96 protein-coding genes, 3 tRNA genes and 1 pseudogene (1 of these 100 running past the window's edge) are annotated in these 115,343 nt (G+C 71.2%); 26 read left to right on the forward strand and 74 right to left on the reverse strand.

Translation table 11 applies throughout. The annotated features are described in order from the left end of the window. On the forward strand, positions 1-708 hold a 708-nt coding region (locus ABTW64_RS08285), incomplete at its 5' end, for a formate--tetrahydrofolate ligase (protein ID WP_350621203.1). Between the two features lie 66 nt (positions 709-774). On the opposite strand, the pseudogene ABTW64_RS08290 reads toward ABTW64_RS08285, so the two are convergent. The 13 genes and pseudogenes from ABTW64_RS08290 to tilS all read right to left on the reverse strand — a co-directional run. Continuing rightward, positions 775-1,002 (reverse strand): annotated as a pseudogene (locus ABTW64_RS08290) (lysine--tRNA ligase); the annotation flags it as partial. Positions 1,003-1,114: 112 nt separating this feature from the next. Further along, complete coding sequence (locus tag ABTW64_RS08295) at positions 1,115-1,825, reverse strand: DUF2520 domain-containing protein (RefSeq protein WP_350621205.1); 711 nt, start codon at positions 1,823-1,825, stop codon at positions 1,115-1,117. Then, the gene (locus ABTW64_RS08300; protein ID WP_350621207.1) at positions 1,822-3,585 is read right to left on the reverse strand and encodes a PH domain-containing protein; all 1,764 of its coding nucleotides are present in this window, start codon (positions 3,583-3,585) and stop codon (positions 1,822-1,824) included. The genes ABTW64_RS08295 and ABTW64_RS08300 overlap by 4 nt, the downstream gene beginning before the upstream one ends. Further along, on the reverse strand, positions 3,582-4,193 hold the full coding sequence (locus ABTW64_RS08305) for a PH domain-containing protein (protein ID WP_502892313.1): 612 nt from the start codon (positions 4,191-4,193) through the stop codon (positions 3,582-3,584). Before ABTW64_RS08305 ends, ABTW64_RS08300 begins: the two co-directional genes overlap by 4 nt. Further along, a complete protein-coding gene (locus ABTW64_RS08310) occupies positions 4,147-4,647 on the reverse strand; it encodes a DUF3180 domain-containing protein (RefSeq protein ID WP_350621209.1) in 501 nt (166 codons plus the stop codon). Before ABTW64_RS08310 ends, ABTW64_RS08305 begins: the two co-directional genes overlap by 47 nt. Then, entirely contained in the window at positions 4,644-5,177 is a 534-nt protein-coding gene (gene folK / locus ABTW64_RS08315) for a 2-amino-4-hydroxy-6-hydroxymethyldihydropteridine diphosphokinase (protein WP_350621211.1), read from the reverse strand. The genes ABTW64_RS08310 and folK overlap by 4 nt, the downstream gene beginning before the upstream one ends. A 103-nt stretch (positions 5,178-5,280) precedes the next feature. Next, positions 5,281-5,676: a dihydroneopterin aldolase gene (folB, locus tag ABTW64_RS08320; RefSeq protein ID WP_350621213.1), complete on the reverse strand. Its 396-nt coding sequence runs from the start codon at positions 5,674-5,676 to the stop codon at positions 5,281-5,283. A 2-nt stretch (positions 5,677-5,678) separates the two neighbouring features. Next, positions 5,679-6,494: a dihydropteroate synthase gene (gene folP / locus ABTW64_RS08325; RefSeq protein ID WP_350621215.1), complete on the reverse strand. Its 816-nt coding sequence runs from the start codon at positions 6,492-6,494 to the stop codon at positions 5,679-5,681. Next, entirely contained in the window at positions 6,491-7,078 is a 588-nt protein-coding gene (folE, locus tag ABTW64_RS08330) for a GTP cyclohydrolase I (RefSeq protein ID WP_350621217.1), read from the reverse strand. Before folE ends, folP begins: the two co-directional genes overlap by 4 nt. A 21-nt stretch (positions 7,079-7,099) precedes the next feature. Continuing rightward, on the reverse strand, positions 7,100-9,103 hold the full coding sequence (gene ftsH, locus ABTW64_RS08335) for an ATP-dependent zinc metalloprotease FtsH (protein WP_350621219.1): 2,004 nt from the start codon (positions 9,101-9,103) through the stop codon (positions 7,100-7,102). Positions 9,104-9,295: 192 nt separating this feature from the next. Further along, a complete protein-coding gene (gene hpt / locus ABTW64_RS08340) occupies positions 9,296-9,847 on the reverse strand; it encodes a hypoxanthine phosphoribosyltransferase (protein WP_350621221.1) in 552 nt (183 codons plus the stop codon). 39 nt (positions 9,848-9,886) lie between these two features. Then, positions 9,887-11,215 carry a hypothetical protein gene (locus ABTW64_RS08345; RefSeq protein WP_350621223.1) on the reverse strand — a complete coding sequence of 443 codons (1,329 nt, stop codon included), beginning with the start codon at positions 11,213-11,215 and terminating at the stop codon, positions 9,887-9,889. After that, on the reverse strand, positions 11,212-12,207 hold the full coding sequence (gene tilS / locus ABTW64_RS08350; RefSeq protein WP_350621225.1) for a tRNA lysidine(34) synthetase TilS: 996 nt from the start codon (positions 12,205-12,207) through the stop codon (positions 11,212-11,214). The genes ABTW64_RS08345 and tilS overlap by 4 nt, the downstream gene beginning before the upstream one ends. Before the next feature lie 97 nt (positions 12,208-12,304). Between tilS and ABTW64_RS08355 the strand changes: the two genes are divergently transcribed. Then, positions 12,305-12,841, forward strand: a complete 537-nt coding sequence (locus ABTW64_RS08355; protein ID WP_350621227.1) for an inorganic diphosphatase — start codon at positions 12,305-12,307, stop codon at positions 12,839-12,841. A 222-nt stretch (positions 12,842-13,063) separates the two neighbouring features. On the opposite strand, the gene ABTW64_RS08360 is transcribed toward ABTW64_RS08355, so the two are convergent. After that, a complete protein-coding gene (locus ABTW64_RS08360) occupies positions 13,064-14,527 on the reverse strand; it encodes a peptidoglycan DD-metalloendopeptidase family protein (protein ID WP_350621229.1) in 1,464 nt (487 codons plus the stop codon). Positions 14,528-14,722: 195 nt separating this feature from the next. Between ABTW64_RS08360 and ABTW64_RS08365 the strand changes: the two genes are divergently transcribed. From ABTW64_RS08365 to ABTW64_RS08375, 3 genes are all read left to right on the forward strand, one after another. Further along, positions 14,723-14,795, forward strand: a tRNA-Glu gene (locus tag ABTW64_RS08365). Positions 14,796-14,821: 26 nt separating this feature from the next. Then, positions 14,822-14,895: transfer RNA gene (locus ABTW64_RS08370), tRNA-Asp, on the forward strand. 63 nt (positions 14,896-14,958) lie between these two features. Continuing rightward, positions 14,959-15,034: transfer RNA gene (locus ABTW64_RS08375), tRNA-Phe, on the forward strand. 26 nt (positions 15,035-15,060) lie between these two features. On the opposite strand, the gene ABTW64_RS08380 is transcribed toward ABTW64_RS08375, so the two are convergent. From ABTW64_RS08380 to ABTW64_RS08405, 6 genes are all read right to left on the reverse strand, one after another. Continuing rightward, the gene (locus ABTW64_RS08380) at positions 15,061-16,023 is read right to left on the reverse strand and encodes a tyrosine-type recombinase/integrase (RefSeq protein ID WP_350621231.1); all 963 of its coding nucleotides are present in this window, start codon (positions 16,021-16,023) and stop codon (positions 15,061-15,063) included. A gap of 46 nt (positions 16,024-16,069) precedes the next feature. Next, positions 16,070-16,471 carry a hypothetical protein gene (locus ABTW64_RS08385; RefSeq protein WP_350621233.1) on the reverse strand — a complete coding sequence of 134 codons (402 nt, stop codon included), beginning with the start codon at positions 16,469-16,471 and terminating at the stop codon, positions 16,070-16,072. 80 nt (positions 16,472-16,551) lie between these two features. Beyond that, positions 16,552-17,475: a hypothetical protein gene (locus ABTW64_RS08390; RefSeq protein WP_350621235.1), complete on the reverse strand. Its 924-nt coding sequence runs from the start codon at positions 17,473-17,475 to the stop codon at positions 16,552-16,554. Positions 17,476-17,688: 213 nt separating this feature from the next. After that, entirely contained in the window at positions 17,689-17,835 is a 147-nt protein-coding gene (locus ABTW64_RS08395) for a hypothetical protein (RefSeq protein WP_350621237.1), read from the reverse strand. 24 nt (positions 17,836-17,859) lie between these two features. Continuing rightward, positions 17,860-18,945 (reverse strand): replication initiator, encoded by a 1,086-nt coding sequence (locus ABTW64_RS08400; RefSeq protein WP_350621239.1) that lies wholly within the window; start codon positions 18,943-18,945, stop codon positions 17,860-17,862. Positions 18,946-19,082: 137 nt separating this feature from the next. Next, the gene (locus ABTW64_RS08405; protein ID WP_350621241.1) at positions 19,083-20,240 is read right to left on the reverse strand and encodes a glycosyltransferase; all 1,158 of its coding nucleotides are present in this window, start codon (positions 20,238-20,240) and stop codon (positions 19,083-19,085) included. Between the two features lie 114 nt (positions 20,241-20,354). Between ABTW64_RS08405 and ABTW64_RS08410 the strand changes: the two genes are divergently transcribed. Next, positions 20,355-20,618 (forward strand): glutaredoxin family protein, encoded by a 264-nt coding sequence (locus ABTW64_RS08410; protein ID WP_350621243.1) that lies wholly within the window; start codon positions 20,355-20,357, stop codon positions 20,616-20,618. 28 nt (positions 20,619-20,646) lie between these two features. Here ABTW64_RS08410 and pip read toward each other — a convergent pair whose 3' ends face one another. Together pip and ypfJ are read right to left on the reverse strand one after the other, a co-directional pair. Then, on the reverse strand, positions 20,647-21,627 hold the full coding sequence (gene pip / locus ABTW64_RS08415) for a prolyl aminopeptidase (RefSeq protein ID WP_350621245.1): 981 nt from the start codon (positions 21,625-21,627) through the stop codon (positions 20,647-20,649). Positions 21,628-21,651: 24 nt separating this feature from the next. Further along, positions 21,652-22,533, reverse strand: a complete 882-nt coding sequence (ypfJ, locus tag ABTW64_RS08420) for a KPN_02809 family neutral zinc metallopeptidase (RefSeq protein ID WP_350621247.1) — start codon at positions 22,531-22,533, stop codon at positions 21,652-21,654. Positions 22,534-22,663: 130 nt separating this feature from the next. Here ypfJ and ABTW64_RS08425 point away from each other — a divergent pair, with 130 nt between their 5' ends. After that, positions 22,664-23,125, forward strand: a complete 462-nt coding sequence (locus ABTW64_RS08425; protein ID WP_350621249.1) for a recombinase family protein — start codon at positions 22,664-22,666, stop codon at positions 23,123-23,125. A gap of 54 nt (positions 23,126-23,179) precedes the next feature. Here the strand turns inward: ABTW64_RS08425 and ABTW64_RS08430 are convergent, their stop codons facing one another. The 10 genes from ABTW64_RS08430 to ABTW64_RS08475 form a co-directional block, all read right to left on the reverse strand. Beyond that, positions 23,180-24,790 (reverse strand): serine/threonine-protein kinase, encoded by a 1,611-nt coding sequence (locus tag ABTW64_RS08430; protein ID WP_350621251.1) that lies wholly within the window; start codon positions 24,788-24,790, stop codon positions 23,180-23,182. Beyond that, the gene (locus ABTW64_RS08435) at positions 24,787-26,337 is read right to left on the reverse strand and encodes an FHA domain-containing protein (RefSeq protein WP_350621253.1); all 1,551 of its coding nucleotides are present in this window, start codon (positions 26,335-26,337) and stop codon (positions 24,787-24,789) included. The genes ABTW64_RS08430 and ABTW64_RS08435 overlap by 4 nt, the downstream gene beginning before the upstream one ends. After that, complete coding sequence (locus ABTW64_RS08440) at positions 26,337-27,149, reverse strand: PP2C family protein-serine/threonine phosphatase (RefSeq protein WP_350621255.1); 813 nt, start codon at positions 27,147-27,149, stop codon at positions 26,337-26,339. Before ABTW64_RS08440 ends, ABTW64_RS08435 begins: the two co-directional genes overlap by 1 nt. Continuing rightward, positions 27,146-28,621 carry an RDD family protein gene (locus ABTW64_RS08445; RefSeq protein ID WP_350621257.1) on the reverse strand — a complete coding sequence of 492 codons (1,476 nt, stop codon included), beginning with the start codon at positions 28,619-28,621 and terminating at the stop codon, positions 27,146-27,148. The genes ABTW64_RS08440 and ABTW64_RS08445 overlap by 4 nt, the downstream gene beginning before the upstream one ends. A gap of 155 nt (positions 28,622-28,776) precedes the next feature. Beyond that, positions 28,777-31,215, reverse strand: coding sequence for a transglutaminase-like domain-containing protein (locus ABTW64_RS08450; RefSeq protein ID WP_350621259.1), 2,439 nt, complete (start codon positions 31,213-31,215; stop codon positions 28,777-28,779). Next, positions 31,212-32,528, reverse strand: a complete 1,317-nt coding sequence (locus ABTW64_RS08455) for a DUF58 domain-containing protein (protein ID WP_350621261.1) — start codon at positions 32,526-32,528, stop codon at positions 31,212-31,214. The genes ABTW64_RS08450 and ABTW64_RS08455 overlap by 4 nt, the downstream gene beginning before the upstream one ends. A gap of 40 nt (positions 32,529-32,568) precedes the next feature. After that, a complete protein-coding gene (locus ABTW64_RS08460; protein ID WP_350621263.1) occupies positions 32,569-33,540 on the reverse strand; it encodes an AAA family ATPase in 972 nt (323 codons plus the stop codon). Between the two features lie 43 nt (positions 33,541-33,583). Further along, on the reverse strand, positions 33,584-39,778 hold the full coding sequence (locus ABTW64_RS08465; RefSeq protein ID WP_350621265.1) for an Ig-like domain-containing protein: 6,195 nt from the start codon (positions 39,776-39,778) through the stop codon (positions 33,584-33,586). 123 nt (positions 39,779-39,901) lie between these two features. Then, positions 39,902-41,965, reverse strand: coding sequence for an acyl-CoA dehydrogenase family protein (locus tag ABTW64_RS08470; protein WP_350621267.1), 2,064 nt, complete (start codon positions 41,963-41,965; stop codon positions 39,902-39,904). A 184-nt stretch (positions 41,966-42,149) separates the two neighbouring features. After that, entirely contained in the window at positions 42,150-43,928 is a 1,779-nt protein-coding gene (locus ABTW64_RS08475; RefSeq protein WP_350621269.1) for an HTTM domain-containing protein, read from the reverse strand. Between ABTW64_RS08475 and ABTW64_RS08480 the strand changes: the two genes are divergently transcribed. Continuing rightward, positions 43,903-44,394 (forward strand): hypothetical protein, encoded by a 492-nt coding sequence (locus tag ABTW64_RS08480; protein WP_350621271.1) that lies wholly within the window; start codon positions 43,903-43,905, stop codon positions 44,392-44,394. The two genes, ABTW64_RS08475 and ABTW64_RS08480, sit on opposite strands and share 26 nt — an antisense overlap. Here ABTW64_RS08480 and ABTW64_RS08485 read toward each other — a convergent pair. From ABTW64_RS08485 to recQ, 4 genes are all read right to left on the reverse strand, one after another. Then, positions 44,358-45,146 (reverse strand): DUF5819 family protein, encoded by a 789-nt coding sequence (locus tag ABTW64_RS08485; protein ID WP_350621273.1) that lies wholly within the window; start codon positions 45,144-45,146, stop codon positions 44,358-44,360. The two genes, ABTW64_RS08480 and ABTW64_RS08485, sit on opposite strands and share 37 nt — an antisense overlap. A gap of 20 nt (positions 45,147-45,166) precedes the next feature. Next, entirely contained in the window at positions 45,167-47,677 is a 2,511-nt protein-coding gene (locus tag ABTW64_RS08490) for a choice-of-anchor G family protein (protein ID WP_350621275.1), read from the reverse strand. A 247-nt stretch (positions 47,678-47,924) separates the two neighbouring features. Next, positions 47,925-49,097 carry a hypothetical protein gene (locus ABTW64_RS08495; RefSeq protein WP_350621277.1) on the reverse strand — a complete coding sequence of 391 codons (1,173 nt, stop codon included), beginning with the start codon at positions 49,095-49,097 and terminating at the stop codon, positions 47,925-47,927. 117 nt (positions 49,098-49,214) lie between these two features. Continuing rightward, a complete protein-coding gene (recQ, locus tag ABTW64_RS08500) occupies positions 49,215-51,287 on the reverse strand; it encodes a DNA helicase RecQ (protein WP_502892314.1) in 2,073 nt (690 codons plus the stop codon). A gap of 151 nt (positions 51,288-51,438) precedes the next feature. On the opposite strand from recQ, the gene ABTW64_RS08505 reads away from it, so the two are divergent. The 4 genes from ABTW64_RS08505 (at position 51,439) to ABTW64_RS08520 (ending at position 57,123) form a co-directional block, all read left to right on the forward strand. Then, a complete protein-coding gene (locus ABTW64_RS08505; protein ID WP_350621279.1) occupies positions 51,439-51,786 on the forward strand; it encodes a GNAT family N-acetyltransferase in 348 nt (115 codons plus the stop codon). Continuing rightward, positions 51,783-52,775, forward strand: coding sequence for a pirin family protein (locus ABTW64_RS08510; RefSeq protein WP_350621281.1), 993 nt, complete (start codon positions 51,783-51,785; stop codon positions 52,773-52,775). The genes ABTW64_RS08505 and ABTW64_RS08510 overlap by 4 nt, the downstream gene beginning before the upstream one ends. A 150-nt stretch (positions 52,776-52,925) precedes the next feature. Beyond that, positions 52,926-53,729 carry a hypothetical protein gene (locus ABTW64_RS08515; RefSeq protein WP_350621283.1) on the forward strand — a complete coding sequence of 268 codons (804 nt, stop codon included), beginning with the start codon at positions 52,926-52,928 and terminating at the stop codon, positions 53,727-53,729. A 106-nt stretch (positions 53,730-53,835) separates the two neighbouring features. Next, positions 53,836-57,123: a hypothetical protein gene (locus tag ABTW64_RS08520; RefSeq protein ID WP_350621285.1), complete on the forward strand. Its 3,288-nt coding sequence runs from the start codon at positions 53,836-53,838 to the stop codon at positions 57,121-57,123. Between the two features lie 41 nt (positions 57,124-57,164). Here the strand turns inward: ABTW64_RS08520 and ABTW64_RS08525 are convergent, their stop codons facing one another. The 7 genes from ABTW64_RS08525 to ABTW64_RS08555 form a co-directional block, all read right to left on the reverse strand. Beyond that, entirely contained in the window at positions 57,165-58,205 is a 1,041-nt protein-coding gene (locus ABTW64_RS08525) for a hypothetical protein (RefSeq protein WP_350621287.1), read from the reverse strand. Further along, positions 58,202-58,981 (reverse strand): signal peptidase I, encoded by a 780-nt coding sequence (locus tag ABTW64_RS08530; RefSeq protein ID WP_350621289.1) that lies wholly within the window; start codon positions 58,979-58,981, stop codon positions 58,202-58,204. The genes ABTW64_RS08525 and ABTW64_RS08530 overlap by 4 nt, the downstream gene beginning before the upstream one ends. 124 nt (positions 58,982-59,105) lie before the next feature. Next, a complete protein-coding gene (locus tag ABTW64_RS08535; RefSeq protein WP_350621291.1) occupies positions 59,106-59,903 on the reverse strand; it encodes an alternate-type signal peptide domain-containing protein in 798 nt (265 codons plus the stop codon). A 66-nt stretch (positions 59,904-59,969) separates the two neighbouring features. After that, complete coding sequence (locus ABTW64_RS08540; RefSeq protein ID WP_350621293.1) at positions 59,970-60,947, reverse strand: hypothetical protein; 978 nt, start codon at positions 60,945-60,947, stop codon at positions 59,970-59,972. Then, positions 60,944-61,582 carry a hypothetical protein gene (locus ABTW64_RS08545; RefSeq protein WP_350621295.1) on the reverse strand — a complete coding sequence of 213 codons (639 nt, stop codon included), beginning with the start codon at positions 61,580-61,582 and terminating at the stop codon, positions 60,944-60,946. The genes ABTW64_RS08540 and ABTW64_RS08545 overlap by 4 nt, the downstream gene beginning before the upstream one ends. After that, positions 61,579-64,566, reverse strand: a complete 2,988-nt coding sequence (locus ABTW64_RS08550) for a hypothetical protein (protein ID WP_350621297.1) — start codon at positions 64,564-64,566, stop codon at positions 61,579-61,581. The genes ABTW64_RS08545 and ABTW64_RS08550 overlap by 4 nt, the downstream gene beginning before the upstream one ends. Beyond that, complete coding sequence (locus tag ABTW64_RS08555; protein ID WP_350621299.1) at positions 64,563-67,475, reverse strand: hypothetical protein; 2,913 nt, start codon at positions 67,473-67,475, stop codon at positions 64,563-64,565. The genes ABTW64_RS08550 and ABTW64_RS08555 overlap by 4 nt, the downstream gene beginning before the upstream one ends. Positions 67,476-67,814: 339 nt before the next feature. On the opposite strand from ABTW64_RS08555, the gene ABTW64_RS08560 reads away from it, so the two are divergent. Continuing rightward, on the forward strand, positions 67,815-68,885 hold the full coding sequence (locus ABTW64_RS08560) for an Rv2578c family radical SAM protein (protein WP_350621301.1): 1,071 nt from the start codon (positions 67,815-67,817) through the stop codon (positions 68,883-68,885). A gap of 172 nt (positions 68,886-69,057) precedes the next feature. Then, positions 69,058-70,101: an EamA family transporter gene (locus ABTW64_RS08565; protein ID WP_350621303.1), complete on the forward strand. Its 1,044-nt coding sequence runs from the start codon at positions 69,058-69,060 to the stop codon at positions 70,099-70,101. Here the strand turns inward: ABTW64_RS08565 and ABTW64_RS08570 are convergent. Both ABTW64_RS08570 and ABTW64_RS08575 read right to left on the reverse strand, forming a co-directional pair. Continuing rightward, positions 70,092-71,045, reverse strand: coding sequence for a M15 family metallopeptidase (locus tag ABTW64_RS08570; protein ID WP_350621305.1), 954 nt, complete (start codon positions 71,043-71,045; stop codon positions 70,092-70,094). The genes ABTW64_RS08565 and ABTW64_RS08570 overlap by 10 nt on opposite strands. 168 nt (positions 71,046-71,213) lie before the next feature. After that, the gene (locus ABTW64_RS08575) at positions 71,214-72,140 is read right to left on the reverse strand and encodes an aldose 1-epimerase family protein (RefSeq protein ID WP_350621307.1); all 927 of its coding nucleotides are present in this window, start codon (positions 72,138-72,140) and stop codon (positions 71,214-71,216) included. A gap of 86 nt (positions 72,141-72,226) precedes the next feature. On the opposite strand from ABTW64_RS08575, the gene ABTW64_RS08580 reads away from it, so the two are divergent. Next, positions 72,227-73,474, forward strand: coding sequence for a cytochrome P450 (locus ABTW64_RS08580; RefSeq protein WP_350621309.1), 1,248 nt, complete (start codon positions 72,227-72,229; stop codon positions 73,472-73,474). A 60-nt stretch (positions 73,475-73,534) separates the two neighbouring features. On the opposite strand, the gene ABTW64_RS08585 is transcribed toward ABTW64_RS08580, so the two are convergent. The 7 genes from ABTW64_RS08585 to ABTW64_RS08615 all read right to left on the reverse strand — a co-directional run bounded on the left by ABTW64_RS08585 (position 73,535) and on the right by ABTW64_RS08615 (position 82,940). Then, positions 73,535-75,502 (reverse strand): DEAD/DEAH box helicase, encoded by a 1,968-nt coding sequence (locus tag ABTW64_RS08585; RefSeq protein WP_350621311.1) that lies wholly within the window; start codon positions 75,500-75,502, stop codon positions 73,535-73,537. Positions 75,503-75,629: 127 nt separating this feature from the next. Next, on the reverse strand, positions 75,630-76,469 hold the full coding sequence (locus ABTW64_RS08590; RefSeq protein ID WP_350621313.1) for a glycosyltransferase family 2 protein: 840 nt from the start codon (positions 76,467-76,469) through the stop codon (positions 75,630-75,632). Positions 76,470-76,713: 244 nt separating this feature from the next. Continuing rightward, a complete protein-coding gene (locus ABTW64_RS08595; RefSeq protein WP_350621315.1) occupies positions 76,714-79,977 on the reverse strand; it encodes an efflux RND transporter permease subunit in 3,264 nt (1,087 codons plus the stop codon). A gap of 140 nt (positions 79,978-80,117) precedes the next feature. After that, the gene (locus ABTW64_RS08600; protein WP_350621317.1) at positions 80,118-80,489 is read right to left on the reverse strand and encodes a fluoride efflux transporter FluC; all 372 of its coding nucleotides are present in this window, start codon (positions 80,487-80,489) and stop codon (positions 80,118-80,120) included. Further along, the gene (locus tag ABTW64_RS08605; protein ID WP_350621319.1) at positions 80,486-80,902 is read right to left on the reverse strand and encodes a CrcB family protein; all 417 of its coding nucleotides are present in this window, start codon (positions 80,900-80,902) and stop codon (positions 80,486-80,488) included. Before ABTW64_RS08605 ends, ABTW64_RS08600 begins: the two co-directional genes overlap by 4 nt. Positions 80,903-81,063: 161 nt before the next feature. Beyond that, entirely contained in the window at positions 81,064-81,963 is a 900-nt protein-coding gene (locus ABTW64_RS08610; RefSeq protein WP_350621322.1) for a hypothetical protein, read from the reverse strand. Between the two features lie 218 nt (positions 81,964-82,181). Beyond that, positions 82,182-82,940, reverse strand: a complete 759-nt coding sequence (locus tag ABTW64_RS08615) for a MerR family transcriptional regulator (protein WP_350621324.1) — start codon at positions 82,938-82,940, stop codon at positions 82,182-82,184. A gap of 166 nt (positions 82,941-83,106) precedes the next feature. Here ABTW64_RS08615 and ABTW64_RS08620 point away from each other — a divergent pair, with 166 nt between their 5' ends. Both ABTW64_RS08620 and ABTW64_RS08625 read left to right on the forward strand, forming a co-directional pair. Then, complete coding sequence (locus ABTW64_RS08620; protein ID WP_350621326.1) at positions 83,107-83,970, forward strand: DUF4097 family beta strand repeat-containing protein; 864 nt, start codon at positions 83,107-83,109, stop codon at positions 83,968-83,970. Beyond that, complete coding sequence (locus ABTW64_RS08625; protein WP_350621328.1) at positions 83,970-84,584, forward strand: PadR family transcriptional regulator; 615 nt, start codon at positions 83,970-83,972, stop codon at positions 84,582-84,584. Before ABTW64_RS08620 ends, ABTW64_RS08625 begins: the two co-directional genes overlap by 1 nt. A 221-nt stretch (positions 84,585-84,805) precedes the next feature. Here ABTW64_RS08625 and ABTW64_RS08630 read toward each other — a convergent pair whose 3' ends face one another. After that, complete coding sequence (locus ABTW64_RS08630) at positions 84,806-85,348, reverse strand: universal stress protein (protein ID WP_350621695.1); 543 nt, start codon at positions 85,346-85,348, stop codon at positions 84,806-84,808. Between the two features lie 160 nt (positions 85,349-85,508). On the opposite strand from ABTW64_RS08630, the gene ABTW64_RS08635 reads away from it, so the two are divergent. Then, entirely contained in the window at positions 85,509-85,697 is a 189-nt protein-coding gene (locus tag ABTW64_RS08635) for a DUF3073 domain-containing protein (RefSeq protein ID WP_350621330.1), read from the forward strand. A gap of 79 nt (positions 85,698-85,776) precedes the next feature. Here ABTW64_RS08635 and ABTW64_RS08640 read toward each other — a convergent pair whose 3' ends face one another. The 9 genes from ABTW64_RS08640 to purM all read right to left on the reverse strand — a co-directional run bounded on the left by ABTW64_RS08640 (position 85,777) and on the right by purM (position 95,723). Further along, a complete protein-coding gene (locus tag ABTW64_RS08640) occupies positions 85,777-86,670 on the reverse strand; it encodes a carbohydrate ABC transporter permease (RefSeq protein WP_350621332.1) in 894 nt (297 codons plus the stop codon). A gap of 9 nt (positions 86,671-86,679) precedes the next feature. Then, positions 86,680-87,630 carry a carbohydrate ABC transporter permease gene (locus ABTW64_RS08645; RefSeq protein ID WP_350621334.1) on the reverse strand — a complete coding sequence of 317 codons (951 nt, stop codon included), beginning with the start codon at positions 87,628-87,630 and terminating at the stop codon, positions 86,680-86,682. A 3-nt stretch (positions 87,631-87,633) separates the two neighbouring features. Beyond that, positions 87,634-88,557 carry a phosphodiesterase gene (locus ABTW64_RS08650; RefSeq protein ID WP_350621336.1) on the reverse strand — a complete coding sequence of 308 codons (924 nt, stop codon included), beginning with the start codon at positions 88,555-88,557 and terminating at the stop codon, positions 87,634-87,636. A 25-nt stretch (positions 88,558-88,582) separates the two neighbouring features. Further along, positions 88,583-89,347 (reverse strand): tyrosine-protein phosphatase, encoded by a 765-nt coding sequence (locus ABTW64_RS08655; protein WP_350621338.1) that lies wholly within the window; start codon positions 89,345-89,347, stop codon positions 88,583-88,585. Position 89,348: 1 nt separating this feature from the next. Then, positions 89,349-90,737 (reverse strand): extracellular solute-binding protein, encoded by a 1,389-nt coding sequence (locus ABTW64_RS08660; protein WP_350621340.1) that lies wholly within the window; start codon positions 90,735-90,737, stop codon positions 89,349-89,351. Between the two features lie 108 nt (positions 90,738-90,845). Then, positions 90,846-91,967 carry an ABC transporter ATP-binding protein gene (locus ABTW64_RS08665; RefSeq protein ID WP_350621342.1) on the reverse strand — a complete coding sequence of 374 codons (1,122 nt, stop codon included), beginning with the start codon at positions 91,965-91,967 and terminating at the stop codon, positions 90,846-90,848. Between the two features lie 101 nt (positions 91,968-92,068). Then, on the reverse strand, positions 92,069-92,998 hold the full coding sequence (locus tag ABTW64_RS08670; protein ID WP_350621344.1) for a MurR/RpiR family transcriptional regulator: 930 nt from the start codon (positions 92,996-92,998) through the stop codon (positions 92,069-92,071). 48 nt (positions 92,999-93,046) lie between these two features. Continuing rightward, positions 93,047-94,519 carry an amidophosphoribosyltransferase gene (gene purF / locus ABTW64_RS08675; RefSeq protein WP_350621346.1) on the reverse strand — a complete coding sequence of 491 codons (1,473 nt, stop codon included), beginning with the start codon at positions 94,517-94,519 and terminating at the stop codon, positions 93,047-93,049. A gap of 25 nt (positions 94,520-94,544) precedes the next feature. Next, complete coding sequence (purM, locus tag ABTW64_RS08680; RefSeq protein WP_350621348.1) at positions 94,545-95,723, reverse strand: phosphoribosylformylglycinamidine cyclo-ligase; 1,179 nt, start codon at positions 95,721-95,723, stop codon at positions 94,545-94,547. Positions 95,724-95,838: 115 nt separating this feature from the next. Between purM and ABTW64_RS08685 the strand changes: the two genes are divergently transcribed. Continuing rightward, positions 95,839-96,408, forward strand: coding sequence for a zinc-binding alcohol dehydrogenase (locus tag ABTW64_RS08685; protein WP_350621350.1), 570 nt, complete (start codon positions 95,839-95,841; stop codon positions 96,406-96,408). Between the two features lie 30 nt (positions 96,409-96,438). On the opposite strand, the gene ABTW64_RS08690 is transcribed toward ABTW64_RS08685, so the two are convergent. Together ABTW64_RS08690 and ABTW64_RS08695 are read right to left on the reverse strand one after the other, a co-directional pair. Beyond that, entirely contained in the window at positions 96,439-96,786 is a 348-nt protein-coding gene (locus tag ABTW64_RS08690) for a potassium transporter Trk (RefSeq protein WP_350621352.1), read from the reverse strand. A 96-nt stretch (positions 96,787-96,882) separates the two neighbouring features. Further along, positions 96,883-97,254: a sterol carrier family protein gene (locus tag ABTW64_RS08695; protein WP_350621354.1), complete on the reverse strand. Its 372-nt coding sequence runs from the start codon at positions 97,252-97,254 to the stop codon at positions 96,883-96,885. Positions 97,255-97,330: 76 nt separating this feature from the next. Between ABTW64_RS08695 and purD the strand changes: the two genes are divergently transcribed. After that, entirely contained in the window at positions 97,331-98,599 is a 1,269-nt protein-coding gene (purD, locus tag ABTW64_RS08700; protein ID WP_350621356.1) for a phosphoribosylamine--glycine ligase, read from the forward strand. Between the two features lie 122 nt (positions 98,600-98,721). Here purD and ABTW64_RS08705 read toward each other — a convergent pair whose 3' ends face one another. The 3 genes from ABTW64_RS08705 to ABTW64_RS08715 form a co-directional block, all read right to left on the reverse strand. Continuing rightward, a complete protein-coding gene (locus ABTW64_RS08705) occupies positions 98,722-99,879 on the reverse strand; it encodes an MFS transporter (RefSeq protein ID WP_350621358.1) in 1,158 nt (385 codons plus the stop codon). 17 nt (positions 99,880-99,896) lie between these two features. Next, on the reverse strand, positions 99,897-100,580 hold the full coding sequence (locus tag ABTW64_RS08710; RefSeq protein WP_350621360.1) for a response regulator: 684 nt from the start codon (positions 100,578-100,580) through the stop codon (positions 99,897-99,899). 76 nt (positions 100,581-100,656) lie between these two features. Beyond that, entirely contained in the window at positions 100,657-101,919 is a 1,263-nt protein-coding gene (locus ABTW64_RS08715; RefSeq protein ID WP_350621362.1) for a sensor histidine kinase, read from the reverse strand. A gap of 288 nt (positions 101,920-102,207) precedes the next feature. On the opposite strand from ABTW64_RS08715, the gene ABTW64_RS08720 reads away from it, so the two are divergent. From ABTW64_RS08720 to ABTW64_RS08730, 3 genes are all read left to right on the forward strand, one after another. Then, positions 102,208-103,215, forward strand: a complete 1,008-nt coding sequence (locus ABTW64_RS08720; RefSeq protein WP_350621364.1) for an Ltp family lipoprotein — start codon at positions 102,208-102,210, stop codon at positions 103,213-103,215. Beyond that, entirely contained in the window at positions 103,215-103,586 is a 372-nt protein-coding gene (locus ABTW64_RS08725) for a PH domain-containing protein (RefSeq protein ID WP_350621366.1), read from the forward strand. The genes ABTW64_RS08720 and ABTW64_RS08725 overlap by 1 nt, the downstream gene beginning before the upstream one ends. A 172-nt stretch (positions 103,587-103,758) precedes the next feature. Next, a complete protein-coding gene (locus tag ABTW64_RS08730; RefSeq protein WP_350621368.1) occupies positions 103,759-104,655 on the forward strand; it encodes a phosphoribosylaminoimidazolesuccinocarboxamide synthase in 897 nt (298 codons plus the stop codon). Positions 104,656-104,764: 109 nt separating this feature from the next. On the opposite strand, the gene ABTW64_RS08735 is transcribed toward ABTW64_RS08730, so the two are convergent. After that, positions 104,765-106,729, reverse strand: coding sequence for a BCCT family transporter (locus tag ABTW64_RS08735; RefSeq protein WP_350621370.1), 1,965 nt, complete (start codon positions 106,727-106,729; stop codon positions 104,765-104,767). A 247-nt stretch (positions 106,730-106,976) separates the two neighbouring features. Between ABTW64_RS08735 and ABTW64_RS08740 the strand changes: the two genes are divergently transcribed. Both ABTW64_RS08740 and ABTW64_RS08745 read left to right on the forward strand, forming a co-directional pair. Continuing rightward, complete coding sequence (locus ABTW64_RS08740) at positions 106,977-108,299, forward strand: uracil-xanthine permease family protein (RefSeq protein WP_350621372.1); 1,323 nt, start codon at positions 106,977-106,979, stop codon at positions 108,297-108,299. Positions 108,300-108,372: 73 nt separating this feature from the next. After that, positions 108,373-108,735 (forward strand): iron chaperone, encoded by a 363-nt coding sequence (locus tag ABTW64_RS08745; protein WP_350621374.1) that lies wholly within the window; start codon positions 108,373-108,375, stop codon positions 108,733-108,735. A 9-nt stretch (positions 108,736-108,744) separates the two neighbouring features. Here ABTW64_RS08745 and ABTW64_RS08750 read toward each other — a convergent pair whose 3' ends face one another. The 6 genes from ABTW64_RS08750 to ABTW64_RS08775 form a co-directional block, all read right to left on the reverse strand. Beyond that, the gene (locus tag ABTW64_RS08750) at positions 108,745-109,113 is read right to left on the reverse strand and encodes a PLD nuclease N-terminal domain-containing protein (protein WP_350621376.1); all 369 of its coding nucleotides are present in this window, start codon (positions 109,111-109,113) and stop codon (positions 108,745-108,747) included. Between the two features lie 132 nt (positions 109,114-109,245). Continuing rightward, complete coding sequence (locus ABTW64_RS08755; protein WP_350621378.1) at positions 109,246-110,274, reverse strand: LacI family DNA-binding transcriptional regulator; 1,029 nt, start codon at positions 110,272-110,274, stop codon at positions 109,246-109,248. A gap of 11 nt (positions 110,275-110,285) precedes the next feature. After that, positions 110,286-111,737: a GH1 family beta-glucosidase gene (locus ABTW64_RS08760; protein ID WP_350621380.1), complete on the reverse strand. Its 1,452-nt coding sequence runs from the start codon at positions 111,735-111,737 to the stop codon at positions 110,286-110,288. 8 nt (positions 111,738-111,745) lie between these two features. Continuing rightward, on the reverse strand, positions 111,746-112,666 hold the full coding sequence (locus ABTW64_RS08765) for a carbohydrate ABC transporter permease (RefSeq protein ID WP_350621382.1): 921 nt from the start codon (positions 112,664-112,666) through the stop codon (positions 111,746-111,748). Continuing rightward, positions 112,663-113,760, reverse strand: coding sequence for a carbohydrate ABC transporter permease (locus ABTW64_RS08770; protein WP_350621384.1), 1,098 nt, complete (start codon positions 113,758-113,760; stop codon positions 112,663-112,665). The genes ABTW64_RS08765 and ABTW64_RS08770 overlap by 4 nt, the downstream gene beginning before the upstream one ends. A gap of 4 nt (positions 113,761-113,764) precedes the next feature. Continuing rightward, positions 113,765-115,042: an ABC transporter substrate-binding protein gene (locus ABTW64_RS08775; RefSeq protein ID WP_350621386.1), complete on the reverse strand. Its 1,278-nt coding sequence runs from the start codon at positions 115,040-115,042 to the stop codon at positions 113,765-113,767. Between the two features lie 200 nt (positions 115,043-115,242). Here ABTW64_RS08775 and purS point away from each other — a divergent pair, with 200 nt between their 5' ends. Beyond that, positions 115,243-115,343, forward strand: partial view of a phosphoribosylformylglycinamidine synthase subunit PurS gene (purS, locus tag ABTW64_RS08780; protein WP_350621697.1) — the start only. The gene runs 166 nt beyond the window's last position; 101 of the gene's 267 nt are visible here — the first part of the coding sequence; it begins with the start codon at positions 115,243-115,245; its stop codon lies off the right edge, out of view.

Below are 115,343 nucleotides of genomic sequence, written 5' to 3' on the forward strand. Positions count from 1 at the left end.
GTACTTGTTGTGACGTTAAAGGCACTAAAACATAATGGTGGAGTCGCTAAGAGTGAACTAGAGTTACCTAATTTAGAGGCACTACAGACTGGTTTAGCTAATATGAAAAGACATATTGAAAATATTACGAAATTTGGAGTACCTGTCGTTGTAGCGATTAATCATTTCTTGACGGATTCTCAGGAGGAAATAAATTTTTTAGTACAATATTGCAATGAATTAGGAATTCACGCTGAAATCTCCAATGTTTGGGCTGATGGGGGCCAAGGTGGAGTTGCATTAGCAAATGCAGTTGTTGAAACAATTACTGAAGCTGAAGTTAAAGCTATAACCCAGTTCCACCCAATTTACGATCTAGAACTAAGTATTCAACAAAAAATCGAGAAAATTGTAACTGAAATTTATCGTGGTAAAGATGTACAATTTTCAGCAAAAGCAAGCAAACAAATCAAGGATGCGGAACAATTAGGATATGGAAACCTACCTGTTTGTATGGCGAAAACCCCATATTCCTTTTCAGATCAACCTAAGCTGCTTGGTGCCCCAGAAGGATTTACAGTACAAGTAAATGGCATCTCCGTCTCAGCAGGTGCTAAGTTTATTGTAGTGTATACGGGAACGGTAATGACGATGCCAGGGTTGCCAAAAACACCAGCAGCAGAGCGAATTTATTTGGATGATAACGGGGAAATTCAAGGCTTATTATAGTATAAATATTTCATCTGCTTATGTAACTAATTAACCTTATTAATAAAATTAATTGCTCTATTTTACCGCGACCGCGGCGGTCTCGCCGGTCTCGGCGCCCGCCTCGAGGTCGCCGTACCGTGCGCGCAGAGCCGGGATGGTGTGGGTCACCGGCACCGTGACGGGGTACGCGCCGCCCGCGGCCGACTCGCGCTCGGCGATCAGCCGCTCGCGCTTCGCCAGACGCACCGCCTTCTGCTCGAAGATGTCCTCTTCGGTGGGCTCGGCTGCGTTCTCGGCGGGCGTCTCAGGCATGCCCTCAATCCTACGGGCGGCGTCCTGAGCACTCAGAACACGTGCTCTCAACGAGGAAACGTCATCCGAGCGCTCAGACGGCGTGTCCTCGTTGAGAACACGTGTCCTCGGATCAAGCGTCGGGGTCGGGCGGCAGATCCGGGATCGCGGGGCTCGCCTCCGTCAGCGCCTGATCGACCGTCGAGCGCACCAGCGCCGAGAGGTAGCCGCCGGGGTTGTCGACGCCGATCCCGCGCAGGATGCCGGTGGCCTGTCGCACGATCTGGCGGGAGAACTCCGAAGCGGTCTCGATGGCTTCGGCATAGGCCGCACGGTCCTCCTCGGCGACCACCACGGGCTCGCACCCGATCTCCACGGCGAGCGCCTGCGCGATGGGCAGCACGGCGGCCGGCGCCGTCACCGCGGCGTACGAGGCGGCGAGCTGACGCAGGTCGATGCTCGTGCCCGTGAACGCGATGGCGGGGTGCACGGCCAGCGGGATCGCGCCGCGCTCGGCGGCCGGGCGGAGAACCCCGGTACCGTGCTCGGCGTCGGTGTGCAGCACGAGCTGCCCGACCTGCCAGGCGCCGAGCTCGGCGAGCCCCGACACCAGGCCGGCGAGCTCGCGCCCCGGCACCGCCAGGATCACCAGCTCGCTGCGGCGCGCCACCTCCAGCGCATCGAGCACCGGCAGTCCCGGCAGCATGGCCTGGACACGCTCGTCGTCGGAGCCGCTCGTGATCCCTGTGAGCGCGTGACCGGCCCCGGCGAGCGCCGCGCCGATCACGGGCCCCACCCGTCCGGCGCCGATGATGCCGACCCCGAGCCGCCCGTCGCGCCTCATGCGGTCGCCTCCGGGGCGCCCGCCCGCCCCGCGCCCGATCCCATCGCGGCGCCCGGCCCCATGGCGGCGTCCGATGCGGGCGCGGGCGCGACATCCGGGGCCGGCAGATGCTGCAGCCAGCGGTGCGACTGGTCGGCCGCGGCGGCGGCGACCGCGGCGCGGCTCGCGCGCTGCAGCAGGTCGAGCGCGTCGCCGCGGTCGAGGCCCACGACCTGGCCCGACACGGGCCCGGTGACGCTGTGCGCCTGGGCCCAGGCGACGCGCTGCAGTCGATCGATCGGCCCCTGGGCGATCGACACGCCCTGCAGGCGGGCGAGCGGGAACACCGCCAGCTTGCGCCACACGCGCCCGCGGCGCAGCAGCAGGGCGTAGCCGGTGAGCGCGTATCCGTGGCGACGCCACGACACCGGACGCCGCCACCAGGCACGACGCGGCATGGTCGTGTAGGGGTCCACGACGCCGGACTCGGCGACGGGCCCCAGCATGCCGTGGTCCCAGATCAGCGGCAGATCCTGCGCCGGCACATCCGGCAGGATCAGCGCCAGCACGCGCTCGACGTCGGCCCGCGTGCCGACCGGCAGCACGGTGTTGAACTGCTGGCCCTGTCCCGATGCCTGCTGGGCGGCGCTCTGGCCGCTCATCCGGTTGATCTTGATCGTCCACCAGCCGAACGGCCGCCACAGCAGCGACTGCGTCACCTCGACGGCGAAGATGCGGCCGGGCGGCAGCGTCTCGGTCACCGTCGTGAACAGGCCGAACGTGACGCGCACGCCGTCGGGGGTGGGCGCGATCGCGTACCGCAGCGAGCGCGTGATCTGCGTCCAGGTGATCGCGAATGCGGCGAGCACCAGCGGGATGCCCGTGCCGAGGCCCGCGCCCAGCAGCACGAGCAGGCCGTCGCCGTCCTCGTTCGACAGCGCGACCGGCAGCATGAACGCCATCGTGACGGCGAAGATCAGCAGGAAGAAGCCGAGCCAGATCAGGCCGCTGATGGCCTGCGATCCGATCAGGCGCCCCGTCGGGATCTTGACCACGCTCTCCGGCACGAGATCGGCGTGGTCGACGCCGTCGATGATGCCCGCGACGCCCTCGTTGAGGGCCCCGACGAGGCCTCGTCCGGGCGCGATCGCGACGCCGTCGCGGGCCGCCTGACGCACAGCTCGGGCCCCCGAGGCGAGCCGCAGGATGTCGGCGCGCACTTCCTCGGCCCGGCGCGTGGCCAGGTACTCGAGCGACACGTTCGCGTCCGTGCCGGCGCCCACCACCTCGAGCTTCGCCATGCCGATCAGCCGCGCGGGGAACGGGCGCGTGAGGTTCACGCCCTGCACTCGGTCGAGCGGCGCGCGGCGATGCGTGCGGAAGACGAGCCCCTTGCGCACCTCGACGTCATCTCCCGTGATGCGGAACTGGTGGAAGCGCCACAGCACCCAGAAGACCGCGGCCAGCACGACCACGAGCAGCAGCACCGCCAGCAGCCCCCACCCGATCAGTCCGCTGCGGAGGACCCAGTCGACGGGATCGCCCGGCGCATCGTCGCCGACATCGACGCCCGGGGCGACGATGGCGACGAACCAGTAGATGAGGTGGTCGCGCAGGTTACCGATCGCGATGCCGGCCACCACGAGCAGCACCAGCCCGCCCTGGAACAGCGGCGTGAGCGGGTGCATCCGGTGCCATCCGCCGTCGGCCATCGACGACGCGCCGCCCTCGGCGAGAGCCACGGGCGCGCCGGCGGGACGGAGCTCGGGGCTGTCGCTCACAGTCCCGTCCGCCGCGTCTCGGCCACGTCGATCAGCGTGTCTCGCAGCGCCTCCGCCGCCTCGCGCGAGAGCCCCGGCACCTCGACGCCGGTCGTGGCCGCGGCCGTGACCATCTTCAGCTTGGCGATGCCGAACGCGCGGTCCATCGGGCCCTGCGTGATGTCCACCAGCTGGAGGCGGCCGTAGGGGACCGCGATCATCCGCTGCCAGAGGATGCCCTTGCGGAAGACGAGGTCGTCATCGCGCAGCATGTACCCCAGCGCCCGCGCCTGGCGCGGCAGCACGACCTGGGCGATCAGGGTCGTGACGATCAGGATGCCCGCCGGGATCCACACCCAGTGCTGCTCCATCCCGAGGCTGAGCACCAGGGCGATCGCGAGGGCGATCGCGATGAGGATCGCGTTCTGCACGGTCTGCGACACGACGTACTTCGGCGAGATCTGGTGCCAGGCGCCGTCGAGCGCGAGGCGGCCGGCCGCGCGCGGCTCCCGCAGCGACGTGTAGGTATGCCGGTCGAGCACGGGGTGTGCCGTACCGGCCGCAGGCTCGCCGGCCGCCGGATCAGTGCCCGGCGTCTCCGGGCTGGGCGTCATCTGGCTCTCGCTCATCGGGATCCTCTGTGCCGGAGCCTGGGGGCAGGCTGCAGAACTGCTCGGCGACCAGCGCCGCGACCACGAGCGCGGCGCCCGCCGCGATGGTGGCGATGGTGGTCGCCATCGAGCCTAGCGCCGGGCTCACCGGTCGCGTCGAGACGTACAGCAGCAGGCCCGCCGCGGCGCCGCCGACCGCCGCGCCGACCAGACTCGAGGCCTTGGCGAGGATCGCGATCCGCACCGCCCGGAACGGGTCGACCCGGGGCGCTCCCGCCCGGCGCGTCGAGCGTCGCACGGGCCACGCCGTCACGAGGCACACGGCGCCCAGCAGCACGAGCAGGATGGGCAGTCCGACGGCGGGAGCGAACGTCGGCCGGCCCGAGAGCGTGAGCACGTGGTCGATCAGGAACCCGGCTCCGCCGCCGAGCACCGCGGCCACGAGCAGCGCGAGCGGCGACGTGCGGTTCACGGCGCCTCCCCCAGCCGGGCGAGGAGGTCCGCAACCCGTCCACGGCCCGGCAGCACGGCGTCGGGATCGATCTCGAGCCACGGCGACAGCACGAAGTCGCGCTCGGCCGCGCGCGGGTGCGGCAGCAGCAGGCGCTCGTCGGCCGACACCACGTCGCCGTAGGCGATCAGGTCGAGGTCGAGCGTGCGCGCGCCCCAGCGCTCCCGACGTTCCCGCCCGTGCCGCGCCTCGATCGCGTGCAGCATGCCGAGCAGCACCGAGGGCGCCAGCCGGGTGCGCACCAGGGCGACGGCGTTCAGGTACGCGGGCTCGGCCTCATCCGGCCCCTCCAGCGTCACGGCGACCGACTCGATCGGCGTCGAGGCGACCACCTCGTCCACAAGCGGCAGCCGCCGCAGCTCCTCGAGCGCCGCCGTCAGCGTCGCCGCCCGGTCGCCCAGGTTCGCGCCGAGCGCGACAACGGCCGTCACGGCCTCGGCCCGCGTCGGCGCCGGCGGCGTCCCCAGCGGCCGGGCGAGATCGCGGCTCACGGGCACCCTCCCTCGTGCCGTGTCCCACTTGTGGCCGCAATGACCCGGCCATAACGGCCATGACTGGGACACGGCCCCGCGCTGACAGGCCACGACCGGGACATCACTGCGACTCCGCCCAGGTCGGCTCGGCCGGGCGCGACGCGTGCACGGTCACCGCGACATCCGCGAACTGTGCCGGGATGGGCGCCTGCGGCTTGTGCACGGTGACGGCGACGAACCGGATGCGCTCGTCCTCCATCACGGCGTCGGCGATCCGGTGCGCGAGCGTCTCGATGAGGTTCACCGGCTCGCCGCCCACGATGGCCACCACCCGCTCGGCCAGCTCCCCGTAGTGCACCGTGTCGGCGACGTCGTCGGTCTCGGCGGCGCGCGACGTCGACAGTCCCAGCCGCAGGTCGACCACGAAGTCCTGGCCGTTCTCGCGCTCGAAGTCGAAGACCCCGTGCCGCCCGAACGCGCGCAGGCCGGTCAGCTCGATCATGTCCACGAAGTGCATCGTCATCCTTCCCATGCCCGCGCCACGGCGAGCGCGTCCCGCGTCGCGACGACGTCGTGCACGCGCACGGCGGCGGCGCCGCGCTGCGCGGCCAGCACGCTGGTCACGGCCGTCGCGAGGTCCTTGCGCTCGATCGACGCGTCGTCGCCCAGCGCGGAGTCCAGGAACCGCTTGCGCGAGGTGCCGATCAGCACAGGCAGCCCCAGGGCCGTGATCGCGTCCAACTGCCGCAGCAGCGCCCAGTTCTGCTCGCCGGCCTTGGCGAACCCGACCCCGGGGTCGAGGATGATCCGCTCGCGTGCGATGCCCGCCGCGACCGCCGCGTCCACCCGCTCTCGCAGCTCGTTCGCCACCTCCGGGCCGATGGCGTCGTACTCGGCACGGGCGTACATGTCGGCCGACGGCCCGCGCCAGTGCCCGAGGGCGACCAGCGCGCCGGTCTCGGCGACCACGTCCAGGATGGCCGGGTCGGCCAGACCGCCCGACACGTCATTGACGATCGCCGCGCCCGCCCCGATCGCCGCCCGGGCCGTCTCGGCCCGGTAGGTGTCGACGCTCACGGTCGCGCCGTCCGCGGCGAGCGCCTCGATCACCGGCAGCACGCGCCGCGTCTCCTCCTGGGCGCCGACCGGCTGCGAGCCCGGCCGTGTCGACTCGCCGCCCACATCCAGCACATCGGCGCCCTGCGCGCGCAGCACGCGGCCGTGCGCGACGGCGCGCTCGGCGTCGAAGAACCGGCCGCCGTCGCTGAAGGAATCGGGCGTGACGTTGACGATGCCCCAGATCTGCGGGCGTCCGCCGGTCGCTCGCGCCGTCACGCGCCCCTCCCGATCAGGGCGATGATCTCTGCGCGCTGCACCGGCTCGGCCAGCTCGCCGCGTGCCGCGATCGTGACGGTCGTGCTGTCGACCTGGCGCGATCCGCGCATCGTGACGCACTGGTGCGCCGCGTCGAGCACCACGAGCACGCCGCGCGCGTCGAGCGACGAGGCGATGGTGTCGGCGATCTGCTCGCCCAGGCGCTCCTGGACCTGCGGGCGTGCGGCCAGGATGTCGACGACCTTCGGCAGTGCCCCGAGGCCCACGACCTGCTCGCCGGGCAGGTACGCGATGTGCGCGTGCCCCGCGAACGGCAGCAGGTGGTGCTCGCACGTCGAGCGGAACCGGATGTCGCGCAGGATGACCGCGCCCGACGGCAGGGTGTCGGGCGCGGGCCCATGCGTCACGCTGATCGTGTGCGACAGCGGCTCGGCCGCGTCGAGGCCGACGCCCGCGAACATCTCGGCGCTCGCGTCGGCGACCCGCTGCGGCGTCTGCCGCAGGCCGGGGCGTTCGGGGTCCTCGCCGATCGCGATGAGCAGCTCTCGCGTCAGCGCGGCGATGCGCTCCCTGTCGACGGCCATTCGGTCATCCTATGGGGGCGCTCACGCCGTGGCGGGGCGCGCCTGCCCGGTCGCCGGACGCACGGCCGAGGCCTTCGGCGACTGCTCGGCGCTCGCCGATGCCGCGATGCCCGACGGCTGCACGCGACGCGGCACCTGCACGGGAGGCAGCTGCGACACCGGACGCTCGCTGCTCGAGAGCCACTGGGGGCGCGGCGGCAGCTTCCGGACGTCCTTGAAGATCTCCTCGAGCTGCGTGTGATCGAGCGTCTCGTGCTCGAGCAGCGCCAGCGCCAGCTTGTCGAGCACGTCGCGGTTGGCGTTGATCACCTCGTAGGCCTCGTTGTGCGCCTGCTCGATCAGCTCGCGCACCTGCTGGTCGATGCGCTCGGCGATGCGCTCGGAGTAGTCGCGCCCGTGGCCCATGTCGCGCCCCATGAACACCTCACCGCTCGACGACGCGAGCTTCACAGGTCCCACGTCGGTGGTCATGCCGTACTCGGTGACCATCTTGCGTGCGATGCCCGTGGCCTTCTCGATGTCGTTGGACGCGCCCGTGGTGGGGTCGTGGAACACGATCTCCTCCGCCACGCGGCCGCCCATGGCGTAGGCGAGCTGATCCTGCAGCTCGTTGCGGGTGACCGAGTACTTGTCCTCGAGGGGCAGGACCATGGTGTAGCCGAGGGCCTTGCCGCGCGGAAGGATCGTGATCTTGGTGACCGGATCGGTGTGGTTCATCGCCGCCGCCGCGAGCGCGTGACCGCCCTCGTGGTAGGCCGTGATGAGCTTCTCCTTGTCGTTCATCACGCGCGTGCGGCGCTGCGGACCGGCGATGACACGGTCGATCGCCTCATCCAGCGCGCGGTTGTCGATGAGCTGCGCGTTGGAGCGCGCCGTGAGCAGGGCGGCCTCGTTCAGCACGTTCGCGAGATCGGCGCCGGTGAAGCCGGGCGTCTTGCGCGCGACCACGTCGAGGTCGACGCTGTCGGCCAGCGGCTTGCCGCGCCCGTGCACCTCCAGGATGCGACGGCGACCCGCGAGGTCGGGAGCGTCCACGCCGATCTGGCGGTCGAAGCGGCCCGGGCGCAGCAGCGCCGGGTCGAGGATGTCGGGGCGGTTGGTGGCCGCGATGACGATCACGTTCGCCTTCGGGTCGAAGCCGTCCATCTCCACGAGCATCTGGTTCAGCGTCTGCTCACGCTCGTCGTGTCCGCCGCCCATGCCGGCGCCGCGGTGTCGACCGACCGCGTCGATCTCGTCGATGAAGATGATGGCCGGCGAGTTCTCCTTGGCCTGGTTGAACAGGTCGCGCACGCGGCTGGCACCCACGCCGACGAACATCTCGACGAAGTCCGAACCCGAGATCGAGTAGAACGGCACGCCCGCCTCGCCCGCGACGGCGCGGGCCAGCAGGGTCTTTCCGGTGCCGGGAGGGCCGTACAGCAGCACGCCCTTGGGGATGCGTGCGCCGAGGGCCTGGAACTTGGCGGGCTCCTTCAGGAAGTCCTTGATCTCCTGCAGCTCCTCGAGCGCCTCGTCGGCGCCGGCGACATCCTGGAACGTGACGTCCGGGTGCTCCTTGTTGGCGAGCTTGGCGCGCGACTTGCCGAACTGCATGACCTTGCCGCCGCCGCCCTGGGCGCTCGACAGCAGGAACCAGAACAGCAGACCGAGCAGCAGCATCGGCAGCAGCAGCGAGAGCAGGCTGTCCCAGATGGTCGCGCGCGGCACGGCGTCGTTGAAGCCGTCCTTGGGAGCGGCCTGCTCGATGGCGGAGACGACCTCGTCGGCGCGCGCCTCGACGTAGTAGAACTGCACGTCGGTCGCGTCCTCGTACGGCTTCGACAGCTGCAGGTCGACGCGCTGGTCGCCGTCGGTGATCAGCACCTTCTCGACGGTGTCGCCGCCGAGGAGCTCGAGACCCTGCTGGGTCGTGATCTGCTTCGTGCCCGTCAGGCTCGAGATCAGCGAGAACCCGACGATGAGGAGCACGCCGATCAGCAGCACGTAGATCAGCGGATTGCGCGTGAGCTTCTTGAAGTCCATGGTCCGGGGTCTCCCCCTGCCCCTCCTGTCGTGCGCGCCGCAACCACGGCGACTGGGGTTCACGTTACCCCGCGGTTCCTATGCCCTGACTGCGCTTCGCCCAGGGCGTACGGCCGGTGGGCCGCACCGCCGGCGAGGGCGGGCGAGCGCGAAGCGAAGCGACCCCGCCTCGCGCGAGGTCCTTCGTGAGGACTACGCGTAGACGTGTGGCGCCAGGATCGCGACGTCGCGCAGGTTGCGGTAGCGCTCGGCGTAGTCGAGGCCGTAGCCCACCACGAACTCGTTCGGGATGTCGAAGCCGAGGTACTTGCACTCGATGTGCACCTTGGCGGCCTCCGGCTTGCGCAGCAGCGCCAGCACCTCGATCGACTCGGCGCCGCGCGACGCGAAGTTGTCGAGCAGCCAGCTCAGCGTCAGGCCGGAGTCGATGATGTCCTCGACGATCAGAACGTGCCAGCCGCCCAGGTCGGTGTCGAGGTCCTTGCGGATCTGCACCACGCCGCTGGACTTGGTGGAGCTGCCGTAGCTCGACACCGCCATCCAGTCCATCGCGATGTCCCGCTTCAGGTGCCGCGCGAAGTCGGCCATCACCATGACGGCGCCCTTCAGCACGCCCACGAGCAGCAGCTTCTTGCCGGCGTAGTCGGCCTCGATGCGGTCGGCGAGCTCCGCGAGCTTCTCCTGGATCTGCTCCTCGGTGACGAGGACGGACGAGAGGTCGTTCGGGATGTCTGCCGCGCGCATGGGGGCAGTCTACGGGCGCCTGCCCGGGCAGAAGCCGGGTCAGTCGCCGCCGCCCCCGCCGCCGTCCGACCCTCCACCGGTGTCGGCACCCCCGCCGTCCGACCCTCCGCCCGCGTCGAAGCCGGCGCGGTCCGCCCCCAGCGTGGAGCCGCCATCGGGCTGCCCCGCGGCCGGCGGCGCGCAGTCGAACCCGGGCAGTGCCGCGTGGATCGCGGCACGGCGCGAGCGCGCCTCGACCACGCCGGCGATGCCCGCAGCGAGACCCGCGAGAACGAGCCCGGCCCCCGGCGCGAGCAGCACGTGCAGCGCCTCGAGCGCCGCGACATCCTCCGAGGCCGCGTGGTCATTGGCGAGCGCGCCCCACGACGTGCCGCCGAGCATCAGCAGCGTGAACCCCAGCACCGTCAGCCCGTATGCGAGCCGCTCGAGCGTGCCGAGGTCGAGCAGCTGGGCCGCCACCTCGTCGCCCGGCTGCAGCGTGCCGGCGCGTGCCGCGCGCAGGGTGCGCCGCTCGGCGAGAGCCGTGCGCACGAGGTGCGGCAGGGTCGTGAGCAGGAGGAGGACGACGGGCACCACCACGAGGGCGCCGCCGAGCCCCACGAGCACGTCGATCAGGCCCTCGATGGGACTGTCGCCGTAGTCGACCGGGTCGCAGTCGCGACAGGGCTGGCGCAGCACCACGCCACCGAAGAACGCGTAGACCCCGAGCTGCAGCGCGACCGCTGCCGCCACGTTCCATCCCCTCGTCGGCGTGTGCCGACGGCGCGCACTCGCGACGGAGGCGGGAAGCCGGGCGGCACGCGCGTCCCACGCCGTGGCGAAGCGCCGGGCCGTCACGAACAGCAGGATGGCGCCCAGCGTCAGAGCGATCCCGACGAGCGTCACCCCCACCGCGACCGCCGGGCCGAGGCCGGCGACGAAGGCCGCGAGCACCACGATGGGGCCGAGCACCACCGCGAACCAGGCCACCGCCACCAGCGACCCGTAGGGATCCGCGCGCAGGCGCCGATGCTCCGCGGCGGGCAGCCGCGGTGCTTCCGGCGCCGCGAAGCGCGCCTCCGCCGCCCGCAGGCGCATCCACTTGTCCACGACGTTCCGCACCATCTCGGCCGGGATCATCAGCGCCACCCAGAGCAGCACCATCGCGAGCGACGCCCGGAACGCCACGTCGTACACGGACGGCAGGCGCAGCACCTCCTCGCTCAGGATGCCGCCGATCAGCACGACGCCGAACACGATGCCCGCCGCGACGAACGCCCCGACCGTCACGGTGGCGAACCCCGACACGACCGCCTGCAAGGGCCCGACCGGAAGCGGTTCGACGGGGAGCGGCTCGGCCCTGTGCCCGCGGCGCACGTCCTGGGTCATCCGCCGACTCCGTCGCGGGCGGCGAACACGACGAGCGCGCCGCGCCGGGCGGCCGTGCACGCCGGGAGGTCGATCGGCCCCTGCCCGCGCCAATCTGTCACGAGGCGCGCGACCTCCAGGGTCTGCGTGCGGGTGAGCGCGACGCCGAACTCGCTCTGCACGACGTGCCGGATGATCCGGTTCCGCAGCGCCGCCGGGTTCGCGGCGAGCGCCGCGACCGACACCGCGATGCCGGCCTCGGCGGGTTCGACGATGTCCTCGATCGTCTCCTCGATCATCTCGGCGAACGCCTCGGCGTCCTCGCGCAGCTGCTCGGCCGTGCGGGCGAGCGCCTCCGCGATGCCCGGGCCCAGCTCCGCCTCGAGCAGGGGAAGGACGCGCTCGCGCACCCGTACGCGCGAGAAGCGCGGCTCGGAGTTGTGCGGGTCGTCCCAGGGATCGAGGCCCGCGGCGGCGCACGCGTCCCGCGTGACCGGGCGCCGCAGCCCCAGCAGCGGACGCAGCCAGCGCACGCCGCGATCATCCTGTCGCGCCGGCGACATGCCCGCGAGGCTGCCGCTGCCCGCGCCGCGCGCGAGCCCCAGCAGCACCGTCTCGGCCTGGTCGTCGAGCGTGTGGCCCAGCAGAACCGCCTCGGCGCCGGCGTCCGCCGCCGCATCGCGGAGCGCCGCGTAGCGCGCCGCCCGCGCGGCCGCCTCGGGGCCCCCGTCCGCGCCGACCTCGACGCGCACGACGATCGGGTCGATGCCCAGGCCCGCCGCCTGCCGCGCCGCGCGCAGTGCGATCTCGTGCGAGCCGTCCTGCAGCCCGTGGTCCACCGTCACGCTGCCCACCCGGATGCCCCGCGCGCGCGCCTCGTGCGCCGTCGCCGCCGCGAGCGCGAGCGAGTCGGCGCCGCCCGACAGGGCGACGAGCACCGTCGCCCCATCGGGCAGCGGGGCCAGGGCGGAGCGCACGGCGAGACGGACGGCGGCCACGGCGGGATCGAGCACGCCTCCACGGTATCGGCGCGGCCGCGGCGGGATGTCCCCCGGCCTCCCGACTAGGCTTTACCCGGTATTTCCCGCCTACTTTCCAAGGAGCACTGGCATGGGCGCCTACGACGCAGTCATCGAGATCCCGCGCGGCAGCCGCGTCAAGTACGAGGTGGACCACGGCACCGGCCGCGTGTTCCTCGACCGCGTGCTGTACACGACCTTCGGCTATCCCACCGACTACGGGTTCTTCGAGAACACGCTGGGCGAGGACGGCGACCCGCTGGACGTCCTGGTCGTCATGGACCACGCCGTGTACCCGGGCGTCGGGGTGAAGGTGCGCCCCGTGGCCGTGCTGAAGATGAAGGACGAGGCCGGCGGCGACGACAAGGTCATCGCGGTGCTCGCCAAGGACCCGCGCTGGGACCACATCCAGGACATCGGCGACCTCGCCGAGTACACGAAGAAGGAGATCGAGCACTTCTTCGAGCACTACAAGGACCTCGAGCCGAACAAGTGGGTCAAGGTCGACCAGTGGGGCGACGCCGCCGAGGCCGAGCGCCTGGTGACCGAGGCCTACCAGCGCTTCGAGGAGCACGAGGGCCAGACGCGCACGCAGGGTGAGGGCGAGGCGCCCAACACCCGCGACTGAGACGCGACCGCGTCAAGGGGCTCATCCTGCGGGATGGGCCCCTTTTCGTGCGACGCCCCCACGGGCGCCCGCGCTGATGCGCGTGGGCCGCGTGCCGTGCGTGGCCGATCAGCCGGATTGCGGGGACAGCGTGCGCAGCCGCGAGCGGCGCCCGAAGGGTGCCCGAGCGGATGCGTGGGCGCGAGCGGCGCCCGAAGGGTGCCCGAGCGGATGGGTGGGCGATCAGTAGGTGTTGATGCCGCGAGCGGACATCCAGGGCCCCGGGTCGGTCGTCGCGCCGCCCAGATAGACCTCGAAGTGCACGTGGCAGCCGAACGAGTTGCCGGTGTTGCCCTCGTAGGCGATGACCTGGCCCGCGCGCACGCGCTGCCCGTAGCCGACGATGATGCCGCCGTTGACGATGTGGCCGTAGCCCGTGCCCACGCCGTTGCCGTGGTCGAGCCGGATGTAGTTGCCGTAGCCGCCGTTGTAGCCGGCGTAGACCACCGTGCCGTTCGCCGCGGCGTAGATCGGCGCCCCGCAGCCGGCGGCGAGATCGATGCCGGCGTGGAAGGAGGAGCCGCAGTAGCTCGGGCCGCACATCTGGGGACGGGGCCCATAGCCGGATGTGCGCCAGCCGTCGCTGGGGCGAGCCCAGCCGCTGCCCTGAGCCTGACCGCCGGTGGTCGTGCCGCCGCCACCGCCACCGCCGCCACCGGCGGGCTGCGCGGGCTTCGGTGCCGCGGCGGCCGCCTCCCGGGCCCGGCGCGCGGCTTCCTCGGCGGCCTTGCGGCGACGCTCCTCCGCGAGGCGGCGCTGCTCGGCCTCATACGCCTTCTTGGCCTCGACGCCCTTCTGGTAGTCGGAGACCGTCTTCTTGGTGTCGTCCTTGAGCGCCGCAAGCTGGGCCTCCAGGGTGACCATGTGCTCCTGCTGGTCGGCGAGGGCCTGCTCGGCCGCGATCTGCGCGTTCTGCGCCGCGACCATCTTCTCCTCGGCGATCTTCTGCAGGCGGTCGCGCTCCTCACGGGCGACGGCGGCCTGATCCGACAGCTTCTGCGCCGAGTCGCGGGCCGTGACGGCCTCTGCATAGATCGTCTCGCTGCCGGCGATCAGCTTGTCCATCTGGCCGAGCTTGGTCAGCAGCTCGTCGGCGCTGGCGGCGGAGCCCGCGAACAGCACCTCGAGCGACGTGCTGTCGCCGCCCGTGCGCGACAGCTGCGACGCCACGCGTGCCGCGTTGGTCGCCGCCGTCTCGGCGAGAGCCGCCTGCTCGTCGGCCTGCTTCTGCAGCTCATCGGCGCGGTACGCCGACTCGTAGAAGGCCTGCTGCGCCGCGTAGTACTCGTCGGCCGCCTTCTGCGCCGCAGCCCGCGTCTCCTCCACGCGCCGCGTCAGCTGCGCGATCATGTCCTCGAGGCGGCGGATCTCGCCTTCCTTGTCGGACTGATTGCGCTTGGCGCGCTCGACGTCATCCCACGAGGGATAGTCATCCGGGTTGTAGGTCACAGCGAAGGCGCTGCCCGCGCCCGAGAGGCCGATGCCCACGGTGACGGCACCCACGCCGGCGAGCGCGAGCGCGCTGCGGCGGGTGATCGGGGTCCACAGACGGCGCCGCTCAGCCATCGTGGGCGCGCAGTCGCACGCCTCGCCCGTGGCCTCCGGCGCGTCCATCGGGCTGGTCACCGCCTGTTTCACATTGGTCACACTAACAACATCCGCCGCATCGGCAACAAGAGAGACGCACTCAGCGGCGCTCTGCGCGCGTGCTGCGGTCGTCCGAACCACGCTCATCCTGCGCCGCGAAACGCCCGGGATGCGGGAGGACGCGCCCCGAATTGGAAAATCGGAAGCCGTCCGCTTATGCTTGAGCGTCGGCACGTGAGCCCCGAGGTTCACCCCGGCCCCATCGTTTAGCGGCCTAGGACGCCGCCCTTTCACGGCGGTAGCACGGGTTCGAATCCCGTTGGGGTCACACGAGCTGATACAATTCCATAGTTTGGCCCTGTAGCGCAGTTGGTTAGCGTGCCGCCCTGTCACGGCGGAGGTCGCGGGTTCAAGTCCCGTCAGGGTCGCTCCGGGCGACGGGCCCTCTTTCGAGAGGGCCTTTCGCATAGGAAGCGGCAAGCAAGCCGTTCGGCTCTGTAGCTCAGTTGGTAGAGCGCACGACTGAAAATCGTGAGGTCACGGGATCGACGCCCGTCGGAGCCACCACATAAATAGCCTGATGTACCGCACTTTTACGCGACGTTCTCACCCCCTCTCGTTGACCTCATCGGGAGGGAGGCGAACAGCGCGGAGAGCGGTTCAATCGCCCGCCGCGCGGCTTCGTTCCGCGTGTCCGCGTAGAGCTGTGTGACCGCCAAAGTCGCGTGGCCCAGGAGGGCCTGTACATCCGGAGCCGGTACGCCAGCACGGAAGGCCATCACCGCGAACGAGTGGCGCAGGTCGTGCCAGTGCAGTGCCGGTTCACCCGGCGGGAACGTCTTGACCTGATCGCGAACCGCGTGCCAGCTGAGCGCACGGCTCAGGTTCTTCGAGGTGATGTAGCCGCCGTTAGGCCCGGTGAAGATCGGCTCATGCGCCCCTTTGCCCGCCATCGCCTCCTCGAGGATCGGCCTGAAGCCGTCGAGGATCGGAACCGCACGCGTGCGCCGCCCTTTCGTCGGCCCGATGACGCGTGCGCCGGTCACGCCCGGCGAGGCCGTGCGCTGCACCACGACGACGCGACGCTCAAGGTCAACATCAGCCGAGGACAGAGCCGCAACCTCGCCGAGTCGACACCCCGTGTAGAGCATGGCGAGCACGAAGCGGCGATACGGCCCGGACTCAGGCAGCACCGCCAGCAGACGCGGCACCTCATCGACCGTCAGAGCGCGCGAAGCAGGCTCGTACGCGACACCTCGAGGACGCTCGATGCCCTGGCACGGGTTCGAAGCGATCAGCCCTCCCTTCACGGCCACACGGCAGACCGCGGAGAGCATCGCGAGGGCGTCGACCTTCGTGGAAGGCTTGCCCGGCCACTCAGCGAACGCCAGCTCAACATCAAGCGCAGTGATTGCACTCACCGGAACATCGCCGAACCGAGGACGCACGCGTGTGCGCCAGGCGACGTCATACGCGCGCGCCGTGCCCTCAGCGATGCGCGACACGATCAGTGGGCGATACTTCGCCCACAGCGCGCCCACGGTGACTAGTCCCACATTCAGAGACTAGAGCTACCCCAGTCGTTAGTGCAAGATTTCGGGACTAGCCTTCTTCGGTCGGCGGCTTAGGCGCCGCCATACCCATTGCGAACAGCGCCGGGTCGACCGAGATGCCCGGGAAGTCGTACACGTCCGGATGCTCGCCGAAGACGCGCCGAAACAAGGCGATCCGACGATAGAGGGACGACCGGCTCATGCCGAACTGCTGCTGCATCCCGTCGAACCCACCCACGAGGCGCCAGCACACCCAGAAACCGAACAGGTCGAAGACGTTCGACGTCGTGTAGCCGCGCATCATCGACTTGAGGAACGGCAGCGCTGCGTAAAGCTGGTCGTTGACCGCTTTGTTCGCGCCGTAGTACTTGTCCCAGGCACCCTCCAGCGCAGCCTTCGCACGCCCCTCGCCCTCAGGCGAGGGCATGCGCTCTGCGCGGAAGTCAGCCATGAGATCCAGTCCTAGTTCCGATATCTGCAACTACAGGCTACGCCCCAGCGCGGACACGTCCCGAAAGTTTCTCTACATGATCAAGGCGCCTGCGGCGCTCCCCTGCGCGCGAGCGCCGTAAGCAACTCGACTGCCTGTCCGGCTGATAGACCATCGTCGGCACTTCCGCTTCCCCGCTCTGGCATCGCTCCGAGAAGCCGCGAGGCAAACAACCGGTAGATCTCCGCGCGCGTGCCCTCTTCGACCGACTCGATGAACGCGGGAAAGGATTTCAGCTGCACCTCAAGGCCCTTCGCCCAGTTGTAGACCCGACGATGCTGTCCCGCCTGGCGAGCGAAGTACGCAGCAAGAGCGCCCACCCCCGCGAGGAAAGCAAGTCGATAAACGAGACCAGCCCAGTCATCTACTCCAGGTCGCGGAAGCGAGACGGCAAGAAGGCTCGCGAGCGCGATGCTGCCAATGGTTAGCCACCGAAAGCGAAGTGCCGCCTTCAGTTCCTCTCCTGCATACTCGGCGAAGAACTCCGCGAGGCTGGCACCGCCTGACAACCCTGCGGCGTCCCGTGCCTTCGTGGCTGCTCCTTCAGCCTCGGCAACGGCCATCTCCGCGCGTGATAGAAACGCTTCCCGGTCAAGGCGTGCAGTCACATCCTGCAGCGACTCCCGCAGCTGCGCTCGGTAATCTCTCACGTACATAGGAGCGTCCGGGTAGTTGAGTACGTCGACAAGCACGACGTCAACCGCTGTCAAGGCGCCTCGTACCCACTCAAGCACCTGAGTCGGCGTCGGCTCACCGCTTAGACCGCGCGCGCGTTCCAGTTCCGCGTCAACAGCTCGACGGAGCGCCTCCGTGTGCTCGTCGTCCAAGTTGCCGTCCTCGGCAAGTCCGACGGTGCTATCGATCCGGCCCAACGCTGTGCCGACGACATCGAGCACCTCAAGGTCGTCGACACCGTCACCAAGGAGGTTCCGGAGTTGACCAAGTCGTGCAGTGAAGCTGGACATGTCCGAACACTATCGGTGTAAGGCGCCTCTGCCGCCTGCCACGCAAGCGCGGCAGTTGCCACCCATCAGTCGTGGCGTTTGTCGGATACCGGCCTCCGGGTGAGGCGCCGAACTGAGCGGCACTCGTGCGTGCTCGCGCCGCCGCTGGCGGCGCATGCGCGCGCCCGAGCATCCGCCCGGCTCAGCATCCTGGCTCGCAGCTTCGCGATCCCGTCACAGCACCGAGGCCGAACCGCTGGCGCACCAGAAGCACAGGTCGCGGCCGAACGAGTCGCGCCGACCGTCGAAGACGGTCTCCTCGCACTCGTCGCAGAGCCGATAGCCCAAAGTCGTGCAGCAGTCGCACTCACTTGCAGCCATTCAGTTCACCTCCCTCCTCTTTCGTCATGGCGCAGCCGCCGCGTTCAAGCGGCTCTCACGGCGCGTCCGGTCGGCTAACCGCTCGAGCACCGGGGCAACCAACGCGGGCGACGCCACCGCGGAGCTCGCCGGCGCGGACGCTTCCGACTGCCTGGCGACCCACTCGGCCCGTAGCCGGCGCTGAACCGAGCGCGTCAGACCCGTGAACGACCAGCCCGGGCGATGCGGCGTGCGTCGCGAGGCGCTGACGACGTGCGACCGTGATCCGAAGCGGGCGTGAATCGCTTTCCGGCAGTCGCCCGGCACGCACTCGCGCGAACATCGCATGGCGCGCGCAGCTCGAGCGAGTGCGGCTTGGTGCGCCCACACCATCGGGTGCGCACGTTCCCCGTCAGGCACCACATCTTTCAGCACGTAGTTCAGCGCCTTAGACAGGTACCAGATCGTCTTGGCCCCGTTGCCGTCCGCCGTGAACGCTTGGCAATCGGCTTGTTCTCCCCACTCAACGACCGCGCCGTCGATCTTCGAGAAGGCGACCGCCGACCGTGCCCCATCCCGGATCGTGTCAGCGTCCGGAGCGCCCGCCCGCTCGAGCCGAAGCAGCACATGCATGTGCAGTACGCCGCGTTCCTGCCATTCCCGCACGATGAAGAACTCGACCGACTCCCACCGATCCCGCAGCCTTCGCCGCGTCCGGTCCCAGAGCACTCCTGCATCACGGTTCCACGCGACTTGCCCCGCGTAGTCATACGTCGCTCCGTCGAGAGGCACGCCGCGCAGCCCGCCATCCTTCGCCCGGTGGACGACGCCGCAGCCGCATCGCGACGCTTTCGCTCCCTCATCGCGCGGAACACGATGCACGCGCCCGAACGAAGGCGCGGTGAGGGTCAGCAGGTAGAACCGATGCGACTCCACCGGCCCGTCGAAAATGCCAGAGCGCGCGATTGCCGCCCAATCACCTCGATACAGTTCGGCGCACGACTCGCAGCGCGATTTGATCCGCGAGCCGCAGCGCACCCAGACGCCCGAGGCGGTCTTGATCGGGCGCGCGCAGCCGCGCGCCATAACCTCCGCCCGCTGGGGATCGAACTCGTCCGACGTCGACCACATAGCGCGGTCGCGCGGCAGTGGGAATCAGTCTGAAAATCGTGAGGTCACGGGATCGACGCCCGTCGGAGCCACCACCTGAAACCCCCGCCCCGGCGGGGGTTTCGTCGTCTCAGGGCGTCGGCCGCAACCGACCGCCGTTACAGCTCGCCGGGCCGCATGGCCTCCTCGTCGAGGATGCGGATGATCTTCTGGCCGGCGGTCTCGGTGCCCGGCTCGCGCGGGCGACGCGGCGCGTAGACCACCAGCGAGTGGAACACGAACCGCCCGACGAACGCCGCGGCGAGGGTGATCGCGGTCGCGAGCACGCTCGAGATGTGCCACGTCTCGACCAGGAAGGCCAGCACGGGGATGCGGATGGCCGCCTCGGCGTTGTTGAACGCGAACGACGTCACGAAGCGACGTCGGAAGCCCGAGGCACGCCCTCGCATGTCGGCGAACACGAAGCGCTCGGCGAGCAGGAAGTTGGCCACGATCGTGACCTCGGCCGCGAGGATCGCAGCCCAGATGTACCCCATACCCAGCGCGGTCAGCAGCCACACGATCGCGATGTTGGCGACCGCGCCGGTCGCCCCGATCAGCGCGAAGAGCGACATCTTGCCGAAGCGCAGCCGGGCCAGATGCACGAGGAACGTCATCCCCTGCCGCAGTGTCGCCTTCGACTCGCCCTCGGCGCGCGCGTGGAAGCGCATGGGAACCTCGGCGGCGCGCAGGTCGCTGCGCACCAGCAGCTCGAGCAGGATCTTGAACCCGCTGGGGCGCAGCGCGTCGACGTCGACGCGGCGACGGTCGACCAGGAAGAACCCCGTCATGGGGTCGCTCGTGCCGTGCAGTCGCACGGGGAACATCGCCTTCGTCACCAGCGTCGCAGCGCGCGAGACGCCGAAGCGCAGCGTGGTGCCCAGGCCCGTCGAGTCGCCCCCGCCGATGTAGCGCGATGCCACGACCACGTCGGCGTCGCCGCGCGCGTGCCGGTCGACCAGCGCGGGCACGAGCGCGGGCGGATGCTGCAGGTCGCCGTCCATGACCACGCACACGTCGGCTGCCGCGGCCTTCAGCCCCGCGACCACGGCCCCGCCCAGGCCCCCCGTGCGCTGCCCCGCCGAGCGATGGATCACCCGCACGGGCAGCGGCGCGTCCTGCGCGACGCGCTCGATCTCGGCAACCGTGTCGTCTTCGCTGTCGTCGACGAACAGGATCTCCGCACGGCGACCGGCGAGCGCTAGGCCCAGCTGACGCACCATCTCGGCGACGTTCGCCCGCTCGTTGCGCGTGGGAACGATGACGGTGACGTGCACGCCGACCCTCTCGCTGATCCGACCCCGCCCGGCGCGGGACTTCCTTATCGTGTCATGCCGCGACGAGTGCCCGGGCACGGATCCGGGCTCTCGAGGCCCGCGTAATCTGGGTGCATGACCGCTCTCGACAGCAACCAGATCACGATGTTCGGCGCCGAGTGGTGCCGCGACTGCCGCCGCACCAAGGCGCAGCTCGACGAGCTCGGCGTCGCGTACAGCTACGTCGACCTCGAGGCCGAGCCCGACGCCGCTCAGGTGGCCAAGGACATCTCGGGTCGCACCAACATCCCCGTCGTGGTCTACCCCGATGCCTCGCACCACGTCGAGCCGAGCAACGCCGACGTCGAGGCCAAGCTGCGCGAGCTCAACCTCATCTGACGGCCGCCGCCGCATTCGCCTCGCGCGCTCAGCGCACGGACGAGGCGAAGCGGTCGGTCGCGGACCGCAGGGCGGCCGCGATGCCGGGCTCGATGGCGGCGTGGCCGGCGTCGTCCACGACGATCAGCTCGGCCTCCGGCCACGCCCGGTGCAGATCCCACGCGGTCATCATGGGCGTGCACACGTCGTAGCGGCCCTGCACGATGACCGCGGGGATGTGCTTCAGCAGCGGCGCGTCTTCGATGAGCTGCCCCTCGCGGAACCACCCGCCGTGGCGGAAGAAGTGGTTCTCGATGCGCGCGAACGCCACCGCGGAGCGCGGTTCGGCGGCCTTCTCGATGGCGTCGGGGTCGGGGCGCAGCGTCAGGGTCGAGGCCTCCCACACGGTCCACGCGACCGCGGCGGGCACGTGCACGTCCGGATCCGGATGCGTCAGCCGCCGATGGTATGCCTCGATCATCGCCGACCGCTCGCCGGTCGGGATGGGTGCCACGTACGCCTCCCACAGGTCGGGGAACAGCGCCTGGGCTCCACCCTCGTAGAACCAGCAGAGCTCGTCCCGTCGCAGGGTGAAGATGCCGCGCAGCACGAGCTCGGTCACGCGGTCGGGGTGCCTCTGCGCGTAGGCGAGGGCGAGCGCGCTGCCCCACGACCCGCCGAAGACCTGCCACCGCTCCACGCCGAGGTGCTCGCGCAGCGTCTCCAGGTCCCCCACGAGGTGCCAGGTCGTCACGCACGACAGGTCGGCATCCGGATCGCTCGCGTGCGGCTCGCTGCGGCCGCATCCGCGCTGGTCGAGCAGGATGATCCGGTACCGCGTCGGATCGAAGAAGCGCCTCTGCCAGGACGACGTGCCGCCGCCCGGACCGCCGTGCAGGAACACGACCGGCTTGCCGTCAGGGTCGCCGCTGCACTCCCAGTAGATGCGGTGGCCGTCGCCCACGTCGAGCATCCCGGTGGCGTGGGGCTCGATGTCGGGATACAGGATGCCGTCGAGCTCGCCGCTCACGGTGCACCGGCCCGGCCGCGCATGTCAGAGCGCGCTTCCCGGCACCGAGAACGTGTCGCACGCGTTCACGCCGCCCTCGCGCCCCGTGTCGAACCAGCGCTGACGCTGTTCGCTGGACCCGTGCGTCCAGCTCTCGGGGTTGACCGTGCCGGTCGCCTGCTCCTGGATGTGGTCGTCGCCCACGGCCGCTGCGGCGTTGAGCGCGTCGGCGATCTGCTGCGGCGTGGGCGGCTGCAGGTAGGGGTCGCCGTCGGCGTCCTCCTGCTGCGTCATGGCCGCGACCCAGGCGCCCGCGTAGCAGTCGGCCTGCAGCTCGGTGCGCACGCCGTTGCTGTCGGGTCCGGTGCCGTTGTTCGGATGGTCCTGGAACACGCCCGTCAGGTTCTGCACATGGTGCCCGTACTCGTGCGCCAGCACGTACAGTTGCGCGAGCGATCCGGCCGTCGCGTCGTACTGCGACCGCAGCAGCCCGAAGAACGTCGGATCGACGTACACCGTCTCCTCGGGCGGGCAGTAGAACGGCCCCGTCGCGTTCGAGGCCGTGCCGCACTGCGACGACGTCGCGCCGTCGACGATGATCAGCTGCGGCTCGCGGTAGCCCTGCAGCGTCTCGCCCCAGAACTGGTCGATCGCCTCCGCGCCGAACACCAGGCGGCAGTCGTCCTTCTCGTTTGCGTCGCGGCCGGTTTCGCACCCCTCGATGAGCGTCGACTCGCCCGAGCCGATCTGCTGTCCGCCGCCGCCCGTGATTCCGAGCAGCCCGCTGAGATCCTGACCGGTGAACGCGCTGATCAGCAGCACCGCGATGCCCAGGACGCCGACGCCGCCGCCACCGGCGATGGCGGCCGTCCGACCACGTCGTCGGGCACCGCTGTTCCCGACATTCGCGTTCTCATTGAATGTCATGTCGACACGCTAACGCGGCGGTGCGCAGATCGAAGCGGGGCTAGGCACGGACGTATGCGCTGGTGTAGCTCGCGTGTAGCTGACGCGTGAGATCGCGCGGCAGAATAGGACGGGACGAAAGGGGGCCGCCGTGGGGGAGATCGTGCAGGAGCCGGAGACGACGAGGGCCGACACCGCACCGCTGCACCTGCCGCACGCGGCCGTCGAGTGCCCGCAGTGCTTCACCGAGCTGCAGCGTGACCGCGACTGGTGGCTCGCGCGCCCGGCCGGATCGCGCCTCGTGGGCCTCGTGGTCTCGCGCGACGACATGCCGTCGATCGTGCAGCAGCGCGAGGATCTCACGCGCTTCGGCGTGCCGATCGAGGGCTTCCGTCATCCGGCTCCCGAGATCCTCGAGACCTGGGAGCAGCGTCTCACGCGCCTCTTCGACACGTTCAAGCCGGGCGATGTGCTGGTCGTCACGAACGTGCAGGCCCTCGGTCGCAACGCCGACGAGGGTGCCCGCGCCGTCACGGCGCTGACCCGCCGCGGCGTGGTCGTGAAGGTGCTGTCGCATGGAGCGCGGCACCTCGATGCCGCCCCTGCGGCCTGATCGAACCGCCGTCTGGGGCTCGCCCCGACTGGATCTCGCCGCCGCCGGCGGGGATCACTCCGGCGCGCAGATGGTGACAGCCTCGTCGGTGAAGCGGCCGTCGCCACGCACGAGCGTCACGTCGATGCACACCTGCTCGGCGCCGTCGACCGGCACCGTCACGGTGGGCTCCTGCGTCGACTGCACGGGGCCGGGGCCCGAGAGCGCGTTGCGGTGCCACTGGTAGCGATCGCCGTCCTCGGGATCGGGATTGCTCCACGTGAAGACCGCCGAGTCGCCCTGGATGACGCCGCGCCCGTCGGTGACCATGGGCACGGGGTCGCTCAGCGGGTCCTGAGGCGCCACCACGGGCGCGGTCTCGGTGGGCTCGGGCTCCGGCGAGATCAGCCCCGACAGGCTCGCGGCCGCGATGCCCACCAGGGCCACTCCCACCACGGAGGCGGCGACGATCGCCGGCCAACGACGCCCCCGCTCGGGCGACGCCCCGGCCGTCGTGGCTGCGTCCTGCCCCGACCCCTGCGCCGGCCCTTGCGTCGTCCCTTGCGTCGGAGCACCGGATGCCACCGGAGCGCGCAGCACGGTGGCATCGTCGACCGGCTCCACCACCCGCGGTCCGCGCAGTACCGTCGCGTCGTCATCGGGCGCGACGTCCGGTGCCGGCACGTACGGGGGCGCGACGCGAGCGGTCGTCGCGGAGGGACGCGTGGCCGTCTCGACGGGCGCGATGTTCATGATCCCGCGCACGCGCGTGAGACCGCCGTCGTCGTCCTCGGGTGCGGCATCCAGCGGGTTCTCGTCGAGGATGTCGATCGGCGTCACCGAGTGCGCGAGCTCGATCTGCACCTTCTGCAGCGCTCGCGCGAACGCCACCGCGCTGGGGTGCCGATCAGCCGGGTCCTTCGCCATGGCGCGCGCCAGCACCGCGTACAGCGACGGCGGCATGTCGGGACGGTCGATGCGCGGCAGCGGCATCCGCTCGATGCGCTCGATCAGCTCCGCGCTGCCGTTGCGCTGCCCCGGCACCTCGAACGGCGACCGGCCCGCCAGCAGCGTGTAGATCGTCGCCCCGAGCTGATACACGTCGATACGGGGGCCGCCGGCGCCCGACGATCCGGCGGCGAACGCCTCGGGCGGCGACCACGGGATCGACATGCCCGTGCTCTCGGTGCCGCTCTGCGACGTCGATGCGATGCCGAAGTCGGTGAGCGCGGGGCGGTTGTACTCGGTGACCAGGATGTTGGCGGGCTTGATGTCGCGATGCAGGACGCCCGCGCGATGCGCCGTCTCGACGGCCGCCGCCACCTGGATGCCCACACGCAGCGCCTCGGCCACCGAGAACGGCTCGCGCCGATAGCGCGCCTGCAGGTTCGGGCGCGGGCAGTACTCCATCACGAGGTACGGACGGCCATCGGAGGACATGCCGGCCTGGTAGATCGTGACGATGGCGGGATGCGTCGAGAGCATCGCCATCACGTTCGCCTCGGCCGTGAACTGCGCGGCCGACGTCGAGATCCGCTCCGGCAGCAGCACCTTCACCGCGACCCGGCGTCGCGGCAGCTCCTGCTCGTAGAGGAACACGTCGGCGAAGCCGCCCGAGCCGAGCAGCTCCAGGTGGGTGAAGCCCGGCAGCTGCGGTGGCGGTGCGGGTGGGCGACGCTGGTTCACGGCAGCTCCTCGAACGCGATGGTCACGCCGTCGCCGATGTCGACGATGTCTCCGGAGACCACGACGGTCTGCTCTCCCGGGTGCAGACGCACCGGCTCCGCGGACGCGCCCGCCCGGCCCGCGCGGCGCAGCACCGTGCCGTTGGTCGTGTGCAGGTCGGTCACCACGACGGTCTCGCCGTCGGAGGCGATCTCGACGTGGTTGCGTGAGATGTCGTTCTGCGGACTCTCGACCGCGACCAGGCGCGGCATGTCGGCACCCGTGGTGCGGGAGGAGCGCGGTCGACGACCGACGATCACCGGGCGATCCAGCTCGACGCTCTCGCCCGTGGACAGCCGGATGCGCCCGCGCGAGCGCGTCGACGTCGCACCGGGCGCGAACGGCGACGACGGCGGCGCCGGGGGCGGAGGCGGAGGCACGGGCGGGTCCAGGCGCGCGACCGGCGGCGCCCCGACGGGCGCGGCGGTCGCCGACATCCCCTCCTCGACCGGGAACGGCACCTCGTCGAGGGGCACTTCCGCGGTCTCGCCGCTCGTGCGCCGAGGCCCCGCCTGGGACTCCGACCTCAGGCGCTGCGCCTCGGCGAAGGTGATCGTGGCGCCGTCGTGGTCTCCCTCCGCGGCAGGCCCCGCGGCCCGCGCCTCGGCGGCCTGCGCTTCGGCGGCCTGTGTCTCGGCGACCTGTGCGCGCAGGAGCGCGAACTGCTCGGCCGTGATGGTCTCGCCGTCGTGATCGCCCAGCGGCGGCGCGTCTCGGCCGTCGGTGAGGGGCTCGAGGAGAAGCGGTGCGAGGGGACCCGACACCGACGGCGGGTCGAGCGTCTCCTGTGGCACAGGCGTCTCCTCCGACACAGGCGTCTCCTGCGTCACGGGCGTCTCCGGGGACACGGGCGTCTCCCGCGGCGCCAGGGCGTCTTGCTCGTCGCCCGCCGGCGGCATCAGCGTCTCCTCGGGCGCTGCACGCACGACGTCGTCGGGCACGGGCGCGTCCGGCGCGTCGTCTCCCCCGGACCGCGATGCCCCTACCGGGCCCATCGCGTCCGTGTCCGGCTCGGGCTCGAACAACTCGGGCGCGAAGAACTCGGGGTCGACCAACTCGGGCTCGAAGAACACCGCGTAGACGCCGGCCGCGAGCACGGCACCCGAGGCGATGGGCAGCTCGGACGCCGCCGCCGGACGGCTCGTGCCGGGCCGCACGCGCACCGCCAGCGCGTCGTCCACGAGCCGCATGGTCCAGGCCCCGCTCGTGCCGTCGTCGATGAGTGTCTCCTCGCCGGCGAGCGTCTCGATCGTCACCTGCAGATCGCCGCGCACCGCCGTGCGCACGGCCTCTCCCTGCAGCAGCGCGATCGCGAAGGGCGGCATCGCCGAGGCGGCCGGGCCGGACGCCTGCGACAGCGCCTGCAGCACGGCCTCGACCCCGTCACCCGAGTCGAGCCCCTCCCACACGTCGTCGATCCGCTCCTGGGGCAGTCCGGCGGGAAGCACCGCGACCCCGTCGTCGGCGACGATCGCGAGCATGCCTCCGGGCTCGTATGTCACGCGCATCAGCGCACCCCTCCCACCGGCTCACGCGGCAGCGTGTCCGCGTCGATGTCGTCCTCGTCGGTGTCGACGCTCGCACCGCGGCGCGCGACCGAGACGGCGTCGACCACCACCGCGGTGACGTTGTCACGCCCGCCGTGCAGCACGGCCTCGTGCACGAGGCGGCTCGCGGCGGCCTGCGGATGCGCCTCGACACTGAGGATCGTGCGGATGCGCTCCGCGGACAGCTCGCCGCTCAGCCCGTCCGAGCACACCAGGATGCGATCCCCTTCGGCGGCCGGAAGCATCCAGTAGTCCGCCTCGCCCACGCTGCCGGCGCCGAGCGCACGCGTGATGACGTTGCGACGCCTGTCGTGCGCCGCCTCCTCCGGCGTGAGCTCTCCCCGGTCGAGCAGCTCCTGCACCACCGAGTGATCCACGCTGATCTGCTCCAGTCGTCCGCCGGCGAACCGGTAGGTGCGCGAGTCGCCGAGGTTCACGGCCAGCCAGTAGCCCTCGCCGGCGACATCCGCGATCACCACGCCGGTGAGCGTCGTCCCGGCCCCGCTCTCCGACCCCGCCGAGAGGTTCTCGACGCTCTCGCGGGCCCGTGCCAGCGCCTCGCGAACCTCCTCGATCGTCAGGCTGCCGCGACCCGCGTACGGGGCGAACTGCGCGATGGCGGCGGCTGACGCGATCTCGCCGCGGTCGTGCCCGCCCATCCCGTCGGCCACCAGGAACAGCGGCGACACCGAGAAGAACGAGTCCTCGTTCAGGGTCCGCCGCAGTCCCGCGTCGGTGGCCGCGCCGCTCAGCGCGACGATCGGACCCGTCATGCGCCGCGACGGCCGGCGGTCTTGACCGTGACGATCCGCTCGCCGATCTCGAGCGCGTCATCCTGCTCGAGCAGGATGCGCTCGCCCGGCTTCGCCTCGATCCGCTGCCCCGCGCGCACCACGGTGACGCCGTTCGTCGAGTGCCGATCGGTCACGAACGCCCCCTCGACGGTCACGTCGATCTCGAAGTGCGTCTTCGACAGCGACAGGGTCTCGTCGCGCACCGCCACCGTGTCGACACCCTCCTCCGCCGCGGGGTTGCGCCCGAAGAGCGTGCGACGCAGAACCGAGTGCCGGGAGCCGTCGTCCCACTCGAGCATGGCCGAGGGCTTCGGGGCGACGATCCGCGTGTCCTCGATGTCGGGCTCGGGCTCGGGCTCGGGGCGCACGAGCACGGTGTCCTCGTCCAGGTCGGAGGTCGCGGGCGGTGCGGGCGGCGCCACGGGGCCGGACGGCGGATCCTGCGTGATCCCCGGCACGAAGGCGATGAGCGCGTCGTCGCCGGCGGCCGCGGGGGGCTGGGCGAACGACGGAGCGGCGGGCGGCGCCGGGGCGACCGGCGGAGCCGGCGGCACGAATGCAGGCGGCACAGACGAGGGCACACCGGTCGCGTTCGTGCCGGGATCCGACGGCCCGGTGGCCGGCGTGACGGCGCCGGCAGCGGGCTGCGGCGGCAGCGGCGGACGCGGCGGCATCGCCGGGAGGCCAGGAGCGCCGGCGATCGTCGCCGCACCGTACGCCGGGTTCACCGGGGACACGGGCACGGGCGGCGCCGCGGGAGCGTGCCCTCCCGCGGGCACGGACGAGGATGCGCCCTCCCCCGCCTCACCGCGGACATCCGTCATGAACGCGTGGGCCACCAGGTCGTGCCAGCCCTGCCGGCGGCCCGACTTGTCGAAGAACACCGAGAAGTAGCCCACGATGATGCTGCCGGCCAGACCCCAGATGAGGTTGCGGATGAACGCGCCGCCGAAGCCCAGAGGCGCCCCCGTCTCCAGGCGCACGAGTCGCAGCTGCATGAGCCGCATGCCGATGGATCCATGGGGGCCGCCCTGCATCGCAGTCCACACGAACCACCATCCGATGCCGAGCGCCCACGCGAGCAGCGCGAACAGGATCCCGACGACGGGCCCGACCGCATCGACGAGAAGCGCGCCGATCAGCACCAGCACGGCCACGCCCAGCACCGGGATGGCGATGTCGATCGCATAGGCGGCCGCCCTCCGCCCGAGCCGTGCCGGCCTTCCCGGCAGGGGTCCCGAAGCCGGCTGGGCAGCGCCCGGCGCCGGCGCGTGCTGCGGGACGGGCTGCTGCGTGTGCTGCGACGAGAGCCACCCGGGGAAGGCGGCATCCTGCGGTGCGCTCGCAGCCGGATGACCGGCGGACACGCCGCCGTGCCCCTGCGCGGGTGCGGGGAAGGAACCGGGAGCGGGCTGCGCCCCGGGAGCTCCGTACGGGTTCGGCGTCGTCATGTCGGCGTGTCCTTCCCAGCCAGCGTGTGCGCGCGGCCGTCTGAGGTGCGAGCGCGTGACCGTCGCGCCCTCGTATCTTCCCCAGACGTATCTTCCCAAGAGTGGCGGCAGCCGAGAGGCGGCGGCAACGGGGAGAACAGCCCCACGAGCGTGCCTCAGCCCTTCTTCCGCGGCGTCGCGCCGGCGAGCGCGCGGCCCGCCGCGGCCCGCTGGACCGTGACCGTCTCCCGCAGAGCGCGGATGCGGCTCGCGAGGCCGCCGCTCTGCAGCAGCGAGCGCAGGTTCAGCCGCGCCCGCAGGCGCTGCCACAGCGACGCCCTGCTGCTCATGCCCCCGACCACTCCGTCGACCTCGGCCCAGAAGGCCTCGATCTCCTCCGCGGTCGGCTCCCCCGGGCCGAACACGTCGGCGTCGGCGCGCACCGCCAGGCTCGCGACCCGCGGCTCCTCGAGGGTAGCGACCAGCTGCGCGGACTGCTCGTACCGCGTGCCGCCCACGGGGACACCGCGGCCGAAGTCGACCGCCCGATCCATCAGCTCGTCCCAGCCGCCGCTGATGCGGTCGGCGGGGGCAGCGGCCTCGCGCCGCTTGCGCCGCTTCGCGGCCTTGAGCCCGCCGATGATCACGAACGGGGCCAGGATCAGCGCGATCGTGCCGAGACTGATGCCGCCGATCGCGAGGATCAGCGCCAGGTAGCCCGGCAGCGGCTCCGCTTCGTCCTCGGCCTCGCGGTCGTCGGGCACGAGCGGCGGCTCGTCCGCGTCCTCCTTGGGCGGGGGCGGGGGCTGCAGCGGCATGGGCTGCGGGTCGGTCTTCGGCTTCGTGGTCTGGTCCTTGGGCTCCTTGTCCTCGTCCGGCGTCGGGTCGACGGCGACCCATCCGGCCTTCTCGAAGGCCACTTCCACCCAGGCATGCAGGTTGTCGCCGGTCGCCGTGAACGTCCCGCCCGCATCGCCCTCCGCGTGGAAGCCCATGACGACGCGCGCGGGGATGCCCACCTCGTTGGCCATGAGGGCCATCAGGGCCGCGTACTGCTCGTCGTCGCCCACCATCTGCTCGGCGGCCGCCATCCCGGCCAGACGCGCGGAGCCGTGCCCCGAGGGCGAGTACTCGCCCTCCTCGAGTCCATGGCTGAAGAAGCCGGCTTCCACGAGGAAGGTCCTGAGGGCCTGCACCTTCTCGAACGGGGTCGAGGCCTTCGCCTCCGAGATCGCGTCGGCGGCGAGCTCGCGCAGCTTCTCGGGCACGGCGTTCGGCTTCGGGATCTCGACCCGGGCGAAGCGGTCCTCCGCGAGCGCCGCCTCCCCCGGCTCGGGCGGCACGACGGTCGTGAACGTGTAGGCGTCGCCCTCCTTCAGCCCGCGGGTGACCACGCCCGTGCCGGTCGCGGGGTTGTAGTACGTCGCCCGCCGCAGCTCCTCCGCCCCGGGGCCCTCGAACTCCAGCGAGTCGACGTCTCCCGCATCCGGCAGCCAGACGTCCGCGTACTCGCCGATCTCGACATGCACCTCGGCGCGCTCGCCGTCGACGCCGACGGCCATGTTCGACCGCAGCGGGGTGAAGGCGCTCGACGCGTCCGACACGTTGTAGACCACACCCGAGTACGCATCCATCGTGCCGAGACGCACGCGCGCGCCCTCCGGCAGCCCGGTCACCGTGAAGAGCTCCTTCTCGGCGTACTCGTCCACGTAGATCCGGAAGTCCTGCAGGGGGCTGGGGAACTGCCGGATGTCGAAGGGCGGGATGATCACGTCGCGGATGACATAGCGCACCTCGTGGGGAGGCGCGAGCAGCGTCGAGGCGCCGCCCACGACGGCCGCGATCGCGAGCACGCCACCGGCCGACGCCACGCGCCGGACCAGGTGCGCCCGGTCCTCGGTGGGCTCGTCGTCGGACGAGGACACCGCGATGGCGCTGCGCGTCGGCGCCCATGCCTCGCGCAGCGCGATCCACACGATGGCGCCCACCGCGAGCAGGATGCCCTGGGCGACCGGGGCGGCGGGCTCGGACGTGCCCAGGGCGATCTGCAGCGCGACGCACGCCGCGACGGGCAGCAGCGCCCACGCCGGAGGCGAGACGCGCAGCGCGAGGCTCCCGGCCACGACCGCGAACACGAGCAGCAGCAGGAACGGCACGATCAGGTGGCCGTCTCCCGCAGCGACAGGCGTCACGGTCGTCAGCAGCGACTTCCACGACGTCACCACGCCGAGCGCGAGCTTCTGCGCCGTCTCCAGGCTCGGGATGACGCCCAGGATGGCCGTGTGCGGCAGCGCGAACAGCCCGCCGAAGACGAAATACGCCACCACGACGGCCGCCGCCAGCAGCAGGACGCTCCAACGACGCAGTGCGCCCAGGGCCGCGATGCCGAGCCCGAGGGCCAGGCCGCCCAGGCCCGGCAGCAGCACGACCGGGCTGTCGAACGTGGGCCAGAAGCCGATCACCGCGACGAGCAGCAGCAGCGCCACGGCCCCCAGGTCGAGCGCCCAGCGACGGGGCTCGAGTGCGGGCGCCCCGGTCGCACGGGCCGAGCGGCGCGTGGGCGTCTTGGCACGCGCCTCTGCAGGCGCCGTCTCCGGCATGGTCGCGGCGGTCATCCGAGAACCCTCCGCAGCGACGGGGGCAGATGCTCGAGCTCGCCGATCGTCACGACGTCGGCGTCGCCGATCCGTCGCCGCCCCGCCTCCTCGCCCAGCGCCGCGACGACCGCCAGCACGCGCGAGCCGACCGGGATCCGTGCGATCGCCGCCTGCAGCTGCGCCGCGCCGAGACGGCTGCCGCAGACGATCACGACCACGCTGGCCGCCGGCACCGTCGCCGCGATCGTGCCCGCCAGAGCGGCGGTGCCGCCGTCGCGCGGTCTGGTCTCTCCCACGCCCGCCAGCGCGTCGAGCAGGTGCTTCTGCGTCTCGCTGCGCAGCTTGCCGCTCTGCGTGCGGATGTCCACGCGATACGAGTCGCGCAGCGCCCGCAGGCCGAGCGAGCCGGCCGCCGAGATCGCGAGCTCGAACTCCTCGGGCGCCGCGTACTCTCCCGGGAGGGTCGACAGCGCGATCACGAAGTGCGACCGCCGCGTCTGCTCGTACGTGCGCATCATGAGCGTGCCCGTGCGCGCTGTCGACCGCCAGTGCACGTGGCGCAGGTCGTCGCCTGCCTGGTACTCCGAGAGGGCGTGGAACGCGATGTCATCCCGTGCCAGGTCCCGCGAGGTCATCCCCTCCAGGTCACGGACGAAGCCGAGCGACTGGCCGTCGAAGCGGACGGTGCGCGGGTGCACATACAGGTCGACCGGCTCGTCGCGGCTGTCGACCCGCTCGAAGAGTCCGAGCGGATCGCCGCGGACGATGCTGACCGGCCCCACGGGCAGCACGGCGCGGCGCGTGGTCGGAATCGCGAAGAGCTCCTCGGCCTCCTCGCCGGGCGCGAGGCGCTTCACACCGAACACCCCTCGACCGGGCCCGACGGGCAGCACCACGCGCGACGGCAGGATGGCCCGCTGCCCCGAGTTCGCGAGCGTCAGGGCTCCCACGGCGCGCTCCCCGACGACCACGCGCGTGCGCGTGAGGTCGAGGCGCACGTCGTACGTCGTGCGCCCGATCAGGAACAGCAGGCAGAGCACGAGCACCGTCGTCGAGATCACGGCCGCGACCGTGATCTCACGCCATCCCAGCCACGGGCCCACGATCCACAGCAGCGCCGCCATGCCGATGAGCACCCAGCCGATCGGACGCACGATGCCCGCCGCCCGGCGCAGCGCGACCCCCACGCGGCCCAGCGCGTAGAGCGCGACCTCGCGCCAGCTCGCCTGCTCGGGCGCCGGGGATGCGGGGTCTCCGACGCGCAGGGGCACCGCGGCGGGCGCGTCGGCGGGGCCTGCCGGGGCGGCCTCGGTATCGGGGGCGGTCGTCATGGGTCAGCTCGTCGTGGTCCGGATCATCCTGCTCGGGTCGTCAGACGGCCGCGCGGCTCTGCGGCGCGGCCACCTGCTCGAGCACGCGCTCGATCACCGTCTCGGGCGTCGTGCCGACGAACTCGGCCTCCGGGTCCATCACCAGGCGGTGCGCCCACACGGGCTGCGCGAGCGCCTTGATGTCGTCGGGGATCACGTAGTGCCGGCCCTGGGCCGCGGCCCACACCTTGGCGAGCCGCACCATCGCGATGGCGCCGCGCACCGACACGCCGAGGCGCGTGTCGCGGTCGCCGCGGGTCGCCTCGGCCAGCTCGGCGGCGTAGCGCAGCACGGCCGGCTCGACGTGCGAGGTCGCGGCCAGATCGGCCATGTCCGACACCGCCGCGGTCGTGATGATCGCGCTCAGGTGCGCCGACGGGTTGCGCTCCGCCGACCCGGCCAGGATGCGCTCGGTGACCTCGAGGGTCGGATAGCCGATCGACGTCTTCACCAGGAAGCGGTCGAGCTGCGCCTCGGGGAGCTTGTAGGTCCCCGCCTGCTCGATCGGGTTCTGCGTCGCGATCACCAGGAACGGGCGGCCCACCTCGTGCGGCGTGCCGTCGACCGTGACGCGAGACTCCTCCATGACCTCGAGCAGCGCGGACTGCGTCTTGGGAGAGGCGCGGTTGATCTCATCCGCCAGCACGATCGACGCGAACACCGGACCGCGGTGGAACTCGAACGAGTGATTCTTCTGGTCGTAGATCGTCACGCCCGTGACGTCGCTCGGAAGCAGATCGGGCGTGAACTGGATGCGGCTCGACGTGCCCTGCACGGTGGCGGCCAGCGCCTTCGCCAGGCTCGTCTTGCCCGTGCCCGGAGCATCCTCGAGCAGCACGTGGCCCTCGGCGAGCATCGCGGCCAGCACGAGGCTCACGACCTCTCGCTTGCCCATGAGCGCCTTGTCGACGTTGTCGACCAGGCGCCCGAAGGTGCCTTGGAACCAGGCCGCCTGTTCGGGGGTCATCGTCATGCGTTCGTCCTTCTCGTGAGTGCTGCGCGCCGCGGGGCCGCGACTAGTCGATGTATGCGTCGATGTTCACGCCGTTGCCGGTCACGACGAGGCGCACCTGATTGGCGTACCCGTACGCGCACGTCAGGCGCGCGCTTCCCGAGCCGCCGAGGCGGCCGTTCCACGTCGAGAACGTGTGCCATGTGGGATCGCGCTCCTGGCACGCCACGCTGTAGGTGCCGCTCGGGAAGTTCTGGTAGTTCAGCTGAAGGTACCGGCAGGTGTTGGTGCAGCCGGCGACGACCCCGTTCGGGTTCGCCACGGACGTGGGCACGTACGACGCCGTCGCCGTGGCCGGGCGATCGATCGTCGTGACCTTGGGCGACAGCGCGCTCGCCGTGCCGCCCTCGGACGCCGTGACCCTCACCTCGACCTGCCCCGACTGGCTGTACCCGTTGGCGCAGACCCGCGATCCGCTCTTGGCGACGTTCTGCCAGCCGTTGCCGTCGAAGAACCGGGCCTGCACGGTGATGGGTCGGCCGTTCTCCGACGCGCGCGCGTCCCAGGCGCAGGTGACCTGCTGGCCGTTCGCGCTTCGGGTGGCCGTCGCCTTCGGGGCGCGCGGCGGCCCAAAGGGCACGACCGCCGCCGACTGGGCCGAGGCGGGCCCCGGCTCCGACTGCGTGCCGTTGGCGACCGCGTAGGCGCGCACCGCGACGCGATACGTCGTGCCGTTGGCGAGCCCGCCGATCGTCGCGCTCGTATTGGCGCCGGCGTCCTGCCAGCCACCGCCGTTGACGCTGTACTGGTAGCGGATGTCGGTGCTGCCCTCGGCGGTCGCGGCGCTCCACGATGCCCTCACCTGGCGGTCGCCGGGCTGGACCGACGGCGTGCCGGGCTGGGTCGGCGAGGTGAACTGACGCAGCGGAGCGCTCGCTGCGCTCCACCCGCCGAAGCCGGCCTTGTTCCGCGCGCGCACCGTGAACGTGTAGTCGGAGTTCGCGGCAGGCAGCGACGCGACGAAGCGCGTGCCGGAGGTGGTGTGCACGTCGCCGTACGGCTGTCCGCCCCGGAACGTCTTCACCTCGTACTGATCGACCGCGTCTCCGCCCGCGTCGGGGCCCTCCACCGCGGGCCAGGACACCTCGACACCGCCCACGGCCGGGCCGATGGACCCTTGCCGCTTCGCGGTCGGCGCCGCCGGCGCGACGGGCGGCTTCGCCGGGATGTTCGTGCCCGACTGCGGGCTCCACTCCGACGGATCCGGCGCCTTGTTGTGCGCGCGCACGCGCACGGTGTAGGCGGTGCCGTTGACCAGGCCGTCCCACCACACCTGGGTCGTGCCTGCCGGGACCGTCTTCGTGTTCACGCCGCTCGGCGGAGCCGGGGTGATCTCCAGCTCGTACTTCTCGATCGGCGATCCCTCGGTGCGCGGCGCCGTCCAGCTGACGAGCAGGCCGCTGTCACGGAACTGCGGCAGCTGCGGCGCGACCGGGCGTTCGGGCCGCACGTCGGGGCGGGCGTCCTGGCTCGCGGGCGACGGATCGGACGGCCCGACACGGTTCACGGCCGTCACCGTGAATTGGTACGTGACGTTGTTGGTCAGCCCGGTCAACGTGCAGGTGGTCTCGGGGCACGTGGTCTCGTATTCTCCGCCCTTCACAGCCGTCACCTGGTACTCGGTGATCGGCGCACCGTTGTCCGGCGGCGGCTCCCACGACAGGGTGACCTGGCGGCTCTGCACGCTCGACACCGTCGGCTTCCCCGGCATGTCGGGCCGGCCCTGCACCGTCACGTAGACGCGCGCCTCGGCCGTGCGCTCGGGGTCCCCCGTGGCATCCTGCACGGTGTAGGCCACGACGAGGCGGCCGTGGAAGTCACCGGCCGGCGTGACCTTCACGCTCGAATCGGTGAACTCGACGCGGGCGTCGCCGGGCGCCCCGGTCTCCAGCACGGCGCCGGTCACGGTGAGGGGCTCGCCCTCCGCCGCGAACGGGTTGACGTCGTTGCGCAGCACCTCGGCGGTGAGCGTCTCGCCCTGGTTCCATTCGGCATAGGTGTCGTCGGTCGCCACGGGCATCTCGCGGGTGGATGCCGTCACGGTCACCTGGATGCGCGCGGTGACCGGCTCCGGCTGGCGGGGGTTGTCCTGGCCGTCGTCGACCATGACCGTGACATCCGCGACCGTCCCCTTCTGGTCGGCATCCGCCGTCACGCTGAGAGTGCCGCCGTCCACGACCTGGGCCTGCAGTCCCGCAGGCTCCTCGACGACCTCGAACCGCAGCGGATCCTCGTCGATGTCGGAGGCGAGTCCGGCGAGATCGACCGTTGCGGGCTCGCTGTCGCCCGCGCCGACCCGCACGGACGCGCCGGACATCTCGGGCGCCTCGTTGTCGGGCGATGTGACCAGGATCGGGATCGACAGGGTCGACACGCGCCCGTTCGGATCGTCCGGTCCCGAGCCGTCCGTCACCTCGAAGGTGACGGCGTCGTTCCCGAAGTAGCGGTACTCGGAGGTGTACGTGAGCGTGCTCTGGTCGATCACGAGCGACGAGCCGTCGCCGTGGCCCGACGTGACCTTCTCCGCCTCCGTGATCCGCACCGGCCTGCCGCTGGCGGTCTTGACATAGTCGGCGAGGGGGAGGTCGATCCGCTCGCCGCTCTTTACGACCGCCGGCTCCGTGCTGATGAGCGTGGGGCGCAGGTCCTCCTCGCCCGGCACGTGGATGAACGCCTTCGCGGTCTGCCCATCCTGATCCGTGACCGTGTAGCCGATCAGGCGGCGCTTCTCGGCGATGTCGACGCGCACCGTGCCGTCGCCGACGAGGCGGGCGCCCTCGTCGGGCTCCAGCTCGAGCTCGAGCGCCTCCGCCGTGCCGTCCGGATCCTCGTCGTTCTCCAGCAGCACGACATCCGCCGTCTCGTCCTCTGTGACGTCCTCGATCAGCACGAAGTCGTCGCGGGCGACGGGCGGCTGCAGCGGCACCTCGTCGTCGACCGTGATCTGCAGCACTCCCCGGGCCTGCGCCCCGCGCTCGTCCTCGATCGTGTACTGCAGCGACGTCTCGAGCTCCTGATCCGGAGACCGCACGATCAGGCGATTGCCCAGCGCCTCTGCCTCGATGCCCGCGTCCTCGGCCAGGATGACGCTGTCGTCACCCTGCACCAGGCCGACCTTCTCGCCGTCGGGATCGGAGTCGTTGTCGAGCACCGGCGCGGCGACCTCGCGGTCGGGGCGCATCGCGAGACTGTCGCGCACCGCGAAGGGCGGCTGGTTCTGCGTGGCCTTCGGTGCGATGCCCACGCGGATCGACGCGGTCGCCTCCGCGCCGAATCCGTCACGCACGCGGTACGCGAAGGTGTCCACGCCGCTCTTGCCCTTGAACGCCTCGTACACGATCGTGTTGGCCGTCGTCTTGAGAATGGAGCCGAGCTTCGGCCCCGAGGCCGGGCCCACGAGCTCGACCGAGTCGCCGTCGGGGTCGATGCGATCCAGGGGGATCGTGATCGTCGTCTCCGTGCCCTCGAGCGTGCGCGCCTCGACGTCCCGCGGGTTCGGCGCGTTGTTGTTCTCGTCGTCGCGCGGCAGCACCTGGATGGCGACCTGCGCCGCATCCCGCTGGCCGGTGCTGTCGACCGCCGCGTACGTCACGTACACGGTGCCCGGCTGGTCGGAGGCGCGGAACCGCACGTCGTCCTGCGAGACGAACACCTCTCCGGCGGCGGCATCCGGCACCGCGACCAGGGTCGGATCGAGGTGGAACTCGTCGTCGTTCGGGTCGTAGTCGTTCTCCAGCACCGGGATCGTGACGACGTCGCCCACGCGCACGATGGCCGTGTCGTCGTTCACGACCGGCGCGCGAAGCTTGCCGGAGGCGGGCATCGGGATCACCACGACCTCGCCGTCGACCGAGGGCGCGACGCCGTTGGAGATCGTGTAGCGCACCTTGATCTGGCCCGTGTCGCCGGCGAGGCCCTGATCCGTCACGCGCAGCGTCTCGTGCCCCAGCACCGACACCGACACGCCGCTGGCAGGATCCACCTCCACTCCCTGCACGACCAGAACGCCGCCGGAGGGATCCGAGTCGTTCGCGAGCACGTTCACGAGCGCGTCGCCGCCCGGCGGCAGCAGGGCGACGTCGCGCACCGCGACGGGAGGCGCCGGGGTCTCGGCGGGCTTGACAACGTCGACGCGCACGAGCCCCGGCACGGGACGCGTGCCGGAGGTCGAGGCGAGGTAGTCGACGTAATAGGTGCCCGCCGTGCCCGACTGGAACGTGAAGGTGTCGTCGGTGAAGTCGGCCACGATCGTGGCGCCCTTCACCTCGCTCACCTGGGTGAGCTCGAGCGGGTCGTCGCTCGCGCTCAGATCGTTCGCCAGCGGGTCGACGGTGCCCTGCTGTCCCTCGCGCACGATGAGATGGTCGGCGGTGACGATGGGTGGCGACGTATCCGGTGCGCGCACGTCGAGCGCCAGCACGCCGCTCATGCTCGACCTGCCGTCGGACACCGTGACCGGGACCTCGATCGGCCCCTGGTTGCCCGAGACCGCGCGGTAGGTGATCCGGCCGTCTGCCGTGAACTGCGCCTCGTCCCCCTCGGCCGGCGACACGTTCTCCAGGTAGATGTCGTCGCCGTCGGGGTCGATCCAGTCGGGCAGCACGTTGTAGGTCACGGAACTGCCGCTCTCCACGGGCACCGCGATCTGTCGCAGCTGGGCGGGAGGCGCGTTCTCGCTCTCGGGCTTCACGTCGACCGCCACCGTGGCCTCGGCGGTTCCGCCGGTGCGCCCGTCGTTGACCTCGTAGCGGAACGTCGGCACGCTCGTGACGTCCTCCGGCACGGTGATCTGCAGCGCAGATCCGTCGTTGACGGGCTGGATGTCCACCCCGGCCGGAGGTCCGTCCGGGAGGCTCACGACCAGAACGTCGCCGTCGGCGTCGCTGTCCGCGCCCTCGCCATCCGGGCCGAAGCCGCTGAGCACCGGCAGGATCGTCGAAGAGCCGGCACGCACGCCGAAGCGGTCGGAGTTCGCCTGCGGCGGAGTGTTCTCGGGGCCGCGGTCCGGTGGCGAAGGGTCGGGCACCTGCACCGTGGTGGGGTCGGGGTTCTCGACGCCGTCCTCGCTCTCGGGAGGCGTGAGATCGTCCCAGTTGTCGACCTTCTGGAGCACGTCGCTGGCGAGCCAGGCGCCGCCCGTCAGCACGTCGTTGAGCATCACGACGTCGCGATTGACGCGGAAGCGCAGCTCTCCGCCCGCACGGTATTCGGGGATGGCCATGGCCCGGTCGTGCTGCTCGCCGATGCAGTCGCGCACGAACCGGCCCGACTCCATCCATGCGCCGTACGCGCAGCCGTTCAGCCATACCGGCGCGGCGGGCGTGCCCGCCGTCGCGCCCGCGGGCGTCGCGACCGGGTCCGAGCCGTCGAGCGGGACGCTGAGCAGCTCGGTGCGCGTGGCCACGACGACGGCGTCGCCGTCCGCCGCGTCCAGCGCGAGGCGCGCGCCCTCCGGCTCGCTCAGCGTCAGGGGCTCCGCGCCCGGCAGGAACAGGGCGCCGGCGGTCTCATCCAGCACCACCGCGCGATCCGCGACCGAGGTGATCGACAGCCGCGACGTCTCGTCGACCCCTTCGAGCTTCTCCTGCGAGATGCCGTCCTTGTCCGCCACGCCCTCGGGCGAGACGCGGATGGTGTAGAGCGCGGCTCGGGAGGGCGACGCGGCGTAGACGGTGCCGTCCCGTGCCACCGTCACCGCGACGTTCTCGCCGAGCTTGTCGACCGTGGGCTTCGCCTCGGCGATCGCGAACGACGGCACGCCGCCGAGCGGCACGACGTACACGGCTCCCTTCGCGGGGTCGAGGATGGCGACCGTGTTGGCCGCATAGTCGACGACCGCGCCCGGAGGCACCTGCACCCGGTCCGCGAGCGACACGGCGGCCGCGTCGATCTCGCCGATCGTCATGTCGCCGCTGTCGACCACCAATGCGTGGTCGCCGTCCTGGAGCACGTCGTAGTCGGCCGTGCCGGCGGCGAGGCGGCCGTCGAGCACCTGCGACTGCGCGTTGAAGTGACCCACGAACTGCTGGTCGGTCTTGGTGATCCACACGGAGCCGTCGTTGAGATCGAGCTCGGTGGTCGGATTGCCCTCGTAGGCGACCGCCATGGTCGCGATGCCGAGGGCCGCGACGGTGACGACCGCGGCGCCCGCGAGCGTGCGCCGTCGCACGCCCAGCCAGCTCATCGCCTTCATCGCCATCCCCCCGGTGACTCCTGCGCGATATCTTAAACGCTCGCTGTGAGCACGCTGAACGCCGGCCGCGGGCAGGAGAGCACGAAGGGGCCCGGATCCGTGGATCCGGGCCCCTTCGGCAGACAGGCGTCAGCGTGTGGCCGGCTTCTTCTCCTTGACCGGTGCGGCGCCGCTGGCCGCGAGCTCGGCGTAGTAGGCGGCGGCCGCATCCTGGCGCTGCTTCTCGGCTCCCGAGGCGATGGGCGCTCGCACGTGCTCGGGCTCCAACCCGAACGCGTCCACAAGCTCCTGCGCGTAGGGGCGCAGGCGCAGGCACAGGCGGTCGATGTAGCGGGTCACGGCGAGCGCACGCTGGTTGGACAGCCGCCCGTGCATCAGGTGCCACGACAGGTGCTTCTCGATGAGGCTCAGGCCGAACAGATCGCGCAGCCAGCCGAGCACGCGCTTAGTGCCCTCGTGCTGGATCGAGGCGACGGCGTCGGTGAAGGCCTCCCACTGCAGCAGCTCGGCGTGGGCGCGCGCCGCCTCGAGCAGCTCCACCTGGTTCTCGTTGAACAGCTCCTGCGCCGCCTCCGGTGCGAGCTTGGTCGCGGCGCGCAGGCGCCCCGCCACGTCGGCCACCATCTGCTGCACGCGGTCGGCCAGCAGCTCGTGCTGGTCCTTGGCACGCAGGCCGAGCTCGACGGAGCGAGCCACCTGACCCAGGTCGGCGACCGACTGCCCCAGCTGACGCAGACCCGCGCCATGGAAGACCTTGCCCGCGGTCTGGCCGACCACGAACGCCGCCAGGTCCTTGGCGTCCTTGCCCTTGAACTGCTTCGCGTAATCCTGCAGCAGGCGCTTGCCGACCAGCTGCAGCAGCACGTTGTTGTCACCCTCGAACGTGACGTAGACGTCGAGGTCCTGGCGCAGGTTCACGAGCCGGTTCTCGCCCAGGTAGCCGGAGCCACCGCAGGCCTCGCGCGCCTCCTGGAGCGTGTCGAGCGCGTGCCAGGTCGACAGCGGCTTCAGCGCGGCGGCGAGGGTCTCGAGGTCCTCGCGGTTCTGCTCGGTGTCCGTCGTACCGCCGAACACGCCGTCGAACTTGCGCAGCAGCTCGTCGTGCGCGAACGCCTGGGCGTACGTCGTGGCCAGGCGCGGCAGCAGGCGGCGCTGGTGCTTGCCGTAGTCGAGCAGCACGGTCTCGGCCCCGGTGGCGCCCGCGAACTGACGGCGCTGGTTGCCGTAGGTGACCGCGATCTTCAGCGCCAGGGCCGACGCGTTGGTGGCGGCGCCGTCGAGCGACACGCGGCCCTGAACGAGCGCGCCGAGCATGGTGAAGAAGCGTCGGCCGGGGCTCGCGATCGGGCTCGAGTAGGTGCCGTCGGCGGCGACGTCGCCGTAGCGGTTGAGCAGGTTCTCACGCGGGACGCGCACGTTGTCGAAGTGCAGGCGCCCGTTGTCGATACCGTTCAGGCCGCCCTTGACGCCGTCGTCCTCGCCGCCGACCCCGGGCAGGAACTCGCCGTTCTCGTCGCGCAGCGGCACGAAGAAGCAGTGCACGCCGTAGTTCACTCCGCCCGTGATGAGCTGCGCGAACACCGTGGCGGCCTTGCCATGCACGGCCGCGTTGCCCAGGTAGTCCTTCCACGCGCCGCGGAAGGGCGTGTGGATGACGAACTCCTCGGTCTCAGGGTCGTAGGTGGCGGTCGTGCCGATGGCGGCGACATCCGATCCGTGGCCCGTCTCGGTCATCGCGAACGCGCCGGGCAGCTCGAGGCTCGTGCATGCGCGCAGCCACTTGTCGTGGTGCTTCTTGGTGCCGAGCTGGTAGATCGCCGACATGAACAGGCCCCACTGCACGCCGGCCTTGATCTGCAGGCTCGGGTCGGCCAGCACGAGCTCCTCGAAGCTGGCGAGGTTGCCGCCGTTGTTGTTCTCGCCGCCGTACTCGGGAGGGAGGGCGCGGGAGATCGCGTTGCTCTCCACGAGCTTGCCGAGCTGGCCGAAGACGCGCTCACGGTGCTCGTGGTGCGTCAGGCCATCGACCCGCCAGAATTCGGGGTCCTTGAGCATCTCGCGCGCCTGGCGGCGGATGTCACCCCACGTGCCGAGCAGCTTGTCGGTGACGAGGGCGACGTCGAGCTTCGGAGCGTCAGCCTGGTGGCCCCGCTCGGAATCGGACGCGTGCGGGCGAACAGCGGTGTCTGCCATGACCTGCCTCTCATGGGCTGAAGGGGTGGGTTGCGCGCCGCAACCGGGTGCGGGCGCTATGTGTCTCAACGGTAGGACGCCGACAAGCGAGCCGGAAACTCCTTGTCCGGCTTCGACAGGCTCGCGCCGGGCGTCGCCCAGACAGGATGTGTTCCCGCCACAGACGGACGTCGCCCTCCGCGCATCAGCCCTGCCGCTCCGCCTTCGCCCGCGCTGCGACCTCGTCGAGCCACGCCGGCCTCTTCGGGGAGGCGGGCGCGACGCCCTCGGTCGGCGTCGCCACGGGCGCCGAGGCACGGGCCGGGCGCGCGCCGTCCGGCGTCGCGCCGGGGCGAGCCCACGCCGGCAGCTCGCCGCTGGCGATCCTGCGCACCGCGGCGGGCTTCACCGTCGGGGCGGGCAGAGCGGGCTTCGGCTGGGGCTTCCCCACCGGCGCGGGCTTTGGCACAGGTGCCGGCTTCGGCGCCGGCTTTGGCACGGCGGCCGGCTTCGGCGCAGGTGCGGGTGCGGGCTTCGGCACGGCGGCCGGCTTCGGCGCAGGTGCGGGTGCGGGCTTCGGCACGGCGGCCGGCTTCGGCGCAGGTGCGGGTGCGGGCTTCGGCGCAGGTGCGGGTGCGGGCTTCGGCGGCGCAGCCGCAGGCGCCGGCTTGGGCGCCGATGCAGGCTTCGACACGGCGGTCGGCTTCTGAACCCCGGCCGGTTTCGTAGCCGGCGCCAGCGCAGGCTTCGGCGCAGGGGGCGCCGACACGGCGGGCTGCGGAGCGCCTGCGGGGAGCGCTTTCCCCTCACGCGGCGCGACCTGAGCGACCGAGGCATCGGCGCTCGAGGCATCGGTGGCCGAGTCGGATGGCCGAGCCTTCAACTTTCCGAGACGCCCGAACACCCCGCGCGCGCGACCCGGCGTGGGGACGGGTTCGTCCGTCGGCTCCGAAGGCTGCGCCGGCGTCGGGACCGCAGTCGCCGCCGCCGGGGTGGCCGCCTTGGGGGCCGCCGCCCTGGGGGCCGGCGTCGACGGCTCGACATCGGCCGCCGTCTCGGGCGGGCCGGCTTTGAAGATCGGGGGCACCGCTCCCTCCGCTGCGACGCTCGCGACCTTCCGCGGCGCGCCCGGGGCCCCGGGGGCGGTGACCACCGGCGGAGCGACGGGCGTGGGCGGCACCGTCGCGGGCACGGTCCGGGTCGGCTTCGCGACGGCGGGCCTGCCGCCACGCACCCTGTCGCGCCGCACCGGCAGCTGCGCAGGCTCGCGCGCGTCCGTCGGCGTCATCGCCTGCGCCGTCCGCGCACCGGCGGGCGGGGCGCCCGCACGGCTCGCGCGCCATGCGCGCACGATCGCGGTTCCCAGCGCACGCCATGTCTCGTCGCGCACGAAGATCGCGTCGATGGCGACCATGGAGAGCGAGAACCAGGGCAGTCCGAGGAACAGCCCGATCGCGGCGTGGAAGCTGAGAATCCCGATCAGGGCGATCACGCGCGTCACGCGGTGCATCAGCATGAACGGGAACGACACCTGCAGCAGGATGGACCCCCAGGATGCCGCGACCACCATCGGAGCCCAGGCCGTCAGCATGTCGCTGATACCGGGCCACGTCTCGTAGACGGCCACATGCAACGGGCCGTACACAGCGGTGCCATCGGCCCAGCGGTCGCCTCCCGCCTTGTAGAGCCCGCCGGAGACGTAGACCATCGACACCTGCACGGCCAGGATCACGATCACCACGTTGTGCATCGCGTTCCGCAGCCAGACGGGCAGAAGCCGCTCCCCACGCCAGAGTCCCCCGAGCCGGACGAGCGGCGGCCGCGTCGCGTCTGGGCGTTCCGCGGCATCGCCAAGGCGCATCCTGCGCCGCGCGTCGACCGACAGCACGCCCGCGGAATCGGCGAACATCAGCCAGAAGAGACAGATGCGGTAGATGTTGTCGCCCTGATCGCCGCCGATGCTGTTGAGCCACGATTCCGACATACACCGCGAGGAACAGCGGCAGCACCAGCCGGATGCGGTACCCCGCGACCACGCCCAGCGCCAGCGCGGCCGCCAGCAGGTACACCACGGTGAACCAGAACAGGCTCCCGGACGCCACGTGCCCGAGGCCGAACAGCGGGTTGGCCAGCAGCTCGTTCTGCCGGTCCAGCTGCTCGCCGGACCAGAACGATGCCGGGCCGAAGAGATAGGAGCGCGCCGGATAGTTCGTCCACAGCAGACCGAAGCCCACGACGCCGAGCAGGATGCGCATGACCGCGATCCCGTATCGCGCGCGGCGGCGCTCGGTGAGCCACTTCTCGCAGAACCGCAGGAGCGCGATGACGCCGTCGCGAAGCGCACGCCATCCGGCGACGGCCACGAGCTTCAGGAACGGCGGTACGCGCTCGAGCGTCACGCGGAGGTCGTCAGTCATGGGCACAGTCCGATCGGAGCCGAGCAGAAGTAGTCGCGGAACTGCTCGCGTGACTGTCCGTCGTACTCGAGCGTGCCGCGCCACCCCGGTGTGCGCACGACGGGCTCCGGTTTGGGCGTGCGCGCCTCATTCCGTTTGTCGAAGGCGCGGACGGGATCGCTGCTGACGCGCACCTGAACCCGTACGACGTCGTCCCCCCAGACGGCGTAGGCCACCTGGGTCGCGTAGGCCACTGCCTTGCGCTCGGCGGCGAGGTAGGCGCGCCCGTCCGGGTCTTCCGACAGCTCGCCTTCCAGCCGGTGGAGCCAGTCGTCCTCGACCCGGCTCGCCCCGACGTCCTCCCGCGCCTGTTCGGACAGGTCGGCGTATGCCTCGTAGAGCTGCATCGCCACGTTGAAGCCGATCTCCGCCGAGCGCGGAGGAAAGAGATTGTGCTGCACGCGGGACAGCTCGGAGAGCGTCGCACGCGTCCAGGGAGTCGTGGTGAGCTCATCGCCCCCCTCGTCGACGGCCGCGCGCACCTCGAGATGGAAGTCCGAACGGATGGGGCTGGGCGCGAAGACCGACCAGCTCTGTCCGAACATCGGCATCATGTAGCTGCGCAGCAGCCCCTGAGGCAGCACCTCGCGCACCGGCGATGCGGGCGCGATCCAGAGGAAGCTGGCAAAGAGGTGCCACGCCGTGAAGAGCGCCATCGCGACGAGCACGAGGCGCTTGGCCACAGGCGTGGCCGTGGCGGCCCGGGACGAACCCGGACCGCCACGGCGCTTTTCAGGAGAGGTCATCCCCTGAGGAGTGGAGCTGCTCACGCGTCGAGCGAGGCCACTCCGTTACGGCGCGACGCCAGGACCAGCGCCGCACCGGCGGCGATGATCAGCATCCCGAACGGGAAGAGCGAGCCGAGGTCGGCGCCCGTGGCCGCGAGGCTGCGCGCCGCGACGACCTGGAAGGTGTCGTCCACGGAGCCCGAGAGCTCGCCCACCAGCTCGACCGTGTGCTGACCGATCTCGTCCGTCGCCAGGATCTCCCACTCGTAGGTGACGACGCCGTTCTCGTCGGCGACGTCGGTGCCCACGACGCGAGGCGTCGAGTACATCGTCGCCTCGACCGTCTCACCCGGCTCGAAGCCGTAGCCGTAGGCGATCTGCGTCTCGCCCGCACGACGCACGTCGTACTCGAGCTCCATCGAGATCGGCTCGCCGATCGTGATGGCGTCCTCGGCGGAGTTGCCGTTGTCGTCGCGACCGGTCACCTTCGCCGGGCCGGGCTCGGTGTCGCCCGGGATCGGGTACGCGGTGTCGGGCGGGCAGTTGCCGTTCTCGTCCGTGGTGACGACGATGGGCGTGCCGATGACGTTGCCCTCGGAGTCGACGACCGTGATGGTCACGTCCGTGTTGGCCGGCCAGTCGGCGCACTCGATCGGGAGCTCCTCGCCCGGGTCGACCGGGTCCTTGCCGTCGATCGTCGGCGGCGTGGTCACGCCCCCGTCAGCGTCGGTGTCCGTGCCCGCGTCGGTGTCGGTGCCGGCGTCCGTGTCCGTGCCCGCATCGGTGTCCGTGCCGGCGTCCGTGTCCGTGCCCGCATCGGTGTCGGTGCCGGCGTCCGTGTCCGTGCCGGCGTCCGTACCCGGGTCGGTGGGCTCGGGCGTCGGCTCGACCGGCGCCTCGGCCAGCGCGCGCACCGACGACGACGCGAGCGACAGGTCGACGAGGCCCGCCTGCGACGGCAGCACCTTCAGGTTGAGGGCGGCGATGCTGATCGCCTCACCCGTCGTCGCATCCGCAGCGGCGTTCGTGTACTCCACACCGTCGATGGCGAACGTGGCCGGCTGGTAGTTGACGGTCAGCGCCACGACCTGCGACAGGGCCTCGAACACCGGGCTCAGCTGCGCGAGCAGCGGCTGCAGGACGTCGTTCAGCGTCGTCTCGAGCTGACCGGTCAGTCCGTCGAGCAGCGGCGAGACCACCGTGCCGAGCAGCGGGTTCAGCAGGTCGGTCACGGCCGGCAGCACCAGGTCGGTCAGACCGGTCAGGTCCAGGCCGGCGGCCGTCAGGCTGGGAACCGTGATCGCATCGGCCGGGATGGTGCCGGCGAGGATGTCCGCCCCGTCCAGGTGCACCTCGACCTGGCCGTTCGCCACCGAGCCGGTCAGCGCGGTGCTGACGTCGATCGGCAGCGTGATGTCGATCGTCACCGCGTCCGTCAGCGACGCGAGCCCGTCGGAGACGCGCGTCGTGATCTTGCCGAGCGCGTTGGAGAGCGCGTTGGTGATCTGCGTGAGCTGCTCGCTCTGCAGCACCTGCGTGTTGGCGGGGAGGCCGTTGAGGCTGCCGCCCTCGTAGAGCTTGTCGACGCTCACGAGGATCTCGCCGGTCGCGAGGTCGATCGAGAGCACGCCGTTGTCATCCTGGATCGGAGTCAGCAGCAGGTCCTGCAGCAGGGCGTCGACGCCCTCCGTGAGGCCGCCGACCTCGATCGCCGAGTCCTGACCGCCCACGGTCACGCTCGCCAGTCCGAGCAGGTTGAGGTCGAGCGCCTCGACGAGCTCGGGGACGAGGCCGTTGACGATCTGCTCGTCCACGACGCCGACAGTCTGCGTCAGCTGCGTGTCGAGCGTCGCGACGAGGTTCGCCACGAGCGGGCTGTCGAGCACGAGGTCGACGCCGGCGAGCGCGTAGTCGCGCTGGGCGATGCTGCCCTCGTTCAGCTCGGCCGCCGAAGCGACCGCGCCGATCTCCAGCGCCAGCGCGTCGACAAGGCCGGTGGTGTCGACGCCCACGCCCGCGAGAAGCGAGGTGAGGTCGACCGTGGCGAAGTCGTCGCTGCTGCCACGGACGGTGTCGAGGTCGACGGAGCCGTCGGCGCCCACCGTGCCCGAGTGCGCGACGGCGTGCGTGCCGGGCGCCTCGGTCAGCGAATAGGCGTTGAGCGCCCCGACGTTGCCGAGCTCAAGCAGTCCACCGGCGCCAGGCAGGCTGGCCAGCGGAAGGTTGATGCCCGAACCGAGGTCGAGGTTGAGCAGGCCGAGCGCGTCCACGTTGAGCGGCGTGGTCACCTCGCCACCCTCGGGGTAGGCCGTGTAGGCCTCGGACACCGTGAGCGGCTGGTTGAGCGCCAGGCCGCCGATGACCTGCGCGAGCGCCTCGGCGTCCGCGTCGGCCGCAGCCGACGCACCGACGTTCGCACCGGTCGCCGCGAACGCGACGCCGGAGGCGACCAGGCTCGCCGTGGCGAGAGCCGCGACGGGAGCCAGTCCCCCCTTTTCGTACCACTTGCGCATCGGGCGCTGCGCCGTGGTCTCCTCTGACTGTTCCATGAGTCTCCAACGTGATTCGAGAGCTGCGGCCCGGAGCCCCCGAAGCGCGCGAGGGCATGACCGATCCGAACCAGTATGTCGGAAGTTCGGAAAGATCGATAATCCAACATCTCAGAAGATCGCGATCGCGACACGCTGAGATCGAAGGAGGACCGCGCGCGAGTCGCTGGCGCGACCCGTGGCGCTCCGGACGCCCAGACACCACGTCGGCCTCCATCCGGGCACATGGAGGCCGACGTGGGGGACGTCAGAGGTAGTAGCCGTCGAATTCGCTGCCGTTGAGCAGCTCGTTCAAGAGACCGAACAGGCCGACCACATCGACGCTGCGCACCGTCTGGGTGGCACGGCCCGAGCCGTCGAGGGTCACCTGTCGCCACGCGGTGCGACCGTAGGTGAGCTGCACGGTAGCGCCCGGCTCGCCCGTGGCCGTCACCGTGCACGTGTTCGACGTGAGCACGCCCAGCCCGAGCAGATCCAGATCGTCACGACATGACGCACTCACGGCCAGCGGGGCCTTCACAGGGGCCGGCGGCGTCGTGGCGCTCGGCTCCGGGGCGGGGGCCGTCGCACTGGGTGCCGGAGCCGTGGGGACCGGCACCGAGGGCGCGCCGGTCGGCCCGGATGGGGTGGACGCGGAAGGGCTCGACACCGAAGGGCTCGACGCTGAAGGGGTCGACGCCGAAGGGGTCGATGGGGACGGACTCGACGACCCCGGAGCGGCGGATCCGCCCGGCGCCGCGGGCTGCGATGCATCGCCGCTGTCGCCCGAGCCCCCGCCGGCCGATCCCGGCTGGCGGGGCCCGGCGAACGCGTCAGCACCGTCGGCGCCTCCCACCGCCTCGACAGCGCTCTCGATGAACGGCAGCACATCCGGCAGCGGGATGCCGAAGATGCTGGGCTGGTCGCCCGCCGCCGACTCCTCGTCGCCGCGGTGCAGATCGACGCTGACGCGTCCGCCCTCGGCCGCCATCGGCTGCCCGACGGCAGACGGATACGCCCCCATCGCGGTGTCGGCGATCGCCGGCGAGTCATACGCCGTACTCGCGCCGCTGTCGGGGGTGGGGGCGAACGCCGAGGCGACGACCGCGATCACCGCGGCTGCCAGGCCCGCGGTCGCGATCTGGCCGCCGCGGCGCAGGCGCGTGGCGGCGGTGCGGTCGGGGTCCGCCTCGAACGTGAGCTCAGTCGAGGCCGGCAGCGCACCGGCCGCGCGCGTGGCCCCCTTGCGGACCACGGGCTCGGCGTAGATCGGCATGATGAGGTCGGCAGCCTCGTCGATCGACTTCGGCGTGACCGGCTCGGCCGCGGGCAGGTACGTGCCGCGCCGACGCGGCGCCGCGACCGCCTCGGCGGCGGCGGGCGCGTCGGTCGGGGCCGCCTCGGCGGCGGGCGCCTCGTCTGCGCTCTCGTGCTCGGTCATGTGCTCCCCAGGGTGGCATCGCCGCGTGGGCAGGCGATATCGGCCGCCAAGATATCACGATGCCGGTGTGCGTCGGCACGGAGCTCAAGGGCCGGAGAGGGCAGAAGTACCCGGCGCTCAGGCCGCGGCGATCACGGCCAGCACCGCGTCGCCGTATGCCTCGCGCTTGCGTTCGCCGATGCCCGGAATGCGCGAGAGCGCCTCGATCGACGAGGGCCGATGCTCGGCCAGCGCGCGCAGGGTCGCGTCGCCGAACACGATGTACGCCGGCACTCCCTGCTCTCGCGCCTGCTCGGAACGCCAGGAGCGCAGCGATTCGAAGAGCCCGCGATGCTCGGGCGCGAGCTGGTCGGCGACCGAGGCCCTGCGCGCCCCACTCGAGGCGCGCGCTGGCCGGCCGATGACGTCGCGCCGCAGCGGCACGGGCGTCTCACCGCGCAGGACTCCCGCGCTCGCGTCGCTGAGCCCCAGCGTGCCGTACTCGCCCTGCGCGACGAGCAGGCCCCGCGCCAGCAGCTGGCGCACGACGCTGCGCCAGTCCTGCTCCGACAGATCGGCGCCGATTCCGTACGTGGCGAGCGCCTCGTGGCCCATCCTGCGGATGCGCTCGGTCGACGCGCCGCGCAGGATGTCGATGATGTGGCTCGCACCGAACGACTGGTTGCGCTCGCGCTGGAGCCGGACGACCGTCGACAGCAGCTTCTGTGCGGGAACGAGTCCGTCCCATGTCTCGGGCGGAGTCAGGCACGTGTCGCAGTTGCCGCACGGCTCGGACTCCTGCCCGAAATAGGACAGGAGGTTCTGTCGTCGGCAGCCGACGGTCTCGCAGAGCGCGAGCATCGCGTCGAGATGCCGCCCCTGCCGCTGCTGTGTCGCCCTGTCGCCCTGCCCCTGCTGGATGAGGCGCCGCTGCTGCACGACGTCGCCCAGGCCATACGCCATCCAGGCCTGCGCGGGCTCGCCGTCGCGACCCGCACGGCCCGTCTCCTGGTAGTAGCCCTCCACCGACTTCGGGAGGTCGATGTGCGCGACGAAGCGGACGTCCGGCTTGTCGATGCCCATGCCGAAGGCGATCGTCGCCACGACCACGACGCCGTCCTCGCGCAGGAAGCGCGACTGGTGCCGGGCGCGGATCTCCGCATCGAGACCGGCGTGGTACGGGATCGCGTCGATCCCGTGGCGCACCAGGTACTCAGCCGTCTGCTCGACCGCCTTGCGACTGAGCGCGTAAACGATGCCGGCGGAGCCGTCGGGCTGGGAGCGGATGAACGAGAGCAGCTGCGCCCGCGCCTCGGTCTTCGCCTCGATGCGGTACCGGATGTTCGGGCGATCGAAGCTCGCGACGAAGTGACGGGCATCGGGGAGCCGCAGCCGCTCGGTGATCTCGCGGTGCGTCGCGGGCGTCGCCGTCGCCGTGAGCGCCAGTCGTGGAACGCCGGGGAAACGCGCCGCCAGCCCTCCGAGCGCGAGGTAGTCGGGCCGGAAGTCGTGACCCCACTGCGAGACGCAGTGCGCCTCGTCGATCGCGATCACGCTGAGCGTGCCGCGCTCCAGCAGGCGCAGTGTCGGCTCGCCGCTGAGCCGCTCGGGCGCGACGTACAGGAGGTCGAGCTCGCCCGCGACGTACGCGCGCTCGACGCGGGCGCGCTCATCCGACGTCTGGGTCGAGTTGAGATACGCCGCACGCACGCCGTTGGCCACCAGCGCGTCGACCTGATCGTGCATGAGTGCGATGAGCGGCGACACGACCAGGCCGGTGCCCTCGCGCACCAGCGCCGGGACCTGGTAGCAGACGCTCTTGCCGCCGCCGGTGGGCATCAGGACGACCGCATCTCCGCCCGCCACGACGTGCTCGACGATCTGCCGCTGGTCGCCGCGGAACGCGTCGTATCCGTACACCGTCTTCAGCGCGTCGAGCGGGGTCGCGTGCTGCGATGCACGGACGCCCACGGTCTGACCGGCTGCCGGCGCGGCCCATCCACCCGGCGACCGCGGAGCCATCCCCTCGTCGGGCGGCGGCACGTCGGCGTACGGATCGTCGAACGCGTCGGGCGGCGGGTCTGCGAAGGGATCGCCTGCGTACGGCGCGTCGTCATAGGGGACCCAGTCGCCGGGACCGCCCTGATCGGACGGGTCCGCGGGCGCCCAGGAGCCCCAGCGGGGATGGGGCTCGGGCGTGCTCGGGGTCACGTGCTCGAGTGTAGGCGGGACCTCCGACGCGTCCCCTGGGTGTGGAGCGACCGCGCGTCGGGCAGCCCTGGGGACGACGGGGCTTTCCTGTGTCGGCGGCAGACCGTAGCGTGGCTGACCGACGGATGGCAGGCGGACGGAAGGAGCTGTCATGGCGGACGTGAAGGTCACCAGGAATGATGCCGAGAGCCGCTACGAGCTGCACGTCTCGGACGAGACGCACCACGGCACGCTCGCGGGATACGCATCGTTCGAACAGGGCACGGGGCGCGTGCGCTTCACCGCCACGGAGATCGATCCGGCCTTCCGTGGGCAGGGACTCGGCGACACGCTCGCGTCCGAGGCCCTCGCCGACGTCGCCCAGCGCGGCGACACGATCATCCCCCTGTGCCCGTTCATCGCGGCGCACCTGCAGCAGAACGAGGTCGCCGGAGCGATCGTCGAATGGCCGGGTGACACGCCGCTCGACTCCGCCACGCAGGGGGAGTCTCCGGAGTGACCAGACACGACGTCGAGGCGGGTGTCGAATCCCTCCGCTCCGACAGCTGCGACGGGCCCCGTGAGCTTCTGCTGGCGCCGCGTGAGGTGCCGCTGGGCGGGGTCCGCGCGATGGCGGTGCAGCGCTCGCTGCCGCAGCGCGACCTCCCCACGGTCGGGGCATGGTGCTTCTTCGATCGCTTCGGACCCCAGGACGCCGTGATGCGTGTCGACCCGCATCCGCACATCGGCCTGCAGACCGTGACGTGGCCGCTCGTGGGCGAGGTGCGCCACCGCGACAGCCTCGACAGCGACGTGACGATCAGCCGCGGCGTGCTGAACATCATGACCTCGGGACGCGGCATCTCGCACTCCGAGTACTCGGTGGGAGACGAGCCCGCGCCGCTCGACGCGCTGCAGCTGTGGATCGCGCTGCCCGAAGCGCGCCGGCACGGCGCACCCGACTTCGAGCGCCACGGCGACCTGCCGTCCCTGACGCTGCACGCGAGCGAGGGCGCGGACGCCGCGGCGACCGTGGTCGTCGGGGAGCTGGCGGGGGCCGTCTCGCCCGCCACCGTCCACACGCCGATCGTCGGAGCGGAGGTCGTGCTGACACCGGGCTCTCGCGTGCGGATCCCGTTGCGCCCCGAATGGGAGCACGCGATCGCCGCCGTCGAGGGCGACCTGCTCGCGCACGCGGGACGCCACGGCGAGCCGACCTCGCTGGGCCCGCTCGACCTCTTCTACCTGGGCGTGAGTCGCGATCACGTCGAGGTGTCGAGCGAGAGCGGGGGGATGTTCTTCCTGCTCGGCGGCGAGCCGTTCGAGGACGACCTCGTGATGTGGTGGAACTTCGTGGGGCGCGACCATGACGAGATCGTCGCGGCCCGGGAGGAGTGGGAGGCGGGGTCGGATCGCTTCGGCCGCGTCGTGACCCACGATCCGCAGCAGCGGATCCCCGCGCCGCCCATGCCGCACGTGCGTCTCACGCCCCGCCGACGCCGGGTCTGACGCGCTGCCCTCGGCCGCCCGTCTGGGCATCGCCGCGGACCATCTCGCGGCCGATATCCTGAGACTCCAGCATGTTTGTCGCGTCTGACCGCGGCGGACGATCGCCGGTGCCGCGCACGTGTGCGGCGCGCGGCCACCGAAGGGAGACGGATGAGCGCTCACGACGGCTCCGGCGCACCGCTCTCGAGGCGAGCGCTGCGCGAGGCGGCGGCCGCCGGGGGAGAGAGCGCGGCTGAGCCCGCCGCGCAGTCGCCGTCGACCGCGTCGCCCGCGCCCGACGAAGACACCGGCCCCGCGGACTCCCCGGGCCGTCCCACCCGTCCCCGCATCACGGCCGGCCGCCCCGTCAGAGGGAGAGAGCGCACCTCGTGGGGCGAGGCGATCCAGTTCGCGTTCACGACGGTCGCGACGGCCTGGGCCGCCGCTGTCCTGATGTCGCTGGTGCTCGGGCTGGACGCGGCCGGTGTGCAGCGGACGATGACGCTCGGCGCGCTCGTCGGCGTGCAGGCACTGGCGCTCATCCTGCCGGTGGGGCGCCGTGCGGCGCGCTCGACCATGCTCGTGCTCGGCGCGCTGGCCGCCGTCGTGATCGCCGCCGCGCTCACCGCCCTCGAGCTTTCGCTGATGCTCGGCGTCTCGCCTGTGATGCCTCTGCTGATGCTCGGCCTGCTGGCAGCCGCGCTCGCCGCTCCCGCGTGGACCGCGGCCGGCGCGCTGCTGGCCGCGGCGATCCTCGCGCGCACGCCGTCACGGCGGCTGCGGATCGCGGGCGCCGTCCTGGTGGGCGTCGGCGCGCTGCTCGCGGCGGGCGGCGTCGCTCTGGATCTGACCGCGCAGGCGTCGGGCAGCGCTCTCGCGCAGGATGAGGGAGTGCGCATCCTCGTCATCCACGGCCTGGCCGTGGCGGCGATCGGCGGTGGTCTGCTGCTGCTCGGTTCCGCCCGACGGCGGTGACCGGACCGCCCCCTGCGGGGCTCGAGATCCCGCGTCGAAAAAAGTCGAGCGTGACAGGCGCCCCGGGCTTAGGCTGACCCCATCCACGTCGTTGGAGGGAGCAGCAGTGCTCGTCACCACCCACCGGATCCGTCGTCTTCTCGCGGGCGTGCTCGCCGCCGTGCTGGCGGTAGGCCTGCTGATCGCTGTGCCGGCCCTGCTCTCGCCCTCGGAGCGCGCCTCGGCCGTCGTGCCCGAGGCCGGCGGCAGCGAAGCGGTCGTGCAGATGTACATCGGCGACACGCGCACAGAGGACTACGGCATCGCGCCCCTCCCCAACGCGGTCTTCGGTCTCTTCGCGGCCCCGCCCGATGCCGACATCCGCGAGATCGACGGCTACGTGGACGCACGCGACCTCCCGCCAGGGTCGCTGCTGTTCCAGTGCCGTTCGGATGCCGATGGCGACTGCGTCTTCCGGGTGCCCATCCGGTCGGGCGACATCGTCGCGTGTCAGCAGAACCCCACGAACCCGCGTGACCGGTTCCCCGTGCCGTGCCAGCCCGGCGCCGGCGTGCCTCAGGGCACGCGACTCTGGGCGGCCGCGCTCACCTACTCGGACACCCCGCAGCTCGACGGCTTCGACTACTACGCGAACCCCTGGTGGCAGACCGCGCCCCTGCAGAACACCAATCGGGTGTCGATCCGCCATGTGTTCCAGACGCCGCAGCTCGTCGCGGGGCAGGAGTACCTCGCCGGTCGCGACTGGATCACGGACCCGGGACTGAGCACCACTCCCGCCACGCCCTCCCAGCCCAGCGGCGGATACTCCGAGTTCACTCGCCGCATCGCGTCGGGCGGCGTCACGCCGCTGTCGCGCTACAACCCCGCTTTCGCAGAGCGCTGCGGGATGAACGTCGGCCTGGTCGTGGACGTCTCCAGCTCGATCGCGACGTCGAACGCGCAGGGCCAACTGGTGGACGTCATGGACTCGTTCGTCGACGCGCTGCGCGGCACCCCGTCCTCGGTCGCCCTCATGACCTTCGGAACGGACTCGCCCGCCAACGGCTTCGGCGCGAACACGGGGCTGCAGTCGGTCGCGACCACCGCCGAGGCGGAGGCGTTCAAGGACCAGTACGAGTCGTGGCGCACCCGCGCGTGGCCGACGAACTACACCAACTGGGACCGGGGCCTCTTCGCCGCGGCCGAGGCCAACGGAGAGCCCGGCGCCTCCGACCACCTCGACCTCGTGCTGTTCCTCACCGACGGCAACCCCACCGTGTACGGACCCAACCCCCTGAACACCTTCGGGTCGCCCCGCGACCCGAACAGCGGATACACGCGCTTCCGCGAGCTCGGCACGGGCCTGGCGTCGGCCAACCTGCTCAAGTCGCAGGACACCCGCATCCTGGCGTTCGGCGTCGGATCCGGCATGGGCGACCCGTACACCGCGTACAACCTGCGCACGATCTCGGGCCAGAACGAGTACTCCGCCTCCCCCGACCCGACCGATCCGACCCAGACGTCCAACCTGCTCGAGGCCGACTTCGTTCAGACCACCGACTGGGCGGTGGCCGCGGCGGCGATGCGCGATCTCGTGCTGCAGACCTGCGCACCCACGGTCTCGGTCGTCAAGCGGGTGGTGCCCCCGGGCGGCACGGTGGCCGACGCCATCACCCCTCCGACGCAGTGGGGATTCGAGGCGACGACCGCGACGCCCGGCGTGACGCTCACGCCCGCGACCCCGCCGTACGCCCTCACCGACCCGGCCACAGGCGGCGTGTCGTTCGACGTCGCGTTCGCCGATCCCGCCGAGTCGCCCGCCGCCATCCGGATCGAAGAGGACCTCGCCTCGCAGCCGGGCTACACCCCGCTGCCGGATGAGACCGCCTGCGTCGAGCGATCGACGGGCACCGACGTCGACGTGCCCGTCACGCAGGACGGCCCGGGGGCGTTCACGGTGGGCGTGGGAGTCGAGGAGATGGTGACGTGCGTCATGTACAACCAGGCGCCGCCCGATGCCGTGCCCGCGAGCGTGCTGGTGCACAAGGAGTGGGAGGTGCACAGCACGCTAGGCGTGGCCGTCTACCCCGAGGGCGAGCAGCCGACCGGTCTGCGCGCGCAGCTCGCGCTCACCGGCCCCGGGACGACGGATGCGACAGACCAGCCGTGGAGCACCGAGCGCGGCGGGTATGACGCCGCCTCGCCGGACCCGGCACTGAGCACCGTCTCGATCGACGAGACCGTGGCGATCAGCGCGGCGCTGCCCCTGTGCACCGAGGGCGACGCCGGAATCAGGCCCGGCGGGCCCGAGGACGGAGGGGACTTCGCCGACCTGCCCGAGACGGGGCTCGCCGATCAGCCCCTCTCGCCGGGCATCAACGAGTGGACGATCCGGAACGTGGTCACGTGCGAAAGCCGCCTGACGCTGGTCAAGGACGTCGCCAACGGCCCGCTGGACACCGCCGAGGGCGAGGCGATGTGGGACCTCACCGCCTACGGACCCGGCGGCTACGAGCCCATCCCGGGGCAGCTGAGCGGCAACTCGGGCGACGCGTCCGTGACGAACGCGCTCGTCGTGCCCGATGCGACGTACCAGCTCGCCGAGAGCGTGCCGACGCCCGCACCGGACCACTACATGCACCACTACCGCCAGCAGGACATCCGGACGCGGCCGCTGCTGTTCCCGCAGTCCTCCGGGTCGTGGGCGTGCCGGGCCGGAGACGGCCGTCTGCGCGACACGTCGCTCGGCGCCGAGGGAGCGGTGATCGTGCCGCTCGGGATGTCGTACACGTGCGTCGCGATCAACTCCACGGCGCTGCTCACGGTCGACAAGGTCGTCGACGGCTCGCCGGCCGCGGATCCGTCGGAGTGGTCGTTCCGGCTGTCGGCGAACGACCCCGTGCTCATCCCGGATCCGCAGACGCACGTCTTCGCCGCGAGCGAGGAGCAGAGCCTCGTGCCCGAGCAGCAGTACGCGCTCGAGGAGATCGAGATCCCCGAGGGCTACGCCCTGGACGACATGACGTGCAGCTCGGCCGGCGACCCGGTCGCGGGGTTCCCCGGCGACTTCGCCCTGCTGACGGGCGCGATCGCCGAGTGCGTGGCGTCGAATGCCAGCGTTCCGCCGTCGCCGACCCCGACCCCGACGCCCGACCCGACCCCGACGCCCGACCCGACGCCTACGCCCGACCCGACCCCGACGCCCGACCCGACCCCGACCGACTCGCCGGCGCCGACGCCGTCTGACACCGGCGACCCCGGAATTCCGGACGATCCGGACGACACGGCCGCGCCCGGCCCGACCGGCGACCTGCCTGCCACGGGCGGCACGCTGCCCGTGGCCGCGGGCATCGCGGCGATCCTCGCGATCCTGCTGGGCACGGCCCTGCTCCGCCTGCGCGGCCGCCGCAGCTGACGCGCCCTCAGCAGCCCGTCTCGGGAGCAGCGGCGCAGCGGTCAGCGGGCCGTCGCAGCGGTCAGCGCATGAGCCGGCGCGCATGCGGCACAGAACCTGGCAGTCGCACCATCCGTCCGCACGGTGACGAGCGGCTCGCGGCGCGAGATGGCCTCGCCGCACGCGTCGCAGACACGGCGCCGCAGCACGGTCAGGCCGAGACCCATCAGGATCAACGCGAAGGCGACGGCCAGCAGCGCGCCACCCGCCATCTGCATGCCCGTGGCCGCCAGCGGCGGCGCCTCCCCCGGCACCGCGACCGTGTCACCGGCCATCCGCACATCCGTCAGGAAGCTCAGGACGGTGGACGGAGCACCCGCCGCCGCCTGCTCGGCGAGTGCGACGTCGACCGAGAAGCCGAGGGTCACCCCCACCTCCTCCCCGCGGCCGACCTGCACCTCGGCGATCGTCGCGCCGCCGGTCTGCCGTTCGAGGAGCGCCGCGAAGGTCTCCGATCCGGTCACCCCGCCGACATCCCAGAACAGGGTCACGGCGTCCGCCAGCTCGGGATTGCGCGAGGCCTCAGGGCGCAGCCGGTCGAGTTCGAGGGCCACCGTCATGACCGCGTCGGACGGACCCGCGTTGCCGATGCGCAGCGTGCGCTCGACGCGGTCGCCCGGTGCGGCCACGCGATCGCCGACGAAGGTCGCCTCAGCCGTCGCGTAGCCGCGCCCGCGCCAGTCGAGGTGCACGGCCGGACCGCCCCACTCGGCCACGATCGCGTCGTCGAGGTGCACATCCGGCCCGGTGGGCGGCGTCGCGGGGCCGGGCTCGGCCGCGATCGCGCCCGTCACGGGCGAGGCGGACCCCTCCGCAGCCGCACGCCCGGACACGGTCGCAGAGGGCAGGCTCTGCACCGGCGCGGCGGGGGCGGCGGCATCCGGATCGGCGGGCTGGGCGTTGAGCCCGGCCCAGAGCAGACCGCCTCCCAGGAGCACGCACAGAGCCAGCGCCCAGGCGAAAGCCCGACCGCTGCGCGAGAGTCGATCGTCGCCAGCCAGCACGATCGTGTGATCTCCCACGACGACGCGACGCTCGCTCATGTGCGGCCGTCCTCTCCGGTGTCTTCCGCCCTATCGCGCGCCGCACGCTCGGCCGACGCGGCACCGACCGCCGCTCGCCCGCTCGCCTGTGCGGCAGCGAGGTCGAGCTCGCGCTCGCGCACCGCCACCTCCCGCTCGCGCAGAGCGAGCTCGCGCAGCCGGAGGGCGTCGTCCGACGCCAAGGCCGCGGTCGCGCCGCCGGGCACCGTCACCACACGGGTGCGGCGGGGCCGGAGCTGGTCCCACAGCAGCCACGCCACGACAGCCACGCCGGCCGCGATGAGCAGCAGCGTCGCGTTCTGCGCCGCCCACTGGCGTGCCCAGCCGACCTGCGGCACCCCGTAGAGGAACACGCCCCTCACCTGCTCCGGCGACACCGGAGGGTCGGCAGCGCTGTTCGCGTCGCCCTGCGTGATCAGACGGCAGGCCGTGCCGTCGTCGAAGGTGCCGATGGTCTTCCCCACGACGCGATGTGTGATCAGGGAGGGGTCATCCGGCTCCGGCAGATAGGTCACGATATCGCCCACGCCGATACCGCCGCACACCTCGTCGATCGCGATCCCGCGGACGACCACCACGTCGCCCGGACGCAGCGCGGGTTCCATCGAGCCCGTCAGCACGGTCAGGCTCTGGCCGCCGGTCAGGCGCGGCACGATCAGCAGCGCCACGACCACCATCGTGAGCACCGTGCCGACGGCGACCGTCAGCGCGTAGGCCAGTACGCGCCACGGCGCATCGATCGGGCGCGGGCGCGGGCGGACGCGGACCGTGTTCATACGTGGTCTTCCTCGGCTCGCCGAGCAGGGCGAGGGCGGGTGTCAGGCGGGTGGATGGCTCCGGTGCGGCCGGCGGCGTGGGGGCCGCCGGCCGCGTCGGAGAAGGGACGGAGCCGGACCGCGCTCAGAACTGGGCGCCGGTGTCCCGCACCTGGTCCAGCTGCAGCACGATGCCGTTGAGCACGTCGGCAGTGAGCGCGTCCTGACGAGTGCCCGTCGCGGCCGTCGTCTGGTCGTCGTACACGCCGTCGCCGTCCGCGTCGACCTTGCCCGCATCGCCGGCGGTCGCGTCGAAGGCGCCGTACACGACGACGGTGAAGTCCTCCGTCGTGTTGGCCATCGCGTACACGGGGGTCGTGTCCTCGGCATCATCGAGGCCGGCGTCCTGTCCCGTCACGGGCGCCGCGAGGTAGAGCAGGTCGGCCGTCGCGGCGGTGGGCAGCGCGGTCTCGGGAATGAGCAGCGCGCCGTCCTGGTAGATCTCGTACGTGTAGGTCATCGACCCGTTGCCGTAGGTGTTGCCGTCCAGGCCCGCGATCGACAGCTTGCCGACGAGGTTGTCGCCCTCGAGCGTGACGTCGGCCGAGAACGAGGCGGCGACCTTGTCGCCCGGCACGATGCGCCAGTCGGCGATCGAGGCGATCGCGTGCCCGAGCTGCGAGCCGTCGGTGCCGGTGACCGTGGCGGTGGCGTCGGCGCGGTCGGCCGACACGTCCCAGAACGTCGTGTCGGCGACCTGCACGAGGTTGAGGTCGCCGGCCGTGATCGTGCCGCCCTGGAAGGCGTCGTTCGCCGACCACAGCGCGAACGTGCCGCCGCCTGCCAGCAGGGCGACGCCGGCGAGGCCGGCGCCGAGCAGCAGCGGGCCCTTGCGGCTGCGCCGCTCCTCCGTGACGACGATGGTCGGGGAGTTGTTCTCCATCTTTCTTCTCCTTGGTGCGTGCCCTGTGCGGGCGGTTGGGGTCGAGCTCGCCGGATGGCGAGGGGTTCAGGGGGCGACGTAGTGGTCGCCGGGCGGAACGTCCGGCCGGACGCTCGTGACCGTCGGATCCAGCTGCAGGGCGACGGCGGGCTCGGCGGACGGATCGGGATAGAGCGAGGCGAGCCAGTCGTCGCTGTTGCGGGCGACGGTCTGGTCCTCAGCCGTGCCGCTCGCGTCGACGCGTGCGCGGTACTCGCCATCGGCGTCGAGCGAGGGCGGATAGGCCACGACGCCGCGCCACTGGTCGCCGGCGGTCACCGGGGAGCCGTCGGCGCCGAGACCCGTGGCGAACACGTCGTTGCGGTAGGCGCCGTCCGGCTGCGTCCGGAAGCTCATCGCGACGCACCATCCCTGCACGCGGCGCGGCTGCGGCGACCCCGCGCCCGGCTCGTGCAGCACGTGGTCGTCGCCGTCGTACACGATCACGTTGCGGCTGTCGCCCTCGGGGGTCGCGGGCACCGCCGAGCAGTCGCCGCTCGTCGACTCGGGGTAGACCTTCATGGTGGTGTGCGCCAGGACCGTGCCCGGAGCGGCGACGCCGCCCGTCAGGTCGGTGCTGCCCGCCGCCGTCACCTGCGCGAGCGGGGTGACGTCGTACGTGAGGCCCGTGATGCCCTCGGCCAGACCCTCGGCCTGGAAGCGCCAGATGACAGGCCCGTCCGCAGGCCCCGTCTGGTCGAGCACCCGGATGATCTCGGCCGCCGGGATGGTCACGGTCACCGGGGCGCCGCCCTCGGAGTAGCCCGGCTGAGCCGAGCCGTCGCCCGGCTGACCGGCGAAGGACACGTCGCCGAGGCGCATGGCGGCGGGAGACGCCGTGTCGGTTGCGGCCCACAGTGCCTCGGCTGCCGTCAGGGCGCCGAACGTGAGCCCCGCCGCCAGGGCCGCGGACGCACCGGCCGTCACGGCGGCCCGGCGGCCGACGCCCGCCTTGGCCGCGGCGCGGCGCCGCGCCCGTCGGGTGTTCGCGCGTGACTCGCTCATGCGCCACCGCCGATGTATCCGGCGCCGCTGCGCACCTGATCGAGCCGCACGCGGATGTCGCCCGCCGACCACTGGTCGGGCGTGGCGTCCGCACCGGCGACCCAGTCGTAGTCGCCGCCCACGGCGACGTCGATCACGACCACCCACTCCTGCGAGACACCGGCGTCCGAGCCCGCGAGCGGGGGAAGCAGCACGCTCTCACCCGGGGCGGCCGGCGCCGCCGTGGGTGCGACGCGTCCTCCGGACGGGTCCTCGACGTGGTAGGTCGCCGTCACCTCGGCGTCCTCCGCCGGTTCGTAGTCGACCGTGAGCGCGGCGTTGAGATTGTCTCCGCGCAGGTAGGACGTCAACGGCAGTCGGATCCGGATCTGGTCGCCCGGCATCGAGGGGAACTCCGCGGGCGTCGCCGTGAGCGTTCCGGAGGCCGGCTCAGTGACTCCCGGGGTCGTCTGCACCCACGTCGGATCGCCCGCCGTGACCCGCAGATCGCCGGCGACGACGACGCCACCGGACGCGTGCGACTGCGCAGACCACCGCGCGAACGTGACGCCGCCCACGCTCGTGCCGCCGACGACCGCGGCCACGAAGGCGATCACCACCAGGCCCATCCGCCCGCCCCGGCGGGGGCGGCTCACGGTGCGCTCCCCGCGCCGGCCGCGGAGTCGGCGGTGGTGTCGAGCGAGACCAGCGCGGTGCAGCCGGCGAACTTCTGCGACGCGCCGTCGGCGAGCGTGCCGATGTGGCCGATGACGCCGTGGTCGCCCAGGCGCTCGTCGGTGTCGACGATGTCGATGTCGGTCACGGCCGTGGTCCAGTCGTCGCCCGAGGCGTTGGTGACCGTGTAGACGAAGCAGATGGGTGTGCCGTCGTCGATGCGCTCGTCGGAGGGCACGAGCGTGCCCGTGGCCTCGATCGTCGCCGGGCTGCTCGTGTCGCCGGCTCCGACGTACGCGCGCTTGACGATCTGCAGCGCGGGATGGGTCGCGTACAGGCGCGCGGTCACGGTGGGCACCACGAGGCCGTCGTAATCGCTGTCGGCCGACGTGAGGGTGTACCGGATGGGCACCTCGGTGCCCGCCGGGATCTCGCCGTCGGAGGCCGTCGCCGTCACGGCCGGCGCGGCGTACCCGGCCGCGGGGATCTCGGACGTCGCCACGTCCAGCGACACGGCGACCCCTGCAGCCTGCGTGATCGCGGAGGCGAACGTCAGCACGGCCTCCGGCACGGGCGCCCCGGTCGCGAGCTCGATCACGTACGAGGCGCCGTCGGGCTCGCCCGCGATGAGCGTGACGGTCTGCGGTGTCACACGCACGGGGTTGAGATAGGTGACGGTCGGGTCGGCCCCTGCCGCGGCGGCGTCGTTCGCGAATCCGCCTGTGCTCGTGACGGTGCCCGCCGCGAGCGTCAGCGTGACGGCAGCGGAGTCGTCGACGCGCGCCACCACGTCCCACTGCAGACCGCCGGAGCCCGCGATCTCGCTGACCGACTGCACCCGGGCGTTGATGCGCCCCGCGTCGGCGGTCTGCGCCACCGCGGCGGCCGAGATGCCGAAGTCGGCGGTGGTGAGCGAAGACGCCTCGAGCGGCTGGCTGCTGGTGAGCGTGAAGTGCAGGTCGCGGCCGAGCGTGGGGTCGTTCTGTCCCGTCGCCTGCTCGAGCGTGAGCGCGGGCCGGCAGCTGCCCGTGACATCGACCAGACGCGAGTACTGAGACGACTCGAGCTGCCCCAGTCCCTCGACGTGGGTCTGCAGGCGGATGCGCCCGCTCACGGCGGCGGTCGCCGGGTCGACGGCCTGCGCAGCGGTGCCGTCGGGCAGCGTGACCTGCCCCACCGGCAGCGAGAACGCGAGCGTCGCTCCGGTGCCCGTGACGCCCGTGACGCTGCCGAGGAAGAGCTCGGCCGTCCGGTTCGCCGTCCAGAAGACGTCGATCGTGACCGGCTCGCCGGCTGCCTTCGAGGTGTTGTTCGTGTCGGTGATCCGCTGCACGCCGACCGTGGCGGTGCACGTGGGCAGCGCAGTCTGCGCGGCCGGGGCGCGCAGCGCCCCCGCGGGCAGCGGTCCCTGCGCCACGGTGGCACCCGCGCTCGGCGCCCAGGTGCGGATGTTCTGGTTGGCGTTGTAATCGACGATGCCGCCGTAGTTGTCGAGCATCACGCCGCTGTCGCTGTACTCCTCGGCCACCGCGGCGGCGGCCTGTGACGCGGTGCGCGCCCCGAACGTGTTGCCCTTGACCGTCACGAGCCCGGTCTGGAACAGCCGGATCGTGTTGTCGCTGTACCCGTCGAAGTGGTTGTCCTGGATGAAGGTGCGCGAGCCCGTCGTGCTGTTCGCCGTCGACTGGTCGCCGAGAGAGGAGCCCTCCGCGTAGTAGAGCGCATAGGTCTGTCCGCTCGTCGCGCGCGAGAAGACGTTGCGGCTGATCGTCGTCTCGCCGCTCAGCTTGCCGCCGAGCGGCAGCAGCACGAACGGGTTGGCCTCTCCCGTACCGGAACCCTGATTGTTCAGGAACCGATTGTCGATGATCGAGAGGTCGGAGATCGTGGCGCTGTTGCCGCCGGCGCGGTCGAAGTCGCCCGCGAACTTGAAGGCGTTCTGCGCCGCGAGGTTCTGCACCGTCATGTTCTGGAACGTCAGCCCGTTCGTGACGTTGTTCGTCCACGTCTGGCTGCTGCCGTTCCAGAAGTTGACGATGTGCGTGCGACATCCGCTCGTGTCGGCGGAGCTGAGCAGTCCTCCGCCTGTGCAGGTGGTGGTGCTCGTCGGCCCGTAGACCACGTCCACGTCGTCGATCACGATGTTCGACCGCGCGGTCGCCGAGTGCGACGCGAAGACGAAGACGCCTCCGGATGCGCCGCTGCCGGTGAATCCGGTCACACGGTAGTGGCGCACCGTGACGCCGGATGCGCCCTCCCGGATGGCGACGAAGCGCTCCGGGGCGACCGTCTCACCGACGCCGACCGTGGCCCCGCCGCCGTCGATCAGCACGTTGCTCGCGCCGGCACCCACGACGAAGGACGTGCCCGTGGAGAGCGGATTGGGGATGTTGAGCAGCTGGACGTTCGAGGCGCCGATGTGGAACAGCGCGGTCTCCGCGCCCTCCCCCGTCAGGATCGGCAGGCCGGCCAGCCACGCGCCGCCGAAGCCCTCGGCATTGAGCACAAGCCGCTGGCCCAGGTCGATCGTGACGGGCTTCGTGATGTTGAAGATGGCGCCGTTGTCCTCGCGCGTGATCGCGCTGGTCAGCATCCGGTCTTCCGGCTCGAGCAGGCCGCCGTCCTCCATCGAGCCGGTCATCGCGGTGCCCACCGCGATCGAGGGGTCGACCGTGATGGTGACGATGTCGCCCGCCGGTCGCGCGTTGGATTCCTGGATGGCCGCCCGCAGCGTGCACGTCGTGTTGCCGGCGGACGTGCGGCAGATGCCGTCGCCCGGCGAGGCATCGTTGCCCGTCCAGCTCGTCGAGTTGACGACGAGGTCGACGGTCGCCGCTCGGGCCTGCCCCGCGGCCCAGACAACGGACGCGGCCAGCCCGGCGAGAGCGAGCGCCCCGACAGCGAGCAGCGCCCCGAAGCGTGTGCGGGCGCGCCGTTCGCGGCGTCCGGCGCCTGCGCCGCTCACGACGCGCCTCCGTCGATCGGGTCGTCCGCGGTCGTTTCGTTCGCGGTCGTGTCGACCGATGCGAGGGTCGTGCACTCTGCCAGCTGCGTCTGCTCGCCGATGCCGAGCGCGGGGATCGTGCCGATGTGGCCCTCCGCGCCCAGCCGCTCGTCGGTGTCGCCGACCTCGATGTTCGTCAGCACCGTGGCCCAGTCGTCCTGCGACACATTGGTGACCGTGAACACGAAGCACGCGCGCTGTCCGACCTTCAGCCGGGAGCCGGATGGTGCGGGCTGGCCGGTGGCGACGATCGTCTCGGGCGACGATTCGTCGGTCATGCCCACGTACCCGTCCCGCTCGATGCGCAGGGCGGGGTCGGTCGCGAACAGCCGGGGCACGAGCTCGGGCACCACGAGGCCGTCGTACTGCGCGTCATCCGACGTGAGCACGTACGACAGACGCGTCGCCGTGTTCGCCGCCACGTCACCAGCGGCCGCCCTCACGGTCACCGTGGGCGCCTCGCTCTCGCCGGCGGGGATCACGGGCTGCTCCGGGCTCGCCGTCACGAGCGGCGTGCCGTCAGGCTGCGCGACCGTGCCGGCGAAGACCAGGTCGGCGATCGGCAGCGGCGCATCCGGGGCGAGGCTGATGACCACGTCCTCGCCGCGCGCCTCGCCGGTCACCACCGGGAAGGTGCGCGGCGCCACCCGCACGGGATTGAGGTACGTCACCTGCGCGTCGACGCTCGCCGCCGCGTCCTGGTTCGTCAGGCCCGACGGCGCGGCGACCGTGCCGGCCGGCAGCGCCACGGACACCGCCGCGGTGTCGTCGACCTGCACGACCACCTCGAACTGCAGCCCACCGGACCCGTCGATGGCGCTCACGTCCACGACGCGCGGGTTCAGACGAGTCGCGTCGATGGTCTGCACGTCGCCGGTCGTCACGGGGGCCGCGGTCACCGTGATGTCATCGGCCGTGACCGTGCCCGAGTCGAGCGGCATCGAGCTCGTGAGGGTGAACCGCAGGTCGCGTCCGAGCGTGGGGTCGCTCTGCCCCGCTGCCTGCTCGAGCGTGAGCGCCGGGCGGCAGCCCCCGGACACCGCGACCACGCGCGAGTACTGCGACGACTCGAGCTGGCCGAGGCCCTCGACGTGCGTCTGCAGCCGGACATAGCCCGACACGGCGCCCGTGCCCGGATCCACGGCGCGAGCCGTGCCGTCGGGCAGCGCGATGTCCCCGACGGGAAGGGGGAACGCGATCGTGGCCGCGTCGCCCGTGATGCCCGAGACCCGGCCCACGTGCAGCTCGGCCGTGCGGTCGGCGGTCCAGAACACGTCGAGCGTGACGGGCTGCCCGGCGGGCTGGGAGTCGTTGTCGGTGCCCGCGCCCCGGACGACCGGCACCTGCGCGAGGCATGTCGGCACTGCCCCGTCGCGCGGGTCGTCCGCCACTGCCACCCCCGCTGCCGGCGCGGCCGTGAGCACGGCGGCCGCGCTCGAGGGGTACCACGTGCGGATGCCCTGGTTCGCCGAGTGATCGACGATGCCGTGGTACGTGTTCAGCATCACGGGGCCGCCGTCGTCGTACTCCTCGACGATGCCCGGCCGCGCCTGCGAGCCGCTGCGCGTGCCGAAGGCGTTGCCGGCCACCGTGACGAGGCCCGACTGGAAGACGCGGATGCTGTTGGCCGTGTAGCCGTTGAAGTAGTTGTCCTCGATGTAGACCTGCGAGGCGACGGTGCTGTCGGCGGTCGAGTCGTCGCCGAGCCGCGTTCCCTCCGCGTAGTAGATCGCGTAGGTCTGGCCGCTCGTCGCGCGCGAGAACACATTGCGGCTGATGTGCGTCTCGCCGGTGAGATGTCCGCCGAGCGGCAGCATGATGAACGGGTTCGCCTCGCCGGTGCCGCGGCCGACGTTGTTCACGAAGACGTTGTCGGCGATCTCGAGATCCGAGATCGACACCGAGGTGCCGCCCGTCCAGTCCTGCGAGTTGGCGAACGAGAATGCGTTCTGCGTCGTCATGTTCTGCACGTGCATGCGAGTGAACGACAGGCCGTTGGTCACGTTGTTCGCGGGGTTCCAGGGGACGAAGTTCGTGAGGCGCGTGCGGCATCCCGATCCGTCGGAGGCGCCGCAGGCGGTGCCGGAGTTGTACAGCACGTCGATGTCGGTGATCGCGATGTCGGACCGAGGGGTGTACGGGGCGAGCGAGTTGAAGACGAACACGCCGCCAGAGGTGACCGAGTCCCAGAAGCCGCGGATCGCGTATCCGCGCACGGTCAGCCCCTGCACGCCCTCGCGGATGACCATGAAGCGCTCGGGGTAGTACGAGTTGTCGGTGTTGATCTGACCGCCGCCGCCGTCCACGACCACGTCTCGCGCGTCGGGACCGACGACGATCCCCGTCTCGCCGACGCCGCGCACGAGGTCGGCGTTGAGGAGCCGGATGTCCGGGCCGTTCAGGTAGAACATCGCCGCCGCCCCGTCGGTCGCCGAGCCGTCCGCCTGCAGGCGATGGCCGAGATCGATCGTCACCGGCGCCGTCACATGGAACATGGCGCCGCCCGTGTCCTCGTACGAGATCGCCGTCGAGAGCATCCGGTTGGTCGTGTAGTTCAGGGCACCGGTCAAGCCGCCGACGGGCACCGACGGATCGACGGTGATCGTCAGCTCCCCCGCGGGCAGGTTCAGCGCGTTGGACTCCTCGATCGCCGCACGCAGGGTGCACGTGCCCGCGGTCGTGCGGCACAGGCCGTCGCCGGGCGTGGCATCCTGCCCACCCCAGGCCGGCGAGTCGACGACAAGCGTGGTGGCGGCGTCGGCACGATCGGGCGACGACACCAGGGAGACGAGCACGCCCGCGGCGACGACCACGGCCACGGCGAGCACCGCGCCGATGCGGCGCGCGCCCCGTCGAGCGTGGTCTTCCATGGCGGCTCCCCGTGTGATCGGGGCGGCGCCCCGGTGGCGACGGGGATGCCGCGCGGGCACCGTCGCACGCGTCGGCGGAGTCAGGCACTCCCTCCCCGAACGCCTGATACCGAACAGCGTATATCGATATCCTCATATCTTTCTGCGCTGTGTGCTCCACAAGTACCGGCGGCGCCGTCTCAAGCGCATCGTCATCGCAACGCAGACCGACTGCAGGAGGCCCCGGCGCCGGCCGGCGTAGCCGCGTGGGCCGGCTCACAGGGCGCGGTGCGCGGCCCCCACCGAAGATTTCTTCGAGTGGCACTTGACATGCTCTCGTAGTTTTGTTCGACTGTTCTCATGCGGTGGCAGGGACAGCAGCTCGGCGTCGCGGACGAGGCCGCCCTGCCCGGGATGGAGCAGCTGGACGGGCTCGTGCGCACCGTGACGACGCCGGAGTTCGCGGGCATCACCTTCCACGAGGTCGCCGCGAAGTCGGCGCTCAACCACGTGCCCCGCTCGAGCAGCATGCCGTTCGACTGGACGATCAACCCCTACCGGGGATGCACGCATGCGTGTGTCTACTGCTTCGCCCGAGGCACGCACGAGTATCTGGACCTGGACGCCGGCCGCGACTTCGACTCGCAGATCGTGGTCAAGGTCAACGTCGAAGACGTGCTGCGGCGCGAGCTCGCGCGGGCCTCGTGGAAGCGCGAGCACGTGGCGCTCGGGACGAACACCGACCCGTACCAGCGGGCCGAAGGGCGCTACAGGCTCATGCCCGGCATCACGACCGCACTCGCGGAGTCGGGCACGCCGTTCTCGATCCTGACCAAGGGATCCCTGCTGCGGAGAGACCTGCCGCTGCTCACCCGCCTGCACGACCAGGTGCCCATCTCGCTCGCGTTCTCGATCGCGGTGTACGACGACGCGCTTCAGCAGGCGATCGAGCCGGGCACGCCGACCGCGCAGGCCCGGCTGGACACCGTTCGCGCGGCCGCTGACGCGGGCTTTCCCGTATCGGTGTTCCTGATGCCGATCCTGCCGCACCTCACCGATTCGTCCGAGGCGCTCGACGCCGCGCTGGAACGAGTGAAAGCCGCCGGAGCGGCACGCGTCGTGCACGGCGCCCTGCACCTGCGCCCCGGCGTGAAGCCGTGGTTCATGCGCTGGCTCGCGCGCGAGCATCCGGAGCTGCTGCCCGCGTACCGGGGACTGTATCCCGGGGCCTCCGTCAATGCGCCGCAGGCATATCGCACCCTGCTGGCTCAGCGCATCCGACCGCTCATACGCGCGCATGGGCTGGACGGCCGCGCCGACTCGGCCTGGCAGCGCGCCGCCCGACAGGCGCCCGCTCCCTCGCGCATCGTGACCACCACGCGGGGCCGAGCCGCCAGGGCCGCGCTCCCCGAGCCCGCGACGCTGTTCTGAGGTCGACTCCCTGCACGACTGCCCGGCATCTGGAGCCGCAGTAATCTGAAGCCACGCGCGACCCTTCCCCTCCCGCCGGGAGGCCCGAGCAGCGCGAGGAAGAGGAGCGATGCCGGGGTCACGCGGGGCAGGTGGTTCGAGCGCGGCCAGAGGCGGCGCCGAGAGCCGCGGGATGTCGAGCGCGGGGCTGGTCCTGGCCTTGGCCAGCTCGGGAACGTTCGCCCTGTCGGGCATGTTCGCCGCGTCGTTGTTCGAGGCGGGCTGGTCGGCGGGGGCCGTCACCACCCTGCGCGTCAGCCTGGCCGCCGCGGTGCTGCTCGTACCGGCGCTCGTGGCGCTGCGCGGCCGATGGCACATCCTGCGAGCGGCGCGCTGGCAGCTGCTCTCGTTCGGGGTGTTCGCGGTCGTGCTGGCACAGCTGGGCTACTTCATGGCGGCCCAGTTCATCCCGCCCGCCCTGGCACTGCTGATCGAGTACCTGGGCCCCGTGCTGCTGGTGCTGTGGACCTGGGCGCGCAGCCGGATCGCGCCTGCGGCGCTGACGCTGGTCGGCGTCGCCGTGGCCGTGCTGGGCCTGGCGCTCGTGTCAGGCGTCGGAGGCGCAGCGCTGCACCCGCTGGGCATCCTGTTCGGCCTCGTCGGCGCCGTCGGCAACGCCGTGTACTGGGCGTCCGCGGCGAGCGGCACGCACGGCCTGCCACCCGTGACGCTCGCCGGCCTCGGGCTCGGCGTGGGTGCCCTCATCCTCACGGTCGTCGCGGCCAGCGGGCTTGTGCCCTTCGCGATCGGCGGCGACGCCGCCACGCTCGCGGGCGTCGACGTGCCGGCATGGCTCGTCGTCGCGGGGGTCGTCCTCATCGCCACGGTCGCCGCCTATGTGCTGGGCATCGCGGGGGTACGCCGGCTCGGCGCCACGGTCGCGAGCTTCGCGGGCTACACCGAGACGCTGTTCGCGATCGCCTGGATGGCGCTGCTGCTGGGCATTCTGCCGACCGGATCGCAATGGCTCGGTGCGACCGCGATCATCGCGGGCGTGGTGCTCGTGAAGGTCGGCGAGGTGCGTGCCGCCCACCGCGGACCGACGCCGGACGAGCCGCCGCTGACGGTTCCCGAGCTGCCGGTGACGGATGCCGGCCGCGCACCGGATCAGCCCCTGTCGGATCAGTCCCTGTCGGATCAGTCCCTGTCGGATCAGTCCCTGTCAGATCAGTCGTAGTCGGGCGCGGGCGGGAGACCGAAGAAGTCCTCGAGTGTGTGGTGGCCGCCCTTGTGGTAGACCTCAGCGAGTTCGGGCCCGATGTAGCGCAGGTGCCACGGCTCGGGGTCGTAGCCCGTCGTCTCGGTGTGGCCGTGCTCGTAGCGGACGATCCATCCGAACCGCCAGGCGTTGTCGGCCAGCCACCGGCCCTGCGCGGTGTCGCCCAGCTGGTAGATCGTGCCGCAGCCGGCCGGGCCGCAGGCCACGACATCCGCGGCCAGCCCCAGCTGGTGCTCGCTGAATCCCGGCCGGGCCGACAGCGCGTCGGCGCCCTGCCGGCCGCGCGCGCCCACCTGTGCGTTGTAGGTCGACACCTGCGTCCCGTGGGAGCGGAACCCGCTGAACAGGGCGATCCGCCCCGCCTCCTCCGCCACGGCGGCGGCGAGCCGCTCGAACGAGTCGACGACTTCGGCACGCAGCCCGCCCTGCACGATGCTCGACGGCGGCACCCGGATCTCGGCGGGCCTGAAGTCGATGGGCTCCAGCGGGCGCTTCTTGTTGACGACCACCCACGGCAGCGCCGGGTCGTCGAGCGGAACGCACGGCGCGGCGCCCGCCAGGATCGCCTCGCGCAGCGCCGCGGCACCGCCGAAAGCCTCGAAGACGGCCGCGGGATCCTTGGCGGTCAGGGCCGCCCCCGTCTCGGTCGACTCGCACGTCGGATCGGCCGCGGGGACCTGCACGATCTTCGGAACCGGGATGATCGGCTCGGGCGTCGCTGCGGACTGCGGAGCCGCTTCGCGCACCACGGCGGCCGCCTCACCGCGCGAGACGAGCTGGCTGATGAGCGAGATCTCCGCCGTGAGCACCGCGCCTGCGGCCAGCGCGATCAGCGCGACCCGGCGCGTGCGCCGCAGGCGCACCGCCCGGCGTCGCACGGCGACGCGCTGCGCGAGGCTCATGTCCTCAGTCTGACCCACCTGCGCGGGCCGCAGGCCCCGGCGTGCCAGGCGCGTCGATGCTCCGGACATGGCTCCCCCCGCGCCGGGCTCGGGCCCCGGTGCGGGGCCAGTGTAGTGACGCGCCTCCGGCACGCGCGCGCGGCAGAAGAGCCCGTTCTCGGGGGCCCGTCAGGCCGAGTAGCTCACACCCCAGCGGGCGCTCCACGTCTCGCCCGGGGCCAGGCGGCGCACATCCTGCCCGGAGTTGAACGCGTCGGCCGGGGCCGTCATGGGCTCGATCGCGATGGCCGTGGGGTGCCCGGGGTAGGCGTCCGTGATGAACGCCTGGATGCAGGTCCAGTTCTCGTCCTGCCACATCGTCACGGCACGGCCGTCGGGTGCCGTCAGCGTGGTGCGCGCCAGCCCGTCGGCGTCGCGCGCGAGCGAGCCGAAGCCCGTATCGAGTTCGAGGTCGCCGACGCGCGCTCCCTCGCGCAGGTCGAACGCGCCCGAGACGGCCACCTCGGCGGTGGGCAGCAGCCGGTCATCGACCTCGAAGAGCGTGTCCGCCGGCAGGGTGAGCATGAGATCCTCGGTCGGCACGCCGTCGATGCAGAAGAACGGATGGGTGCCCAGCGCCACGGGGGCGTCCCCGTCACCCGCGTTCGCGACCTCGTGCGTCACCTCGACCCCGTCGTCGGTGAGTGTGTACGTCACGCTCGTGCGCAGCGTGTAGGGGTACCCGTGCTGCGGGAACACGGTCGCCGCCAGCGTGACGATCCCCTCGCTCGCATCGATCTCGTACGGCGCGTAGCGCAGCAGCCCATGGATGGCGTTGTGCCGATCCGGTTCGGTGATGTCGAGCTGGCGGACCGTGTCGCCGTCGGTCCAGCGGCCGTCGCGGATGCGGTTGGGCCACGGCGCCAGCACGATGCCGCTGCCGAACGGGGTGGGCGCCGCCTCGGGATAGCGCGTCACGATGTCGACACCGCCCACGCTCAGCCCGCGCAGGCCGGCGCCGACCTGCGCGATATGAGCCGTGACCTCGCCGTTCGCGCCGTCGCGGCGGAGGCGGATCTGGGTGCCCGTGGGATCGATGCGCGTCGCTGCGTTCACCCCTCGAGCCTACTTCGGCCGCCGCCCCGCGCGGGAGGCTTGTCAAGAGCCTGGCCAGGCGCGCGTGCGCATGATGGCGTGTGTTCATGACGCACGTCATGGCTTCGGCGACGACCGGCTCGTCCGGTATCCCCGTCCTTCCGGGGCTCGACGCGACCTGGCGCCTGGCGCGCGACGGCTACGCGTTCGGACAGCGCGGATTCCGCGAGGTCGGCAGTGACGCGTTTCGCACGCGCCTGCTCGCCCGTGACGTCATCGTCGCGCGTGGGGCCGAGGCCGCCCACGTGTTCAGCGCGCCGGATGCGTTCGCGCGGCGCGGCGCGATCCCGCGGTCGGTGCTGCATCTGCTGCAGGACGCAGGCAGCGTGCAGCAGCTCGAAGGGCCCGCGCACCGCGCGCGCAAGCAGCTCATGCTCGAGCTCGCGCAGGACGACCGCGCAGCGCTCGTCGCCGCCCTCCAAGAGGCATGGCCCCGGACGGTGGCGGAGCACGTCGGCCGTGAGGTGCCGGCACGCACGGTCGCCTCTCTCGCGCTCACGCGAGCGGCGCTGGTCTGGGCGGGCATCGCCGTGGACGGCGACCGTGAGCGACAGCTGTGCGGCGAGTTCGACGCCATGGTTTCGCGAGCCGCGGCTGTGGGGCCGCTCAACTGGCAGGCGCGCCTGCGGCGCCGCCGCACCGAGGCGTGGGCGCGCGACGTCGTGCGCACCCGCCGCGAGCAGGGCGACCGCGGCACGGTCTCCGGGCGCCTTGCGCACCATGGCGAGGAAGGCCGCCTGCTCGACGAGCGCACGGCCGCGGTCGAACTGCTCAACCTGCTCCGGCCGACGGTGGCCGTCGCCCGGTTCGTGACCTTCGCGCTGCACGCGCTGCACCGGCATCCGGAATGGGCGGAGCGCATCCGCCGGGCCGAGCGCAGCGCGGCGCGGTGGACCGCCGACGAGGTGCGGCGCTTCTATCCCTTCTTCCCGATGGTGGGCGGCATCGCCACCGCGCCGTTCGAGCTGGGTGGCGAGCAGCTGCAGCAGGGCCAGTGGCTGATGCTCGACCTGTACGGCACCGATCACTCCCCCGCGCTCTGGGAGCGTCCCGACGCATTCGACCCGGCGCGCTTTGCGAGCGCGTCGCCCACGGCGGTCGTGGCGCAGGGCGTCGGCGACCGCCTCGCCGCGCATCGCTGCCCGGGCGAGCTCGCGACGACCGATCTGCTGGTCGCCACGCTCGAGCTGCTCGCGCAGGGGCCGGGCCTCACGGTGCCGCCGCAGGATCTGCGCATCAGCCTGCGGCGCATCCCGGCCGAGCCGCAGGGCGGGATGAGGGTGATCTTCCGCTGAGACGACGGATGCCGCCCTCCCGAGGGAGAGCGGCATCCGGTCGTGCGGATCCGACGCGGATCAGGCGGTCAGCTCTGCGACCGTGGGGCCACCGGCCAGTTCGTCGAGGAGGTCGTCGCCGGGACGCACCTCGTCGAACGGCGCCTCGATCTCGGCGCGCTCCAGCATCTCGGTCATGCGGCGGCGGCGCTGGCGCGGGATGAGCGTCACGACGCGACCCTCGCGGCCCGCACGGCCCGTGCGGCCGGCGCGGTGCAGGTACGTCTTGTACTCGTCCGGCGCGTCGGCCTGGATCACCAGGTCGACGTCGTCGACGTGGATGCCGCGCGCGGCGACGTCGGTCGCCACGAGCACGCGGGCACGGCCCTTGGAGAAGCGCTCGATGTTGCGCGTGCGCTTAGCCTGGTTCAGGTCGCCGTGCAGCGAGATGGCGTCGACCCCCGCGTCGTCGAACTGCTCGGCAAGCATCTCTGCGTACGCACGCGTGCGGGTGAAGACCAGCGTCTTGCCCTCGCGCGCCACGAGCTGCTCGAGGATCTCGGGCTTCGAGCGGTGCTCCACCACGAGCACGCGGTGATCGATCGTGCCCGTCTCCTGCGTCTCGCCGGCGACCTCGTAGACCTCGGGGTTCACGAGGAACTCGTCGACCAGCGCGGCGACCTCGCGGTCGAGCGTGGCCGAGAACAGCAGCTTCTGGCCGCCCTCGCTCGTCTGACGCAGGATCTCCTGGACGGGCTCGAGGAAGCCGAGCTCGCACATGTGGTCGGCCTCGTCGAGCACCGAGATGGCGATCTGCGACAGGTCGAGCTTGCCCTGGCGGTGCAGGTCGCCGATGCGGCCGGGGGTGCCGATCACGATGTCGACGCCCTTCTTCAGCGCACCCACCTGGCGGGCCTGGGGCACGCCGCCGTAGATCTGCGTGGTGAAGAGGCCCACGCTGCGCGCGATGGGCTGAATGGTGCGGTCGATCTGCAGCGCGAGCTCGCGCGTCGGCGCCATGATCAGCGCGACCGGCGCGCGGCCGAACTCGCGCTTGACGCCGGCCTTCGAGCGCAGCACCTTCTCGACGAGCGGCGCGCCGAACGCGATGGTCTTGCCCGAACCCGTGCGGCCCCGGGCCAGCACGTCGCGTCCCTCGATGATCGCGGGGGCGGTCGACGCCTGGATCGGGAACGGCGTCTCGGCGCCGAGCTCGGCGAGCGCGCGCACGATGTTGTCGCCCAGGCCGAGGTCGCCGAACGTCATCTCGGCGACCGCGTCCGCCTGCACGGCCTGCGCCTCGAGGCGCTCGTGCACGACGTCGATGCGGTCCTCCTGCGCCTGGGTGCGCGCGGGGCGCTGCTGCTCGTCGCGCCGCTGCTGCCACGCCTTCTCGCCGTCTCGGGCGGGGCGGTCGAACGAACGACGCTCGCCGTCACGGGCGGGACGGTCATCTCGGGCGTAACGGGGACGATCGGTGCGGTCGAAGGAACGACGCTCGCCGTCACGCGCCGGACGCTCGAAGCGAGGGCGCTCGGCACGATCGCCGCGGTCGAACGAACGACGCTCCCCGTCACGATCGGGACGGTCGAACGAACGACGCTCCCCGTCGCGCGCCGGACGCTCGAAGCGAGGGCGCTCGGCACGATCGGCGCGGTCGGCGCGGTCGAACGAGCGACGCTCCCCGTCGCGGGCGGGACGGTCATCGCGGGCGTAACGGGGACGGTCGGCGCGGTCGATCGAACGACGCTCCCCGTCGCGGGCGGGACGGTCGAACGAACGACGCTCCCCGTCGCGGGCCTCCCAGGTGCGCGAGGGGCGATCTGTGCGGGCACGGTCGAACGAACGACGCTCGCCATCACGCGCGTGACGCGGACGCTCACCGTCGCGGGCCGGGCGGTCGAACGAACGACGCTCGCCATCACGAGCCGGACGCGCGTCGCGCGCTCCGTCGTTGCCGCGGAAGGGACCGCCGGTCTTCTTCTTGGCGTAGCGAGGGTCGAAGTTCTGGGCGGGACGACCGCCTGCGGGCTTCTTGTTCTTGGGCATGCGAAACTAACGCACCTTCCATAGGTGTCATGCGGCCTGTCAGGACCACACACACCCGCGCATACGACGCGGCATCCCAAGCCGACCCTTCAGCGTACCGGGGCCGGCTGAGAGAACGCCTGCCCGCTCAGCGAGCGAGCACACGCCCCGAGCGGTGCATCGACCAGCGCACGCCCTTGAGCAGCGGGTAGATCGCCGAGAACACCCACATCGGCCCCCGCAGCCGCGCGTCGACGACACCATGGGCCTCGTACGTGCGCTCCCACCGCATCACGTAGCTGTAATAGTCGCGCGGGTTGTCGTCGAGGCGGCGGGCCGACATCCCCGCCACCATGGTCGAGCGATACACGGCCCGATGCCCTCGCTCGTGCAGGTGGATCGAGATGTCGATGTCCTCGTGCATGGCGTCGGCCGCATCGCGGCACACATGGGGCCGGATGTCTCGCCACGCGCTGGCGCGCAGGGCCATGTTGCTGCCGAAGATGTAGTGGAAGTCGCGCGCGAGCCGATGCATCGCGCGGCGCAGCGCATCGTCCGCCCGGTGACCCCACCGCCGCAGCGGCATGTCGTAGTAGATCATCGGGCCGGTCGCGGCGTCGACCGTCTCGTCGCGGAAGATGCGCCGCACCTGCTGCACCCAGTCGGGCTCGAGCACCGTGTCGGCGTCGATCCGACCGAGCACGTCGCCCGACGCCGCGTCGAGCCCGAGGTTGCGCGTCGGGATCAGCCCCTGCTCGTCGTCCTGACTGAGCAGGATGAGCGGCGCATCCGGATGCTCGCGCTGCAGCGAGCGCACGATCTCGCGCGTCGCGTCGGTCGAGCGGTTGTCGACCACGATGATCTCGTGGGCCGGCTCGGTCTGCTCGATCGCGGCGAGCACGCAGGCGCGGATGGTGCTCTGCTCGTTGAACGCCGGGATCACGATCGACACCGTGGGACCGTCGAGGGGCGAGCTGCCGGCGCTCATGCCCCCGAGATTAGGCCAAGTCGTCATGACTCGCGGGCTCATCTCGATCGGGCCGCGCGTCCGCCGCGCGATCCTCCGAGGCACGGGCGGTCTGCGTGGCCCCGGCGCGTGAGATGGGTCTTGCGCAGGCTCAGCTCGGAAAGTCGCGACACCCTTCCACACACACGGTGATATTCCGGTCACTCCGGGGCACTTCTCCCCATCGGCGTCGAGGGCGGGACGGATGCCCGGCCCGCCCTCGGAATCAGCGCATGTCGCGGCGGCGCGCGTCGCGACGGCTCGGGGGCGCCTGCACGCTCGACGCCGACGGCAGCCGATCGGTCGTGACGGCGCCGGCGGGCCGGTCGTCCGTCAGCCGGCTCGTGGACGGCGCGACGACGGCCTCGGCGGCGGGCTCCGCCGTCGGCGTCGTCGTCGGTGCCGGCGTCGACTCGGAGGCTGCCCCGCGCCCGTGCCGCCGCTCGCGCGCCCCCTCGACGAGGTTGTACAGCGTGGGCAGTACGATCAGCGTCAGCACGGTCGACGACAGCAGGCCGCCGATCACCACGATCGCCAGCGGCTGGGAGATGAAGCCGCTGTGGCCCGTGATGCCCAGCGCCATCGGCGTGAGCGCGAAGATGGTCGCCAGCGCGGTCATCAGGATCGGCCGAAGACGGTTCGACGCACCCGCGACGGTCGCATCGTGCGTGTTCAGACCCTTCTCGCGGTACTGGTTCACGAGGTCCACGAGCACGATCGCGTTGGTCACCACGATGCCGATCAGCATCAGCACGCCGATGAGCGACGCGACGCCCAGCGGCACGCCGGTCGCGATCTGCAGCAGGATGGCGCCCGTCGCCGCGAACGGCACCGACACGAGCAGAAGGATCGGCTGCCGCAGCGACTTGAACGTCGCCACCATGATCACGTACACGATCAGGATGGCCGCGAGCATTGCGAGCCCCAACTGCGAGAACGACTCGGCCTGGTCCTCGGCGACGCCGCCGACCTCGGCGTCGGCGCCGTCGGGCAGATCGACGTCGGCGAGCGCGTCATCCACCGAGGCCGTCGCCTCTGCGAGGTTGTCGCCCGCGGGCGGCACGGTGATGGTCGCGGTGCGGCGCCCCTGCTGGGTCGTGATCGAGGTCGGGCTGTCGGCCATCTCGACGGATGCCACGTCGGTGAGGGCCACCGGGCCGACCGCCGTCGGGATCGTCAGGTCGCGCAGTTCGTCGATCGTCGCGGGCGGCTCATCCGACTGGAGGTAAACAGTGAGCGCCGTGCCGTCGATCTCCACCGATCCCACCTGCTGCGGGCGCATGGCCGCCGAGACGATCCCGCCGACGGCCGCCTCCGAGAGCCCCCGCTCCGCAGCCGCCACCCGATCGACCTGCACCGCGACGTACGGCAGCGAGGCCGCGAGATCGTCGGTGACCTGCCCGATGCCCGGGCGCCCGTCGAGCGCCGCGACCAGGTCGTCCGTGGCCTGCTGCAGATCCTGCGGGTTCAGCGCGGTCACGGTGATCGCGATGTCGGACGAGCCGAATCCGCTGGCCGACTGCACCGTGATCTCTCCGGCGTCCTCGACGCCCGCGAGCGCGTCCTCCACGTCGGCCCGCAGGGCCTCCTGATCGGCGTCCTCGTCGGTCACGATCGAGTACGTCACACTGCCGCCTCCGGAGAAGGCATCCTGCAGGGCCGATCCGGTCGAGCCGATCGACACCTGCATCGTCTCGATGCCCTCGACGCCGGCCAGTGCCTCCTCCACCCGGGCAGCGGCCTGATCGGCCGTCTCGAGGCTCGCGGTCGGCTCGAGCTCCTGCGAGATCGTGAGGGTGTTCTGGCCGGAGTCGCCGAGGAAGTTGACCTTCATGAACGGCGCCGCCGCGAGCGTGCCGCCGAGCACGAGCACCGCGATCAGCAGCGTGACCCACGAGTGGCGCAGCGTCCAGCCCAGGATCGGCAGGTACGCGCGCTGCAGCCGTGTGGGCGGCGCGTCGGGCGCCTCGGGATCGATCCGGTCGCCCCGCGCGTCGAGCAGCGGCTTGCCCGGGCGCAGGAACCAGTACGCCAGCACCGGCACGATCGTCAGCGCGACGAGCAGCGACGCGGCCATCGCGATCGTCACCGTCATGGCGAACGGGCGGAACAGCTCGCCCACCATGTCGCCCACGAAGACGATGGGCAGGAACACGGCCACGGTCGTCAGGGTCGACGCCGTGATCGCCATGGCCACCTCGCGCACCGCGAGGCGGATCGCAGCGCCCTTCTCGGCGCCCTCCACGTAGTGGCGCTTGATGTTCTCGATCACCACGATCGAGTCGTCGACCACGCGGCCGATCGCGATCGTCAGCGCCCCGAGCGTGAGCATGTTGAGCGAGTAGCCGAACGCCTGCAGCCCGACGAACGTGATCAGCACGCTGGTCGGGATCGAGATCGCCGTCACGATCGTCGAGCGGAGCGAGACGAGGAAGACCAGGATCACGATCACCGCGAACACGAGGCCGAGCATGCCCTCCGTCGCGAGCGTCTCGATCGACTGCACGATGAACGGCGCCTGATCGAACACGATCGAGAACTCCGCGTCGGGGAACGCCTCCTGCAGCTGCGGGATGACATCCTGCACGCCCTCCGACACCTCGACGGTGTTCGCGGCGGGCAGCTTGGTGATCGAGATCGAGATCGCGTCATCGCCGTTCACGCGGGACATCGACGTGACGGGGTCGGTGGTCTGCTGAACCTCGGCGACGTCGCCGATCGTCGGCACGCCCTGCCCCGGGAGGGGCTGCGCGCCGATCAGCGGCAGCGCCGCGAGGTCCTCGGCGGAGGTCAACTTCACGCCCGTCTGCACCGTGTAGGTGTCGCCGTCCTCCGTGATCTCGCCACCGGGGAACAGCACGCCGTTCTGGTCGAGCGCGTCGCGGATCGCCTGCTGCGAGAGGCCGCGCGAGGCCAGGGCGGCCTGATCCGGGGTGATGGCGATGCGCTGGCCGATGCCGCCGATGATGGCGGCGGAGCCCACGCCGTCGACGTCCTCCAGATCCGGGATGGCCACGGCCTCCAGGTCGGCCTGCGCCGACTCGGCGTCGCCGAAGCCGCTGATGGCGATCTGGATCACGGGAAGGTCGTCGAGGCTGATCGAGAGCACCTGCGGCTCGACGTCCTCGGGCAGCTGGCTCGAGATGCGGTTGATCGCCTGCTGCATCTTCTGCTCGGCCGTGGCGAGGTCGGTGCCGTAGGCGAAGGCGGCCTGCACGAGCGACGAGTTGGTGGTGCTCGTCGCGCTCGTCGACTCGAGCCCGGCCACGCCCTGGATGGCGTTCTCGATCGGCGTCGACACATCGTTCTCGACGACCTCGGGCGAGGCGCCGGGGTACGTGGTCATCACCATCAGCTGGGGCAGCTCGATGGTCGGGATGAGCTCCTGCTTCAGCGTGGTGAGCGAGAGCCCGCCGAAGATAGCCGCGCAGATCGTCACGAGCGCGATGAGGGCGCGGTTCTTCAGGCTCAGTTCGGCAAGTCTCGACACGGCGCTCTCTCGGTTCGCAGCTGCGGGAAGCGGGATCGCCGTCGGCACCGGAGGCCCGATACGGTCGTGTATCCCCCGCGCATCATTCTGTCACGCGGGAGGGTACGGCCCGGACGGCTGTGGAGCGCGCGGGCCGCAGATCAGCCCGCGAGGGCCGCACCGGCCTGGATACCGGCGAACGCCATCGCGACGGTCAGTACGAGCGTCCCCAGCACGTTGCCCCACGCCGCCTCGGTCCGTTGCTCCCGGGCGAGCAGCTGGGTGTCGACGGCCACTGTGCTGAAGGTCGTGTACCCGCCCAGCAGCCCCGTGCCGATGACCGCCGCCAGCGGTTCGTCGAGCGACATCCCGGTGACGATGCCCAGCGCGAGCGAACCGGTCGCGTTCACGATCAGGATGGCCCAGGGGAACCCCCGCGGCAGCACACGAGACAGCAGCACATCGGCGAGCCAGCGCAGCCCCGCGCCCGCGCCCCCGGCGAGCGCGACCGCGGCGAAGAGGAGCGGGGTCATCGCGGCGCCCCGTCCCGCGCACGCCGGGCCGCGGCCCCTCCGGCCCGCAGCCCCGCGATCGCGGCGACGCTCGCGGCGAGCAGGCCGACGCCCGCGGCGAGAACCGCGTGCACCACCAGCCCGGCGCCGGTGAGCTGCGCGAGCATCACCGCGAACCCGCTGTAGGTCGTGAAGCCGCCCAGCACGCCTGCCCCCAGGAACGCGCGGCGACGCGGGCTGCGGTCGGCCACGCGCCCCACCACGAAGCCGAGCAGGCCCGAGCCGGCCGCATTGACCGCCGCCGTCGCGGCCAGCGCCCCGAACGAGAACCCGCCCGCGAAGGGCAGCAGCAGCGCCTGCCGCAATGCCACCCCGACGACGCCGCCCGCCACGACGAGCGGCAGCAGCCCCCAGCGGATCGGCGCGAGTCCCACTCGGCCACCCTACGCCGGGGCCGCCGCTCCTCCACCGCGGCCGGGTTGCCCCTTCCTGTCGCTTCTTGACGACACCAACGGGCAATCCGTCGGCGCCTTGCCCCTTCCTGCCGCTTCTTGACGACACCAACGGGCAATCCGTCGCCGCGCAGGACGGAGGCTCATCTGCCGATGCGGCGGATCGCCGCGCGCAGGTCATCGAAGAGGCGCGCGGGATGGTCGAGGTCCTCCTGGGTCACCGGAATGTAGGCCCAGCCAAGCGCCTCGAGGCGTCGGCGACGCTGCAGATCCTGGCGCCACTGCCTCCTGTCGCGGTGGTGGTCGCCCTCGTATTCGATCACGACCTTGACCTCCGGCAGACCCAGGTCGCTGCGCGCTACGAACCTTCCCTGCTCGTCGAAGACGACCAGCTGGCTGCGGAACGGCCCGAACCCCGCTTCCCTCAGGATGACCCGCAGCTCCGACTCCTTCGGCGACTCGGCCGCGCTGTCGAGCAGCTCGATCGCGCGCCGGAGCCGCATCCGGCGCGCGGGCGGCATCGATGCCGCGTCGAGGGCGTCGACGAGCCGCCGACTCGTGACTCCCGTCCCGCCACGCCCGATGATCCAATCTCCCGCGGCCACGAGCTGGGCCGTGGTGAGCACGTCGGCGAGGTCGCAGAACGTGCGGAAGAGCCGGGTGCAGGGAACGCCGCGCACGATCGCGATGTCGTGCGGCTCCAGCACGCGCTGATGGCCGACGACGCCCTTGCCCCGTCGCGCGCGCGTGCCCCGAGGCGTCGTGATGTGGATCGTGCCGACGCCGTCATCCGTATACGGCATCGGCACTCCGAGCAGGTGAGCGGCCGTCGTGTGGCTGTATGCGGCCCCGTCCGGAAGCAGGAGCGCTCGCGCGCCCAGGATGTCCTCGGGCCGAGTGCGCCCCGCCGGCAGTCGCAGCCCTCGGGCCGGGGCCCACAGATCCGCGCCCCGCAGGCGCCCCGTCGACACCTCCCGCGCCTCATCGCGACGGAACGCGCGGTCGCGCAGGCTCTCCGGGAGCGGGGTGGCTGCTCTGGGCATGCCGAGAGCATGCCCTCCACGGCTCCGTCCGGGTCCCCGGCGTGGCTCGACTGTGGACACCAAAGAGCTTCGCGCAGGGGTGGACGAGCCAGCGCGCCTCTTCGCCTCCGCCCCTCCGCTGCCCCGAGTTGTTCTCACTTGGCGACATCGGCAGGCAACGGCTCGACGCCTTGCCCCGCGATGTCGCTTCTTGACGACATCTCGGGGCAATCACAGGCCTACAGGTGGGCTTCGGCGTAGATGGCGAGGGCGTCCCGTACGAACGCCGCACCGTCGGGGCCGCCGTAGTTGCGGGCGAACCGCTCATCGGCGACGTACATCTCGCCCAGACCGCGCACGTAGCCCCCCACGTCGCCTCCCGAGGCCGCGGCGGGCGTGCCGGGGATGCCCGCCAGCCACTCGACGTGGCGACGGGCCAGATCCTGCGCCCGCTCCGAGGCCGGGTCGACGCCTGCCGTAGCCGCGGCGATCCAATCGCTCCCCAGGCGCTCGGCCCGCTGCTTCCATGCCGCGCGCTCGGTGTCGCTCATGCCGCGCCACCATGCGTCGCTGCGCGCGTAGGCTTCGCGTCCCCACCGCTCTTCGACCTCCTCGCGGTGCTGCGTGTGGTCGAAGCCGTCGAACATCTTCTCGGGCATCAGGCCCTCCTCTCCTGTCAGACCGCGGATGGTGCCCGCGACGGCGTCGATCTGCCGGGCGACGCGGTCTCGCTCGCTGCGCAGCCACTCGAGATGGCGCTCGAGTGCGTCGCGCTCGTCGGTCTCGCGATCCAGGATGTCCCCGATCTGGGCCAGCCCCAGACCGAGATCCCGCAGCAGCAGGATGCGCTGCAGGCGCACCAGCGCACGCTCGTCGTAGTAGCGGTAGCCGTTCGGCCCTACGCGCGACGGCGGCAGCAGTCCGAGGTCGCCGTAGTGCCGCAGCGCGCGGCTCGTCGTTCCGGCGAGCCGGGCGACCTGCTGGATCGACCACTCCATCGGCTGTCTCCTTCCGTGACGCTCATGACGGTAGAGGTTGACGTCACGTCAAGGTCAAGCGATCTTCGTCAGCCCGCCGCCGCTCCCTCTCGACAAGTCGAGATATATCGTGTCTAATCGTCGTATCGAGATATATCTCGACTCCATCGTGAAGGGAAGCAGAGCCATGACTCTGGAGAAGTGGGTCGTCCACCCGGGAGAGCACCGGGTGATCGACGTCGAGGGCATCCGCCGGCTCAAGGTCGGCCTCGTCGGCGGGCAGATCGACATCATCGGACACGACGAGCCCGGCGTCCGCGTCGAGGTGCACGGTGTCACGGTGAAGGACCTGCGCATCGAGGCCTCGGGCGACGAGCTCGAGATCGACCATCCGCAGCTGCGCTGGGACAACTTCCTCGAGGTGTTCCGCAACTTCGGCTCGGGCGGCCCGCGCGCCGAGATCAGCGTCGCGGTGCCGCGCAAGGTGGCGCTCACCCTCGGCGTCGTGAGCGCGAGCGCGCTCGTCGCGGGGCTGGAGACGGATGCGCGCGTCAACACCGTCTCGGGCGACGTCCTGGTCGACGGACTCACGGGCGACCTCTCGGCCAACGCCGTCTCGGGCGACGTGCAGGCGCGCGGGCTCGCGGGCGCCTTCTCGGCCAACACGGTCTCGGGCGACGTGACCGCCGCAGGCGCGATCCGCCGCGCGACGGTCGACTCGGTGTCCGGATCGACGATGATCGACGCGGATGGCCCCATCGGCCAGGTCGCCATCAACTCCGTCTCGGGGGCCGCGACCCTGCGCCTCGACGAGGGGCACCCCGCTGACTACGTCGTGCGCAGCGCGAGCGGGCGCATCGTGATCGACGGCGCCGTGCGCTCTTCCAGCGGGCCCAGCAACTTCGCGGGATCGACCGGCGAGCTCGCCGGGTCGTTCGTCGACGTGCGCGTCAACACGGTCTCGGGTGACATCACCGTGTTGCGCCGCGTGGCCGCGCCGGCCTCTTCCGCTCCTGCGGACGAGCCGACCTCCCCGGAGGGGGCTCGCTGATGCCTCCGGTCTTCTCCCATGGCGACCTGCGCCTCTACCTGCTGAATCTGCTGGCCGAGACGCCTCGCCACGGGTACGACATCATGCAGGCAGTCGCCGAGCGCACGGGCGGCACCTACACGCCCAGCGCCGGCACGATCTACCCCCGCCTCGCCAAGCTCGAGGAGGAAGGGCTCGTGACCAAGACGACGGACGGCCGCAAGACCGTCTACGAGATCACGGAGGCCGGACGCGCCGAGCTCGCCGCCCGCGCCGACGACCTCGACGGCATCGAGGCCGGCCTGGCCGACACCGTGCGGCTGATCGCCGATGAGGTCCGCGCCAACGTGCGCGAGGCCATGCGCAGCCTGCGCGCCGACCTCGCGGCGGCCGCGACCGAGGCGCCCCGCCCGCAGCCCGGCCCCGCATCGGGAGCGGCGAGCGATGCGAAGGTAGCCGCACGCGAACAGCTGCAGCGGGCAGAGGCGGCCGTCGCGGACTTCCGCGGGCGTGTGCGGTCCGAGCTGCGAACGCACGTCGCTCGGGGCGGAGCGCTGCCCGCGTCCACCGTCGATGCGCTGCAGTCGGCGCTCGACGCGGCCGCGTCGTCTCTCACCGAGGCGCTGCGCCGCTGATCACCGCGTGACCAAGTGAGGATCGCGGCCACTCGATCCGAGCGACCGCGATCCTCACTTCTGTCAGCTCTTCTCCACCGTGTCGTTTCTCCACCGTGTCGATCCGCAGGCCGAGATCACGCTCCACACGGTCGATCCGGGACGCTACGCCGGCGCTCGCCCGCTCCGGGCGAACTCCCGCGAGGTGGAGTCGTCGGGCGCGCACCCAGGGCTGTGGAGGATCAGCCCTCGACCTCGGGGAACGAGTCCTCGTCCTTGAGCGGCTCATCCTGCGGCACGACCAGGATGGGCCGGTGCTGGCGGTGCGACAGACGTGCGGCGACGGAGCCCGTGAAGAACTCGCGGATGGACTCGCCGAAGCCCCGCTTGCGGGTGCCCACCACGATCAGCGCGGCGTCGACGCGGTCGGCGAGGTGCTTGATCGCCAGCGCCGGGTCGCCCACGAGCTGGCGGACCTCCCAGGTGACGCCGCTGTTGGCCAGGTGAGTCTCCGCCTCGGCGCGCACGGCCTCGAGTTCACCCTCGCCGGCCTGCACATTGATGTCGACGGGCGCGGAATGAACGTAGCCGTCAGGGTCCTCGTATGTGACGAAGCGGGTGACATCGACGTGAACGACCGCGAGCGGCGCGCCCAGCAGCGCGGCGTATCGCGCGGCCTCCTTCATGACGCGCGGCGACTGCCCCGGGATCACTCCCGCGATCACCGCCCCGCGCATCCCGGCATCGACGGGCGCCTCGCGGCGCTCGCCCTCTGCCCTCTCCATCGGCTGATCCGTCATCGGCAGACCCCTTCCCGGTGGCGCGGCCGGCCGAGGCGCCGAGGCCGCGTGTTATTCTGAATCCTACTCTTCACCGGCTCCCCTGCCGGGTTCAGACAAGCGCCGGGCCGCGATCCCGGCAGCTAAACGTGAGGGGGTCTCGCGCATGGGGCGTGGCCGTCAGAAGGCGAAGCACACCAAGCTCGCCCGCGAGCTGAAGTCGTTCAGCCCGTCGGTCGACTATGCGGCGCTGGAGCGTGAGCTCGGACACCCGAGCGACGACCAGTACGTCGACAAGTGGGCAGACATGTACAACGACGAAGACGAGGACGAGTATCAGGCCCAGCAGGCCTGAGTCCTCTCTCGCAGACGACAGCGAAAGGCGGCCGGTCGGATGACCGTGCCGCCTTTCGCTGTGCGCTGGGGCGATTCCCCTACTTGAGCCCGGACCGGACGAACGCGTCGACCACGTACCGCTGCAGGAAGATGTAGATGAGCAGCACCGGGACGGTCGCCATGCCGGCAGCCGCCATGGTGGCTCCCCAGTTGTTGCCCTCAGCGCCGAGGAACGCGCGCACGCCCACCTGGATCAGCGCATCGCTCTGCCGCATCACCAGAGACGGCCACAGGTACTCATTCCAGGCTGAGATGAAGCCCATGATGCCGAGCGCGGCGAGAGCCGGCTTCATGTTGGGGATCACGATGGTCCACAGCGTGGCCCAGCTCGAGCGCCCGTCCATGTGCGCCGCGTCGATCAGCTCACGCGGGAAGGCGCGCATGTGCTGCATCATCAGCAGCACCGCGAATGCACCCGAGAGCTGCGGGATGACGACGCCGCCGACGGTGCCCAGGAGCCCGAGCTGCGAGACGAGCAGGTAGTTCGGGATCATCGTCACCTGAAACGGAACCAGCCAGGACCCGACGAAGAGGAACTGCAGCAGCGCCGAGCCGGGAAAGCTCCACATCGCGAACGCGTAGGCGGCGAGCACCGCGATCAGCAGCTGGGCGCCGGCGAGCACCGCCGCCATCCCGAACGTGTTCACGAGCATGGCGTCGATCGGGATGGCCCGCCAGACGTAGGCGACGTTCTCGAGGCTGACCGGCCACGGCACGGGACTCTGGCTGAGCGCGTCCTCGGGGCGTCGCAGCGCCGTCGCGATCATCCAGTAGACGGGGAACACGCTGAACAGCGCGAGCGCGGCGAGCACCACGTGCCCCGCGACGACGGCGACACGAGACCGCGCGGCGACGGGTGCATCCGCGACGGCGACACGAGAGCGCGCCGCCGTCGCAGCGGGCGCAGGAAGGGGGACGGTGACGAAGGACACGCCGACTCCTCAGTTGTCGTAGAAGCTGAGCCTGTCCTGCAGCCGCAGGAACAGCAGGGCGATGAGGCCGAACGCCACGAAGAAGATCACACCGGCGGCAGCCGAGAGTCCCGCATCGAAGTTGCGGAAGCCGAACTGGTACAGCAGGTAGTAGATGTTCGTCGTGGCGCCGGTCGGACCGCCCTGCGTCAGCAGGTCGATGATCGGGTACGTCCACTGCGCGGCCAGCAGGATGGTCATCAGCGCGATGAACAGCAGGCTCGGCGAGAGCAGTGGAAGGGTGATGCGGCGCACGATCTGCCTCTCGCTGGCTCCGTCGAGCGAGGCCGCATGACCGTAGTCGGGGCTGATGCCGGCGAAGCCGGCGGCGACGACGAGCACGCCGAAGCCGAGCATCTGCCACCCCACGATCACGATCACGCCCCAGATCGCCATCGACGGGTCGCGGAAGACGTTGCCGAGCTCCCACCCGAGGGCGCGCGCGATCGCCGGGATCGTGCCCTGTTCGGCGAACAGCCAACGCCAGACAGCGCCCGTCGCGACCGGCGTCACGAGGAACGGCACGAAGATGAGGCCCTGATAGATCGCCTTCGCGCGGCCCGACACGCGTCCGGCGAGCAGCCCGACGAGCACGGGCAGCACGAGCGAGAAGACGAAGAACGCGGCCACGTAGACGACGGTGTTCGCGAGGGCGACGTGCAGCTCGGGCAGCGCGACGACTTCGGCGTAGTTGTCGACGCCGACGAACGTGCGCGGGCTGGTCGGGATGAGGTTCCAGTCGAAGAACGACAGCTGGAACGTCTCGACGAGCGGCTTGTACGTCCACACGACGAGCATCAGCACCGCCGGCAACAGGTACAGGTACGGCACCACCGACGACCAGCGCGGGCCCCGGCGGCGCGGCGCCGGCGCCGCCGCCACCCCCTCACGTGGGGTGACGGCGGACACAGCGACGAACACGGCTCACTCCGCGACGAGCGCGGGCTCGCCGGCGACGGACGCGTTGATGTCGGCGAGCTGCTCTTCCTCGCTCTTGTCGAGCCAGGCCTGAAGCACCTCGGGGGTCATCTCGTAGACCGTCGGGAACTGCCCGATCGGCACGACCGAGTGCAGCACGCGGTCGCCGTACACGTGCACGAGGTTGTACGACTGACCGCCGTTCGCGCCCCGTGCCCCCGGGTAGACCACCTGGAGATCCTGCGTGTAGCAGGTGGCCGAGGCGACCGAGACGGGGATGTCTCCGAGCGTGCTCGTGGTCGAGTAGTGCAGGTGGCCCCCCAGGATGCCGCGCACGTCGGTACCGGCCACCACCTCCTGCAGCCGGTGCTGGTCGCGGAGCTCGACGAGTGCCAGCAGTCCCAGCGGGCTCGGCACCGGCGGGTGGTGAAGGGCGATCAGCGTGCCGTCGGGCGCCGGGGTCGCGAGCTGGTCGCCGAGCCACGCGAGCTGCGCGTCGCTCAGCTCCCCGTAGTGCTGTCCGGGCACGGTCGAGTCGAGCGCGATGATGCGCAGTCCGTTGACGTCGTACACGCGGTCGACCGGCTCCGACTCGTCGCCGTCCTCGTCCAGAAGGCCCGCGCGGAACGCCACGCGCTCGTCGTGGTTGCCCATGCACCAGATCACCTGGGCGCCCAGCTTCTCGGCTGCGGGCTCGACCAGAGCCCTCAGGCGGCGGTAGGCATCGGGGCGGCCCGTATCGGCGAGGTCCCCCGTGAACACAATGGCTTCGGGACGCGCGTTGCCGCGCGCGAAGCCGTCGAAGAGCTCGGCGAGATTGCGGTCGGAGTCGATCTGCTCGTGCAGCAGATCGCCGTCGCCGACGAAATGCGTGTCGGAGACGTGGAGGATGAAGTGCTCGGGTGCGGGGTGCTGTCCGTAGGTGCGCATGCTTGTCCGTTTCGTGTGGAGGGTGTCAGGAGACGAGGGCCGCCGTGAGCCGGTCGATCTCGCCGAAGGTCAGTCCATGCCGCTGCAGCAGCGCCACAGGGGAACCGTGCTCGCGATCGACGCGCTCGAGCAGCTGCTCGAGCACGGGTGCGGGGCTGGCCGTCACCAGCTCGACCATCGCGGCCGACAGCTCCACGCCGCCGCGTCGCAGCGACGCGAGCATGGCGTCGGCCCAGGCTCCTGCGAGGTATCGGGCCGTCAGGGCGTAGTCGGCCACGACCGCGTCGCGGTCAACGCCCGCGGCGAGCAGGGCGAAGGCGATCACCAGGCCGGTGCGATCCTTTCCCGCCGTGCAGTGGACCAGCACGGCCTCGCCGTCGCCCGCGCGGGCGATCACCCGGATCGCGTCCGCGAGGACGCTCGCCCGGTGGTCGACGATGTGGTCGTAGATCGCCGCCAGGTCGATGCCCTGCGCGAGCTGGGCAGGGGGTGCGGCCTCGTCGAACACGGGCAGCTCGTGGATCTGCAGCGGCACGCCGGCGAGGCTGCTGGGCTGGCGGCGACGCTCCTCAGCCCCGCGCAGGTCGACGACGTGGGCGATGCCGAGCTCACCGAGGCGCGCCCGTCCCGCCTCATCGATGCCGTGCAGGGCGTCGGATCGGAACAGCCTGCCCCAGCGGGTCACGCCGCTCTGGGCGGGATAACCGCCGACGTCGCGCAGGTTGTGCAGGCCGGGCAGCACGTGCCGACGAACGGGATCGGGCTGCGTCCCGGTGAGCTCGATCGTCATGTCAGTTCGCCACCAGACCCTGTGCGCGCTCGGCCGCCTCGGTCAGCGACCTCTCCACATCGGCTCCGAAGAACACGGACTGCTCGATCGCGCTCCACAGCAGGTCGTCGATCTGCACGTAGCTGTTGCCCGGGTACGATTGCCAGCCCTCCAGGCGGTCAAGCTGCTCGAGGTTCGGCTCGAGCGTCGGCGTCTCTGCGGCCCACGCCGCGAGCGGCCCGCCGGGCTCGGTGATGCCCGGTCGCAGCGGCACGTAGCCGATGCCCGCCGTGATCAGCTCGTACGCCCGAGGGCTCGTCATGTGCGTGATGAACTCCCACGCGGCGGCCTGCTTGGCGGGGTCCTGGCTGAAGATGTACAGCGCCGATCCAGAGTTCGTGGGCACGGTCGCCTTGCCCTCGAAGCCGGGCAGCGGGAACGCCATCAGCTCCCAGCCACCGGCGTCGGCGGCGGCCTGGAACGTGCTCTGCATGACGGAGGTCTGCACCTGCATCAACGACTCACCGCGCGCGAACCCCTCGTACTGCGCCGTGGCATCGGCGTTCTCGAGCACGCCCGCGTCGTACAGGTCACGCAGCATCTGCACCGCCCCGACCGCGCCCTCTTCGCCGAACTCGATGGTGCTGCGATCCTCGCTGATGACACGACCGCCGTTCGAACGGATGATGCCCTGCATGCACCAGTTGCCGACATTCGTGGCGCACGCCACCGTGAGCGGCGGCTTGCCGTTCGCCTCGGCGAGCTGGGCGCCGACCTCCGCGACGTCACCCCACGTCGACAGGTCGACCGTGGCCGGATCGATCCCGGCCTTCTCGAGTGCCGTCGCGTTGACCCAGAGCAGGGGCGTCGAGAAGACGTACGGGACGCCGTAGGTCTTGCCGTCCCAGTCGGCGAGGGGCTTGGCCCGCTCGTGGAAGGGGTACTCTCCGCCGAAGTGCTCCTCGACCGCTGCCGTGCCGAACAGGTCCTCGACCGCCGGCGGCTTGAGCTGGTTGATCGTGAAGTCGAGCGTGTCGAACGTGAGCTGGGCGACATCCGGCGGGTTGCCGGCGAGCAGCTGCTGCTGCACCGATGCGACGGTCGACGCGTTCCCGCCCGAAAGCGCGACGGAGGGCGCCTGGGGTGTCACGGTGATGTTCGGGTGCTCCTGCTCGAACTCGTCGACGAGCGTGTTGATCGTCTCCTCCCACACACCGGCCTGGCCGATGTTGTAGGACTCGAAGACGATCTCGACCTCGGTGTCGGGCGAGAGGGCAGGCACGGTGCCCGCGGCGACATCGTCGCCGGCCGGGGCGTCGGCCGGGCTGCCGGCGCTGGTGGCGCAGCCGGCGAGCGCGACGGCTGCGATCGTCAGCAGAGCGAAGCCCGTGGCACGGGCGCGGATCTTCATGGAATGCACTCCTGGGTGTCGGGTAGGGCGGGAACCTGGGTGTCGGGTAGGGCGGGAAGGGGAAAGCGGAGGAGAGGCGCTGGGCAGCGGCGAAGGCGCGTCGGGCGCTCAGGCGTCGACGAGCACGGACTCGTCGACGGTGTCGGGCACCCACTCCAGTCGCCGCCCCGAGGTCCGCTCGAACAGGTGCACGCGCTCCAGCGCCGCGCCGAGGGTCAGCGCGTCTCCGGCGGCGACCGGCACGTCGCGGGCGATCCGCACCTGCACGCGGGCCGCACCGACGGCGCAGGTGATGATCTGCTCGGCGCCGAGGTTCTCGACCAGGTCGACCCGGGCCTTCAGACGCACGCCGGGCGCCCCTGGCGCGTCGGGCACGATCTCGAGGTGCTCGGGGCGGATACCGAGCACCGCGTCGAGGTCGTCGACGTCGCCCGTCCAGAGCCGGCCGGCGACGCCCTCCGCGGATACGGCGAGCACGCCGCCATCCGAGACGATCCGCACGTCGAGCAGATTCATCGCGGGACTCCCGACGAAGCCGGCGACGAACACGGATGCGGGCCGGTCATAGACGTCGGACGGCGCACCCAGCTGCTCGATGCGGCCTCCGTCGAGCACCGCGATCCTGGTCGCCATGGTCATCGCCTCGACCTGGTCGTGCGTGACATAGACGAAGGTCGCGCGCAGCCGCCGATGCAGGGCGGTCAGCTCCTGGCGCGTCTGCGTGCGCAGCTTCGCGTCGAGGTTCGACAGGGGCTCGTCCATGAGGAACGCCTTCGGGGCGCGCACCAGCGCGCGGCCCACGGCGACGCGCTGTCGCTGGCCGCCCGAGAGCTCCTTCGGCTTGCGGTCGAGCAGGTGTCCGATCTCCAGGACGTCGGCCACATCCTGCACGCGGCGGGCGATCTCGGCCTTGGAGAGCTTCTGGATCGTCAACGGGAAGGCGAGGTTCTTGCGCACCGACAGGTGCGGGTAGAGGGCGTAGCTCTGGAACACCATCGCGAGGTCGCGCTTCTTCGAGGGCTGCTCGGTGATGTCGACGCCGTCGAGCTCGATGGTGCCCGTACTGGGCTGCAGTAGACCCGCGATCATGCGAAGCAGGGTCGTCTTGCCGCAGCCCGAGGGGCCGAGCAGCACCAGGAAGTCCCCGTCGTCGACGGTGAGGTCGACATCGCGCACGGCGGCCGTGCTCTTGAAGGTGCGTCCGATGCCGGTCAGGCGAATCGTGCCCATGCGCCACTCCTCGGAAGCGGCTTACATGCTGAGGCCTTCCCAGGGAAGCGGCTTCCGGATCGACTATCAGCGCACGGGATGAACGTTCGGATACCGGCAGGTCAACTGTCGGATGCGGGCCCGCGAACTCTTCGTCGGGCGTCCGGCTCGCCGCCGGGTGTCTCGCCCTCGACCGTGGTCGTCAGCTCGATGACCTCCCCCATCGTCGCGGCCCTCGCCCGGGCGCTTCCGACCGTGCGCTCCGCGACCGCCTGCTGCAGGCCCGACAGGAGCAGCAGCTGAACCAGGTTTCCGCCGATTCCTCCGCCGTCCCACGCGGCGGGCCGCGAGCCCGCCACCAGCAGCACGTCGCAGTGCTCGGCGAGAGGCGCGCGGGGATAGCTCGTCACTCCGATCACCTTCGCTCCCCCCGCTGCCGCCGCGGCCGCAGCGGCGATCGTGAAGTTGTTGGCACCGCTCTCGCTCACGGCGAGGCAGACGTCGCCGTCGACCAGCACCGCGGACGTGAGCTGCTGCGTAACGCTGTCGAGCGGTGCCTCGCAGGCGCGTCCGCTGGTGACGAACCGCAGAGCCGTGGCCTGCACGGCGGGCATCGAACCGCCGCTCCCGACGATGACGACTCGCCGGCCGGCAGCCACGAGGTCCGCTGCTGCGTCGAAGGCGGCGGGGTCGACTCCGCGCAGCGCGCCCAGCAGCATCGCCGAGGCCCCCTCGGCCAGCAGCTGCAGCCGCCCCGGAGTTCCGGGCGGCTCCTCTGCCGAGGCCTGCGCCCTGGCGCCGAGGTCGCGCACCAGCAGCATGCGCAGGTGCTGGAAGCCCCGCAGCCCGAGGCTGCGGCAGGTGCGGCTCACCGTCGCCGGAGACGTCCCCGTGTGGTCCGCAAGATCCGCGCCCGACATCTCCACGACGGCCTCGGGCCGATCGACGCACTCCTGGGCCACCCGCCGCTCGCTCGGCACGAGCAGCGGCAGCAGGGACCGGATGTGCGCGACGGTGTCGCCGAGAGGAGGATCGCTGGGGGGCGCGTTCATACGGCCCAGGTGTATCAGAGCGCGGTGAACGGATTCACCGGCCCCCGCTCAGGAGCTCTGGTTGCCCTCGACCCAGGCGAGGTACTCGTCGGTCACCGTGCCGGTGACGTAACGGCCGTCGAAGCAGCTCATGTCGAGGTCGGTGAACGTCGGCTCGCCCTTGGCGCTCTCGACGATCGCGTCGCGCAGGTCGTCGACCTCCTGGTAGACGAGATGATCGGCGCCGAGCTCTCGGGCGATCTCGGGGATCGTGCGGCCGTGGGCGATCAGCTCGTGACGCGACGGCATGTTGATGCCGTACACGTGCGGGTGCCGCACGGGCGGCGCGGCCGAGGCGAAGGTGACCGACGTGGCGCCGGCATCGCGCGCCATCTGCACGATCTGCTTGCTGGTGGTGCCTCGCACGATCGAGTCGTCGATCAGCAGCACGTTCTTGCCCTGAAACTCGCTCGACATGGCGTTGAGCTTCTGGCGCACGCTCTTCTTGCGCACCGCCTGCCCGGGCATGATGAACGTGCGGCCGACGTAACGGTTCTTGTAGAAGCCCTCGCGGTACTCGATTCCCAGCACGCGCGCGACCTCCATCGCGGCGGGGCGCGACGAGTCCGGAATCGGCATGACGACGTCGATCAGGCCATCCGGCACGTGCTTCGCGATCGTGGCGGCGAGCTTCTCGCCCATCCGCAGACGCGACTCGTACACGGAGATGCCGTTCATGATCGAGTCGGGGCGCGCCAGGTACACGTACTCGAACGAGCACGGCAGCAGCGTGTGGGCGTCGGCGCACTGCTTCGCGAACAGCTCGCCCTCGGTCGTGATGAAGACCGCCTCGCCGGGCTCGACCTCGCGCACGATCTCGTAGTCGGCGTTCTCGAGCACGAGCGACTCGCTCGTGACGACCCACTCGTCCTTGCCGTCCTCCCCCGTGCGGCGGCCCAGGATGAGCGGCCGGATGCCGAACGGATCGCGGAACGCGAGCAGGCCGTAACCCGCGATGATCGAGATCACGGCGTACGCGCCCTCGATGCGGCGGTGGGTGCGTGAAACCGCCTCGAAGATCCGCTCCGGCTCGAGATCGACCGGGCTGGTCGTGGCCTGCAGCTCGTTGGCGAGCACGTTGAGCAGCAGCTCGGTGTCGCTCGACGAGTTCAGGTGCCGGCGGTCGCGCTGCGCCATGTCAGCGGTCAGCTCGCGCGTGTTCGTGAGGTTGCCGTTGTGGATCAGGATGATGCCGTACGGCGAGTTCACGTAGAAGGGCTGGGCCTCCTCCTCGCTCGAGGCGGTGCCCTTGGTCGCGTAGCGCACGTGGCCGAGGCCCACGTTTCCGAGCAGCGAGCGCATGTCCCGCGTGCGGAACGCCTCGCGCACCATGCCGCCGGCCTTGTGCGTGTGCATCACGCCGTTCGGCTCGGCGGTCGCGATACCCGTCGCATCCTGCCCGCGGTGCTGAAGAAGGAGAAGAGCGTCGTAGATGTCCTGGTTGACCGGGGCGCGCCCGACCATTCCGACGATGCCGCACATGGGGTTGTTACGTGATCCGTTCTTCTCAGTGACCGCGGCTGTCCGCGTACTCGCCCACCAGGCGCACCGCGCCGCCGTCGACGCCCTTGGCGCCCTGCTCGTAGTCGCCCTCCGGGAGCGCGCCGCCCTGGACGACGCCCACCTGCCAGGCGGGGATGCCCGCGTGCTCGATGTGGCCGATGGCCTCGTCCACACGATCGGCGGCGACCACCGCGAGGAACCCGATGCCGAGGTTCCACGTGCCCTCGCTCGACTCGAGCGTGGTGCCGGCGATGTCGCTCAGCACGCGGAAGACCGGCGACGGCGACCACGTCGAGCGGTCGACGTCGACGAACGTGCCGCGGGGCAGCACGCGTGCGAGGTTCGCCGCGATGCCGCCTCCGGTGACGTGGCTCAGCGAGTGCACGGCGTTGTCGCCGCCGGAATCGCCCAGCTTCCCGATGAGCTCGAGCAGCGGCGCCGTGTAGAGGCGTGTCGGCTCGAGCAGCGCCTCACCCCACGTCGTGCCGAAGTCGGCGGCCTGGTCGCCGTACGAGATGCCCGCCCGCGTGACGATGTGGCGCACGAGCGAGTAGCCGTTGGAGTGGAGGCCGGATGAGCCCAGCGCGATGACCGCATCGCCCGCGCGCACGCGCTCGGCGCCCAGCACGGCATCGGCTTCGACCACGCCGGTCGCGGCGCCTGCGACGTCGTAGTCGTTCGGCCCGAGAAGACCCGGGTGCTCGGCCGTCTCGCCGCCGACGAGCGCCGTGCCCGTGAGTGCGCACGCCTCCGCGATGCCGCGCACGATGTCGGCGATGCGCTGCGGGAACACCTTGCCCGTGGCGATGTAGTCGGTCATGAACAGCGGCTTGGCACCCACCACGACGATGTCGTCGACGACCATGCCGACCAGATCGTGCCCGATCGTGTCGTGCTTGTCGATGGCCTGCGCGATGGCGACCTTGGTGCCCACGCCATCCGTGCTCGTGGCGAGAAGGGGACGCCTCATGCCCACGAGAGCCGAGGCGTCGAACAGCCCGGCGAATCCGCCGACACCACCCAGCACCTCGGGACCGTGCGTCGCCTTGACGGACGACTTCATCAGCTCGACGGCCAGGTCACCTGCAGCGGTGTCGACGCCGGCCTCGGCGTAGGTGGAGGTGGTGGAGCGGGACGAGTGGGGTTCGGCCTGAGGAGCCGAAGGGGAATGTGCGGCGGCCACGCCACCACACTACCGGCCGAGATACTGGGAAAAGGCCGTCCCGCCGGCGCGAGGACACATCTCGCACCCGATGACCGACCGCGGCAGGTGCAGCCCGCCGCGACATAATGTCCCCATGACGGCGCCCGACTGGCATGTCCGCGAGGACTGCAGCCCCTCGGTCCTCGTCGCGCTCTATCTGCGTCAGGCCCTGGGCGTGCGCCACCCCGACGAGCTTCCGCCGCTGCGCGGGGTCGAGCGCGGCCCCGACGCGAGCGAGGGTGTCGAGCGACTGTGGCGACGGTACTGGGACATGACGGTCGAGCCCGAAGCGCATCCGTCGCCCGTGCCGCTCGAGCTGCTGCCGGGCTTCGGCACCCACGTCGCCCTGCCGTCGTACGCCGACGCCCTGCGCGATGCGGCGGCGCCGTACGGGGCGGCCGCGTTGGCGTACGCGCACGACGCCGCTGCCCGATACGAACGGATGCGCCGCTCCTACCGGGGCTACGCGGGAGCGGTCGTCGAGTTCGAGCGCCGCGCGGGCCGCCGCGCCCACGATTTCCGGCTCGACGTGCAGGTGCTCCCGCTCGTGCAGCGCGGCGTGTGGTGGATCGGGGCCCTCACGGTCGCGGTGTCCGACAGTCTGCGCGGAGACGTCGCCGCTTTCGATGCGGCGATGCAGCCCATCCTGCGCGAGCTCGGCTGATCCGCTCCGGTCGCGCTGCGGGCAGTGGCGTCAGTCGGCGATCGTCTCGTGCACGACCGCGACCTGGCGCACCCGGCGGCCGACCGCCCACTCGAGCAGCAGCGCCGCGATCATCGCGAGCAGGATGCCCGCGGGAACGCACCACAGCAGGATGAAGCCGAACGCCTGCGACGGCGAGTACACGACCTCGGTGAACGGGCTGGGCTCGTGAGTGCCGTCGAACGCGGTCGCGAGGATCATCGCCACGATGACGCCGAGCGCCGCGCCCAGCGCCGCGAAGACCCCATACCGCGGTGAGCGTCGCACGCTCGCGATGTCCGATCCAGGAACCTGCTCGGAGACGCGCGCGTCGGCGGGGAATTCGGAACGGGAGGGCATGGTCCGATTCTTCCACTCCGTTCCTGAATAGCGGTCGTGGATCCGCCCCGCGAACCCTCCATCCGCGCCCGGACGCGACGGCTTCCGCCAGGCGCGTCAGGGCCGCAGCGGAAGCAGCCCCGACAGGTCGGCGCGCACACCCGAGGCCCGCAGCCGGCCGGCCGCGGCGGCATCCGCCCACGGCAGCGCGCCGATCGCGAGGTCGATCCACGTCTGCGGGTCCATCTCCACGACGTTCGGCGGAGTGCCGCGCGTGTGCCGGGGCCCCTGGATCACCTGAGCCGCGCCGAACGGCGGCACGCGCACCTCGACGCTGTTGCCCGGCGCCTTCTCGGCCAGCAGCTGCAGCAGATACCGCACCGCCGTGGCATGCGCCGCGCGCGGCGGGTTCTGGCCCGCCTCGATCGCGGACGAGACGGCGGCGAGCGCGTCGCGCCCGTCACCGGTGTCGATCCTGCGTGCGGCCATCCGGTCCAGGTTAGGACGCGTGGACGCCGACCTGGGTGCCGATACGGCGGCGAACCCGCCTCGATAGGCTGGGGGCGTGAAGATCCTGGTCCTCGGTTCCGGCGCGCGCGAGCACGCCATCGTCCTGGCGCTGCGGTCGGAGGGGGGCCCTCACGAGCTGTTCGCGGCGCCCGGCAACGCGGGCATCGGCCGCGACGCCACGCTCGTCGAGCTGGATGTGCTCGACCCCGCCGCGGTCGCGGCGTTCGCGATCGACAACGCGATCGACCTGGTGATCGTGGGCCCGGAGGCCCCGCTCATCGCGGGCATCGCCGACGAGCTGCGAGAGCGCGGCATCCCCGTGTTCGGTCCCGGTCGCGCTGCCGCGCAGATGGAGGGGTCGAAGGCGTTCGCCAAGCGCATCATGGCCGCGGCCGAGGTGCCGACCGGACGGGCGACCCATGCGCGCACGGCCGACGAGGTCGCCGCGGCGCTCGACGCCTACGGCGCGCCATACGTCGTGAAGGCCGACGGCCTGGCCGCCGGCAAGGGCGTGATCGTGACCGACGACCGCGCGGCGGCGATCGCCCATGCCGAGACGTATCTTCCGAGCGGCCCCGTGCTCATCGAGGAGTACCTCTCGGGGCCCGAGGTGTCGCTGTTCTTCGTGAGCGACGGCGACACGGTGCGCGCCCTGAGCCCCGCGCAGGACTTCAAGCGGGCGCTCGACGGCGATGCCGGCCCCAACACGGGAGGCATGGGCGCGTACTCGCCCCTGCCATGGCTCGCCGAGCGCTTCGGCTCCGAGGCCGAGTTCGTCGCGCACGTGACCGAGACCGTCGCGCTGCCGGTCATCCGGCGCCTCGACGAGGAGGGCACGCCTTTCATCGGCCTGCTGTACGCGGGGCTCATCCTGACCGAGGCCGGCGTGCGCGTGATCGAGTTCAACGCGCGCTTCGGCGACCCCGAGACGCAGGTCGTGCTGCCGCGCCTGAGGACGCCGCTCTCGCGCCTGCTGCTCGCGGCGGCGACCGGCACGCTCGAGAACGAGCCCGAGCCGGAGTTCGCCGACGACGTCGCCGTGACCGTGGTGCTCGCGAGCGAGGGCTACCCGGAGAAGCCCATGACCGGGCGCCCGATCACCGGCCTGGAGGAGGCCGAGTCGGTCGAGGGCGTGCACATCGCCCACGCCGCGACGGCGCGATCGATGGACGGGCTGTCGGCGACCGGCGGCCGCGTGCTCAACGTGGTGGCGACGGCGCCCGACTTCCCCACCGCCCGCGAGCGCGCCTACGAGGCGATCGGACGCATCGGGCTCGAGGGCTCGCACCACCGCACCGATATCGCCGCGCGCGTCGCGGAGTAAGCCCGGCGGCTCGCCGCGCCCGCGGCGCCCGCCGCGCCCGCCGCGCCCGAGCACACGTGCTCTCACCGAGCACACGTCGGCTGAGCGTGCGAACGACGTGTCGCCGTGGAGAGCACGTGTCGTCAACTCGGGCGACGCGGCAGGGAGGCCACCGCTGCGGCCGCGATCGCGATCAGCGCGAGGGCGGCGATCGTCACCGCGGGCCACCGGGCCGCGTCCCAGGCCCAGCCGAGCAGCAGCGCGCCGGCCGAAGAGCCCGCGTAGTAGAAGAGCGTGTACCAGGCCTGGCCCACCGATGGGCGCGGCGACACCGACGGCACGGTCGCGCTGGCGCCGGTGTGCAGCATGAAGAAGCCCGCCGCGAGCACGAGCAGGCCCGCGATCACCGCCGCGATGTGGTCGACGAGCAGGATGCCCGCGCTCGCCGCCATGATGCCGGCGCCGGTGAGGATCGTGGCGCGGGGCCCGAAGCGGTCGAGCACCGCACCCGTGCGCATGGAGGACACGGTGCCGGCCGCGTAAGTGAGGAACAGCAGCGACGTGACACCGACGCCCAGCGAGAACGGCGGCTCGTGCACACGGAACGCGACCGCGTTGAACACCCCCATGAACACCGCCATCCCCGCGAAAGCCACGACGAAAAGCCGCGCCCGCACCGTCCAGTGCACCCGGCGTGCCGCCTCGACCGGGCCGGACGCGGGTGCGGCCGCGCGACGGCGCACCATGAGACCGACCGCGGCGACGCCCGCCGCGCCGGCGGCCAGCACGATCGCATCGACCGCGATGACGCCCGCGCGCCATCCCCACCATTCGGCCGCGAGCCCGGCGACGATGCGCCCCGCCATGCCACCCGCCGTGGTGCCGGCGACGTACATGGCCGCCACGCGTCGGCGTCGCATCGCGGGCGCCGCCTCGGACGACCACACGAGCGCCGACACGAGCACTCCGCTGAGCACCAGCCCCGTGAGCAGCCGCGACGCGACCAGCACCGGCCAGTCCGCGGCGAGCGCGGTCACCGCGGTGAGCGCCGCCCCGCCCGCCAGAGACCCCGCGATCACGCGGCCGCGGCCGAGGCGCTCCGCCAGCCACGCGGCCGGAAAGACGCCCGCCGCGATGCCGAGCGTGGTCATCGACACCACGAGGTTGGCTTCGAGGGCACTGCGCCCGAGATCGCGCGCGATCGCCGCGAGAAGCGGCTGCGGCGCATAGATCGCGGCCATCACGGCCACCCCGAGCAGCTGCGCTCCCGCCGCCGCCACCCGCCAGCGATCCGCGCTCATCCGTCCATCCTGCGGCGTCAGGAGTGCAGCGGCGTCTCGCCGGCGCGCTCGACCAGCACCGCGATATGGGTGCGGTTGCGGGCTCCGAGCTTCAGGCGCGCCTGCTGGATGTGCGTCTTCGCGGTCGACGCCGCCACGTGCATGGCCCGCGCGATCTCGTCGTCGGACGCGCCCGTCGCCACGAGCCTCACGGCGTCGCGCTCGCGCTCGGTGAGAGTCGCGAACAGCGCGGCGGCCTGCCGACGGCCCTCTGCCCCCGCACCGCGGGCCACGCGCTCGACGAGCTCCCTGGTGTGGCGCGGGGAGAGGAACCCGTCGCCGCGGGCCACCGTGCGCACCGCGTCCGCAAGGGCGTCCGGGGGCGTGTCCTTGAGAACGTATCCGTAGGCGCCGGCTTCGAGCATCCGCGCCACGGTCTCCGCCCCCGCGACGCTGGTCATGGCGGCGACATTCGTCTCCACCTCGGCGAGCAGGGCCCGAGTCGCCGCGATGCCGTCCATTCCGGGCATCTGGATGTCCATCAGCACGACGTCGGGGCGGTGGCGGCGCGCGAAGGCGATCGCCTCCTCCCCGCTGCCGGCAGCCCCGACGACCTCGATGTCCTCGCGCGGCTCCAGGATGGCGCTCAACGCGGCACGCGCCCATGGGTCGTCATCGACGATGAGCACACGCACGGGACGCTGCGGGTCGTCGGAGAGCACCCGGCCACGATACCGAGCACCGCCGCCCTCGGCGCACGGCGCTGACGGATCGACGGCGCTAAGGGATGGACGGCGCTTAAGGGATGGACGGACCCTCGGACCAGGGCAGCGTGACGTCGACGATGAACTCGCCCTCGTGGGGGCCGATCCATGCCGTACCCCCGGCCGACGCCGCCCGCTCCCGGATCCCGGCCAGGCCGTGGCCGCCCCCGGTCGCGCCGACCACGGGAGGAACCGGGGCGACCGGGTTCACCACGCGGAGACGGACGCCCCGCTCGGGTGAGGCATGAAGCGTCACCGACACCGGCACCCCCGGCGCGTGCCGGATCGCGTTCGTGAGACTCTCCTGCAGGATGCGGTACGCGGCCGCCTGCAGCGATGCCCCGGCGCGGTCCGCGCCGTCCATCACGACGAGCGCGTCGACGCGGTGCCCCGCCGCGCGCAGGTCGCTCAGCAGGTCTCCCACGAAGCGCAGTGAGGCCCGCGGCGATGCCGGCTCCGTGTCCATCCGGAGGCCGCCCACCACGCCGCGCACGTCATCCAGCGCAGCATGCGCCTGCTCGCGCACGAGTCGTGCCCACTCGGCCAGCGCGGGGTCGAGAGAGGGGTCGGCTGTCACCTTCGCCTCGAACGCGCTCGCCGACAGCGCGGCCGAGGACAGCCGGTGCCCGATGCCGTCGTGCAGGTCGCGCGCGATCCGCTCGCGCTCGGCCTGTCGGGCGACCTGCTCGCCGAGCGCGTCCGCTCGCTGGTGCTCGCGCTCGGCTCGCGCTCGGCTCGCGTCGGCCTCCACGCGCGTGCGTCGATACGCGATCAGGCCTGCCGCCGCCCCGAGGGCGAGCACCGCGATCGCCCAGGGCACGACCTGCCAGCCGGGATGCGCCTGATGCGGGTCGTAGCCGACCGTCCACGGCAATGCGGCCCCCCAGTCGGTCAGCGACTCACGCGCGGCGAAGAGCAGCACGAGGGCACCGACGCCGAGGGCGACGGCCTTCGAGTGACGCGGCGACCGCGCGAGCACGCGGGTCGCGCCCACGAGCGCCAGCACGTATGAGGTGCCGATCAGAGCGAGCACCGCGCCGGCGGCGAGAACCGCCCATGGCGCCCGTGCGCGCACGAAGACCGTCCCCCACGCGGCGATCGCCAACAGGGCCAGCCCGGTGCCGAGATCCGTGATCCTCGCCTCGGGCGCGCCACTCGTCACGAACGTCGCCGTGCCCGGCACGTTGAGCACGCAGTAGACCTCCCACAGCGCGCCCAGCACGAACAGGGCGATCGAACGCCCGCGCCGGAGGATCGGCGCCGCGCGACGCCGCGTGGCGGGCGAGGGTGCGGTCATGGATCGAGCGTACGGCCGACCCCCGACGCGCCCCCTCCGCCATCCGCCCGTCGATCACTGGACGATCGCCCGGTGGATGCCGACCGATCGGAGGAGGCGCCCCCGGACGCCCGACAAGAGGCTGGGTTCACCGGGCCGCCACCAGCCAGTGAGAGCCCGCAGGGTGCCGATCCCGATATCCGGGGGCGTGACCGACGCGCGGACGACCTCCCCGCTAGAAAGATATGTCCCCCGAGATCCCGGCATCCTCCCTTCGCCGGCTGACCATTCCCATCACCAGGAGATCCCATGTCGTTCGACAGCTCACAGCCCCCCGCCCCGCCCCAGGGCGCGGGTTTCCCGCCTCCGGCGGCCAACGCACCCGCGGGCCCGCTCGATCCGCCCGCGTCCGGACACAGCGCTGCGCCGTACGCTCCCGCCGGCGCGATCGAGGGTCAGAAGTCCTTCATCGCCACCTGGCTCCTCTCCTGGTTCCTCGGGTTCTTCGGCGTGGACCGTTTCTATCTCGGCAAGGTCGGCACCGGCATCCTGAAGCTCGTCACGCTCGGCGGCCTGGGCATCTGGTGGCTGATCGATCTGATCCTCGTGCTGACGGGCAGCACGCGCGACGGTCGCGGCCACGCCCTGCAGGGCTACCAGCAGCACCGCAAGGTGGCGTGGATCGTCACGGGCGCCGTGGTCGTGCTCGGCGTCATCATCAATCTCGTCAACGGCGGGAACGCCGCCACGGTCTCGGCGCCGCCGGCGCAGGAGCCCACGGTGAGCGAGCCGGCCGAGGCTCCGGTCGAAGAGACCGCTGAGGAGCCTGCGGCAGCGATCGTGCCGGACATGGTCGGCACCACGGTCGGCATCTCGCGTCCCATCGCCGAGGCGTACGGCCTCGTCTTCACGGCGCCGGCCGAAGCCACGGACGAGTCCGTGATCGCGACGCAGTCGATCGCCGCCGGCGAAGAAGTCGAGGAGGGCACCGAGGTCGTTGTGACCGTGGAACCGCCGAAGCCCGACCTCACTCTCGAGCAGGAGAACGCGCTGGGCCAGGCGCAGAATTACCTCGAGCTCATGGGCTTCTCGCGCGATGGCCTGGTCTCGCAGCTCGAGTTCGAGGGCTATTCCACCGAGGTCGCCGCCTTCGCTGCGGACAACGTGGGCGCGGACTGGAACGCCGAAGCCGCTGAGAAGGCGCAGCAGTACCTCGACACCATGAGCTTCTCGCGCGATGGCCTCCAGCAGCAGCTGGCGTTCGAGAAGTTCACGCCTGAGCAGATCGAGTTCGCTCTCAAGGAGGTGGGCTACTGATGGAACCCGCAGCCATGCTCACCTGGACGCTCCAGGTGGAGATCCCCGTCCCCCAGGACGTCCTGCCCCTGCTGGCGCAGGGTGAGGAGGCCGTCGCATCCTTCAAGACGTTCCGCGATTCAGCCACGTTCACGACGAAGCGCCTGATCGTGCGCGACGCGCAGGGCATCACCGGCAAGAAGGTCGAGATCTACTCCCTGCCGTACAGCGCGATCCACATGTGGTCGTCCGAGAATGCGGGCGTGCTCGACTGGAACTCCGAGATCGAGCTGTGGACGAAAGCCGGCCACATCAAGGTGAAGCTCGCCAAGGGCGCGGATGTGCGCCGCATCGACAGCCTCATCGCCTGGGCGGTGCTGAACAGCCACTGACGGGAGGCGCGGCGAGCGCTCCACGCGCCGCAGGCTCGCCGGTCCGCCGAAAGCGCACCGATCCGGCGGCATCACATCCTGTGGCATGTGATGCCGCCGGATCGGTGGTGTCCCGGCAGAGGGAGGGCGCATCCCGCACGGGCGATCGCCGCGCGAGTGGGATGATGGGCGGGTGAGCGAGGCCCTCGACATCCCCGGTTGGAAGCACGTGTACTCCGGCAAGGTGCGCGATCTGTACGCACCCGCGGACGGAGACGAGACGCGGATGCTGGTCGTCGCCAGCGACCGGGTGAGCGCTTTCGACCATGTGCTCGCGCCCGGCATCCCCGGCAAGGGCGCCCTGCTCACCGCGCTGAGCCTGTGGTGGTTCGAGCAGCTGGCGGGCGGTGACGGCGGCCAGCCCATCGCCAACCACCTCACGGGCGAGCGTGTGCCCGACGAGGTGGCCGGCCGTTCCATGATCGTGCGGTCGCTCCAGATGCTGCCGGTCGAGTGCGTGGTGCGGGGCTACCTGACCGGATCGGGCTGGCTCGAGTATCAGGACAGCGGCACGGTGTGCGGCATCCCGCTGCCGGAGGGGCTGCAGGATGGCGACCGCCTGCCGGAGCCGATCTACACGCCCGCGTACAAGGCGCCGCTCGGCGAGCACGACGAGAACATCTCGTTCGAGAAGACGGTCGAGCTGGTGGGCACCGAGCGCGCGGCGCAGCTGCGCGACCTGTCGCTCGCGATCTACCGCCGCGCGGCGGCGACCGCCGAGGCGCATGGGCTCATCCTGGCCGACACGAAGTTCGAGTTCGGAATCGACGCAGCGGTCGAGGGTGAGGACGGCATCCTGCGCCTGGCCGACGAGGTGCTCACGAGCGACTCGTCGCGCTACTGGGACGCCGAGGCCTGGCGCACCGGCACCACGCCGAAGGACCGCATGGCCAGCTTCGACAAGCAGATCGTGCGCGACTGGCTCGCCGCGAACTGGGACAAGCAGGGCACCCCGCCCGCCCTTCCGGCCGAGATCGTCGACCGCACGGTGGCCCGCTACCGCGAGCTGATCGGCAAGCTCACCGCCTGAGCCGCACTCGACCGGCTCGAGGGCGAGCCGAATCTCCGGTCGGAAACCGAGACGACGGACCGGATCCTCGATCCGGTCCGTCGTCTCGGCGTTCCACCGTCGCGTCGGGTCAGCGCTGGTCGGGCCCCGACCTGCGGCTCCGCCGCTCCTCACCCACGACGAGCGCAGCGTCTCCGGACGCCGTGTGGTCGGGGCGCTCCGGCCCCTTCGGCTGGATATGACCCGGCTCGAGCGTGCGGGTCACATCCTCTGCCGTGACGATGCCGATCTGCTCGGTCGCTGTCTCATACCACTCGGTCAGCGCCGGGTCGTCCGTGTCGATGTTCGCGCCGGCGCCCTGATGGGCCGCCACCTCGGTCGCGCCGAACACGAAGTCGTCGCCGTGCTCCTCGATGCCCAGGCGCACGCCCTGGGCGATCGCGGCGCGCGCGAAGCGGCGCCGCAGGATGTACGGATCGGTCGCGAGCTCACGCGCCCACGCCACCATGATGCCGATCACGATCACCGCGAACGGCAGGGCCGTCACGACCATGATCGACTGCAGTCCCGACAGCGCGGTCTGCCCGCCCGCGAGCAGCAGCGCGAGCGCCGCGGCCCCCAGCAGGACGCCCCACGTGATCGTGACCCACGTCGAGGGCTCGGGCTTGCCGCGCTGGCTCATCGAGCCCATCACGATGGCGGCCGAGTCGGCCGAGGTCACGAAGAACAGGATGATCGAGATCATCGCCAGAACCGACAGGACGCCGCCGATCGGCAGGTTGTCGAGCACGGCGAACAGCACGGCCTCCGTGCCGCCATCGGCCATCGCCTGGCCGACCGCGCCGGTGAGCTCGTCGAAGTACATCGCGGATCCGCCCATGATGCCGAACCAGACGATGCAGACGAGCGCGGGCACCACGATGACCACCGTCGTGAACTCCCGCAGCGTGCGTCCACGCGAGATCTTCGCGATGAACATGCCGACGAACGGCGTCCACGAGATCCACCACGCCCAGTAGTAGTTAGTCCAGCTGGTCACGAACGCCTCGGCGTCCTCGCCCTGCGCGGGGTTGCGCATCAGCATGGTGCCGAGCTCCGCGAAGAGGGCCGAGACCGAGGCGGGCACCATGTTGAGCAGCAGCAGAGTGGGCCCCAGCACGAACAGCATCACGCCGATCACGAGTGCGATCACCATGTTGATGTTCGACAGCAGCCGGATGCCGCGCTTCACACCCGAGACCGCCGACACGACGAACGCGGCGGTCAGCACCGTCACGATCACGATCAGCGCGCCGTTGCCGAGGGGTCCGATGCCCGTCACGAACTCGGTGCCCCGCGCGATCTGCAGGGCACCCATGCCGAGCGTGACCGCCGTGCCGAACAGCGTGACGATGATGGCGAACACGTCGACGACGGCCCCGGCCCATCCCTCGGTGCGCTCCTTGAAGATGGGCGCGAAGATCGCCGAGATGAGCGGCGCGCGGCCTCGGCGGTAGGCGGCATACGCGATGGCGCCACCCACGAGGGCGTAGAACGCCCATGCCAGGGGACCCCAGTGGAGGAACGACTGCGCGAGCGCGAGGTGCATCGCGTCGCGCGAACCCGCCTCCGCCTCGAACCCGGGCGGCACGTCGAGGAAGTAGGTCAGCGGCTCGGCGGGGCCCCAGAACAGCAGGCCGATGCCCATACCTGCGGAGAACAGCATGGCGATCCACGAGACCGTCGAGAACTCGGGGCTCTCGTCATCCGACCCGAGCCGGATGCCGCCGGTGCGGCCGTATCCGACGACCATCATGAAGATCACCGTGGCGATCGCGAGCAGCGAGAAGAGCCATCCGAAGTTCTCCATCACCCAGGCGAGCGAGGCCGAACCGGTGTCGCTGATGCTCTGCGGAGCGAGGAAGCCCCAGATCACCACGCCGAGCACGAGGGCGCCCGCGATGCCGAACACGAGCCAGTTGGTCGAGAACGTCTTTCCCGTGTCCTCCACGCCGATTCCGGGGATCAGCGCCGGGTGCGTCACCTCCTTGAGGACCTTGGTGACGGGCTTCTCCTGCGGCGGTGTCCCCGCTTGTGGGTGCGGCTGATCGGCCATTTTCATCTCGCTTGTCGATAGAGCTGTGCGTTACGTATGGGGATCGTCTGTCTCCACCGTACGGCGAGTCCCCTCCGTATTCCATGCATGTGCATCCACCGCGGATGGCGTGCCCCGCAGGAATGAGTGTGCGCATGGCCGTCGGTGAGTGAGGTCCGCCGCAGCACGCGCCGTTCACGGGCTCGAAACAGCGAGGGAAGTATCGTTGATCGATTGTCCTCTTCTCCCTCTGCCCGAAGGAAGCCCCATGCCCCTCTGGACCCTCCACGGCGACGGCCGCACGGTCGCGCCCGGCGCCGTCGTCGCGCCGCACGAGCGCCTCAGCTGGCCCGCCACCATCGCGATGGGCGCCCAGCACGTCGTCGCCATGTTCGGCGCCACGTTCCTCGTGCCCACGATCACGGGCTTCCCCGTGTCGACCACGCTGCTGTTCAGCGGCATCGGCACGCTGCTGTTCCTGCTGATCACCAAGAACCGGCTGCCCAGCTACCTCGGCTCGTCGTTCGCGTTCCTCGCTCCCGTCGCGGCCGCGACCGCCATCGGCGGCACCGGCTCCGCGCTGGCGGGCATCGTCGCCGTGGGTGTGCTGCTCGCGGTCGTCGGGCTCGTGGTGCAGTTCGCCGGCCTCGGCTGGGTCGACAAGCTCATGCCCCCGGTCGTCGCCGGCGCCATCGTCGCCCTCATCGGGTTCAACCTGGCGCCGGCCGCGTGGAACAACTACAAGCTCGATGCGCTCACGGCCACGGTCACACTCGTAGCGGTCATCCTGTTCGCGGTGCTGTTCCGCGGCTTCCTGGGGCGCGTGTCGATCTTCCTCGGCGTCGTCGTGGGCTACGTGTTCGCCGCGCTTCAGGGCAAGCTCGACTTCTCGGCCGTGGACGAGGCCGCGTGGATCGGGCTCCCTCAGTTCCACTTCCCCGACTTCGCGTCGCCCGGCACGTGGTCGGTCATCGCCATGTTCCTGCCCGTGGTGCTCGTGCTGGTGGCCGAGAACGTCGGGCACGTGCGCGGCGTCGCCACGATGACCGACTCGGCGGTCAATCAGCACACCGGCCGCGCCCTCATCGCCGACGGCGTCGCCACCACGCTCGCCGGCCTCGGCGGCGGCTCGGGCACGACCACGTACGGCGAGAACATCGGCGTCATGGCCGCCACGCGCGTGTACTCCACGGCGGTGTACTGGATCGCCGGCGCCGTGGCCATCCTGCTGTCCTTCTCGCCCAAGCTCGGAGCGGTGTTCAACTCGATCCCCGCCGGCGTGCTCGGCGGCGTGACGACCGCCCTGTACGGCCTGATCGGCATCATCGGCATCAAGATCTGGGTCGACAACCGTGTCGACTTCTCGCGCCCGGTGAACCAGTACACCGCCGCGGTCGCGCTCGTCATCGGCATCGCGGGCTTCACGATGTCGGGCGGCGGGTTCGAGCTCGGCGGCATCGTGCTGGGCACGGTGGCGGCCCTCGCGATCTACCACCTGGGCAACCTGATCGCCCGTGCCCGCCGCACCGGCGCGGACGACGGCGGCCCGATCCCGGCCGTGGGCCAGCTCGGCGGCGACCCGCAGGACTGACACCCGCATCCACGCGAACGGGCGTCCGGCCTCACGCCGGGCGCCCTTTCGCGTCTCCCCTACCCGGGACAGGATGAGCGACATGGGTGTCGTCAGCGACTACATCGCCTCTCTCGACGAGCCGGTCCGGGGCGTCCTCGCCGCCATCGAGGCGCGCGTGCACGAGCTGGTGCCCGAGGTGGACGAGAAGGTGAGCTACGGGATGCCGACGCTCACCTACCGCGGCAAGGGCCTGATCTCGCCCCAGCAGACGGCGAAGCACCTCTCGCTGTTCCCGCACTCGTCGGACATCGTGCCGCAGGTGCAGGACGATCTGCCGGGGTTCTCCTTGTCGAAGGGCGCCATCCGCTTCTCCGTGGAGAAGCCGATCCCGCCGGATGTGCTCGACCGCGTCATCCTGCTGCGTCGTGAGGAGATCGACGCCCAGCTCGCCTAGGGCGAGGGGTCAGGCCTCGCCGCGCTCGGCCCGGCGGCGGGCGATCTCCGCGCGGAGGCGCTCCTCTTCGATCTCGCGCTCGAGGTCGGCGAGCTGCTGCTCGGTCGTGCGGGTGTCCGGCCCGCGGCCGTCGACGATCCGCACGGGCGCCCCGGCGCTCCATGCCTCGGAGCGAGGACGCGCGGCGCGAGCGGGGCGCTCGGGATACTCACGGCCCACGGCCCACCAGCAGATGCCGCCGACGAACGGGATGATGATCGCCAGGATGATCCACGCCACCTTGGGCAGGTGCTTCACCTGCCAGTTCTCCCGCGTGATGATGTCGATCAGCGTCACGATCGAGAACGCCAGCATGAGCAGCGGGACCACATACACCATGGGCCCAAGCTAGCGGCCACGGTCATCCGGCGTCGAGGCTCGTCGACTAGCGCTGGGGGCGATCACTTGCGTCGCCGACAGCAGTGAGTTCGCCCGACGCTAGTCAACGTCCCTGGAGGGGATCCCGAGGGGCTATGCGCTGTCGCGGACCACGAGTTCGGTCTGCAGGATGGTCGCGTGCGGCGGCTGCCCGCCCGCGAGGCGCGCGAGCAGCACATCGGCCATCGCCTCACCCTGCAGGCGCGACGGCTGGCGCACCGTGGTGAGGCGCGGGGTCAGGCTGACCGCCACGGGTGAGTCGTCGAAGCCCACGATCGCCACGTCGTCGGGCACGCGCAGACCCGCGCCGTCGAGGGCGCTCATAGCCCCTCGTGCCATCAGGTCGCTCGCCACGAAAAGGGCGTCGGGCGGATCGCCCGCGGCCAGGATGCGCCGCATCGCGTCCGCCCCGCCGATCGCGGTGAAGTCGCCGTCCTCGGCCGGCCCGGGCGTGAGGCCGGCGTCGGCCATCACCTCCCGGAACCCCTGCAGTCGGTCCACGCCCGCCGGCATGTCGAGCGGCCCGGTGATCGTCGCGATCCGGCGGTGTCCCCGTTCCACGAGGTAGCGCGTGCCCACGCGTCCGCCCTCGACGTTGTCGACGTCGACGTAGTAGTCGGCCGCGTGCTCCCGCACCGGCCGTCCGCCGAACACGACGGGAACGGCCTGGTTGATGCGCTCCACGAACGTGTCACTGGTGTGGTGCGACGCCACCAGCGCGCCGTCGACGTTGCCGCCCGTCAGGTACGACGTGGCCTTGTCGCCGGGGTCGTCGGACGCGATGAACAGGTTCAGCACGTGATCCGATCGCGACAGCCGCGCGTTGATGCCCGTGACGATCGCCGCGAAGAACGGGTCGCCGAAGAAGCGGGTGGTGTCCTCGGGCACGACCAGGGCGATCGCGTGGGTCTGCCGGCTGGCGAGCGATCTCGCGGCCCGGTTGGGCACGTAGTTCAGCTCGGAGATCGCCCGCCGCACGGCGTCCAGCGCCTCGGCGCTCACGCGATCGCCGCCGCCGAGCACACGCGAGACGGTCGAGCGCGACACTCCGGCGCGCGCGGCGACCTCCTCGATCGTGGCCGTGCCGCGCGCAGCCGCGCCCGCCCCGATCCGCTGGTCCATTCGTCTCCTGCTCAGACTGCCGCCGGCACGTCGGTCGCCGACTCCTCGATCGCGCGCGCCGCGATGATCCGCGCGTACTCCTTGCCACTGGCCTTCACGGTGCGCTCCTGCGTGTCGTAGTCGACGCGCACGATGCCGAAGCGCTTCTCGTAGCCCCAGGCCCACTCGAAGTTGTCGACCAGCGACCAGTAGAAGTATCCCCGAACGTCGGCGCCGGCCTCGATGGCATCGAGCACAGCGGCGACGTGTCCGCGCACGAACTCGGCCCGCTCGGGGTCGTTCACCTCGCCGTCGACCACCTCGTCGTCGTACGCCGCGCCGTTCTCGGTGACGTACAGCGGCACACCCGCGGGGCGCGCGTAGTCGGTCGAGATGCGGTTGAGCAGATTCGTCAGGCCCGCGAAGTCGACCTCCCAGCCCATGTTGGTGCGCCGGTAGCCGCGGTCCACCCAGTGCACGCCGTCCATGGCAGGGAAGGGCGACCGCTTCACCCTGTCGGTGGGCGCCTCCCCCGCGGGCGCGGGGTTGTCGGTCGGATGGCCCGACACGAACTCGCCGTGGTAGTAGTTCACGCCCAGGAAGTCGATCGGCGCCGACGTCGCCTCGAGGTCGCCGTCCTGCACGGCACCTTCGAACGCGGCGACCGCCGCGGCATCGACGGCCTGGATGTCGTCGAGCACGTCCGACGGGTAGGCCCCTCGGAAGATCGGGTCGAGGAACCACCGGTTGAACTGGCCGTCGATGCGGCGGGCGGCATCCTGATCGGCGGGATCGGACGGATCGACCGGCTCGCCGTTGGTGAGGTTGAGCGTGATGCCGACCTCGAGGCTCGCGTCGCGCGCCCGCAGCTCCTGTACCGCTCGGCCGTGCGAGAGCAGCAGATGATGGGAGGCGAGCATGCCGTCGCGCACGCTCTGCCGACCGGGCGCGTGCTCGCCGCCCGTGTACGACAGGAACGACGAGCACCACGGCTCGTTGTGCGTCGTCCACTTTGTGACGCGGTCGCCGAGCGCGTCGTGCACCGACAGGGCGTACTCGACGAACCGGTCGACGGTGTCGCGCGACGTCCATCCGCCCTTCTCCTCGAGGGCCTGCGGCATGTCCCAGTGGTGCAGCGTCAGCCACGGCAGGATGCCCGCCTCGAGCAGCTCGTCGACGAGTCGGCTGTAGAAGTCGATGCCCTTCGCGTTGACCGGCCCGCCGTCCGGCCGCACCCGCGACCACGAGGTCGAGAAGCGGTAGGTCTGCAGGCCGAGCTGCTTCATGAGCGCGACGTCCTCGCGGTACCGGTGGTAGTGATCCGTGGCGACGTCGCCGTTGTCGGCGTTGATCACGGCTCCGGGCATCCGGCTGAAGTGGTCCCAGATCGACGCGGTGCGGCCGTCCTCGAAGGCGGCGCCCTCGATCTGGTAGGCGGCCGTGGCGGCGCCGAAGAGGAAGTGGGAGGGGAACGAGCGGGTCATGAGCGGAGTCATCCCTTCACGGCGCCGGCCATGATGCCGCTGACCAGCTGCTTGCCTGCCACGACGAACAGCAGCAGGAGCGGCAGCGTGGCGAGCACCACACCGGCGAGAACGATCGAGTAGTCGACGAAGTAGTTGGACTGCAGCAGCGCGAGCGCCACGGGCAGCGTGGGGTTCTGACGGTCGAGCACGATGAACGGCCAGAAGAAGTTGTTCCACGCCGTCACGAACGTGAACAGGAAGAGCATCGCGGCCGCCGGACGCGCGGCCGTGACGCCGACGGTCCAGAACGTGCGGATCATCGACGCGCCATCCATGCGCGCCGCCTCGATGAGCTCATCCGGCACGGTCTGGCGCAGGTACTGCGTCATCCAGAACACGCCGAAGGCGCTGGTCAGGCCGGGGATGATGATCGCGCCGATCTGGCCCGTCCATCCGAACTCCGCGAACAGCACGTACAGTGGCACCACCGCCAGCTGCTGCGGAACGGCCATCGTCGCGACCACGAACGCGAGGAGACCCGGGCCACCCGGGAAGCGCAGCTTCGCGAACGCCCAGCCCGCGAGCGTCGAGAACACCACCACGCTGAGGGCGATGACGGTGGAGCTCCAGATGCTGTTCCACAGCGCGGGCCAGAAGTTGACGGCCGGCTGGTTGACGACCGACAGCGCGTTCGCCAGGAAGTTCCCGCCGGGGATCCATGACTTGTTCGGGTCGCGCAGCGTGTTGGCGTCGCCCGAGCCGATCAGGAACGAGAAGTACAGCGGGAACAGGCTCGCGACGAGAACGACCGCGAGCCCGGCGTAGACCCAGAACCCCGGACGCGAGCCGCGGATCCGCACCGCCCGACGCCCGACGCGGCCTGTGACGATGGTCGCCGTCGCAGTGCTCTCCCCTGCGGGCGCCGTGTGGATGCGCTGATCGGTCATCGGTTCGCCTCCGCCTCGAGTGCCGCCGCGGCCGGCGGGGTCGCGCGCTTCGCACGCTTTGCCGCGCGCCGCTGCCCGCGGGTCAGCGTGCCGCCGCGCGCGCCTTCATCGCGCACCAGAGAGCGCGTCACGAGCAGGTTGATCAGGCCGATGCCCAGGATGATGAGGAACAGGATCCACGCCATCGCGGCCGCACGGCCGAAGTTCCAGTCGCCCCAGCCGATGTCGTACAGGTAGAGCGTGATCGTCAGCCACTGCTGCCCGGCGCCGCCGCGACCGAACTGGTCGAACATGCGCGGCTCGTCGAAGATCTGCAGGCCGCCGATCGTCGAGGTGATGATGACGAAGATCAGGGTCGGCTTGAGCGACGGCAGCGTGATGCTCCAGAACTGGCGCCACGTGCCGGCGCCGTCGACCGTCGCGGCCTCGTAGTAGTCGCGCGGGATGGCCTGCATCGCGGCGAGCAGGATGAGCGCGTTGTAGCCGGTCCAGCGGTAGTTGACCATCGTGGCGATGGCGACGTGGCTCCAGAAGGGCTCGACGTGCCACGGGATCGGACCGATGCCGATCGCGCCGAGCCAGCCGTTCACGACCCCGGACTGGTCGGCGAACATCGCGTTGAAGATGAGGCCCACCGCGACGGGCGCGACCACGTACGGCAGCAGCGCGCTCATGCGCCAGAACGTCTTGGCCCGGATGTGCTTGTCGAGCATCACCGCGATGAACATGGCCAGGATGAGCTGCGGCACGCTCGAGAGCAGGAAGATGCTGAAGGTGTTGCGCAGGGCGACCCAGAACTTCGGCTGCGACAGGATCCAGACGTACTGGTCGAAGCCGACGAACTCGCCCGAGCGGCGGATCTGATCCCAGTCCATCAGCGAGATCACGGCCGTGTACGCGATCGGGAAGAGGCCGACGATCGCGAACAGGATGAAGAACGGCGAGATGTAGAGATAGGGCGAGAGCTTCACGTCCCAGCGGCTGAGGCGCTGCGAGAACGAGAGCACGCGCACGGGGCGGCCGGTTCCGGAGGGGTCCCCGGAGGGCGCCGTGCTCGCGCGCGGCGCCCTCCGGGCGGTGTCGGTGACGGTCATGGCCTCAGAACGCCGACACCTCGGTCACCCACGCGTCCCACGACTCCTCCGGCGACTGCAGGCCGTCGAAGACGCGGGTGACGGCCTGGTTGAGCGCCTCGTGGAACTGGAAGTACTTCGGGCCCTTGACGGGCGAGACCGTGATGGCCTCCGAGCGGTGCGCGTTGATCTGGCCCACCGGGGCGTCGTTGAAGTACTCGTTGGTGGCATCGGTCACCTCGGCCATCTCGTAGGCCTCGGGCTGGCTCGGGAACGCCCCCACGTTCGCGAACGCGCGCGCCTGGATCTCGGGCGAGGTGAGCCACGCCGCGAGCTCCTGGGCCGCCGCGACGTTGTCGCCGTTGGCCGGCACCGTCAGGTACGAGCCGCCCCAGTTGCCGCCGCCACCGGGGAAGACGTCGGCGATGTCCCATCCGGTGACGTCGGGGGCCTCGCCCGAGATGATGCCGTGCATCCACGGCGGGCACAGCATGGCGGCGAACTCGCCGTTGGCCATGGACGCGTACCAGTCCTCGCTCCACTGGCCGGCGTAGGCCGTGATCGGAACCGCCTTCTCGACGACCGTGTCGTACATCGTCTTGACGTCGGGGTTGTCCATCGCGATGACGTTGCCCTCGGCGTCCTCGTAGGTCTCCTCGAGCTGGTTGGCCAGACCCTGCAGCACCGAGTTGGCCGAGTCGAGGAACGGCTTGCCGGTCTTCTCCTTGTAGTCGGCGCCCACCTGGAACAGGTCGTCCCACGTGGTGAACAGGCCGGCGACCTCTTCGCGGTCGGTCGGCAGGCCGGCCGCCTCGAACAGGTCGGCGCGGTAGCAGACGGCCTGAGGGCCGATGTCGGTGCCATAGCCGACCATGTTGCCCTCGGCGTCGGTGACCGCGGCCTCCTTCCAGTCGAGCCAGCGGCCCTTCAGGTCCTCGGGCACGGGCGCGAGCATGTCGGAGTACTGCATCATCTCGGCGGTCCAGTCGATCTCGATCGCTTCGATGTCGGCCAGACCCGTGTTGCCGAGCTTCTGGAAGAAGTTGGCGCGCGCGTCGTTCGACGTCGCGGCCTTGTTGTGCACGATGGTCACGTTCGGGTGGTCGTCCATGTACTCCTGAAGGAGCTCGTCCGAGTAGCCGAAGTCGTTGAACGTGGCGATCGTCAGCTCGACCGGCGCGTTCGGGTCCGCGGACGCGGCAGGGGCACCCCCGCCGCCCCCCGTGCAGCCGGCGAGCGCGATGGCGCCGACGGCGACAGCCGACACCGCGGCGGCGCCGCGGCGGAAGGCACGTGAGTTCACAGTCACTCCTTTGTGTGTGCGTGTGGGAGCGCTCCCACCGGATCGCGACGACTCTATGGGAGCGCTCCCATGGATGCAAGCACCGTGACGAGCTTGTGATCCGTCATATCCGTTGACCGGCTCGTCGCGCGCACGCTCGGCTGCCAGGTTCGGCCCGTAGAATGTCGGTGATGCCCGCCCTCGATTCCCGGAGCTCGAACATGCCCATCATCGTCGTCGACGTCATGCCCAAGGCCGAGCTGCTGGACCCGCAGGGCAAGGCGGTCACCGGATCGCTCGCGCGCCTTGGCCACGGCGCCTT

Origin of the sequence: Microbacterium sp. NPDC096154 (assembly GCF_040302945.1) — a bacterium.
GTDB lineage: Bacteria > Actinomycetota > Actinomycetes > Actinomycetales > Microbacteriaceae > Microbacterium.

Excerpts from the sequence above, each read along its gene's own strand:
- ABTW64_RS08555 (WP_350621299.1), bottom strand. The coding sequence starts at position 67,475 with ATGGAAGACCACGCTCGACGGGGCGCGCGCCGCATCGGCGCGGTGCTC.
- ABTW64_RS08665 (WP_350621342.1), bottom strand. The coding sequence starts at position 91,967 with ATGGGCACGATTCGCCTGACCGGCATCGGACGCACCTTCAAGAGCACG.
- ABTW64_RS08610 (WP_350621322.1), bottom strand. The coding sequence starts at position 81,963 with ATGCCCAGAGCAGCCACCCCGCTCCCGGAGAGCCTGCGCGACCGCGCG.
- folB (WP_350621213.1), bottom strand. The coding sequence starts at position 5,676 with ATGCACTTCGTGGACATGATCGAGCTGACCGGCCTGCGCGCGTTCGGG.
- ABTW64_RS08305 (WP_502892313.1), bottom strand. The coding sequence starts at position 4,193 with ATGAGCGAGAGCCAGATGACGCCCAGCCCGGAGACGCCGGGCACTGAT.
- ABTW64_RS08495 (WP_350621277.1), bottom strand. The coding sequence starts at position 49,097 with ATGACCGAGCACGAGAGCGCAGACGAGGCGCCCGCCGCCGAGGCGGCC.
- ABTW64_RS08635 (WP_350621330.1), top strand. The coding sequence starts at position 85,509 with ATGGGGCGTGGCCGTCAGAAGGCGAAGCACACCAAGCTCGCCCGCGAG.
- ABTW64_RS08735 (WP_350621370.1), bottom strand. The coding sequence starts at position 106,729 with ATGGCCGATCAGCCGCACCCACAAGCGGGGACACCGCCGCAGGAGAAG.
- ABTW64_RS08445 (WP_350621257.1), bottom strand. The coding sequence starts at position 28,621 with ATGACGACGCCGAACCCGTACGGAGCTCCCGGGGCGCAGCCCGCTCCC.
- ABTW64_RS08660 (WP_350621340.1), bottom strand. The coding sequence starts at position 90,737 with ATGAAGATCCGCGCCCGTGCCACGGGCTTCGCTCTGCTGACGATCGCA.
- ABTW64_RS08470 (WP_350621267.1), bottom strand. The coding sequence starts at position 41,965 with ATGGCAGACACCGCTGTTCGCCCGCACGCGTCCGATTCCGAGCGGGGC.
- ABTW64_RS08400 (WP_350621239.1), bottom strand. The coding sequence starts at position 18,945 with ATGTGGTCGACGTCGGACGAGTTCGATCCCCAGCGGGCGGAGGTTATG.
- ABTW64_RS08695 (WP_350621354.1), bottom strand. The coding sequence starts at position 97,254 with ATGGCCGCACGCAGGATCGACACCGGTGACGGGCGCGACGCGCTCGCC.
- ABTW64_RS08535 (WP_350621291.1), bottom strand. The coding sequence starts at position 59,903 with ATGGAGAACAACTCCCCGACCATCGTCGTCACGGAGGAGCGGCGCAGC.
- ABTW64_RS08435 (WP_350621253.1), bottom strand. The coding sequence starts at position 26,337 with ATGCGCGTGACATACGAGCCCGGAGGCATGCTCGCGATCGTCGCCGAC.
- ABTW64_RS08615 (WP_350621324.1), bottom strand. The coding sequence starts at position 82,940 with ATGGAGTGGTCGATCCAGCAGGTCGCCCGGCTCGCCGGAACGACGAGC.
- ABTW64_RS08725 (WP_350621366.1), top strand. The coding sequence starts at position 103,215 with ATGGAACCCGCAGCCATGCTCACCTGGACGCTCCAGGTGGAGATCCCC.
- ABTW64_RS08395 (WP_350621237.1), bottom strand. The coding sequence starts at position 17,835 with ATGGCTGCAAGTGAGTGCGACTGCTGCACGACTTTGGGCTATCGGCTC.
- purF (WP_350621346.1), bottom strand. The coding sequence starts at position 94,519 with ATGTGCGGCATCGTCGGAATGGTCGGGCGCGCCCCGGTCAACCAGGAC.
- ABTW64_RS08490 (WP_350621275.1), bottom strand. The coding sequence starts at position 47,677 with ATGGAACAGTCAGAGGAGACCACGGCGCAGCGCCCGATGCGCAAGTGG.
- ftsH (WP_350621219.1), bottom strand. The coding sequence starts at position 9,103 with ATGGACTTCAAGAAGCTCACGCGCAATCCGCTGATCTACGTGCTGCTG.
- ABTW64_RS08390 (WP_350621235.1), bottom strand. The coding sequence starts at position 17,475 with ATGTCCAGCTTCACTGCACGACTTGGTCAACTCCGGAACCTCCTTGGT.
- ABTW64_RS08455 (WP_350621261.1), bottom strand. The coding sequence starts at position 32,528 with ATGACGACCGCCCCCGATACCGAGGCCGCCCCGGCAGGCCCCGCCGAC.
- ABTW64_RS08465 (WP_350621265.1), bottom strand. The coding sequence starts at position 39,778 with ATGGCGATGAAGGCGATGAGCTGGCTGGGCGTGCGACGGCGCACGCTC.
- ABTW64_RS08770 (WP_350621384.1), bottom strand. The coding sequence starts at position 113,760 with ATGACCGTCACCGACACCGCCCGGAGGGCGCCGCGCGCGAGCACGGCG.
- ABTW64_RS08755 (WP_350621378.1), bottom strand. The coding sequence starts at position 110,274 with ATGGACCAGCGGATCGGGGCGGGCGCGGCTGCGCGCGGCACGGCCACG.
- ABTW64_RS08625 (WP_350621328.1), top strand. The coding sequence starts at position 83,970 with ATGCCTCCGGTCTTCTCCCATGGCGACCTGCGCCTCTACCTGCTGAAT.
- ABTW64_RS08630 (WP_350621695.1), bottom strand. The coding sequence starts at position 85,348 with ATGGAGAGGGCAGAGGGCGAGCGCCGCGAGGCGCCCGTCGATGCCGGG.
- ABTW64_RS08745 (WP_350621374.1), top strand. The coding sequence starts at position 108,373 with ATGAGCGACATGGGTGTCGTCAGCGACTACATCGCCTCTCTCGACGAG.
- ypfJ (WP_350621247.1), bottom strand. The coding sequence starts at position 22,533 with ATGACATTCAATGAGAACGCGAATGTCGGGAACAGCGGTGCCCGACGA.
- ABTW64_RS08620 (WP_350621326.1), top strand. The coding sequence starts at position 83,107 with ATGACTCTGGAGAAGTGGGTCGTCCACCCGGGAGAGCACCGGGTGATC.
- ABTW64_RS08385 (WP_350621233.1), bottom strand. The coding sequence starts at position 16,471 with ATGGCTGACTTCCGCGCAGAGCGCATGCCCTCGCCTGAGGGCGAGGGG.
- ABTW64_RS08530 (WP_350621289.1), bottom strand. The coding sequence starts at position 58,981 with ATGAACACGGTCCGCGTCCGCCCGCGCCCGCGCCCGATCGATGCGCCG.
- hpt (WP_350621221.1), bottom strand. The coding sequence starts at position 9,847 with ATGCGCGCGGCAGACATCCCGAACGACCTCTCGTCCGTCCTCGTCACC.
- ABTW64_RS08685 (WP_350621350.1), top strand. The coding sequence starts at position 95,839 with ATGACGGCGCCCGACTGGCATGTCCGCGAGGACTGCAGCCCCTCGGTC.
- folE (WP_350621217.1), bottom strand. The coding sequence starts at position 7,078 with ATGGCCGTCGACAGGGAGCGCATCGCCGCGCTGACGCGAGAGCTGCTC.
- ABTW64_RS08655 (WP_350621338.1), bottom strand. The coding sequence starts at position 89,347 with ATGACGATCGAGCTCACCGGGACGCAGCCCGATCCCGTTCGTCGGCAC.
- ABTW64_RS08540 (WP_350621293.1), bottom strand. The coding sequence starts at position 60,947 with ATGAGCGAGTCACGCGCGAACACCCGACGGGCGCGGCGCCGCGCCGCG.
- ABTW64_RS08690 (WP_350621352.1), bottom strand. The coding sequence starts at position 96,786 with ATGCCCTCCCGTTCCGAATTCCCCGCCGACGCGCGCGTCTCCGAGCAG.
- ABTW64_RS08345 (WP_350621223.1), bottom strand. The coding sequence starts at position 11,215 with ATGACCCAGGACGTGCGCCGCGGGCACAGGGCCGAGCCGCTCCCCGTC.
- ABTW64_RS08590 (WP_350621313.1), bottom strand. The coding sequence starts at position 76,469 with ATGAGCGCCGGCAGCTCGCCCCTCGACGGTCCCACGGTGTCGATCGTG.
- ABTW64_RS08570 (WP_350621305.1), bottom strand. The coding sequence starts at position 71,045 with ATGAGCCTCGCGCAGCGCGTCGCCGTGCGACGCCGGGCGGTGCGCCTG.
- ABTW64_RS08765 (WP_350621382.1), bottom strand. The coding sequence starts at position 112,666 with ATGACCGATCAGCGCATCCACACGGCGCCCGCAGGGGAGAGCACTGCG.
- ABTW64_RS08410 (WP_350621243.1), top strand. The coding sequence starts at position 20,355 with ATGACCGCTCTCGACAGCAACCAGATCACGATGTTCGGCGCCGAGTGG.
- ABTW64_RS08715 (WP_350621362.1), bottom strand. The coding sequence starts at position 101,919 with ATGACCGCACCCTCGCCCGCCACGCGGCGTCGCGCGGCGCCGATCCTC.
- ABTW64_RS08705 (WP_350621358.1), bottom strand. The coding sequence starts at position 99,879 with ATGAGCGCGGATCGCTGGCGGGTGGCGGCGGCGGGAGCGCAGCTGCTC.
- ABTW64_RS08505 (WP_350621279.1), top strand. The coding sequence starts at position 51,439 with ATGGCGGACGTGAAGGTCACCAGGAATGATGCCGAGAGCCGCTACGAG.
- ABTW64_RS08515 (WP_350621283.1), top strand. The coding sequence starts at position 52,926 with ATGAGCGCTCACGACGGCTCCGGCGCACCGCTCTCGAGGCGAGCGCTG.
- ABTW64_RS08485 (WP_350621273.1), bottom strand. The coding sequence starts at position 45,146 with ATGACCTCTCCTGAAAAGCGCCGTGGCGGTCCGGGTTCGTCCCGGGCC.
- ABTW64_RS08585 (WP_350621311.1), bottom strand. The coding sequence starts at position 75,502 with ATGCCCAAGAACAAGAAGCCCGCAGGCGGTCGTCCCGCCCAGAACTTC.
- ABTW64_RS08560 (WP_350621301.1), top strand. The coding sequence starts at position 67,815 with ATGCGGTGGCAGGGACAGCAGCTCGGCGTCGCGGACGAGGCCGCCCTG.
- ABTW64_RS08670 (WP_350621344.1), bottom strand. The coding sequence starts at position 92,998 with ATGAACGCGCCCCCCAGCGATCCTCCTCTCGGCGACACCGTCGCGCAC.
- ABTW64_RS08460 (WP_350621263.1), bottom strand. The coding sequence starts at position 33,540 with ATGACGATGACCCCCGAACAGGCGGCCTGGTTCCAAGGCACCTTCGGG.
- ABTW64_RS08760 (WP_350621380.1), bottom strand. The coding sequence starts at position 111,737 with ATGACCCGCTCGTTCCCCTCCCACTTCCTCTTCGGCGCCGCCACGGCC.
- ABTW64_RS08525 (WP_350621287.1), bottom strand. The coding sequence starts at position 58,205 with ATGAGCGAGCGTCGCGTCGTCGTGGGAGATCACACGATCGTGCTGGCT.
- ABTW64_RS08740 (WP_350621372.1), top strand. The coding sequence starts at position 106,977 with ATGCCCCTCTGGACCCTCCACGGCGACGGCCGCACGGTCGCGCCCGGC.
- ABTW64_RS08295 (WP_350621205.1), bottom strand. The coding sequence starts at position 1,825 with ATGAGGCGCGACGGGCGGCTCGGGGTCGGCATCATCGGCGCCGGACGG.
- ABTW64_RS08450 (WP_350621259.1), bottom strand. The coding sequence starts at position 31,215 with ATGACCGCCGCGACCATGCCGGAGACGGCGCCTGCAGAGGCGCGTGCC.
- ABTW64_RS08440 (WP_350621255.1), bottom strand. The coding sequence starts at position 27,149 with ATGACGGGTCCGATCGTCGCGCTGAGCGGCGCGGCCACCGACGCGGGA.
- ABTW64_RS08720 (WP_350621364.1), top strand. The coding sequence starts at position 102,208 with ATGTCGTTCGACAGCTCACAGCCCCCCGCCCCGCCCCAGGGCGCGGGT.
- ABTW64_RS08475 (WP_350621269.1), bottom strand. The coding sequence starts at position 43,928 with ATGTCGGAATCGTGGCTCAACAGCATCGGCGGCGATCAGGGCGACAAC.
- ABTW64_RS08480 (WP_350621271.1), top strand. The coding sequence starts at position 43,903 with ATGCTGTTGAGCCACGATTCCGACATACACCGCGAGGAACAGCGGCAG.
- ABTW64_RS08580 (WP_350621309.1), top strand. The coding sequence starts at position 72,227 with ATGACGCACGTCATGGCTTCGGCGACGACCGGCTCGTCCGGTATCCCC.
- ABTW64_RS08650 (WP_350621336.1), bottom strand. The coding sequence starts at position 88,557 with ATGCGCACCTACGGACAGCACCCCGCACCCGAGCACTTCATCCTCCAC.
- ABTW64_RS08355 (WP_350621227.1), top strand. The coding sequence starts at position 12,305 with ATGGGCGCCTACGACGCAGTCATCGAGATCCCGCGCGGCAGCCGCGTC.
- ABTW64_RS08600 (WP_350621317.1), bottom strand. The coding sequence starts at position 80,489 with ATGACCCCGCTCCTCTTCGCCGCGGTCGCGCTCGCCGGGGGCGCGGGC.
- ABTW64_RS08565 (WP_350621303.1), top strand. The coding sequence starts at position 69,058 with ATGTCGAGCGCGGGGCTGGTCCTGGCCTTGGCCAGCTCGGGAACGTTC.
- ABTW64_RS08750 (WP_350621376.1), bottom strand. The coding sequence starts at position 109,113 with ATGGTGTATGTGGTCCCGCTGCTCATGCTGGCGTTCTCGATCGTGACG.